This window comes from Pantoea folii (assembly GCF_056678875.1).
This window is the reverse complement of the sequence record NZ_JBWXON010000019.1, coordinates 1-114412: the sequence shown is the minus strand read 5'-3', so window position 1 is coordinate 114412 and position 114412 is coordinate 1. Positions and strand designations below refer to the sequence as shown.

Genomic DNA, 114412 nt, shown 5'->3' with positions numbered 1-114412 from the left:
TCCGTGGGACAAGGGATGGCAATGGCCACCGTGACGCTGCTCGCTAGCCTGACCTTGATGCTGGGTGCCACCGTGCTGATGCAGCGTCAGGGGAATAAATAGCGCGCCTGCGTTTCGCTTATTCCTAAATAAACAATCACTTAATCTCGTTCAACTACACTCTCCTGAGCCATTGATGACTCAGGAGAGTAAATGAACAACCTGCCCCAGGAAAAAATTGGCCAGAACATGCTGGTCAAAATGGCGATGCTGGTAATCATTCTGGCGGGCATTCGTGCCGCGTCAGAGATTCTGGTGCCCTTCCTGCTCGCCAGCTTTCTGGCGATTGTGCTGAATCCGCTGGTCACCCTGCTAATGCGGCGTGGCGTGCCGCGCGGTCTGGCAATCACTGCGGTAATCAGCGTGATATTTATCGTTATTCTGTTGCTGGTTGGCGTGATGGCCAGTTCTGCCAGTGACTTCAGCGATACCTATCCGCAAATTCGTAGCATGCTGGAGCAAAAGCTCGGCGTGGTGCAGCACTTTGCCGCCCGCTTCCATATCAATATCTCCACGGAGGCCTTAGCCGCGCGGCTCGATCCGAATGTGATGATGGATATGGCTACCACGCTGCTGAAACAGTTTTCGGGTGCCATGACCAACGTGCTGCTGCTGATCCTCACCGTGGTATTTATGCTGTTTGAAGTGCGTCATCTGCCGTACAAAATGCGTAACGCGATGGTCAATCCACAAATCCGCATCGCCGGACTTCATAGAGCGTTCAAAGGCGTGACCCACTATCTGGCGCTGAAAACCCTGGTCAGCGTCATCACCGGACTCGCGGTATGGCTGGTGCTGGAATTGATCGGCGTGAAATTCGCGCTGTTCTGGGGCGTGGTGGCGTTTATCCTCAACTTCGTGCCCAATATCGGCCCCATCATCGCCGGCATCCCGCCGTTTATTCAGGCTCTGGTGTTAAATGGCGTCTACGATGCGCTATTCGTGGTCGCGCTGTTCAGTGCGATTCATATGGTGTTTGGCAATATGCTGGAGCCAAAGCTGATGGGGCGCGGATTGGGGCTCTCGACGCTGGTGGTGTTTCTGTCGCTGATATTCTGGGGCTGGCTGTTGGGGCCGGTGGGCATGCTGCTGTCAGTACCACTGACCAGCGTCACTAAGATATTGATGGAGACCACGCCGGGCGGCAGCCGACTGGCGATTATGCTGGGCAATGGGCGGCCAGGATCGCGTCCGCGTTAATAGCCAGGGTTTGCGCCGCTACAGCATGTGCACATCAGCGTCGCGGCGAGAGGCTTCGCGCAGGTTGATGTGCACATAAGTGTAACGGCGCGACGCATCGCGCCAGATTGGCGATTATTGCGTAAACACGCTGTTATCCGTAATCGCCTGCACATCGACCTTGTTCGGCAAAATCTTCAGCTCGCTAAACAGATCTGACACCTTCTGCACTTTCGCCACATCTTCCGCCGTCACACCGCGAATACCGTGCGAAATGCGCGGCGTAATCTTCTGTGCATCTTCCGGCGAGAGTCGCGTTAACTGGGCATACACAGCATTGTACTGCTGCGGATGTTCCAGCGCCCATTCACGGGCTTTCGCCAGGCGGTGGGTGAAATCGACAATCGCCGCCCGCTTAGCGGGATCGTCCAGCGAGCTTTGCGTGGCGGTAACAAACGACAGTGCGGTGGTTAGCCCTTTGCCATCGCGCAGCAGGCGCGCGCCGTGCTGTTCGGCAATCCCCAGATAGGGATCGAAAGTGGCCCAGGCGGCAATTTGCCCGGAATTAAACGCCGCGCTGGCATCGGTAGGCAAAACAAACCGCACCGGCACCGCATCGCGTTTGACCTGCGCTTCTTCCAGCGCCTCATACAACAGATGCTGCGAAATACTGCCGCGCGCCGATGACACCACCACTTCCTTGCCTGCCAGATCTTTTACGCTGTGAATTGGCGAATCCGCCGGAACGATCAATCCGTTCGAACCGGCATCGCCGACGTTGGTGGCGATGATCTTCAACGGTACGCCACCGGACGCCGCCATCAATACCGGCAAATCCCCCGCGTAGGAGGTATCGACTGCGCCCGCACGTTGTGCTTCAAACAGCGGCGCCGCGCCCTGAAAATTCGCCCAGCGATATTGATACGGCGCATCCTTCATCACATCCGCGGCCTCAATCAGCGAGCGCAGATTGCGCGCCTGATCGCCCAGCACCAGGGTGACTTTGCTTAAGTCAGGCGCTGCCTGACTGCTGAACGCCGCGCACAGCAACAGCGTCGAAACTACCGGTTTCAGCCATTTCATAGGGTGTTCTCAAAGTGCGTTGCGACTGAGCTGGCGGATGTAGGCATCCCAGTGCAGCTGATATTTGTGGTTACGGATGCTGTTATCGAAGGCTTGTGCCGCTTTTTCGGACACCGCATCAGGCAGGATGATCAGATCCGCGCCGCCAGACTGCGCGGCCAGCTGTGCCTGGCAGGCACGCTCAAGGTAGTAGAGGTTATAGAAGGCCTCTTCGATACTGCCGCCGCTGGTCAGCAGACCGTGATTGCGCAGAATCAGCGCGTTAAGATCGCCGAGATCCGCCACGATGCGCTGCTGCTCATCCAGATCCAGCGCGATGCCTTCGTAATCGTGATAGCCAAGGCGATTGTGGAAGCGCGTGCTGTGTTGCGAAATCATCAGCAAGCCGTTGCGCTGGGCAGAAACACCAATGCCCGCCGCCGTATGTGTATGCAGCACCGCATGCGCATCAGGGCGCGCGCGGTGAATGGCGCTGTGGATAACAAATCCGGCCTGATTAATCCCCAATCCCGTCGGGTCATCAATGATGTTGCCGTCGATATCGATTTTCACCAGCGTCTCCGCCGAGATCTCATCGAAAGTTTGACCAAAAGCGTTAATCAGAAAATGGGGTTGATCGCCCGGCACACGCAGAGAAAAGTGGGTGTAGATATGGTCAGTCCAGCGCAGTTTGGCCGCCAGGTAATAGGCCTGCGCCAGCTTAACGCGCGCCTGCCACTCTCCTTCGCTAATGCGTTGGCGCAGGGAAGCTACATCCAGGGTTTCAGTGCTCATTTTGCTCCTCATTTCAGGTCAATATGCTTTCCCAACATCGTGGCACAGCGCTTTTCCCGCTGGGAAATGCCAATAACGGCAAAACATTGTCAATTAACGCAAAGCGACGCCGATATTTGACCTGAGTCAGTCCAGAGCAAAATCAAAACGCTAATATGCACGGCCCCTGGAAGTGTTATGCTGCTGACGCCGCAGCTTAGCCCTCATCTGCTGCTTAAAATGACCGAGGAAAGTCAGGTGCCACCGCAAAAAAGAAATCGCGATTTTGGCTGGCTGTTAATTGTCTGTGCCGGGTTGTTACCGCTGGTGCTGGGCATCCTTTGTACAGCCATTGAAGCGCGGCATACGGTGAGCCAGCAGCAGATTTCCACGGCCAATTCCCTCTTAACGCAAGCGGAAAAGATGAGTGATAACGCCTGGGATATGATCACCCAGTTGCGTCAGTACCATTATCAGCCTTGTGCAAAAATCGAGGATCAACTGCAGCGCGCCGGTACCCTCAACGCCTATTTCCGTTCCGTCGGTATGCTAAGTGGCGAAAATATCAGTTGCTCTTCTGCCTTTGGTTTAGCCAATGGCACCCTGACCCAGATGATGATGCAGCCGCCGCCAATCACCGGTAAAGCCTGGTGGAGCCTCTCCATTCGTGGCACTTACGGCGTGCCCAATCGCCCCGCCGTGGTGTTCGTGCGGCAACTGCCTGATAGCACCGGCTTCTGGGCGGTGATTGATGGTCAGTATCTGATGGACTTTATGCACGCGATTGGCGAGTCGCGTGGCTATCAGATGAGCCTGCGCTTTAGCGGCGGCGCACCGATCACTAGCGGCCCGGCCGATATCGAACCCGAACTGTATCTGAAAAGTGAGCCTTATCAGGCCGAATCCAGCCGCTACCCGATTAGCGTTAATGTCACGGTGCCCGCCTCCGAGTTGCTGAAAGCCTGGCGCCAGGCGCTGTTTATCTTCCTGCCGATGGCGGCGATTTTTTCTATCCTGCTGATGGTATTGACCGCCAACTGGCTGCGCCGCCGCATTTCGTGGGCCGATGAAATCCGCCGCGCGATGCGTAGCCGTCAATTCTCGGTCCATTACCAGCCGGTTTACAGCACGGAAATCGAGCGCTGCAAAGGCGCGGAAGCCCTGTTGCGCTGGCAATTGCCGAATGGTGAGATGATCCGTCCGGATATCTTTATCAGCCACGCCGAATCTGAAGGGATCATTGTGCAGCTGACCCAGCATTTGCTGGATCTGATGGCGGAAGATATTCAGGGCTGGCAGGTTGAGCCCGGTTTCCATATTGGCCTGAACGTGGCAGCAGAACACTTGCAACATGCCGATTTCGTGCAGGACGTTCAGCGTTTTGCCCGCCGCATTAAAGACAAGCAGATGGTGGTGACGCTCGAGTTGACCGAACGCAGCCTGATTGATGACGGCGAACTGGTGGCACGCAAACTGCGGCATCTGCAGTCACACGGTATGAAGGTGGCGATTGATGACTTCGGCACCGGCCACTGCTCACTCTCTTATCTGCTGACCTTCCCGCTGGATTACCTGAAAATCGATCGCGGCTTTATTAACGCGATTGAAGGACTGGATGTGGAAACGCCGGTGCTGGATGCCATCATTAACTTGTGCCACAAACTCAAGCTGGATGTGCTCGGTGAAGGGGTGGAAACCTCGTTACAATTTGACTACCTGCGACAGCGTGGCGTGGTGCTGATTCAGGGCTATTATTATGCCCGTCCGATGGATAATGACCGGCTCCGCGCCTGGCTGGATGAGCAAGGGCGCCAGCCACTTCTCGTTGAGGAACCCCATGAGCCTGCATTGCGTCATTCTTGATGATTACCAAAACGTTGCCCTGTCCCTGGCCGATTGGGCATCGCTGCAACCTACCGTACACACCATCGCACTGACCCAGCATTTTGACCATGAAGATGAGCGGGTACGCCATATCGAACACGCCGATATCCTCGTTGTTATGCGCGAGCGCACACCGCTGACTGCGGAGCTGATTGGCCGCTTGCCCAACCTCAAACTGGTGGTCACTTCCGGCATGCGCAATGCGTCAATTGATCTGCACGCCTGCGCCGAGCGCTACATCGCGGTGTGCGGTACCGCCAGCAGCAGCGCCGCGCCGATGGAACTCAGTTGGGGCTTGCTAATCGGGTTGGCGCGTCACATCGGCGTGGAGAGTCAGGCACTGCGCAATAACGGGCCATGGCAGCAAACGCTGGGGATTGGTCTGCAGGGCAAAACGTTGGGCTTAGTGGGACTGGGCAAAATTGGTGGCGAGATGGCCAAAGTGGCACAGGCGTTTGGCATGCGCGTTTGCGCGTGGAGTCAAAATCTCACCGACTCACGCGCGACCGAATGTGGCGCAGAACGGATGCCTTCGCTGCACGCCTTGATGCAAGCGAGCGATTTTGTCTCGGTGCACCTGGTGCTCAGCGAGCGCTCGCGCCACGTGATTGACCATGCTGCACTGGCGCAGATGAAGCCAGGCGCGCTGTTGATCAACACCTCACGCGCCGCACTTGTCGACCAGCAAGCGATGATTGCCGCGCTGCAATCCGGTCAATTGGCTGGGGCCGGAATCGATGTGTTCGAACAGGAACCGCTATCTGCTGACCACCCGTTGCGCCATCTGCCCAATGTGCTGGCCACGCCGCACCTTGGCTATGTCGCCGACAGCAATTACCGCACCTACTTCACGCAGGCAGTGGAAGATATTCAGGGATGGATAAGCGGCGCACCACTGCGATCGCTACTCTGAGCGACGGCGTTTTTCGGCGATACGCAGCGCCACTTCCAGTGTGTCATCCGCCAGCGTGACTGGCGGGCGCTGGCCATTCAGGCGCTGGTTAATACGTTCTAAGGTCGGCGTCAGCTGTCCCACCAACTGCTGATACTCATCAAGCTGGGTAATGGGTTGATTACGCGCGATACTGGTTTGCGTCAGGCGTTGCAGCTGCCGCAAACTCTCGGCCGCCTGGCTGGTGAGCAATCCCGCCTGCCGCCAGGTTTTCAGGCGTTTCAGCAGTTCATCAGGTTGTTGGGCCAGTAATGCCAATTGGGCATCGGCACGTTCACCGCAGTCGATCCAACCAATCGGTGCCACAGGATCGGTGAACGTTCGCCGTGCATCAGGCGCATAATTGATAAGATTCCTTTCTACACTGTCAATTTGCGACAGCCAGGGATTCTCAAACAATCGGGCGTTTTTTCTCGACATGAACACTCCACCTGAGCCAGGCGGCAGAGTATTACCGAATGATGACAGGCTGGCAAGCAAAGCTTACCGCTTCGCTTAATGATAAGAATTTCTTATTTATTTGCGCAACAATCAGGTATAGCAATCAAGCCACCACTTGTCAGAACAATGGATTAATCAATCAGCGATGCGCAGTTGATATCGCTGATAATCATCAAAATTTTCTCCGCGTCGCTGCAAAAAAAAATAAAACTGTGCCTTTCGCTTCTCTCTCGCCCCATCCCGGCTGAAATGCCCGCACAACGCGGCCTGACGCGCTATAGCCAGGATTTTATAAGCTGCGTTATCCTTGTCATTCAGCCAGAGTTTTAGCCAAAAAATAGCCAGTTGCTGGCTGAAACATGACAAATATCACACAAAATCGGTATACTCTGTCGCGGGACGTAATCATTTCGCCCCTAATTATTACCGTTGCTACGCCGGATAAATCCCTCTTTCACGGCTATGCTTAAATCTTCTCAACGCCGTGGACTGGCCACAAAATGTAGTCTGCAGCGTTGAGGATTTTTCGAATTCCAATACAGGGTTACATCATGAAACTACGTAGGAAGCGTGTAAAACCTATCGGGCTGGATGACGTCACGATTATCGATGACGCCCGTTTACGTAAAGCCATTACCGCTGCGTCTCTGGGCAACGCGATGGAGTGGTTTGATTTCGGTGTTTATGGCTTCGTGGCGTATGCGCTGGGTAAGGTGTTCTTCCCGGATGCATCGCCTAGTGTGCAGATGATTGCTGCACTGGGTACCTTCTCGGTTCCCTTCCTGATTCGTCCACTGGGTGGACTGTTCTTCGGTATGCTCGGCGACAAATACGGTCGTCAGAAAATCCTCTCCATCACCATTGTCATCATGTCGATCAGTACCTTCTGTATCGGCCTGATCCCCTCTTATGCCACCATCGGCATCTGGGCACCGATTCTGCTACTGCTGGCGAAAATGGCGCAGGGCTTCTCGGTGGGCGGTGAATATACCGGTGCCTCGATCTTTGTCGCAGAATATTCGCCGGACCGTAAGCGTGGCTTTATGGGCAGCTGGCTCGACTTCGGCTCCATAGCCGGCTTCGTGCTGGGTGCGGGCGTGGTGGTGCTGATTTCCACCGTCATCGGTGAAGCGAAATTCCTGGAGTGGGGCTGGCGTCTGCCGTTCTTCCTCGCGCTACCGTTAGGTATCATCGGTCTGTATCTGCGTCACGCACTGGAAGAGACACCGGCGTTCCAGCAGCACGTTGATAAGCTGGAACAAGGCGATCGTGAAGGTCTGCGTGACGGCCCGAAAGTATCCTTCAAAGAGATCGCCACCAAGCACTGGAAAAGTCTGCTGGCCTGTATCGGTCTGGTGATTGCCACCAACGTGACCTACTACATGTTGCTGACCTACATGCCGAGCTACCTGTCGCATAACCTGCACTACTCGGAAGATCACGGCGTGCTGATCATTATCGCCATCATGATGGGTATGCTGTTTGTGCAGCCGGTGATGGGTATGCTGAGTGACCGCTTTGGCCGTCGTCCGTTTATCATCATCGGCAGTATCGCGCTGTTTGCCTTCTCGATTCCGGCGTTTATGTTGATTAACAGCGGCGTGCTGGGGCTGATTTTTGCCGGTCTGCTGCTGCTGGCGGTGATCCTTAACGCCTTTACCGGCGTGATGGCTTCGTCGCTGCCGGCGATGTTCCCAACGCACATTCGTTACAGTGCGCTGGCCAGTGCCTTCAATATCTCGGTACTGATTGCCGGTTTAACCCCGACCTTCGCCGCGTGGTTGGTTGAAACAACCAACAATCTGTATATGCCGGCTTATTATCTGATGGTGGTCGCGGTGATTGGTTTGATCACGGGTATCTACATGAAAGAGACCGCCAACAAGCCGCTGCGCGGTGCCACACCGGCGGCGTCGGATATTGAAGAAGCGCGTGAAATCCTGCAGGAGCATCACGACAACATTGAGCAGAAAATCGAAGATATTGATGAAGAGATCGCTAAGCTCGAGGCGAAACGTAAAAACCTGGTGCAGCAGCACCCGGACATCAACGAGTAATCTTCCCCACTCCCGCCGCCCGGCGGGAGTTTTCGTTTCCGCACACAATCCTTCATCCCCGCTGGCGAAAAGGGGTAAACTGTTGTCACTTTTTTCACCAGCAAAAGTTGTACGAACATGTCTGAATTCAATCTTCTCCAACGTCCAAGAAGACTGCGCAAAAGCGCATCAATGCGTGAAATGTTCCAGGAATCCCACATCAGCCTGAATGATTTGGCCCTGCCGATCTTCGTTGAAGAAGGCGTGGACGATTACGTACCGATCAACGCCATGCCGGGTGTGATGCGTATTCCTGAGAAACGTCTGGCGTATGAAATTGAGCGTATCGCGAAAGCCGGTATTCGCTCGGTGATGACTTTCGGTATCTCTCACCACACCGATGCCACCGGCAGCGATGCATGGAATGAGAATGGCCTGGTGGCGCGTATGTCGCGCATCTGCAAAGACACCGTGCCAGAGATGATCGTGATGTCCGATACCTGCTTCTGCGAATACACCAGCCACGGTCACTGTGGTGTGCTATGCGATCATGGCGTGGACAACGACCAGACGTTGATTAACCTTGGCAAACAAGCCGTGGTGGCCGCGCAGGCCGGTGCCGATTTCATCGCCCCTTCAGCGGCAATGGATGGTCAGGTGAAAGCCATTCGCCAGGCGCTGGATGCGGCAGGTTTCACCGATACCGCCATCATGTCTTACTCCACCAAGTTCGCCTCATCGTTCTACGGTCCGTTCCGTGAAGCGGCAGGAACGGCATTAAAAGGCGATCGTAAAACTTATCAGATGAATCCGATGAACCGCCGTGAGGCGATTCGCGAGTCCCTGATCGATGAAGCCGAAGGGGCTGATTCACTAATGGTGAAACCGGCGGGCGCCTATCTCGATATTCTGCGTGAGATCCGCGAGCGCAGTACTCTACCGCTGGCTGCGTACCAGGTGAGCGGTGAATACGCGATGATAAAATTCGCGGCGCAAGCGGGTGCCATCGACGAACGTAATGTGGTTCTCGAAAGCCTTGGTGCGATTAAGCGTGCCGGTGCCGACCTGATTTTCAGCTATTTTGCCCTTGATCTCGCCGAGCAAAAAGTGCTCTGATAATCGTTACGCTTGGCAATGGATATCGCTACCGTTGCCAGGCGCTTTATGCCGTTGTGGCAGTAAAACACCAGTGTTGTTGTACCCGAATAATTCAAAAGAAAGAGTAACGCGATGAAAGCACCTGCACTGCCTGCGGACGAAGCGATTCGTCTGGCCCAGTTACGTGCGCTCAACATTCTGCACACGCCTGCAGAAGAGCGTTTTGACCGTTTAACCCGCCTTGCGCGTCGTTTGTTCGGCGTGCCGGTTGCGCTGGTTAGCCTGCTGGAAGAGGACCATCAGTGGTTCAAATCTGTTGCGGGCCAAAGCGCGGCGACCGCACCCCGCAATACGTCGTTCTGTGGGCACGCCATCTTGCAAGATGATGTGATGGTGGTGGAGAACGCCCTCGAAGATGAGCGTTTCCACGATAATCCCCTGGTGAAGGCTGCCGATAACCCCGTGCGTTTCTACGCAGGTTGTCCGCTGCGTACGCCTTCTGGCGCTAAAGTCGGCATGCCTCGTCGATCATCATGCCCGCGAGTTCAATGAAGACGATATGCATACGCTGCGCGACTGGCTGCGATGGCAGAAGCGGAGCTGGTGGCGTTTCAAACCGCAACTTCAGATGAACTGACCCAAATCACCAACCGTCGCGGCTTTATGACGCTCGGACAGCTGGCGCTCAATGAGTGTCAGATTAAACAGCTGCCGGCCAGCCTGACCTTCCTCGATCTCGACCGCTTTAAAGCCATCAACGATACGCTGGGCCACCGTGAAGGCGACCGCGCGCTGATGGATTTTGCCGACGCGATGAAGGTGAGCTTCCGTCATGCCGATATCTTTGCCCGTCTGGGCGGCGATGAGTTTGTAGTGCTGTTTAACGGCTTACAGCACGACGATGCCGAAGGTGTGCTGGCGCGCTTTGATCGTTTCCTGCAGAAGCAGACTCAGGACTTGGACCGCCGCTACGCCCTGCACTTCTCTTCAGGCATCGTAGAGTTTGATCCTGACCAACCGCAATCGCTGGAGCAGTTGCTGGAAGGCAGCGATGCGCGCATGTACGAAGCCAAGAACGGCAAGAAAAAACTGGCGCAGTAATGTGAGGGCGTGCCAGGGCACGCCCAATTGCCACATCGGCTGCCATTCCTTACAGCGGACGCGACAGATCGTTAATCAGTGTCTGATTAAACTTTTGCGGTTCTTCCATCTGCGGTGCATGTCCCATGCCCGGGAATTCCACTAACCGCGCGCCAGGAATCATCTTCGCCACCTGCTTGCCCAAAACATTGTAATGACCTAACTGCGCTTTAACCGCAGCGGGGGCGATATCGCTGCCAATCGCCGTGGTATCCGCTGTACCGATCATCAGCGTCGTGGGTACTTTGAGATCTTTGAATTCGTAATACACCGGCTGGGTGAAAATCATGTCGTAAATCAGCGCCGAGTTCCATGCCACCTTCTTGTGGCCCGGTCCGCTGTTCAGCCCCGCCAGCATATCCACCCATTTGTCATACTCCGGTTTCCACTGACCGCTGTAGTAAGTATTTTGCTCATACTTTTTAATGCCAGCCGCACTGAGCTTCAGCTCACGCTGATACCACTGATCCACCGAGCGCCACGGCGCGCCTTTGGCTTTCCAATCCTCCAGCCCAATCGGATTCACTAGCACCAGTTTCTGCGTCTGCTGTGGATACATCAGCGCATAGCGCGTGGCCAGCATCCCGCCGGTCGAATGCCCGACTATCACTGCCTTATCGATACCGAGCTGTTGCAGCAGTTGATGGGTATTCAACGCCAGCTGCTGGAAGCTGTATTGGTAATTGGCGGGTTTCGTCGAACTGCAGAAACCAATCTGGTCCGGCGCAATCACCCGATATCCCTGCTGGCTAAGCGCTTTGATGGTGTCTTCCCAGGTTGCACCACAAAAATTCTTACCGTGCAGTAATACCACCGTTTGACCATTAGCCTGCTGCGCGGGTTTGACATCCATGTACCCCATGCTCAGCGGTTGCTGCTGTGAGGAGAAATTAAAGTGTTCAAGTGGGTAGGGATACTGAAAACCTTCCAACTGCTCGCCATACACATTGGCCGCTAACGCGGAGGTGGTGGGTAGCGCAGCCATCGCCGTCAAAATCACGGCAAGTGACTGTTTTAGCGGGAAACGAAAAGCCATGCGCACTGCTCCTGAGCTATGAAAAAACCATCAGTGTGGCACGTTAATCGCCAGTGCGCATTGATGAGGTGTGCCAGCGCCACGTTTTCTCATACTGTTAAGCTCGGCAAAGTGATGGAAAATTTGAGTTAAAAATAACGGGCGTGATTACGCTAAATATTCAACATCGATTCAACAAAAGCGGCCTTAATTTCACTAAAAGCAAGACCAGCCTTGATGACAAATAATAAAACAGCCAATTCCTTATAAAACTTTACGTTAATCGGATGATTGGAAAGATTAATTATTTTACACTGTGTCCAGTTAATGGAGGATCAAAAAGATGCCGCAAAAATACAACGAAGGGGTTATTGATTCGGTGACCAAATGGATTATGGACAATCTGGATCAGCGCTTAAGCATTGATGATATCGCCGTGAAATCGGGTTATTCTAAATGGTATTTGCAGAAATTATTTGCCCGCTATCATAATGAAACGCTGGCACGGTATATCCGTAAAAAGAAACTGGCATGCTGTGTCAGCGAGCTGAAATACAGCAACGCACCGATCATCAGTCTGGCCGTAAAATACCATTTTGAAAGCCAGCAATCGTTCACTCGCTCCTTTAAGCAAGTGATGGGTTGCACCCCACTCTACTGCCGTAAGCGTCAGCTGGGGAGCGAAGACGAGCAGCAATTGAAAGAGAGCACTGATCCATGCGTGATTTGCCGTAAGCATGGATTTAACAGCAGTGAGAAAATGAAAGAAGTGAGAACGCCAGCGCTGCGCTCAGGTCAATTTCCCTCACGTATTGATTGTGTGATGCGTTAATAATTCGCGTCACTATTTTTCTTTGCAGGATTTGCATAACAACGGATGGTTCGCCATCCGTTGTTAAGAATAGCCCTCATTGGCCACGCTGAAATATTCTTCTCATCAGATAGCCTGTCAAAATGATCCGGGAATAATTTTATCCGTCCTATTTTCAATGCATTCTTATCAATAGGTTGATTTACAAACCATTAATTCACACCCGACCACGAAATGTTTTCCGGTATTGTAACGGAGACGTATTCAAATTCTTTTTAAAATGTCGCCTTAACATTAATGGCGAAGAGAATCCGGCTTTTTCTGCGATCAGCTCAATTGGCTGGTCGGTTTTTTCCAAAAATCGCTGCGCCAATGCCAGACGCTGATTCACTAACCAATCACTGAAACAGCTGCCGGTGGCTTGGTTAAAACGGCGCGTAAAACTGCGACGACTCATCAACGCTCTCTCCGCCAACTGATCCAGCGTGAGGGCCTGCTGCAAATTTTCGGTGGCCCAACTGAGCGCCGACATAAATCGATCGTTGCCCGCCGAGTGATAGACCGGCTGCTCAATATATTGTGCCTGGCCGCCCTGCCGATGCGGCGGTACCACCAGCATGCGCGCCACACTGTTGGCCACATCCACTCCACACTGTTCACGCACCAGATGCAGGCAGCAATCGATACTCGCTGCAGTGCCCGCCGAGGTTACAATCTGCCCTTCGTCGATATACAACACGTCACGGTCAATCGTCACATCGGGGTAAAGCCGTTCAAAATCACTCATCCAACGCCAGTGTGTCGTGGCGCGCTGCTGATGCAGCAAGCCAGCGGCTCCGAGCACAAAGGCGCCAAGACACAAGCCAACAATCTGAGCCCCACGCTGGGCAGCCTGCTGTAACGCCTGCAACAAAGCGGGCGGTGGCGCAATGGCAGGATCGCTCCAGCTGGGTACCACCACCATATCCGCTTCGGCCAGCATAGCCAGTTCATGCTCCGCGACAATCGAAAAACCGCTGTTGGTGCGAAGCGGACCGGCGTGGGTGGCACAGATCATTAATTGGTAGCAAGCTCGGCCATCTTCGCGTTCCGCCTTCTCAAACACCGCACAGGGAACGGAAAGATGAAACGGGATGATGTCGTCAAACACCACAATACCGACCTTAATGGGCGCATCCAGGTGCGCCATTTTTGGCGCAAAGTGAACGTTATTTGTCATGCGCAGTACTCCTTCACTTTCGGCACAATCGCCATACTGCTGTGCATCGGAAGTCACCCTGACTTCCCAATCAAAGAGATTATTAGTGATGAAAAACCTTTTTGCTTCAGGCACCTTAGCATTAGCGATGGCAATTTCAGGCAGCGCTATTGCCGAAGAACACAAAGCTGAAAATGCACCGACCATTCGTACCATGAGCGGTGCCACAGCCACCACCCAGCTGACGGCCAATCAAACCGCGGTCATCGTGATTGATATTCAGAACGAATACTTCGCTGGCGGCAAAATGCCCATTCCAGACGGTATGAAAGCACTGCAAAACAGCAAGCGCCTGGTTGAGTTTGCACACAAGCATGGCATGCCGGTGTTCTTCGTCCGCCATGAAGGCGCGGCAGATGGCCCGCTGTTCGCCAAAGGCAGCCGCTTCGCTGAATTCCACAAGGATTTGCAGCCGGGCAAAAATGATCGTGTCATTACCAAAGCCACACCGAGTTCTTTCGTGGGAACCGATTTGAAACAACAACTCGACAGTCTGGGCATCAAGCAGTTAATTATCACCGGTCTAATGACCCATATGTGCGTGTCGTCCACCGCACGTGATGCCGTACCGCTTGGCTACTCGGTCATTATCCCGGAAGATGCCACCGCCACGCGCGATCTGGCGACCTGGGATAACAAAGTGGTCGATCACAAGGTGCTGCAGCAGAGCGCACTGGCAGGCGTTGCCGATGTGTTTGCCGAGATCAAAACCACTGACGCGGTATTAGCGCTGCCGTTGCATTAATCACTGCACCGCTTTACCCGGTAATAACTTTTCCGACATCACCTTGCGGCAGGACAGACTTTCCTGCCGCGCCTGCTGCTGCTGCTCCGCTGATAAATCCTGCCACACGCTTTGCAGATGTTCTGCCAGACCTGACTGGAAATGAATTTTCTGCAGCGCATAATCCGAGTTGCTGCCTTCAATAATCTGTTGCATCGCCTGGGGTGAGTTGTCGCGCCCATCATGGGTCAAGGTGCAGAACATGGCGATGTAATAGCTTTTGTCTTCATCGCTATAGTGCGGCATCAGCCACCAGACAGCCGCGCTGATGACGATAAGCACGGGCAGAAGGAATTTGAGTTTGAACATGGAATCATGGGCCTGTTGGAAAAAACGCGGCGATCTTAACAGATTCATCGGTTAACAGCCCTTAAACACCCACGGCAACGGCACGGCAAGTGAACGCCGCCTGCGTATTCTCTTAAAGTAACGTTTTCAGAGTTTATTTATTGAGCAGTTCAGCGCTGTTTGTTAATTTTGAGCCACTTTTCGCGCCAATCGCGCTTCATCGTGCCCGCTGTCACAGGGCCAGTTTTTCGCCCTAAAGCGGCAGAAGCTGGGAGAGCGGCCGACAGGGTTACAGGAATGATCATGTCCAACCATAAGCTTAAAATGCATTTGATTTCGCTGGCGTTGCTGGCGGAAAAAAAGCTGACCACACGCAAACGCCTTCCCGCCTATCACGCCGCAGCCGAACAGGATATTAACCTGCAGGGTCGTGCTAATCCGCCTGCGCCCATTCCGCGTCAGGTTTGGATGTACTGGGAAAGTGAAAAGCTCCCGGCTGAAGTCCAGATTTTTGTCGATAAGATTGCCCGTGAAAACCCTGGCTATGCGTTGACGGTAATCAACAATCTCAATCTGCATGACTATTTACCAGACCTGAAGTTTGTCCACGCGGGGATGCGGGCTTCGCACAAAAGCGATGTGATTCGCCTGGAGCTGCTGCATCGTTATGGCGGAATCTGGATGGATGCCACCATTATCCTCAATCGCAGCCTCGATGAGCTGTTAGCGGTGAATGCGGATGAGCGTTATGACCTGGTGGCTTTTTATCGCGAGGAATCCACCCGCGACCGCGCTTATCCGGTTATGGAATCCTGGTTTCTCGCCGCGCCGAAAAACAATGCCTTTATCGGCCGCTGGCTGCACTGCTTCCGTCCGATTGTGGAGTTAGGCTCTGAAGCCTTCTTCCAGCAATTATTGGCGCTGCCGAACTACGACACAATTCTGCAGGGCATCAAGACGCCGGATTATCTGGTGGTTTATATCGCTCAGCAGCAGGCGCTGCGGGAAGAGAATCACTACAACTTCTACTTACGCAAAGCGGAAGCCGGTGCGTTATTGTATCAAACGCTGAGCGGCTGGCGTCCGGTGAAGCTGAGCCGCATGCTGATGGTGGACGCTTTACCGGAGGTGTTGCCACCGGTGTATAAGCTCACCAGCTTTGACCGCAAATATATCGCGACGCATATGAAGTATGGCGTGGTCAACAGCGATAGCCTGCTGGGGCAAGTATTGCTGCACGACCAGCCGAAAAACCTGACACCTGCAGTGACGCCGTTCCGCAGAGCCAGGCATTAGCGCTGCAACCTCAGCATAAAGCTGAACCTCGTACACTGGCGTCGCCTTTGATGGCGACGTGATAACTCACAGCGCCTGCGCACACGCCCAGGCTGAACTCCACGCCCACTGGAAGTTGTATCCGCCGAGCCAGCCGGTGACATCCACCACTTCACCAATAAAGTACAAACCGGGCACATCGCGCGCTTCCATGGTTTTGGAGGAGAGTTGCGTGGTATCGACGCCGCCCATCGTCACTTCGGCAGTGCGATAACCTTCGGTGCCATTAGGCTGCACGCGCCACTGATGCAAGGTGGTGACCAACTCCGCCTGCTGCTTGCTGTTGAGCTGCTTCAGCGTCACATCCGGGATCTGCTTCAGCTCCTGCAACACTTCCACCAGACGCTTCGGCAGGATTTTCGCCAGACTGTTTTTCAGGCTGAGGTTCGGATGCGCCTCGCGTTGCACGTTGATGAAATCATCGAGCGAAGTTTCCGGCGACAGGTTGATGGTGACAAACTCACCCGGCTGCCAATAGCTGGAGATTTGCAGAACTGCCGGGCCCGACAAGCCGCGATGAGTAAACAGCATCGCTTCTTTAAACAGCGTGCCATCCTGCGCGGTGATGGTGGTGGGCAATGACACACCCGATAAGGTATGCAGCTGCTCAAGCAGTGGCTTATGCAGCGTAAACGGCACCAGGGCTGCGCGCGTCGGGAACACTTTCAAACCAAACTGCTCGGCCACTTTATACCCGAATGGTGTCGCGCCCAGACCCGGCATCGATAAGCCACCGCTGGCGATCACCAATTTCTCAGCCTGCACCTCGGAGCCATTCAGTTGCAGCCTGTAGCCGTTTTCATCGCGCGTCACGCTCAGCACTTCACTGCGCAAGCGCAAAGTAACCTGCCCGTCTTCGCACTCTTTTAACAGCAAATCCACGATCTGCTGCGCCGAATCATCGCAGAACAACTGGCCGAGGGTTTTCTCGTGATACGCAATCTTGTGGCGATTCACCAGATCGATGAAGTCCCACTGGGTGTAACGCGCCAATGCCGACTTACTGAAATGCGGGTTGTGCGAGAGATAGGCGGCCGGTTCGGTGTACATATTGGTGAAGTTACAGCGGCCACCACCCGACATCAGGATTTTACGTCCCGCCTTTTTGCCGTTATCCAGCAACAGCACACGACGACCCAACTGCCCTGCCTGCGCCGCACAGAACATGCCGGCAGCGCCTGCACCTATTACGATAACGTCAAACTTGTCCACAGTGCTTAATCCACATAATTGAAAGGCGGTGATTGTAGAGATCTGCGGCATTTCGCGCCAGCGTCAAAAAAATGCCGTAAATGTGTCATATTGTAACTCGCTTATTTTTCAGTCTTTTTACCTTGTCTGATGGGGTTTGTGGCAATTTTAAGACAAAAAAGGACTATATTTTCCTTTCACATCATGCGGGTTGTCGCCGATAATGCGCCGCGTTCATGTCCTCCAAAAAATGGCGTAACGTTTATGCTACATCTGTTCGCTGGTCTTGACCTCAGTACCGGCCTGTTTTTGGTTATCGCTCTGCTGTTCGTATTGTTCTATGAGGCAATCAACGGTTTCCACGACACTGCTAACGCAGTCGCTACCGTCATCTATACCCGCGCGATGCGGGCGCAATTGGCGGTTGTGATGGCGGGTGTTTTCAACTTCTTAGGCGTTTTGCTGGGCGGCTTGAGCGTGGCTTATGCCATCGTGCATATGCTGCCAACTGATTTACTGCTGAATGTGGGTTCCGCTCACGGCCTGGCCATGGTGTTCTCCATGCTGCTGGCGGCGATTATCTGGAACTTAGGTACCTGGTATCTGGGTTTGCCTGCGTCCAGTTCTCACACCCTGATTGGCGCCATTATCGGTATTGGTCTCACCAATGCGCTGATGACCGGCACCTCGGTGGTTGATGCCCTCAACCTGCCGAAAGTCATTAATATCTTCCTGTCACTGATCCTGTCGCCGATTGTCGGCCTGGTGATTGCGGGCTCGCTGATTTTCATCCTGCGTCGTTACTGGAGCGGAACCCCTAAACGTTCGCGCATCCACATGACGCCCGCTGACCGTGAAAAGATCGATGGCAAGAAGAAGCCACCGTTCTGGACGCGTATTGCCTTGATCGTTTCGGCGATTGGCGTGAGCTACTCCCACGGTGCGAACGATGGTCAGAAAGGCATTGGCCTGATTATGTTAGTGCTAATCGGTGTTGCGCCTGCGGGTTTCGTGGTCAACATGAATGCCTCAGGTTATGACATCACCCGTACTCGCGATGCGGTCAATCATCTGGAACAGTATTATCAGCAGCACAGCGATTCACTCACCCATATCGTCCAGATGGCGCCGCCTGCGGTGCCAACGCCGGAAGAGTCTGTGGGCGGGCCGCATGAGTTCCATTGCGACAGCAGTCGTGCGCTGCAGGCTATCAATCGTGCACAAGTGTTGCTGACCAATCTGAACAGCTATGACCAACTGACGGTGGATCAGCGCAGCCAGATGCGTCGCCTGTTGATGTGCGTCTCGGACACGGCCGATAAAGCCGCGAAACTGCCAGAGACCACTCCGGACGATAAGCGCTTCCTCAATAAGCTGAAGGGCGATCTGCTGGGCACCGTGGAATACGCACCAATCTGGATCATCATGGCGGTGGCATTAGCGCTGGGCATCGGCACCATGATTGGCTGGCGTCGTGTGGCAACCACCATCGGTGAGAAAATCGGTAAGAAAGGCATGACCTACGCGCAGGGCATGTCAGCACAGGTGACCGCTGCGGTGTCGATTGGGGTTGCCAGTTATACCGGTATGCCGGTTTCCACCACGCATATCCTGTCATCGTCCGTTGCCGGTACCATGCTGGTGGATGGCGGTGGCTTGCAGAGCCGCACCATTAAAAATATCGCCATGGCGTGGGTGTTTACCCTGCCGGTGTGTATTGTGCTGTCAGGTTCGCTCTACTGGATCGCGCTGAAAATTATCTAAGCTGCTATCAGCAAACAAGAGGGCGACGGTTCAACACTGGTCGCCCTTTTTTATTGCCGCTGTTTAGTGCCAGATCGCCAGACCAATCAGGCTCACCACCACCAAAAAACAGAGCCCGCTGGTCAGGACAAACTGCCTGCGTACGCGCTCGCAGCGGCGAATAAATTCGTCGTCGTGATGATCGCGATAGCGTTTATCCCAGATATAACGCACCAGTCGCACCTGCTTGCTCGGCTGACCATGAGACGTGAAGAAACCTGCCCCATCCACATATTGATACAGCAGCGGATCGCAACCGCGCAGCACAGCCAATAGCGAGCGCAAAGAAGAGAAGTAGCGCGCCATATTCACCAGACAAACCACACACAGAGCCCAAAAAAGCGCGATAGTGCTGATCATGTTCCCCTCCCAGCTGGAGCCGCAATGACGTCGAAGGCAGCGGGGAAATGCTGTAGACGCCCCACGGGAAATTAACCAGCCACAGATGAATCGAATTGCATTGTTGTTATGCGAACCCGAGCGCGTTACCCAGACGGCAGTGGCACTCATTTTCAGTGTAGGAGATCTGTTCAATTTTTTTCCAGCGATGATTTTCGTTCACCGCGAGTGAAAATTGCGATAGCGCTTGATCTTCCTCACAAGCGAGCCGTGGATTGCAGCATTTGTTAACAACTCTGGCTATACTCAGGTCATAACAACAGAACGCCTGCAGGGCATAAATTGTGGTTGGTGGCGCTTCATCGCTGTTTCGCGCAAAGGATTTCGCTCGCCGAGCGGCGGGAATTCAGGTAGCCCCAGAATCTTGAGAAGGAGTTTTATCATGGCTTATAAACACATCCTGATTGCAGTAGACCTTTCCCCGGAAAGCCAGTTGCTGGTTGATAAAGCCGTTTCACTGGCCCGTCCTTATGATGCAAAAATCTCGCTGATCCACGTTGATGTGAATTACTCAGACCTCTACACCGGGCTGATTGACGTCAATCTGGGCGACATGCAGAAACGCATTTCTGAAGAGACGCACACCGCGCTGAAAGAACTTTCTACCAACGCCGGTTATCCGATCAGTGAAACCCTGAGCGGCAGCGGCGATCTCGGCCAGGTGCTGGTGGATGCGATTAAGAAATACGATGTGGATTTAGTGGTCTGTGGCCACCATCAGGATTTCTGGAGCAAGCTGATGTCATCAGCGCGCCAGCTGATCAACACCGTGCATATCGATATGCTGATTGTGCCGCTGCGTGACGAAGAAGACGAATAAAAACAGGGCCAGTAATGGCCCTGTTTTTTTGGTAGCGGCGTAATACATCGCGCGTCTTTAAAGCCCGCGCGATAAATCACGCCGCAACGCCATTATGCAGAATCATACCAATGGCGGATAAATATCAAAGCGATGGCTTTTGGTGACCACGGCCGATTGGGTTGCAACGCCCGCTAACGGCGGCGCGTAATCCGGGCGTTTCACCACAATGCGCTTCTTCGCCAGACGACGAGCGGGTTCCAGCAGCGCATCGGCATCCTCATCGGGTCCCACCAGCGACTGAAACACCCGCATCTCCTTCTTCACCATCGCGCTCTTTTGACGATGGGGATACATCGGATCGAGATACACCACATCTGGCGCGGGCGTGATATCACTCAACGCCTGCTGACTCACCACATGCAGCAGCGTCAGACGTTCGCGCAGCCAGCCGCCAATCTCCGCATCTTCATAGCCACGACGTAAGCCATCATCCAGTAATGCTGCGACCACAGGATGACGTTCCAGCATGCGCACCCGGCAACCCAGCGCCGCCAGCACAAAGGCATCTCGCCCCAATCCTGCCGTGGCGTCGATCACGTCCGGCAAATAGCCACCTTTGATGCCCACCGCTTTCGCCACCGCCTCGCCGCGACCGCCGCCAAACTTGCGGCGATGCGCCATAGCTCCGGTGACAAAATCCACAAAGATGCCACCCAGTTTAGGCTCATCCAGTTTGCGCAGCTCAAGGCGCTCCGGCGTCAGCACCAGGGCCATTACAGCCTGATCGTCATGCTGTAAGCCCCAGCGCTGCGCCAGATGTAATAAGGCGCCGTCTCCGGCGCCTGATTCATCGATTAAACCGATTTTCACAAGCAGGCTTATCCCTGAATTCCGTAGTGTTCCAGCATCGCATCCAGCTGTGGTTCACGGCCACGGAAGCGTTTGAACAGCTCCATTGGCTCTTCGGAACCGCCGCGCGTCAGGATGTTGTCGAGGAACGACTGGCCGGTTTCACGGTTGAAGATGCCCTCTTCTTCGAAGCGCGAATAGGCATCCGCCGCCAGCACGTCGGCCCACAGATAGCTGTAGTAACCTGCGGCATAACCGCCGGCGAAGACGTGGCTAAACGCATGCGGGAAGCGGCCCCACTCCGGGCTTGGCACCACGGCAACCTGTTTCTTCACTTCACGCAGGGTTTCGAGGATTTGCGCACCTTTTTCCGGATTGAACTCGGTATGCATACGGAAATCGAACAGGCCGAACTCCAGCTGACGCAGGATAAACAGCGCCGCCTGATAGTTCTTCGCTGCCAGCATTTTATCCAGCAGATCTTTCGGCAGCGGTTCGCCGGTCTCGTAGTGGCCGGAGATAAACGCCAGCGCGTCCGGCTCCCAGCACCAGTTTTCCATAAACTGGCTTGGCAGCTCGACCGCATCCCACGGCACACCGCTGATACCCGACACGCCCGGCGCTTCGATGCGCGTCAGCATGTGGTGCAGGCCGTGACCAAACTCGTGGAACAAGGTGGTGACTTCATCGTGGGTAAACAGCGCGGGCTTGCCCTGTACCGGACGGTTGAAGTTACAGGTGAGGTACGCCACCGGCTTCTGCAGGCTGCCATCGGCTTTACGCATCTGGCCGACGCAATCGTCCATCCACGCCCCGCCACGCTTGTGTTCACGCGCATACAGATCGAGGTAGAAGCTGCCGCGCAGCTCGCCGCTTTCATCAAACAGGTCGAAGAAGCGCACATCTGGATGGTACACATCCACGTCTTTACGCTCTTTGGCGGTAATGCCGTAAATGCGTTTCACCACTTCAAATAGGCCGCTCACCGCACGCTCTTCCGGGAAGTACGGACGCAGTTGCTCATCGCTGATGGTGTAGAGATGCTGTTTCTGCTTCTCGCCGTAGTAAGTGAGATCCCACGGATTCATCTCGTCAACGCCAAACTCTTTTTTGGCGAAGGCGCGCAGTTGCGCTAACTCTTTCTCACCCTGCGGACGCGCACGTTTGGCGAGATCGGTCAGGAAGTCGATCACCTGAGCCGGGTTCTCAGCCATCTTGGTCGCCAGTGATTTGTGCGCGAAGGAGTCAAAGCCCAGCAGCTGTGCCAGTTCGTGACGCAATGCCAGCTCTTCGGCCATGATCGGGCCGTTATCCCATTTACCGGCGTTGGGACCCTGCTCAGAAGCACGCGTTGAATAGGCGCGGTACATCTCTTCACGCAGCGCGGCGTTATCGCAATAGGTCATGACTGGCAGATAGCTTGGGATATCCAGCGTCAGCAGCCAGCCTTCTTGTTCTTTGGCTTCGGCCTGCGCTTTGGCCGCAGCCAGCGCGCTTTCTGGCATGCCCGCCAGATCGGCTTCATCGGTGATCAACTTGCTCCAGCCCATGGTGGCGTCGAGCACGTTGTTGCTGTAGGTCGAACCCAGTTCAGACAGGCGCGCGGCGATTTCGCCGTAGCGCTTCTGCTTCTCTTTATCGAGACCGATACCGGAGAGTTCGAAATCACGCAGTGCGTTATCCACCGCTTTCTTCTGTGCGATATCCAGCGCGGCATAGCTGTCGCCCTGTTTCAGATCGCGATAAGCCTGATACAGGCCTTCGTTCTGTCCCACCCAGGTGCTGTATTCTGACAGCAGCGGCAGCGTCTGCTCGTAAGCTTCACGCAGTTCCGGGCTGTTCTTCACCGAATTCAGGTGGCTCACCGGCGAGAAAATACGGCTCAGACGGTCATCCACTTCTGCCAGTGGCTGCACTAAATTGTCCCAAGTGTAAGGTGCACCCTGTGCCACAACGCGTTCAACTTCGGCACGGCAGTTGTTCAGCGCTTCAGTCACAGCGGGAACCACGTGCTCAGGTTTAATCGCGGAAAACGGCGGTAGCGTGTAAGGGGTGAGTAACGGATTGGTCATAAGCGCAGTCCTTTCTTCATGGAGTGGGGGTGGCGCGCAATGGCGCGACGCAATCTTTCTAACATGCGGTCAGTGAAGGTGAAAATCAATGCTACTGAGAATGGACCCGTAAAGAAAAAAGCGCGAGCGCCGAAACGTCAGCAATTTTTACGCAGCGCGGCTATAATCGCGCCACACACGATGTTTTTATCTCCTTTGATCCAACCGCGGACCCCTCTTTTTTATGCTGAGTTATCGCCACAGTTTTCATGCCGGCAACCATGCCGACGTGCTCAAACATACCGTTGAAAGCCTGATCCTCACCGCCCTGATGGAGAAGGAAAAACCGTTTCTCTATCTGGATACCCACGCCGGTGCCGGACGTTACCAGCTGAGCGGAGAGCACGCCGAGCGTACCGGTGAATATCTGGAAGGCATTGCGCGCATCTGGCAGCAGCCGGACGCGCCAGAACTGCTGAAGCCTTATCTGACGGCCGTTCGCAACCTCAACCCGCATGGCACCTTGCGCTACTACCCAGGCTCGCCGCTGATCGCCCGCTATCTGCTGCGTGAAGAGGACAAGCTGGAGCTGACCGAACTGCACTCCAGCGACTATCCGCTGCTACGTTCCGAATTCAGCAAAGATGCCCGTGCACGCGTAGCGCGTGGCGACGGCTATCAGCAGTTAAAAGCCAAACTGCCTCCGCTGAGCCGTCGTGGTCTGATTCTGATCGATCCGCCGTACGAAATGAAAAGCGATTATCAGGATGTGGTGAAAGGCATTCAGGAAGGCTACAAACGCTTTGCTACCGGTGTGTATGCGCTGTGGTATCCGGTGGTGCTGCGCCAGCAAATCAAACACATGATTAAAGACCTGGAAGCCAGCAACATCCGCAACATTCTGCAGATCGAACTGGCGGTGCGCCCGGATAGCGATCAACGCGGTATGACTGCCTCCGGCATGATCGTGATTAACCCGCCGTGGAAGCTGAAAGCGCAGATGGAAGAGCTGCTGCCGTGGCTGCATCAGAAGCTGGTGCCGGCGGGTACCGGTCACTACAGCGTGACGCAGATCGTTCCAGAATAACGGGCTTTTAGGGTGCGGTTCCTGAGCCGCCCCATGCCGTTGCCCTTCTAAGGACACTTTTTATGTGGATCATTCTGGCTGGCGCACTCACTGTGCTGTCACCTGCCAAACGCCTTGCCGTACTTCTGCTGTTATTGGCGACGATAATGGGCCTGTTCCAGGATGTACTGGACTGGCCTGCTCTCGCCATTTTAGGTGCCATCGCTTTGCTGGCGTGGGTGCGGGTGGAAAATCCCACCAACCGTGCCGTGCTGCTGATCAGCGAAGCGCTGCTGGTGCTGATCGCCGGTGGCCTGTTCCTGCATCTGCTGCCTGGCTTTAACAACCCGCGTCAGATCGAGGAGATGCAGGTTGGCCCCAACAGTGTGCCGTTCAGCTTCTACTACAACTTTGATAAAGCGCTGATCCCCTTTGTGCTGCTGGCTGCCTTGCCCACGCTGTTCCGTACGCAGAAGTTTCCTGCGCCGCACAAGATTCTGTGGCTGCTATTACTAGCGGCGATCCCGCTGCTGCTGTACGTCGCGGTGCTGCTGGGTGGACTGGCGATTGAGCCACACTGGCCGGAGTGGCTCGGCAGCTTTATGCTGGCAAACCTGTTCTTTGTTTCGCTGGCCGAAGAAGCGTTCTTCCGTGGCTATGTGCAACAGCGCCTGCGCCAGAAAATCGGTGGCGTAGCGGCACTGTTGCTCACCGCACTGCTGTTTGGTCTGGCGCACTTCCCTGGCGGCATGATGCTGGTGGTCTTCGCCACTCTGGCCGGGTTAATTTACGGCCTGGCGTGGCACTGGAGCGGGCGTGTGTGGGTCGCCACCGGCGTCCATTTCCTGTTCAACATGACGCACCTGCTGTTCTTTACCTATCCAGCGTTACAGCACTAAATTTCGAACACCGCGAAATCTCGTGCCAGCTCGGTCGCTGCAAACACCGACTGGCACTCCGCCAGCAGTCTCTCTCGATCGCCCGACAAATACCGCGAACTGAAGTGCGTGGCGATCATGCGTTTGGCGCCCGCCTGCTTCGCTACTTCAGCCGCCTGAATTGTGGTGGAGTGGCCACGACCGTTGGCCTTCTCAGCCATTGCGGCTTCCAGCGTGGTTTCATGCACCATCACATCCGCATCAGCCGCCAGCTCAAGTGCCACTTCGGTCGGGCCGGTATCACCGAATATCGCCACCACTTTGCCCCTGGTCGCCGGGCCGAGATACGCCGCGCCGTTAATTTCGCGCCCATCCTCCAACCGGATGCGTTTACCTTCTTTCAAATCCTGATACCACGGCCCGCGCGGTACCCCTTCCGCTTTCAGGCGCGGCGCATCGAGGAAGCCCGGTTTATCATGCTGTTCAATACGATAGCCATAACACTCCACCACATGATTCATTGGATAGGCGATGACGCGGAACTCGCCATCATCCAGCACTTCGCCCGCTTCAATTTCGACGATCTCCAGCGGGAAGCCGGTGTAAGAACCACTGAGACTGAGCGCCGTCTCGACAAACTGTTTGATGCCTTTTGGACCGTATATCGTCATCGGCTCCAGCAACCCGGCCATCGAACGGCTGGTAAGCAAGCCCGGCAGACCGAAGATGTGGTCACCGTGCAAGTGGGTAATGAAGATTTTTTCCAGCTTGCTCGGCTTGAGCGCGGAGCGCATAAACTGGTGCTGAGTGGCTTCGCCACAGTCAAACAGCCAGGTGTCGCCACTTTTCGACAGCGTCAGCGCGATCGCAGTAACGTTGCGTTGCAGGCTTGGCGCACCCGCGCCGGTGCCGAGAAAAGTTAAGTGCATAATGTCTTCCCTGTTAGCGGAACGTAGATTCAACCCTATCATAATCATAGGCTGAACCTTTGCGCCTCTTGCGCAAGCAGCGTTACACTCTATGCCAATTTTCTTCCAACAGATGGACACAACGGATGACCAGACATTTTGACTACCTCGCCATCGGCGGCGGCAGCGGCGGTATCGCCTCAATTAACCGTGCCGCGATGCATGGCCAGAAGTGCGCGCTGATTGAAGCCAAAGAGCTGGGCGGCACCTGTGTCAACGTCGGCTGCGTACCGAAAAAAGTGATGTGGCATGCGGCACAGATTGCCGAAGCTATCCACCTGTACGGCCCGGACTACGGTTTCGATACTACCGTGAATCATTTTGACTGGTCAGTGCTGGTGAAAAACCGCAGCGCCTATATCGATCGCATCCATACCTCTTACGACAACGTGTTAGGTAAAAACAACGTGGAAGTGATCAAGGGCTTCGCCCGCTTTATCGATGCCAACACCGTGGAAGTGAACGGCGAGACCATCACGGCCGATCACATCCTGATCGCCACAGGCGGTCGTCCAAGCCATCCAAAAGTGCCTGGCGCGGAATACGGCATCGACTCTGACGGCTTCTTTGAGCTGGATGCGCTGCCGAAGCGTGTCGCGGTGGTCGGCGCAGGTTATATCGCGGTGGAACTGGCCGGTGTGGTCAACGCACTGGGCGCCGAAACCCATCTGTTTGTGCGTAAGCATGCGCCGCTGCGCAGTTTCGATCCGCTGATTGTCGATACCCTGGTGGAAGTGATGCAGGCCGAAGGCCCAACGCTGCACACCGAATCGATCCCGAAAGCGGTGATCAAGAACGCCGACGGCAGCCTGACGCTGCAGCTGGAAAATGGCCATGAGCAAACCGTCGATTGCCTGGTGTGGGCGATTGGTCGTGAACCGGCTACTGACAATCTCAACCTGTCCGTGACCGGCGTCGCGCTGAACGAGAAAGGCTATATCAACGTTGATAAGTTCCAGAACACCAACGTGAAAGGCATCTATGCGGTGGGCGATAACACCGGCGCGGTGGAACTGACCCCCGTCGCCGTCGCCGCCGGCCGTCGCCTCTCTGAGCGCCTGTTTAACAATAAACCGGACGAGCACCTGGATTACAGCAATGTGCCGACCGTGGTATTCAGCCATCCACCGATTGGCACCGTTGGTTTGACCGAACCGCAGGCGCGCGAACAGTACGGCGACGACCAGGTGAAAGTGTATAAATCTTCCTTCACCGCGATGTATACCGCCGTCACCCAGCATCGCCAGCCGTGCCGCATGAAGTTGGTGTGCGTCGGTGCAGACGAGAAGATTGTCGGTATCCACGGTATCGGTAACGGTATGGATGAGATGCTGCAAGGCTTCGCAGTGGCACTGAAGATGGGCGCTACCAAGAAAGATTTCGACAACACCGTGGCGATTCATCCGACGGCGGCGGAAGAGTTTGTCACCATGCGTTGATCAATGGGGCGGCATTTGCCGCCCTTTTTACTGCATCAGCAACACCGGCACTTCCACCACCGCCACGTCCTGCTCACCGCTCTCCATCAGGCGAAACACCGTCTCCATCATGCCTGCCACATCCTGTTTTACCATGGTGATGTCCTTGCACAGCAGCGCCACGAATGGGTCCCAGTCGAAGCAGCCAATTGCCGGATGTTTATCATCAGACAATAAATCCTCCGCACGCAGAAACTGCACCACCCCTTCCAGCGAAATGGTCGAGTTCACAAACAGGCCAAATTGCCCCGTTACATACTGCTGAAAGTGATTTTTCAACGCCGTTTGCGCTTTTTCTGGCTCGTAGCCACACAGCAGCAAATTTTCCTCCGGCACCGAAATACCTCGCTCCTGATGTGCCGCCAAAAAGCCGCGCAGGCGCTCTTTACTGTTGTGATCGCTGGCACGCCCCCCGACAAAAATCAGCGGTTGCGGGCATTTCTCCAGCAGGCTACGCGCCAGGCTCAATGCGCCATTGAAGTTATCCGAAATCACTGAAGGCGCCAGCGAACCGGGCAGATCAAGATTCAGCGAGGGAACGCCCGCGGCCTGACAAAGTGCAGTGATACGATCTGGATCGGTGGCTCCGGTCACCACCATGTAATCCACCTGCCAGGAGAGCATGGTGCGCGCCGCTTCGAGTTCCAAATCAGGATCGCGCTGGGTGCAGGTAATCACCGGAAACAGGCCGCGATCGCGCGCCATCTGCTCGAACTTCTCCACGATTGAGCCAAAATAACGGTTATCGTATTTGGGCACGATCATACCGATGGTTTTCGAGCGCGTGGTTCGCAGCATGCTGGCCTGCCGATTCAGCGCATAACCCTGCTCTTGCGCAATCCGGCTCACCTTCTCAGCAGTGCTGGCACTGATGCGCCGCTTCTTCCAGTTGCCGCTTAAAATCGCGCTCACCGCGCTTGCCGAAACCCCCGTGAGTTCCGCGAGGTCATAAATGGTGGTTTTCTTGTTTTTGCCGATCCCCGTCACAGAACCCATCCCTTTATTGCTCTTTTTGTTGCTGGTTAAAAGTCGGGGTGATAGTTGTGCTTCATCGATTGAGCACCACCTAAAACGCCATTGATAAAGGATTATAAGATGAACACGAACCTCTTCTCCATGCATAACCCACTCAACGGAAAAGTTGCCGCCATTACTGGTGCTGCCTCCGGTATCGGTCTGGAATGCAGCAAAGTGCTGCTGCAGGCCGGGGCTAAAGTCGTCCTGATCGATCGCGATGGCGACAAGTTGCAGCAGCTGGTGGCGGAACTGGGTCCTCAGGCATTGCCATTGCAAATTGACCTGATGGACGGCAAACAGGTTGACGGGATTCTCGACGACATTCTCAAGCTGGCGGGCCGCCTCGATATTTTCCACGCCAACGCCGGTGCCTACATTGGTGGGCCAGTGGCGGAAGGCGATCCCGATATCTGGGATCGCGTACTGAAACTCAACACCAGCGCGGCCTTTCGCTGCGTGCGTTCGGTGCTGCCGCATCTGATCGCGCAGAAATCGGGTGACATCATTTTCACCAGTTCGATTGCGGGCGTGGTGCCCGTGGTCTGGGAACCGATCTACACCGCATCCAAATTTGCAGTGCAGGCTTTTGTGCATTCAACCCGTCGTCAGGTGGCGCAGCATGGTGTGCGCGTCGGTGCGGTGCTGCCGGGCCCGGTGGTCACTGCCCTGCTCGATGACTGGCCGCAGGAGAAACTGGAGGACGCGCTGGCCAATGGCAGCCTGATGCAGCCCATTGAAGTGGCGGAATCGGTGCTGTTTATGGTGACACGTTCGCCGGGTGTCACAGTGCGCGATATTGTTATCCTCCCCAACAGCGTTGACCTGTAACCAACCGAGGTGCAGCAGCATGAGTAACGAAAAATATCTGATTGGTGTCGATGTTGGTTCGGCCAGCGCTCGCGCGGGCGTGTTTGACCGCGCGGGAAATCTGTTAGGCCATGCAAAACAGTCCATCACCACCTTCCGTGCCCACGGTCATGTGGTTGAGCAATCCGCCAATGAGATTTGGCAGGCGGTCAGTCACTGCGTGCGCGAGGCAGTGGCCACTGCCGCTATCGATCCCGCTGCGGTGGCTGGCATTGGCTTCGATGCCACCTGCTCGCTGGTGGTGATCAATGAACAGGGGCAACCGTTGCCCGTCAGCCCAAACGGAGAGGCGGAACGCAATATTATTGTGTGGATGGATCACCGCGCCACGCAGCAGGCCGATGCCATTAACGCGACGAAACATCCGGTGCTCGACTACGTGGGCGGACGCATCTCACCGGAGATGGAGATGCCAAAACTGCTGTGGCTGAAAGCCCACAACCCGCAAACGTTCCAGAACGCCGCACACTTTTTCGATCTCACCGATTACCTCAGCTGGCGCGCGACAGGCGATACGGTGCGCTCATCCTGCACCGTCACCTGCAAATGGAACTATCTTGCGCATGAGCAGCGCTGGGATGCCGACTACTTCAGTGCCATTGGCCTGCCGGAATTCGCTCAGGAGAAATTTGCGCGTATCGGACAGCAGATCGTCGAGCCAGGCACACCGTGCGGCACAGGTTTAACCGCGCAGGCTGCCGCCGACTTCGGCTTATCTGCTGGCACGCCCGTGGCCGCCGGGTTAATCGATGCCCATGCAGGCGGCGTCGGTACGCTGGGCGCAGATGGCAGCCCGGAAGATAAACTCGCTTATGTGTTTGGCACCTCGTCCTGCACCATGACGCCGACGCGTGAAGCCGCGTTTGTGCCAGGTGTGTGGGGTCCGTATTACTCGGCAATGGTGCCGGGTTTATGGTTGAGTGAAGGCGGACAAAGCGCGGCAGGCGCCGCCATCGACCGCCTGCTGGAGATGCATCCAGCCGCCACAAGTGCACAAAGGGCCGCCGATGCAGTAGGCCTTTCATTGCCGGTGTATCTCGCCGAACAGGCTTTACAACAAGCTCGTAGCGAGTCGGCAACGGTGGATTTAGTCGAAGGTCTGCATATCGTGCCGGAATTTGCGGGTAATCGTGCACCTTTTGGCGACCCTTACGCGCGAGCGGTGATTTGCGGTCTGGGTATGGACAATGACGAAGCCAGCCTGATCGCACTGTATATCGCCGGCTTGTGCAGCCTCGGCTACGGCCTGCGCCAAATCATTGAGGCGCAAACCAGCAAGGGTATCGTCACGCGGTCGATTGTCATCAGCGGCGGTGCCGGGCAACACTCGCTGGTACGCCAGTTGCTGGCGGACAGCTGCCAGCTTCCTGTGCAATCCACCCACTGCCCTGAGCCGGTATTACTGGGTTCAGCGATTCTTGCCGCTGCCGCCAGTGGCGAATATTCCGACGTCACCTCGGCGATGGCCAACATGACCACCGATGAAAAGCGCTGGCATCCTGAGCCGTCGGTTTCGCCACTGCATCAGCACCGTTATGATGCATTTAAATTATTGCAGAGCACCGCGCGTAATATTCGTCAGATAAGCGAATAAACGTCGAATAATATTTCCGTGCGCCGCACAAACGTCGGCGCACGGTTATTTTTCCCTGCCATTTCCTGCAAGATAAAATTTAATTTCTTCACTACTCAAGTTTACACCACCGGGATACTATTTATCCCTTAGCTAGTGCCCTTCGCGCTGGCATTTTTATGCGTTTTTTAAGGCAAGGGGAGCAACATGTTTACCGGTATTAAGCCGTGGTTCGAGGTTCAGGCAACCGCATGAATATCATCAGCATAATTATGTCTGCAGGCAAAGCCTCGGTGGATGTTGCGCTGTACACGCTTATTCCTATCATGGTGGTGATGTTATTCATCATGAAATATCTGGAAGTGAAAGGCGTGCTGGATTTTGTGGTACGTCATTCCACACCGTTATTAAAACCTTTAGGTATTACCGGACTGGCATTATTTGCGCTGATCCAGCTGAACTTTGTCAGTTTCGCCGCGCCGTTAGCGGCATTAGCGATTATGGAAAAACGCGGCACTTCCGATCGCCATATGGCGGCCACGCTGGCGATGCTGTTTGCCATGGGGCAAGCCAATGCTTTTTATCCGCTGATTCCTGCCGGGCTCAACTGGAGTGCCGCGATACTCATCTCCATCTGCGGCGGGGTGCTGGCGGCAGCCACCACTTATCATTTCTTTGGGCGCAAGCTCTCGGATGCAGCGCTGCTCAATGAAGATGAAGCCGTTGCGAATAATGAAAGCAAAATGGGACTGATCGCCATCATCAACAGCGCGGGTGCGGACGCGATTCGTCTGGCGCTGGGATCGCTGCCGATGCTGATTCTCTCACTGTCGGTGGTGGGGATTTTGAAAGAGTCCGGCGGGATTGAGATGCTTACCCGGCTGGTTTCTCCGCTGCTGGACAGATTCAACATCTCTGAAGTGTATATTCTGCCTGCACTGACCAAATGCCTGGCAGGCGGCACCGCCTACTACGGCGTGGTAGCCGGGCTGGTCGAAAAAGGTTTATACAGTGCGCACAACATCAACGCCTCGGCGGGTTGGTTTATTCAGACCTTTGATTTGCCGGGGATTGGTATCTTCCTTGGCCTGTCGAGTCGTTTCCCGCGTCTGTTCCGTTTCGCCGTGCCGGGTATCATCCTCGGCATTGCGCTGCGCGGTGTGGCACACGCTCTGATATTTTAATTAACCCTGGCGCTGAAAGACTTATTCAGCGCCTTGTTTAAATAACACTACAATTCCCGCGTGTTATTTTAAATTAACCCTATTCCTTTCATCGTTATTTTCATCAGTTGCATCACCTTTAATTATCGTACTATTATCACCAGCATGGTTTTGCACAAACCCATTAATCCCGATGAATTATCCGGTTAATTAATTCCTTAATTACATTGCAGGTAATATTCCTGTACGTCATCTATTGATACGCAGATAGGGTAGATCCATGAGCGGTAAGCAAATAACGTGGAATGGCGGGTTACAACCTGAAGCCATCGAGATTTTGTCCCAGGACGGCGGCATGATTGTGAGCCCAACGAAAGTCGGTTACATCATCATGACCTCCGATAAAGCCGGGTTAGAGCGTAAGTTTGAAGCCAAGCAGCGCAAGCGCAACAAGCCAGGCGTGGTGCTATGTGGCTCGCTGGAGCAACTGCGTTCTCTGGCACAACTGACACCGGAAATTGACCAGCTTTATCAGCAGCATTGGGATCAGGATATTTTGCTGGGCTGTATTTTACCGTGGCGCGAAGATGCGTTGGCGCGTATTCCGGCTGACGGTTCAAAAGAGCTGATGATGGATGGCCGCCAGACCAGCTGCTTCGTGATTAAATTTGGTCGCCCATGCGAAAATATTGCGAAAGCGCTGTGGGAAGAGCACGGGAAATTCTCTTTCGCCAGTTCCGCCAACCCATCGGGTCAGGGAAACCGTGGTCTGGTTGAGGGTATTGGCGAACGTATTGAATCGCGTGCCGATTTAATTATTGAAGCCAATGACTACGTGAAATCCATTCAGCCTAACGATGAAAATAAAGTGCGCTACGAACAAGGCGTAATGGTGTCGATGGTCGATAGCGAAGGTCGTCTGATTCCACAGCAAAACGGCGAGCGTAAAATCACCCCGTGCCCGGTATTGATTCGCAAAGGCCTTGATGTCGATAAAATCATGGCGTTGCTGTCGGACATCTTCCCGTCCTGGGATTACCGTCACGGCGATTACTACTGATGTCACTAGCCTGTTTCCTGGTATGGGAAACAGGCTAATTCGCGTTACCACTCCACGGTGATTTTGCCGAAGTGTCCCGCCGACTGCTGATGCTGGAAGGCCGCAGGCAGATCGTTCAGCGCACCATAACTGTCACTGATTACCGGGCGAATACCCGTTTGCTCTAACGCGCGCACGAAATCCTGCTGCTGACGACGATGGCCGACAATCAACCCCTGAATACGCGCCTGCTTTGCCATCAATAGCGAGGTGGGTATCACGCCTTCGAACCCGGTCAGCACACCAATTAACGCGATATGACCGCCCACGCGCACCGCTTCAATCGACTGTGCCATGGTGCCCGGCCCGCCCAGTTCAATCACCACATCCGCGCCTTTGCCCTCAGTCAGCTGCTGTACCGCTTTGCCCCACTCCGGCGTGGTGCGATAGTTGATGCCCGCATCGGCCCCCAGCTCTTTGGCTCTGGCCAGCTTCTCATCCGATGAAGATGTGACAATCACTCGTGCGCCCATCGCTTTGGCAATTTGCAGCGCAGTAATCGACACGCCGCCGGTGCCCAACGTGACGATGGTATCGCCCGATTTAATCTGCGCATCGCCCACCAGTGCGCGCCATGCCGTCAGGCCAGATGTGGTAATCGTCGCTGCTTCGGCATGCCGCCAGCCGCGCGGTGCGAGGGTAAAGTGATGCGCCGGACGCACCACCACTTCGGCGGCAAACCCATCAGCGCCATCACCTGGCGTTTGGGTGAAGTTGCCGACCTGAGCGAGAGGCAGCCCGTCCTGCCATTGTGGGAAGAAGCAGGAAACCACATGGTCACCGGGCTTGAAGTCGGTAACGTCTGCACCGACCTCTTCGACCACGCCCGCACCGTCCGCCATCATAATGCGATCCTGCTCGGTGGGAATCGATCCGTTAGCCACCAGCAAATCGTGGAAGTTAAGTGAGGTGGCATGGATCGCCACGCGGATCTCTCCGGCGCCCGGTTTACCGGGATCGGGCAGATCCGCCAGCTGCAAGTGCTCTAAACCGCCGGGTTGTTTCAGGATCATCGCTTTCATAACCACTTTCTCCTTAGCGAAACGCTCAATACAAAGCATGCCGCTGCGAAACGTGCATGCCTTCTTTTGTGCGCTAAGTTTGGCAGCGATGCCGCTTCCCTGCCTGTTACTCCGTGCGGTTATGCGAAGAGCTTTTACACATCCGCACGATAGGCTATCTCTTTCTGCAAACGCAGCTCTGCCAGGCGTCGTTCCAGCGCGGCTTCGATATTGTCATACGCCGTTCTGCCCAGTGCCAGACGCAGCGGCATGGCGGGTTGATCCAGCGTGGCGATCATCGCGGTGACAGATTTCGCGGCATCGCCTTTGATCGCGAACTCGCCAGACATAATCGCGCGGCGCACTTCACCGGAGGCGGTGTCCCGATAAACATCCTGCGCCTCAGCAATATCCAGCCCGGCACCAAAGTTAGTGGCGGTTGGCCCCGGCTCCACCAGCAGGAAATCGATGCCAAAGCTGGCAACTTCCTGGCGTACCGCTTCCACAAATCCTTCGATGCCCCACTTGCTGGCGTGATACAGGCTGAAGTTGGGATAAGCCACCTGCCCGCCTTCCGAGGAAACCTGCGCGATGCGCCCGCCGCCCTGCTGGCGCAGCAGCGGAATCACGGCGCGAATTAGCTGGATTGAGCCGGTGAGGTTGGTGGCGATCTGACGATCAATCTGCGTATCGCTCAGCTCTTCCGCCGCGCCAAACAGACCATAGGCGGCATTGCTGACCACCACATCGACGCGCTCAACGTTGGCAAATGCCTGCGCGATGGCTGGCGCAATGCTGGCGGTGTTCGCCAAATCCAGCATCATGACCTGTAACTGCCCACCGTATCGCGCTTGCAGATCCGCCATTGCCTCAGTGCGACGTACGCAGGCCAGCACGCGATCGCCACGTGCCAGTAAATCTTCACTCATCAAACGGCCCAGCCCACTGCTGGCACCGGTAATTAACCAGGTTTTCATTTTGTCGTCCTCCGGTTGAAAACCCGATGATAGATCGCTTTACTGGTGGTCATAATCTCCCTAATCGCGCATGACCTGGTGAGGAAATACCACCAATGAGAAGACCTTCCTGGCATGAACTTCAGGCCATCAAAACGTTGGGAGAGCAGCGTAGCTTTCGCCGTGCCGCTGAAATACTCGGTTTGAAGCGCTCTTCACTCAGCCATCTGGTGAAGACGCTGGAGCACAATCTTGGTGTGCAGCTGTTTCAGCGCACGACCCGTAGCGTGTCGCTCACCGATGCCGGGCAACAGCTGCTGGATCGGCTGGCACCGCTGTTGAATGAGATGGATGAAGTGCTACACGATGTCAGCGCTCGCCGCCAGCAGCACGCAGGCACCTTACGCATCAGTGCCAGCGATGCGGCTATTAGCATCCTGCTGGAAAAAGTGGTGCCGGGATTTTGCGCTGATTACCCGAATATTCAGCTCGATTTTGCCGCACAGGGTGAACTGGTGGATATCACAGCCGCCGGGTTTGATGCCGGCATTCGGCTGATTGAAGATGTGCCGCAGGATATGGTGGCGATTGCGCTGGGCGGCCCGCTGAATTTTATCACCGTGGCTTCACCGGCCTATCTCGCCGCACACGCCCCCATCAAGCAGCCGCAGGATTTGTTGCAGCAGCAGTGCATTCGCCATCGTCTGCCGAGCGGGAAACGCTATCGCTGGGAGTATGAAAAAGCGGGAGAACGTTATGAGATGGATGTACCGGGCACGATCACCTTAGATAACAACGCGCTAATGACCCGGGCGGCGATCAGCGGATTGGGCATTGCTTATGTGCCATCGCTTTACGCCGAAGCGGCGCTGCAATCCGGCCAGTTAGTGGAACAGCTCGCCGACTGGCGGGTGCAGTCGGCAGGTCTGGCCTTGTGGTTCCCGCCCAACCAGCATCAGTCGATGGCGCTGCGGCTGTTTATCGATGCTCTGAAAAGCAGCCTGCCGCGCCAGTCGTAATTCAAGCCTGACGCTGTGGCGCTTTGTGCACCATGGTGTAAGCGTAATCCACGCCCATGCCGTATGCGCCGCTGTGCTCACGCACCAGATCCATCACCGCATCGTAGGTTTCTTTGCGTGACCAGTCGCGCTGGTATTCCAACAGCACTTGCTGCCAGGTCACTGGCACCGCACCGGCCTGCACCATGCGCTGAATCGAACGCTCGTGAGCATCGACGCTGGTGCCGCCTGAAGTATCGGTCACCACGTACACTTCAAATCCCTCTTTCAGCGCCATCAGGGCCGGGAAAGTCAGACACACTTCAGTCCACAGTGCAGAGATAATCAGCTTCTTACGACCGGTTTTCTTCACCGCTTCGACGAATTTGGCATCTTCCCATGAGTTCATGGAAGTACGCTCAATCGGCTTCGATTCCGGGTGCACCGCCAACAGTTCTGGCCAGATGTAGCCGCTAAAACTTTCGGTTTCTACAGAGGTGTAAATCACCGGCACGTCGAAAACTTTGCCCGCTTTTGCCAAAGCGACGGTGTTATTTTTGAGCTGCTGGCGATCAATATTGGCGACGCCGAAAGCCATCTGCGGCTGGTGGTCGATAAAGATCAGGGTTGAGTTCTGTGGGTCGAGCAGGTCGAGTTTAGACATGATGTATTCCTCTAAAGTGTTTTTAAATTTGTGTGTTGTGCTGCTGGAATGAACTTTAGAGAAAGGGGCCGCGAAGAGATAACGCAAAGAATTTTACAACTTGTTCAAACTGTTTTTAGAAGACTGATTTAAAAAGATAAATTAACACTCAACACAGCAATTTCAGCCTCAAATACGCTGTTTTTCACATTGCTTCCGGTGTATCAGCAGGCGTAACCTGTGCCAACAAAATCATAAAAAACACCATCGCAAAATGATCGTACGTCCTCGTCAACACTGGTTCATCAGGTTGTTTGATTGGCACGGCTCGGTGCTGGTTAGCATTGTGTTTCGCCTGTCGCTCAACCTGCTGATGTCGGTGATCGCCATTATCGGCTATCCGTGGTACTCCACTTTCGGCATTCACCTCACGACTGCACCGTTCAGCTTGATTGGCGTGTCGATTGCCATCTTTCTTGGCTTCCGCAATAACGCCAGCTATGCGCGTTTTATTGAAGCGCGCACGCTGTGGGGCAATATGCACATCACGCAACGCTCACTGCTGCGCCAGATAAAATGCATTCGCGGCATCAGTGAAGCGCAAGTGCAGGAGTTTTTAGGGCTGCAGCTGGCATTTAGCTGGGCAATGAAACATCGGCTGCGTAAAACCGATGCGCAGGCCGATCTGGCGCGCCTGCTGCCGGAGAAATGGCACAGTGCCGTATTGAGCCATCCGATGCCGACCTCACAGACGTTGTTATGCATGGGCGAATGGCTGGCGCAGCGGCGCGATGAGGGTCTGGTGTCGGATATTGTCTGGCAGAGTATCGATGACAATCTCAATCATCTGTCGGCTTATCTGGGCGGCTGCGATCGCCTTGCCAGCACGCCGATTCCGTTTGCCTACAGCCTGATTCTGCATCGCACCGTGTACCTGTTCTGTACCCTGCTACCGTTTGCGCTGGTGGCAGATTTGCATCTGATGACGCCGCTGGTGTCGGTGTTTATCTCCTACACCTTCCTGTCGCTGGAGTCACTGGCGGAAGAGCTGGAAGATCCGTTCGGCACTGCGCCCAATCATCTGCCACTGGATGCGCTGTGCGTGAATATCGAACGTAATTTGAAGGCGATGAACAATGATTTCCCGTTGCCGGAACCGCGCCAGCCGGATGAGCATTTTAATCTGACGTAAAGCGTCCATTTGCCTGGCGCGCATAACAGCACAGCCGGGCATATGGCTAACAGCTCAGACCGACCACATAGCGAGCACTTTTGTGGTCCGTCTCTTCGGATAATACGTTTTTTTGCCCGATTAACTGTGCAGATCCAGCCAGCGCACATACGCCTGATCCCAGAGCGCAGCAGGCGTACCCGCTTTCCCCAGACCAAAGCCATGCCCACCGCTGCTCAGCTCAATCAACTCCACTGGCACCTGCATCCGACGGCAGGCATCGCGCATCATTTCAGTGTTATGGGGATTGGAGGTGTGATCATCTTCCGCCTGCGCCAGGAACGTCGGTGGATATTGTCGGGTGACATAATTCTGCACTGACCAGTTCGCTTCCTGAGTGGGTGTCGCGTGATCGCCTACCATCATCAGGTGCGTCTTGGTGTTCTGATACGGCGCTTCGAGGGTGATGACCGGATAGATCAGGCCAACGCTATCGGCCGTAGGTCGGATTTGATCGAGCGGGTCCTGCGCCGGATAGGTTTCGAAATCAGGACGTGCGGCCGCCATGCCAAGCAGATGTCCGCCAGCGGAGAAGCCGAGCAGATGCACTTTACTCTCCATAGAACGCACCAGACGAATGGCGCGCTGCGCATCCTGCAGCGGCGCGAGGTTGCCCGCCTGCCACTTTTCTCCCGGCAAGCGGTAACTCAGTACGTACACGGTGTAACCGTTGGCATTTAACCAGCGCGCCACCGGCCAGGCTTCACGTCCCATGCCGATAAAACGATAGCCGCCGCCAGCCGCCACGATCACCGCTTCGCCGTTGGGATTCTCGGGGCGAAATCGTTGAATCGCCGGAGAAACGATGTTGGTCCAGGAGCCGTTCATACTGACTTTCAACAGCCCAGACGGCCCACCGCCGCCCGGCGGATCGTCTGGCCACAAGGGGATAATGTCATCACGGGCAAACAGTTTGCCTGTGGTCATTGAGAGGACGGTTGCCCCGGTTGCCAACAAAAAGTGACGCCGTGTAAATTTCATGCCCAGTAGCCAGTATTGAAAAACATGTCAGCCTTGTGGGCTGCGTCTCGTTATGTGATACGTGTCAACTTTCAACGCTGGCGATTATGTACGCATTTTGTACAAAAGATCCATAGAAAAAGCGCCTATAAAGGCGCTTATTTTATAGTGAATCCGCCAAATTTTTCCGCTAAATGAAAGAGAACACTCGAGATCACGTAATTGGTTAGACGCTGAAATCCCCTAAATAATTCGAGCTGTAGCAAGGCGGCAAGTGCGTGAGTCCCCGGGAGCTTACTGCAGTAAATGACTGGGGCGAGCAGACGCAGCCAACGCCGCTAGAGTTCGAAGTATGACGGGGATTTAATCCTGTTGCTGGAATTGGGTCATCACTGTTTGCTCGCACTGCTGCTGATTATGGCGCAGCTGCGTGCGTTCATCCTCGCCCAGTTCCATCCAGGCGCTGATCACTTCCTGCGCCGTTTCTTCATTGAATTCAGGCTTATCCATCGCCGAAGAAGACTGGCTGGCAGCCAGCTGAGACTTCATCTTCGCGGTATAGGTATCCAGATCGCTGGTCTTTTTTTCCGTGCTCACCAGATGGCACAACTGGCTGGCATACACATTCTCTTCGCTGGTGTTATCACCGTCAGCGGCGATGGCACTGGCGGAGAGCGAGAGCCCAACGAGGGCGATTAATATGGCTTTCATAACAGACTCCAGTAATTTCCAGAAAATCACTTTTGATTATGTTGCGCACGTGCCGCCTGACGGGCGGCACGCCAGTTTAATAACGGCGTCACCGTGATGCCGTGCAGCACGATGCTGCACACCACTAACGTCAACGCCATATCCACCATTTGCTCTGCTTGTGGGCCACGCATGCCGTGCACCCAGGCGTAAGCAATGTAATTGATACTGCCGATGCCGCGAATCCCCAGCCAGCCAATGAGCAGACGGCGCATGAGCGGAATTTCACAGCGCCAGGTGGTGATCCATACCGCCAGCGGACGCACGACTACGAATAGCAGCAGCGCGAGGCCAATGCCGGTGAGATTCCAGTGATGCGCCAGCGTGATACCCAGTACCACCATCAGTCCGGCAGCCAGCAGGCGTTCGATGGTATCGCCAAACGACAACGCATCGCCGACTACCAACCCCATTGATTTGACCATACCGCTGCCACCGTGCGCCAGTCGTTGATTGGGATTGACGCGCGCCTCAGCGGGCAAGTATTGCTCCTCTTCTGACAACTCGTCTTGCGGATAGTGCTTCACCACACGCAGCTCAGCGCGACGTAGCCCAACACCCGCCACAAAGGTGGCGAGGAAGCCGGATGCATCTACCGCTTGCGCCGCCGCATAACTAAGCGCGATGAGTGCCAGCGCGAGAAAATCATTGGGTGCAATATCCTGATGCGCGCTGCGCAACTGGGTCGCCAGTTGGCCAATCAAGCGACCGAGCAGATAGCCAATGGCTACCCCGCCGCCGATGGCCCACAGCCCATCTCTCAAAACCCATTCACTCAGGTGGCTGATACTCAGCGTATCGGACTGCATCATGAGCAGCGCCAGCATCAACAGCGGCAGCGCCGATCCATCGTTCATGCCCGCTTCGCTGGAAAGCGCCACGCGTAATGCGTCATCATCGCGCGCATCGTTAACGGAAATCAGGCTGGCCAGCACCGGATCGGTCGGTGCCACAATGGCACCAAATGCCAGCGACAGCGCCCAGTCAAAACCGGTCATCCAGTGCACCAGCAGCGTCATGCCGCCTACGGTGAGAAGCATGGCAGGAAACGCCAGTCGCACCCCCAGGCGCCAGGCATGGGCTGTGAGTGGCACGCGTAATTTAAGGCCTGTGATAAACAGCGAGGCTGCCATGGCGATTTCGGTGAGATGGGCGGCGAGTTCGGCGTGCCCGAGAATATCGAGTTGCAGCAGATTGAGCAGCCATGGGCCGCAGAGAATACCCGCGAACAGGTAAAGTCCAAATGCGGTCACTGGCCCACGGTGAATCCAACCGGAAGCCAGTGACATGAGAAGTAACAGACCACCGGTGGCGGCGGTCCAGGCCAGGAAGTTCATAACGCTCCGTTTTTAAATAACATTCTCCCTTAAGCCTGGCACAATATACTCAATCAGTTTTTCAGATGGCGGCTCGCCAGACGGATCATTAAAGCAAGCGCAGCGGCGAGTGTGGAGAGTGCTACCACACCTGTCCAGCCAAAGTGAGCCAGCGCCAGACTACCGAGCGCCGCGCCGGTTGCCATGCCGATAAACACCACGGTGAACATCAGCGCATTCAGACGGCTACGCGCTTCTGGCGCCAGGCTGTAGACCAGCGTCTGATGCGCTACCAGCGTGGCCTGCACGCCCAAATCGAAGCCGATGGTACTGATGATGATCAGGCCAATCTGAGCCGGAACCGGTAACAGTGGCAGCAGGAACATCAGCGCAAATGACACCATCACCAGCGTGGCACCAAACTGGGTGACACGGGCAGGGCCGATGCGATCCGCCACGCTTCCCGCCAGCGGTGCCGCCAGGGCCCCAGCCGCACCCGCCAGACCAAATGCACCCGCGACCGCACTGTCAAAATGGAAGCGCTCACTCAGCATCAGCGCCAGCGTTGACCAGAAGGCGCTGAAACCTACGGACAGCAAACCCTGTGCCAGCGCGGCACGGCGCAGCGTCTGGTGGTGTTGCCACAAATGCGCCAGCGACAGCAGCAGACGTGGATAGCTCACCGAGGTGCCCGGTTTAAAGCGTGGCAGCACGCGCCACAGCGCGAGGCTAATCAGCAGCACGGCCACCGCCGCCACCATGTACATGGTGCGCCAGCCCAGATACTCCGCCACCACGCCACTCACCACGCGTGACAGCAGAATACCGACCAGCAAACCGGTCATCACCGTACCGACAGTTTTACCGCGACTGCGTTCTGGCGCGAGTGCCGCCGAAGCCGGCACGATGTCCTGCGCCACGGTGGCGGTTAAGCCGGTGACAAAGCTGGCGATCAGTAACGCGTTGATGCCGCCCGAGAAGCCACACAGCAACAGCGCGGCGACCAGCATCAGTCCTTTAATCAGGATAATGGTGCGGCGGTCATGGCGGTCACCAAGCGGTGCCAGCAGCAGAATACCGAGTGCATATCCCGCCTGGGTCAGCATCGGCACCATGCCGACGCTACCAATTCCAACGTTAAATTGTTTGCTGATGATATCCAGCATCGGCTGGCTGTAGTAAATCGATGCCACGCTAAGCCCGGCTCCTGCAGCGAGCGTAAACACCAGCGGCGCTGGCAGTTTTTCAGCTGGCAATGCAGTAGATTGCGAAATGGCTGACATAGTGAATTCCCCCGTGAAAGTGCGCTTATTAAAGCGCGTCGCGGCCATACGCGGTAGACTCGTCAAACACAGAACTGTTATGCACGGTGCGTATGAGCAATCCAACCAGTATTGACCGCATTGAACTGATGCAGACCTTTATTCGTATTGTCGAAAGTGGATCGCTGTCAGCCGCCGCTGCGCAGTTGGGCACGACACAACCCACCATCAGCCGCCGGTTGCAGGCACTGGAACAGCGGTTAGGACTGAAGCTGATTCTGCGCACTACCCATGCTTTGAAACTCACCGATGACGGCGAACGTTGTTATGCGCAAGCGCGGCAGTTGCTGGCGACCTGGCACGCGCTAGAGGATGAACTGACCGGTTCCAGTGATGACCCGATTGGCACACTGCGCGTGCGTGCGCCCCATGCGTTTGGCCAGGACCAATTAATCGATCCGCTGGTGGATTACCTGCAACGTTACCCGCGTCTGACGGTGGAGTGGATGCTCAATGATCGCACGCCGGACTTTATCAGCGAAAATGTCGATTGCGCGATTCAGGTCGGTGCGGTGAACGATCCCTCGCTGGTGGCGATTCTGCTGGCTGAAGTGCCGCGCTTTGTGGTCGCCGCACCTTCACTGCTGGCACAGCATGCGCCGATTGAGGATGTCAGCCAACTGACCGACCTGCCATGGCTGGCGCTGACCAGCTTTTACCGCAATGAGCTTGCACTACAGCGCTTGAGTGATGGGCAGCCGATGAATCTGCCGATTGCGCCTCGCCTCGCCAGCGACAGCTTATACGCCATCCGCAAAGCCGCGCTGGCAGGCATGGGTGCGGCGATTGTGTCGTCGTGGGTAGTACAAGAGGATTTGGCGAAAGGAGAGTTGATTCAGCTGGTGCCCGAGTGGCAAGCCCCGCCGCTGCCGGTGTGGCTGACCTATCCGTGGGCCAGTTATTATCCCGCTCGTATGCGGCAGTTTTTCGCGATGATCAGAGAGGTGATGCCGAAACTAGCGGGCACACAGCCGGTGCGGTGAAGACAATGCCGCCATAGCAATGTGGTGACGTCACGTTAAAGGGTGCCTTCAGGGAAGTGGTGCAGATTTTCGTAGGAGGCGCAGTTCCTGGGAGGTTGTGCGGATTTTCAGGCGTTGGGCGGATTTCCGTAGGGTGCGCATTGATGCGCACCTCGTACACGAAACTACTTCTTCTCGACCTTCGACATATTATCCAGCCAGCCCATCACGAAGGCCGACAGCACAAAGGTCAGGTGGATAATCACGTACCACATCAGCTTGCTGTCATCGACATTGCGCGCGTCCATAAAGATGCGCAGCAGGTGGATCGATGAAATCGCGACAATCGAAGCCGCGACTTTGTTCTTCAGCGAGCCGGAATCCATCTTGCCCAGCCAGCTCAGCTTCTCTTTGTTCTCATCAATATCCAGCTTAGAAACAAAGTTCTCATAGCCAGAGAGCATCACCATCACCAGCAATCCGCCGACCAGCGTCATGTCCACCAGCGACAGCAGCAGCAGAATCAGATCGTTCTCAGCAATGCTGAGTATGTTGGGCAACAGGTGAAAAATTTCCTGGAAAAATTTAACGGTCAGCGCCAGCAGCCCCAGCGAAAGTCCAATGTAAACCGGAGCCAGCAACCAGCGCGATGAATACATCAGGTTCTCGATAAAACGTTCCATAATTTCCCATTAATCAACAGACAAGTGGGCGAGTATAACCGAACTTGTGTGAAGTTATTTCAGCGCTTCTTCAGAAATTTCAGGCGCTACCGGCAGCGGCAGCGACAAGCGAAACTCCGCGCCGCCTTGCGGTCGGTTTTCTGCCCAGATGCGCCCGCGATGGGATTCAATAATGGTTTTACTGATCGCCAGACCGAGCCCGACGCCCGGCACCGCCGACTCCTTATCGCCGCGCGCAAACTTGTCGAAAATGCGCGTCATATTCTCAACGGCGATGCCCGGACCGTTGTCCCACACCGCAATCTCCAGCCGCTCTTTGTCACGCCAGGCGCGAATACCGTGCTGCGCGGCGTTACCGGCATATTTGAGGCTGTTCTCGATCAGATTGGTAAACACGCGCTCCAGCATCGCGCTATCGCCTTTGATCAGCACCAATTCCGGCGGCAGTTCCAGTGCGAAATCATGCCCTTTTAGCGACGGCCCCATACTGCTCAGCGCCCCGCCAATCACTTCATCCAGCGCCACCCACTCCTCGCGCAGATTCAGTCCACCAGACTGAATGCGCGCCATATCCAGCATATTGCTCACCAGCCGAATGGTGCTTAACGTCTGTTCCCGGATCTGGTTCGCCTGGCCGACATATTTTGAGTTATCGCCGGCCAGATCCAGCATCAGCATTTCCGCCTGGCCAAACAGCACCGTCAGCGGCGTGCGCAGGTCATGCGACAACGCGGATAACAGTGCGTTACGCAGCTGTTCACGCTCTGCCGCCAAACGAGACGCCGCTTCACTCTGCGACAGCGCCATGCGTTCCAGCGCGTTGGCGATCAGCACCGTGAAGGTTTCGACCAGACGCTGCTGTTCAGGGATCATCAGCTGGCGCAGGTTTTCCGGCTCTACCACCAACAGTCCACGGCAGTGATTGCCGCTTTTCAGCGGCAGAATCTGATACGGCACTGCAGGCAGCGTATCCGTGCCCGCGCCGGCCGGTTGTGCTTTGCTGTAGCTCCATTTGGCGATGCCGAGATCGGGCGGCGTACCAATACTGCTCTCACCCACCGCCTGTAACTCACCCTGCTCATTCGGCAGCAGTAGCTGGCTGCGTGCCTGCAAGGTGACATCAATCACGCGCTGGCTGGTGGCGGCGATATCCTGCGGCGTGAGCGCGCTGCCGAGCGATTTCGCCATCTCATACAGATGGCGCGCACGCTGTTCGCGATAGCGCGCGACTTTAGCCTGATAGCGCACGCCTGCTGTCAGGTTCCCGACGATCACCCCTACCGCCAGCATCACCGCGAAGGTCACCAGATACTGCAAATCCGATACCGCCACGGTGCCGGTCGGGGCGACAAAGAACAGATCAAAAGCCAGGATGTTGATCACCGTGGCAAACACCGAGGGCCAGCGGCCAAAGCGCAGCGCGACTAACACCACGGCTAACAGATAAATCATCACGCCGTTGGCCGGATCGAACTCCACCAGTAGCCAGCGACCTACGATCGTCACCAGAATACACAGCGCAATCGCCATCAGGCAGCCGCGCAGATGCAGCCGCCACTTATCACTGTTGGCCTGTTTACCGCCCATCGGATGCGGCGCGTCGCGCACCGGTTCGTCCAGTGCCACCACCAGCAAATCGAGGTCTGGGCCAAGCTGGCCCAAACGCTGGGCAAAACTGTCGCGCCGCCAGCGCCGTTGCGGCTGACGACCGGTGACGATTTTGCCGAGATTATGCTCGCGCGCGTAACGCAGCACGGCGCGGGCCTCATCAGGATCGGACAGAGTAGCAGTTTCCGCACCCAGCTCTTGGGCCAGTTGCAGCGTGCGCAGAATGGCACGACGGCGCGCTTCCGGCAGGCGATTCAGACGCGGCGTTTCCACGTACACTGCGTGCCACTCGCTGCCGAGACGCGCGGCTAAACGCGCGGCGGTGCGCACCAGTTTTTCACTACCGGTGTCGTCGCCGATGCACAATAAAATGGCGTCACGTGTGTGCCAGACTTTGTCACGGCCCTGCTGGTCGCGCCAGGCACGCATCTGATCGTCCACGCGGTCCGCGGTACGGCGCAGCGCCAGTTCGCGCAGGGCAAACAGGTTGCCTTTGCGGAAGAAGTTTTCAATCGCGCGCTCGGCGCGATCGCCGACGTAGACTTTGCCCTCTTTCAGCCGCTGACGCAGATCGTCCGGCGGCAGATCCACCAGTACCACCTCATCGGCGCTATCGAAAAACGGATCGGGGACGGTTTCGCGCACCTGAATGCCGGTCACGCCGCCGACCACATCGTTGAGGCTTTCCAGATGCTGCACGTTGACGGTGGTGATCACGTCGATGCCCGCTTCCAGCAGCTCCTCGATGTCCTGCCAGCGCTTGGGATGGCGCGAACCCTGTACGTTAGTGTGTGCCAGTTCGTCCATCAGGATCACCGCCGGATGACGCGCCAGTGCTGCATCAAGATCGAATTCGGCATGCCGTGAACGCCCAGTGGCGCGACGCGGCAATACCGCCAGGCCGTTGAGCAGCGCAGCGGTTTCTTCACGTCCATGGGTTTCCACCACGCCCGCCAGCACATCGAGGCCTTGCGCACGTAAACGCTGTGCCTCCTGCAGCATGGCGAAGGTTTTCCCCACGCCCGCACAGGCGCCAAAGTAGATTTTCAGCTTACCGCGATGGCTGTCGCTGTGATTCAGCAACAGCGCATCGGGATCGGGGCGGGTGATTTCGTCGTTCATCAGTTATCCGTCGTGAAAAGCGCGATAAATCGCGCTATCAATCAATTATCCCTGCAGCGCATCCAGCGCCATATTCAGCCGCAACACGTTCACCGTCTCTTCACCGATAAACGGCAGCAGCGGACGCTCAGTGTTACGGGCAATCAGCGCTTCCACATCCTTCAGCGCCATATTGCGCGCTGCCGCCACACGCGGTGCTTGCCACAATGCGGCTTCCGGTGAAATATCCGGATCGAGCCCACTCGCCGATGCCGTCACCAGTTCAACCGGTACTGCAGCAGGAGCCAGCGGATTAGCGGTGCGCAGGGCAGCCACGCGCTCGGCCACCGCTTTATCCAATGCCGGATTGCTCGCCGCCAGGTTGCTGCCACTGGAGGCCAATGCGTTGTAGGGCGCATCGCCGGTCGCTGATGGACGGCCCCAGAAATGGCCGGGCTGCGTAAACACCTGGCCAATTAAATCGGAACCGCGCTCCGCGCCATCCTGCTCAATCAACGAACCGTTGGCCTGTGACGGAAACCACCACTGCGCTAAGCCGGTGGTCAGCAGCGGATAGACCGCGCCGGTTAACAGCGTCAGCAGTATTAACAATACAATAGCCGGACGTAACTGACTCATTTCTCTTCTCCTTAAACCAGACCAAACAGCGTCAGCAGCAGGTCGATGGCTTTAATACCAATAAACGGCACCACTAATCCGCCGACACCGTAAATCCACAGGTTGCGGCGCAACAGGGCAGCAGCACTCATCGGACGGTAGCTCACGCCTTTTAGCGCCAGCGGAATCAGGAACACAATCACCAGCGCGTTGAAAATGACCGCCGACAGAATCGCTGAGTTCGGTGAGTGCAGATGCATCACGTTCAGCATATTGAGCTGCGGGTAGGTGGCCGCAAACGCCGCCGGGATAATGGCAAAGTACTTTGCCACGTCGTTGGCAATACTGAAGGTGGTCAGCGAACCGCGCGTCATCAGCATCTGTTTACCGATATGCACCACTTCCAGCAGTTTGGTTGGGTTGGAGTCGAGATCGACCATGTTCCCAGCCTCTTTCGCCGCCTGCGTGCCCGAGTTCATCGCCACTGCCACGTCCGCTTGCGCCAGCGCGGGGGCGTCGTTGGTGCCGTCGCCGGTCATCGCCACTAAACGCCCTTCCGCCTGATACTGGCGGATCAGTGCCAGCTTGGCTTCCGGCGTCGCTTCCGAGAGGAAATCATCCACGCCCGCTTCTGCCGCGATGGCCGCCGCCGTCAGCGGGTTATCGCCGGTAATCATCACCGTCTTGATGCCCATTTTGCGCAGCTCGGCAAAACGTTCTTTGATGCCGCCTTTGACGATATCTTTTAGCGCCACCACGCCCAGCACCTGTGCGCCTTCGGCCACCACCAGTGGTGTGCCACCCGCGCGCGCCACTTCTTCGACGCTGGCGTTCACTTCTGCCGGGAAACGGCCGTTGTTGGCTTCGATATGGCGGCGAACCGCGTCAACGGCCCCTTTACGAATCAGACGATCCTGCACGTTGACGCCGCTCATGCGCGTCTGTGCCGAGAACGGAATAAAACTCGCGCCCATGCTGCTGAGATCGCGTTCGCGCAGGTTAAATTTTTGCTTCGCCAGCACCACGATGCTGCGCCCTTCCGGGGTTTCATCCGCCAGCGAGGCCAGCTGCGCGGCGTCCGCTAACTGCTGCTCGGTGACGCCAGGTGCAGGCATAAACTGCGTCGCCTGGCGGTTACCCAGCGTGATGGTGCCGGTTTTATCAAGCATCAGCACATCGACGTCGCCCGCTGCTTCCACCGCACGACCGCTGGTGGCGATGACGTTTGCACCGAGCATGCGGCTCATCCCCGCCACGCCAATCGCCGACAGCAAGCCGCCGATAGTGGTCGGAATCAGACACACCAGCAGCGCCACCAGCACCGTTACGCTCACCGGCGTGCCGCCGTAGGCCGAGAACGGCCACAGGGTGGCCGTCGCCAGCAGGAACACGATGGTCAGCGACACCAGCAGAATAGTCAGCGCGATCTCGTTCGGCGTTTTGCGGCGTTTAGCGCCCTCGACCATGGCGATCATGCGATCGAGGAAGGTTTCGCCCGGATTGACGCTGCACTGGATCACCAGCCAGTCGGACAGAATGCGCGTACCGCCGGTGACTGATGAGAAGTCGCCGCCGGATTCGCGGATCACCGGAGCTGATTCACCAGTAATCGCACTCTCATCCACTGACGCGCCGCCTTCCAGCACTTCGCCGTCACACGGAATGATGTCGCCCGCTTCCACCAGCACCACATCGCCTTTACGCAAGGTGTCTGCCGCTACCGGCTGCCACTGCGCGCCATGACGTGGCTCAGCCAGCTTTTTCGCGTCACTGGTTTTACTGATGCCTTTCAGGCTGTTGGCCTGCGCCTTGCTGCGCCCTTCCGCCAGCGCTTCAGCGAAGTTAGCAAACAGCACCGTGAACCACAGCCAGATGGCGACCCCGGCGGTAAACCCGGCGTTACCGCTCAGGTGGCCTGTCAGCATGCCGATGGCCAGCAGCGAGGTCAGAACGCTGCCGAGCCACACCAGGAACATTACCGGGTTGCGAAACTGCACGCGCGGATCGAGTTTCTTCACCGCATCCAGTACCGCGGTTTTCGTCAGCGCTGCATCAAACAGCGCCAGTTGTTGACGACTCATGATTCCGTTATCCCTGAATAAGTTGCAGATGTTCCGCCACCGGGCCGAGTGCCAGCGCGGGGATAAAGGTCAGTGCCCCCACCAGCAATACGGTGCCAATCAGCAGCGCGATAAACAGTGGACCGTGGGTCGGTAACGTACCGTTGCCCACCGGCTGGATTTTCTTCGCCGCCAGTGAGCCAGCGATCGCCATCACCGGAATGATGATGCCGAAGCGTCCCACCAACATGCAGAAGGCCAGCAACAGGTTCCAGAACGGGGTGTTGGCGCTCAAACCGGCAAAAGCACTGCCGTTGTTGTTAGATGCAGACGAAACGGCATACAGCACTTCGCTGAAGCCGTGGATGCCTGGATTCGCCATACCGGCGCGCCCTGCATCCGTCATCATCGCCAGTGCAGTGCCGAGCAGCACCAGGGTAGGCGTCACCAGAATCGCCAGTGCGGTCATTTTCATCTCCCACACGTCGATTTTTTTACCCATGTATTCCGGCGTACGACCAATCATCAAACCGGCGATAAATACCCCGAGCAGCACGAACAGCAGCATGCCGTACAACCCGGCACCGACGCCGCCAAACACCACTTCACCCAGCTGCATCAGCCACATCGGCACCATGCCGCCCAGTGCAGTGAAGGAGTCATGCATGGCATTCACCGCACCGCACGAGGCTGCGGTGGTGATCACCGCAAACAGGCTGGAGTTGAGGATGCCGAAGCGCGTCTCTTTGCCTTCCATGTTGATGGCGCTGTCTGCACCGAGTGCCAGGAAGTGCGGATTACCGCGCAGCTCTGCCCACATCACGGCAACCACCGCCAGCGCAAACATGATGGTCATCGCCCACAGCAGCATGTGGCCCTGACGGCGGTCGCCCAGATGCTGACCGAAGGTGAAGCACAGCGCCGCCGGGATCAGAAAGATACTCAGCATCTGCACAAAATTGGTCAGCGCGGTCGGGTTTTCAAACGGATGGGCTGAGTTAACGTTAAAGAAGCCGCCGCCGTTGGTGCCGAGCATTTTGATCGCTTCCTGCGAAGCCACCGGACCGAGTGGCAGCGTTTGCTTCGCCCCTTCCAGCGTGGTGAGAGCGTGATAAGGCTCAAACGTCTGGATGCTGCCCTGATAAACAAAGAACAGCGCTATCAGCAGGCTGATCGGCAGCAGCACATACACCGTGATGCGTGTCAGGTCGCGCCAGGCGTTGCCCAGCGTATCCAGTGAGCGATTGGCAAAACCACGGATCAGCGCAAAAGCCACCGCAATACCGGTCGCCGCCGACAGGAAGTTTTGCACCGTGAGGCCCGCCATCTGGCTAAAATAGCTCACCGTGCTTTCGCCCGCGTAAGCCTGCCAGTTGGTGTTGGTGACAAAGCTGACGGCGGTGTTGAGCGCCAGATCCCAGCTTAGATTAGGCAGGTGTTGCGGGTTGAGCGGCAGCGACCCCTGCGACATCAAAATCGCCAGCAATAATAAGAACCCCAGCGCGTTGAACAGCAGGATCGCCAGCAGATAGTGCGGCCAGCGCATCGCGCCACTCTCCACACCGGCCAGCCGCCACAGCGCCCGCTCGGTACGCGGCAGCAGCGGCTTGTCGGCCACTAACACCGCAAGAAAACGCCCGAGCGGTTGTGCCAGCACCATTAGCACCAGCAGATAGACCGCAATCAGTAAAAACGCATTCGCAGCCATCAGAATGCCTCCGCATTAAGCAGGGCATAGATCAGGTAGCCCAACAAGATAAACACCAGCACGATGCCGGCAATCACGCCCACGCTCACAGCAACCTCCAGAGGATTTGGTAGTGCTGCAAGCATGCGCGGCGCGGCATAAAGAAGGGGTAAAAAGGCGGGAATCTGGCGTAAAGAAAGTATAAAAATGCTGTCGAATTAGGCGGTTTCCAGTGCCCAGATGCGATTGAGATCGACGTTCTGCCAAAGGCCACTGTCTTCGGCTCCGGTAATGCTGTCAGTGCAGAATGAATCACCGAGATCCAGCTCTTCCGGCTTCACTTCACGTTGCGCGTGTAAAGACCAGAACACATGCACTTTGGGTTTTAACAGCGATTTTTCACCGGCCTGCACCACCAGCGCCACGCGCCCGGATGCCAGTCTTACCAGCGATCCCACCGGATAAATGCCAATGGTGCGCACAAAGGCGTGCAATAGCGTATTGTCGAAGTGACCGCGCCAGCTCAGCATATTGTGCATCGCTTCGGCGGGGGTCCATCCCTTGCGATACGGACGATTAGAGGTCACCGCATCATAGACATCGCACACCGCGGCCATACGAGAAAACAGCGAAATCTCTTCGCCTTTCAGTTTGTGGGGGTAACCGCTGCCATCGACTTTTTCGTGGTGATGCAGCGCAATATCTAACAGGTCTTCCCCTGCATCAGCCTCCATTAGCATCTGTGCACCGATAATCGGATGCTCGCGCATGATGGTGAACTCCTCGTCGGTGAGCTTGCCGGGTTTGTTGAGGATCTCCAGCGGCACTGCCGATTTACCGACATCATGCAGCAAACCGCCCATGCCCACGCGCCGCTGCTGGTGTTCATCGAGCCCCATTTTTTTGCCCAGCGAGATCATCAACCCGCACACTGCCATGGAGTGCAGATAGGTGTAATCGTCGTGATTTTTCAGCCGCGCCACGCTGAGCAGCGCAGTCGGTTCACGGGTAATCGATCCGGCAATGTCGTCCACCAGGTCCATCGTATAGTTGAGGTCCAGCCCCTGACCCATACGCGCCTCGTTGAACATTGCCAGCACCTGTGGCTTACCCTGATTGAAGATGGTTTGTGCCTGATCCAGCTCTTTGAAAAATGGGGTTTGCGGAATGGCTTTCTTCGGCGCAGGCTTCGCAGGTGCCTGCACCGACTTATCGAGATCGATCCAGATTTGCTGGATCCCTTCGTTGCGGATCATCGCGATCTGGCGTTTATCGGTGATCAGCATTTGGTTGCGAATGCGTTTGTCCTTGAGCCACCAAACCTCCAGTTTGTGGATGAACATTCCTTGCCGCAATTCGTCAACGGTAATCAGCTTTATCACGATATCTCTCCTTAATATCAGTGGATGGTAAGGAGAGGTATCGGCAGCTGAGCAAATAATCTTCAGGAGTGATTTGTGCGATCTGTGAGAGGGGAAGTGATTTGGATGGGCGCAATGAATTTGCACCGCTACGTTTGCCTGATGGCATCGGTGACGGCGCGATTTATCATGCGACAGAATCTACACCACCCGCGTTAACACCGCTTCGCCCTGCGAAAACGCCAGCAGGTTTTCAAACACCAAATCTGCCATCGCCGCCATGGTTTCATGGGTGCTGCTGGCGAGATGCGGGGTGATCACTACATCATCACGCTGCAGTAACGCGGCAGGCACCGCCGGTTCATGCTCGAACACATCCAAACCGGCACCCGCAATCTCACCGGCTTCAAGCGCCGCAATCAACGCCTGCTCATCCACCACACTGCCGCGCGCAATGTTGATTAAAAAGCCCTTTGGCCCCAGCGCACGTAACACTTCAGCATTCACCAGATGATGTGTGGCGGCACCGCCGGGTATGGTCAGCACCAAAAAATCAGCCTGCCTGGCAAGTGATAACAGCGAATCGTGGCGCGTGTAAGGCACATCCGGGCGTGAACGCGGGTTGTAAAAATGCACATCCATATCAAACGCCTGAGCGCGCTTGGCCAGCTCCTTACCAATCCCGCCCAGCCCGACAATCCCGCACACTTTACCGCCCACTTTGGTGGTCAACGGATAGCGTCCTTTCGCTTGCCAATTACCGGCGCGCACATAACGATCCGATGCGCTGATGTGGCGCGCCACATCCAGCAGCAGCGCCATGCCGGTATCCGCCACGCAGCTGTTTAAAACGTCTGGCGTGTTGGTCACCACGATGCCACGCGCTTCGGCGGCGGCAATGTCTATCGCGTCATAGCCCACACCGTTACTGCAAATCACCTTTAGATTGGGCAACTGCGCCAGTAGCTCCGCATTCGCCCCCATCAACGCATTGCCGCTGGTCACCAGCGCATCAATACTGGCACCGTGCTCGGCCAGCCACGCGGCCTGATCATCCTGCTGCCACAGCCGCGAAGTAGAGAAGTGCGCGTCGAGATTATCCTGCAGCCGCTGCGGTAACAGCGGCCCTTTTAGCAATACGTTAAACGGCTTTAATCCCATCTTGTTTCCCCTGATTTTCGAAGGATGTTGCAGACGAATCCTGCTCGTCACCGACGCGTTCAATCGGGCCCATCACCAGCAGGAACAGCAGCGCCGCGACGATGCAGTGCGCGCCAACGAACACCAATCCAATACTGTAGCTGCCGGTCAGACCGACGATGATGCCGAACAGCAGTGGCGTGATAAATCCGGCCATATTGCCGATGCCATTGAAGATCGCGCCCGCCAGACCTACTGCTTCTTTCGGTGCGGTATCGCTAACAATGGTCCAGGTACCCGCGCCAGCCGCCACGCCTTTGCCAAAGAAGGCAAACGACATAATGGCGATAATGCCGGCATTGGTCGGGATCACCGCCGCCAGAATCAGCGAGGCGGCCATCAGCATGCCGACGATATACGGCGTTTTACGCGCCCACGACAGGCTCCAGCCGTTAGCCAGCAGCTTGTCAGAGATGTAACCGCCACTGATGCCGCCAAGGAAGCCAAACAGCGCCGGGGCGATGGTGGCAAAGCCCGCTTCCATGATGTTCATGCCGCGTGCCTGGACCAGGTAAATCGGGAACCAGGTGATAAAGAAGTAGCTGAGCGCAATAATGCAGTATTGCCCAATGTAGGCGCACCACAGCATGCGATTGCTGAGCAAGGTTTTGAACATCGCTTTGCTCAAGGGTGGGCGTGCTTTGAGCGTTTGCGCTGAATCGATATCCACCAGCGCACCGCCCTCCTCAATGTATTTCAACTCTGCGGCTGATACATGCGGATGCTGTTTCGGGCTGCGCATATACCAACCCCACACAAACACCGCCAGCACGCCAATACCACCCAGAACAAAGAACGGCCACTCCCAGCCGAAGCGGGATACCAGCCAGCCGGACAGCGGTGAGAAGATGGCAACGGCAAAATACTGTGCCGAGGCAAACAGCGACGAAGCACGACCACGTTCGGCACCGGGAAACCACATGATCACCGCACGCGCGTTGGCCGGAAAGCTCGGTGCTTCAATCAGGCCGAGAGCAAAGCGCAACGCAAACATCAGTGTCAACGCCATGGTCATGCCGTTGGAAAATTCGCCAATAAAGCCCATTAAAATGGTGGAAACCGACCACAGCGCTAACGTCACGCCATAGACTTTTTTGGTGCCGAAACGGTCGAGGAAAATCCCGCCAGGGATCTGGCCGATCACATAGGCCCAGCTGAATGCCGAGAGGATCAGGCCCAGCTGGATCGCCGACAGGCCAAACTCCTCTTTGATCGCCGATCCAGAGATCGACAGGATCGAACGATCGGCATAGGCCACGACGGACAGGAACAGGATCAGACAGAGGATCCAGATGCGCACATGGCTGTTCTCATTGCGGTTTTTGCTTAGTAACATGGCTGAACCCCTTGATGAAGGAGCGTCCTGCTCCGAAGCGATGATGTTCAGGAATACCGCTTAAATTTCACTGTTCAGCAACTATAGAGAGCCAGATGCGAGGTGGTCATTGTGCGAATGGAGGAATCCGCGCGGCTTTTTTGCGCTGGTTTTGGCATCTGCCACAATGCAGGGTGCGGCGCTGCACAGAACCTTAAATAAGCCGATGCTTTTACACCGGAATGTGCGCCAGCTCTGAGAAAAACCTTCGCAACATCACTATGAGCCTGCAAAGCATCATGTATCGGCTCGCCATAGAAAGCCGCAAAGCATCATGCACCGGCTCGTCAAAGGAGGTCGCAAAGTATCCTGCACCCGCGAGCAAAATGTGCGCTTAGCTGCAAAATCCATACATGTTGATTGTCAGGGTCCTTACCGCCTCGTAGTCTGAAAATGATTTCATTGAGCCATTTTAACTCTCATTGAAACATTCATTCTAATAACAAGCTTACCCTGGAGTCCGCAATGAAAACCCTCAAGGCGATACTGTTGCTTGGCCTGCTGTCCAGCTCTGCCTCGGCGTTGGCAGAAAAGATCGGCGTATCAATGGCGTATTTCGATCAGAACTTTTTAACCATTATTCGCCAGTCGATTGATAAAGAGGCCAAAGCGCGCGGACTCGATGTGCAGTTTGAAGATGCGCGCGGCGACGTTGGCCGTCAGACCGATCAGGTGCAGAGCTTTATCGGCGCGGGCGTTGACGCCATCATCGTCGATCCGGTGGATTCCGCCAGCACACCACAGCTGACCAAACTGGCGCAGCAGGCGAAAATCCCGCTGGTATACGTGAACCGTACGCCAGGCGATAAATCGCTGCCGGCGGGCGTGGTGTTTGTCGGATCGGACGAGCGCGAATCCGGCACCTTGCAGATGGAAGCGCTGGCAAAAATGGCCAACTACAAAGGCAATGTGGCGATCATGATCGGCAACCTAACCGACGCAGGCGCACTGCAACGCACCAAAGATGTCGAGCAGGTGGTGGCGAAATATCCGGGCATGAAAGTGGTACAGAAGCAGCCGGCGAACTATGCGCGTAACGAAGGCATGGATCTGATGCTCAACTGGATCGGCAACGGCGAAGCGATTGATATCGTTGCCGCTAACAACGATGAAATGGCGATCGGTGCCGCGATGGCGCTGGCGAAGAGCAACAAGAAGATTCTGGTGGGCGGGATTGATGCCACGCCGGATGGCCTGAAAGCCATGGCGCAGGACAAAATGCAGGTCACCGTGTTCCAGGATGCGATAGGTCAGGGCAAAGCCTCGGTGGATGTGGCGCAAAAGCTGATGAAAGGCGAGAAAGTGGATTCACACGTGTGGATTCCGTTCGAGCTGGTGACCAAAGAGAATATGCAGAAGTACGTCGAGAAGAGTCAGTAGCGTTTGCACGGTCGCCATAAATGGCGACCCTACGACCCTCCCCCCGCCGCCGTAGGGTGCGCATTTATGCGCACCTGGCCAAATACCGCACAAGTTTTAATGACGCATTTATGCGCACCTGGTCAAATCCCACACAGCCCTTAATAACGCATTTATGCGCACCTAACCAAATCCCGCACAAGCCTGAATGACGCATTTATGCGCACCTGGCCAAAGCCCGCACGTTACTTAATCGCGCAGTTTCGCCATCACCACAATGTCGTGATATTCACCCTCACGCAGGCAGGCTTTGCGCTTCACACCTTCATGTTCAAAACCAAGGCGCTGGTACAACCGTAGCGCACGGGCATTATCATGAAAGGCTTCCAGCTCAATACGTACCACGCCCAGCCAGTTAAAGGCATAATTGATAGCGTTAAGAATCAGTTTCTCGCCAATACCCCGCCCGCCAAACGCCGGATCGACGCTGACACCGAAACTGATGCTATGACGTGTGCGCGGGCGCTGTTCAACGAATAACGTCAACTCGCCCACCATTTGCCCGTCAATCTCCGCGACAAAGCCGATATAGCCTGCCGCGTCCATGTTCTCAAATTTTTTCTGCCAGGTTTGCACGCTGGGAAACGGCAGCTGCGTGGTCCAGCGATAGACCTCAGGGTGGCTGTAGAGGCGTTGATAAGCGGCTGCATCGGTTGGTTCGCGACCGCGAATGATCAGATCCATGTCGGTAATCCCTTTCACTTGCACTAAGCTGTTAACTCTCACCAAACGGAAAGAGTGACTTTATGTTGTATCGTCGTTTTGAACGTTTTATCAATATTTTCCAGGATGCACCAACCGATTCTCCCCCTTCCAGCGTCTGGCCGTTTTACCTCTATTATCTGCGCCAGGTGTGGCCGAGCTTTGTCGCCCTGCTGATTGTCGGACTTGCCCAGGCGCTGATTGAAGTGGCGCTGTTCAGCTATCTCAGCCGCATCATCGATCTGGTCAATCACTCGACGCCCGCCACGCTGTTCACCGACAACTGGCAGGTGCTGCTATGGATGGGGTTTGTCGCGCTGATTCTGCGGCCGGTGATTATCGCGCTGCACGATATGCTGGTGCATCAGAGTATCAACCCGAGCATGACCAGCATGATCCGCTGGCAGCATCACAACTACGTGCTGCGCCAGAGCCTGAACTTCTTCCAGAACGATTTCGCCGGACGCATCGCCCAGCGCATCATGCAGACCGGCAACTCCCTGCGCGATTCCGCGGTGCAGCTGGTGGATGCCATCTGGCATGTGGTGATTTACGCCGTCACCTCACTGGTGCTGTTCGCCGAAGCGGACTGGCGCCTGATGATTCCGCTGATTATCTGGATCGTGGCCTATAGCGTCTCGCTGAGCTTCTTTGTGCCGCGCGTGAAGCAGCGTTCGGTGGTCTCTTCCGAGGCGCGTTCCAAACTGATGGGCACCATCGTCGATGGTTATACCAATATCGCCACCATCAAACTGTTCGCGCACAACGATCTGGAAAAACGCTACGCGCGTGAAGCGATTCAGGAGCAGACCGACAAAACCCAGCACGCCAGCCGCATGGTCACCACCATGGATATCACGCTGTCGACGCTGAATGGTCTGCTGATTGTCAGCACGTCTGGCCTGGCATTGTGGCTGTGGAGCCAGTCGCTGATCAGCGTCGGTGCGATTGCGTTGGCCACCGGTCTGGTGATCCGCTTAGTGAACATGTCCGGCTGGATCATGTGGGTGGTGAACGGCATCTTTGAAAATATCGGCATGGTGCAGGATGGATTAAACACCATCGCGCAGCCGCTCAGCGTACAGGATGAGCCGCAGGCGAAAAACCTGCAGGTAACGCAGGGTCAGATCCGCTTTGAAGATGTGCGCTTTGATTACGGCGGCAGCCGCCAGGTGATCAATCGCCTCAACCTGAATATCAAACCGGGCGAAAAAATCGGCCTGATTGGACCATCCGGCGCGGGTAAATCAACGCTGGTGAATCTGCTGCTGCGGCTGTATGACATCAACGGCGGGCGCATCCTGATTGACGATCACAACATCGCCGAAGTCACGCAGGAGAGCCTGCGCGGCCAGATTGGCATGATCACTCAAGACACGTCTCTGCTGCACCGTTCGATTCGAGAAAACCTGCTGTACGGGCGCCCAAACGCCACCGAAGACGAACTGCAGGCGGCGATTATCCGCGCCCGCGCCGATGAGTTCATTCCGCTGCTGTCCGATCCACAAGGCCGTACCGGGCTGGATGCGCATGTGGGTGAGCGCGGGGTGAAACTCTCCGGCGGTCAGCGCCAGCGTATCGCCATTGCCCGCGTGCTGCTGAAAGATGCGCCGATTCTGATCATGGATGAGGCCACTTCCGCCCTCGATTCCGAGGTAGAAGCGGCGATTCAGGAGAGCCTGGAAACGCTGATGCAGGGCAAAACGGTGATTGCCATCGCGCACCGCCTTTCCACTATCGCCAAAATGGACCGACTGGTGGTGCTGGATAAAGGTGAGATTGTTGAGATGGGCAACCACCGCGAACTGCTGGCGCACAACGGACTTTATGCGCGCCTGTGGCAGCATCAGACCGGTGGCTTTGTCGGCGAAGATTAATCGCCGCGACGATATGGCAGGGCTTCGCGCGCTTCAATGGCATAGGCGCGGATCCCTGCCCGCTCCTGCACTAGATATTCTTCTACGGCTTCACGCAGCCCCGGATGGCAAAGGTAGTGCCATGAGTGGGTGATCTGCGGTTCGAAGCCGCGCACCAGTTTGTGCTCGCCTTGCGCCCCCGCATCAAAACGCTGTAATCCCTCGGCAATCGCAAAATCCATGCCCTGATAGAAGCAGGTTTCAAAGTGCAGGCGATCGAACTCCGCCAGGCAGCCCCAGTAACGCCCGTACAGCGAGTTGCCATCCACCAGATAGAACGCCATGGCCGCCGGATGACCCTGCAGCGTGGCAATGACCACGCGAATGGATCGCGGCATGCGTTCGGCCAGCAGGCTGAAGAATTGCCGCGTGAGATAAGGACGCTGCCCGCGTACCGCATAGGTATTGGCGTAACAGGTATAGACAAAATCCCACTGATCTTCGCTGAGTTCGTCACCACGATACCAGTTGAACTCAAAGCCACTGCTCGCCACCTGTTCGCGCTCTTTACGCAGCTGTTTGCGTTTGCGTGACATCAGCGTGTCGAGGAAATCCTGAAAATCGCGGTATCCTTTGTTGTGCCAGTGATACTGGATGCCGAGACGCGCCAGCCAGTCGGGCTGCTGCTCCATCACATCGTTGGCAAACGGCGTGGTGAAATTGATATGTGCGCCGCTCAGGCCGTTTTGCAGCAGTTCATCGGGCAACGCTGCGAGCAGCTGGCTGATGGCGGCTTGCTCGCCCAATAAACGCGCACCCGTAACCGGGCTGAACGGAATCGCCCCCAGCCATTTTGGATAGTATGGAATGCCGGCGCGGTGACAGGCATCAGCCCATGCGTGATCAAAGACGTATTCACCTTGCGAATTGCGTTTGCGATAGCCCGGCAGCGCGGCGCTCAGCACGCCCTTTTCGCGCCACAGCAGGTGATCCGGCTGCCAGCCGTTTTCCGGCCGCACGCTGCCACTCTCTTCCAGCGTGAGAAGAAAGGCATGGCGTAAAAACGGTTGATCGTCAGGTAACAGCGCATCCCATTCAAGGGCGGAAATCTCCGCCAGCGATGACAGGTGAAGCAAAGACATGCATGGCTCCCGGCCAGCTTAAGGCGAACAGCTAGTTCAACAGGTTTTGTCGCAGGGGAAAAGAGGGGGCGCACTGAATGTGCATCGACCATCTATTGGCATGAATCACGCCGGAGGGGGTTTGGATGGGAAAGGACGCTTCCACCGCTTAAGGAAGCGACTCTGTTAGCCGATGAGTTTCAGGTCGTTTTTACGATGTTGCTTCTGGTCGTCATAATAATTTTCGTGTGTACCGAGGCTCAGAAGATAGATTTCCAGTCTCTGATCGACCCAGCTGTAACCCAACAGATATTGCTGCTTGCTCAGGTAAAACTTGTGCACCCAGAGATAGCTCAGGTCGCCCTTTTTGCGTTCACCGATCTCTGGGTTAGCAATAATGCGGTCAATCTCTTGATCAACACCCTCCTGATCCTGTTCCGTCAGGCGGTTAAACGCCTTCTCAAAACGGCGGGTCTGATAAATCTCAACTTCCTGTCCGGTCTTTTCTGCGCACATATTTTTTGACCTTGCCGTTATCCATTTCTGCTTTAGCCAGTAAGATTTCGTTGATGAAGGAGAACGTCAGATCGGGGTTATCCTCTGCGATGCGACCAATCTTCGCCCAATGCTCAATCTGCTTAGGCACGCTGCGGCTCATGGCTTCTGCATGTGTTTTCACATCTTCAACAAAATCATCGTCTAAGCGGACGCTGGTTGCCATATTTAAACCTCTTATTGTCGTCACCCGATACGTTGTTGTGAGAGTGGTTCCATTGATACGTCATTGCCAGACGTACAACAGAGGTGATTGTGCGACATATTGTCGCATTTGGCAATCAGTGATAGCAGCACGATTTACCGTGCCTCGATAACGAATGTGTATACTCACCTTTTTCGCTGCGCAGGAACCGCCATGGATCGTCTTGATTGTGACCGCATGTTCGTAGCGGTGCTGGAAGTGGGCAGTTTTGCCGGGGCGGCCGAGCGACTGGGCACCAGCAGCGGTCAGGCCTCTAAGCTGGTTTCACGTCTGGAGCAGGAACTCGGCGTGCAGTTGTTTAAGCGCAGCACGCGTGCACTCTCAGCCACTGAAGTGGGTCGCGCCTATTATGAGCGGGTAAAAACCCTGCTGGATGCTTTTGACACGCTGGATGCCACGGTACGCGAAAACGCCACCACGCCGACGGGACGCTTAAAAATCAGTGCGCCCGGCACCTTTGGTACGGCGGTGCTCGCCAGTGTATTGGTCGCATTTGCGCGTCACTACCCTTTGATTGAACTGGATGTAAATTTCTCGGATCGCGCGGTGAACATCGTCGATGAAGGCTATGACATGGCGATTCGCATTGGCAAATTGGATGACAGTAGCCTGATTGCACGTCGTTTGGGCGATGTACCGATTCGCGTAGCAGCTTCGCCGGGCTATCTGCTTCAACAAGGCACGCCGCAGCACTGGCGCGATCTGGCTGAGCATCAATGTATCAGCGACACCAATTTCCGCGATCCCTGGCACTGGCCGTTTGTGACGCCGTGCGGCGATAGCGTTTCCATGCCGATTCGTGGCCGCCTGTGTTTCTCCAATACCGAAGCCTGCTTGCAGGCGGCGATTGCCGGTTTAGGTATCGCGCGTCTGCCAGGTTTTATTGCCGCACCTGCGCTACAACGCGGCGAGATCGTCTCGCTACTGGATAACTTCGCCACGCCGCCGATGGGCCTGTTTGCCCTCTATCCCCCCGCTCGCCATCTGGCGCAGAAAACCCGCTTACTGATTGATTTCCTCGCCGATCATTTCCAGCAACATCCTCCCGGCTGATTCCTTCCAATTTGGAAGCAATGAAAGCCATTTTGCCCGGATTATCACCCAACCAGCAGCGCGATATGCTCACTCCATCACCAGAGAGGAGTCGAGCATATGTTGGTTAACGGTAAGTGGAGTGCAGAGTGGCATCCGGTTCAAGCCACCGATAAACAGGGCGGATTTGTCCGTCAGACGTCCAGTTTTCGCCACTGGATCACCGCAGACGGCTCCAGCGAGTTTGCCGCCGAGCCGGATCGCTATCATCTGTATGTGGCGCTGATTTGCCCATGGGCCTCACGCACGCTGGTGGCACGCAGCCTGAAAGGACTGGAGAAAGTGATCAGCGTCTCGGTGGTCGAGCCGCAGCTGGGTGCGCAGGGCTGGCACTTCGGTGACTATCCGGGTGCTGATCGTGACTGGCTTAACAAAGCCGAGTACATCCACGAACTTTATACCCGCGCCGATGCTGACTTTACCGGCCGCGCGACCGTGCCGGTGCTGTGGGATAAGAAGACGCAAACCATTGTGAACAATGAATCTGCCGATATTCTGCGTATGCTAAATAGCGGATTTGGCGATCTGGCCGACAACAGCCTCGATCTTTATCCGGAGGATCTGCGCGCTGAGATCGACGCGATCAATGAATCGATATACCCACGCCTTAATAACGGCGTCTACCGCACCGGCTTTGCCACCACGCAGGTGAGCTATCAGCAAGCGTTTAATGATGTGTTCAGCCAGTTAGATGAACTGGAACAGCGTCTGAAAGACGGCCGCACTTTCCTGCTGGGCGAGCGCCTGACCGAAGCCGATATTCGCTTGTTCGTCACGCTGGTGCGCTTTGACGTCGCCTATCATGGCCTGTTCAAATGTAACCTGCGCCGCCTGCGCGACTATCCGCTGCTCGATCGCTATCTGAAGAGTATGCTGGCGGTTTCAGGTGTGCGTCAGACAGTGAACATCGACCATATCAAACAGGGTTATTATTCAATCAAGGCGCTGAATCCCAACGGCATTGTCCCGGTTGGCCCAGATATGGCGGATTACGGACTTTAAGGAGCAGGATGATGGCAAAAGCGTTAGTGGTTTTCTTACACGGTGTCGGCAGTAATGGCGATGACCTGGCCGTGCTCGGTCAGCACTGGGCCAGCCTGCTGCCGGATGTGGCTTTTGCCTCACCGAACGCGCCCTATCCGTTTGAACATGCGATGGGTTATCAGTGGTTTAGCCTGACGGGCATTACCCCAGAAAATCGTCCGGCGCGGGTGCGTGAAGCCCGCGCAGCGTTCGATGAGACACTGCAGCAGTTGATGGCGCAACACGGCATGGCGGACGCGTGGGATAAAGTGATTCTGGTAGGCTTTTCTCAGGGCTCGATCATGGCGCTGGATGCACTGGCACAGGGCCGTCATCCGCTGGCGGGCGTGGTGGCGTTTTCCGGACGATTGTCGTTTGACGGTGCATTAACCCCGGCTTCGCACACGCCTGCGTTGCTGATTCACGGCAAAGCGGATGGGGTGATCCCCTATAGCGAAACAGAATCAGCGGCACAACGTTTGCAGGAGGCAGGGGTCACGGTGGAAGCACGCTATGAAGCCGCCACCGGGCACACCATCTCCTCACAGGGTGCCATGCAGGCAGCGACGTTTATCGCCCAGTGTTTACAGGATTAAGGCCAATAGCGATTTAACGCTTGCCAGGCTTTTTGCGCGGCCACTTCCGGTGGTTGCGCTTTTAACCCATCGTTAAACACTTCAATGCCGACCGGCCCCCGGTAACCGCCGCTCTTCAACTTATCGACAAAGCGTTCTACCTCGATAATGCCGTCGCCGGGCAGTAAACGCTGGTGGCGAGCATAATCGCTCAGCGCGCCCTTCTCTTGCGGCGGCATCTCCGCCATGTCGCACAGCTGCACTTCGTAAATACGATCGGCAGGAATGCCGTCCAGCTGCGACGCATCACCGCCCAAAGCACAGATATGGAACAGATCGACCACCAGCCCTATATTCGGCTGGTCGAGACGTTGCAAACGCTGCCACGCCAGCGGCAAGGTGTTATCGACGCTGCACCACGCCATCGGTTCATACATGATGCGCATGTTATAGCGCGCGGCCTCTGAGGCCATCCAACGCAGATCTTCATCGATACGCTCAGCCACGCAATCTTCACGCGTGGTGGCGGGAGCCTGAATGGTATCGCAGCCAATAGACTGGGCAATGTGGATAAACTGACGCAACTCTTCGCGTTTCTGTAAACGTTCGCGATCGGGGGTACCGGTAAAGTCGCGTAGTACCTGCAAGTTGGTAAAGCCGAGATCTAACTGTTGTGCCAGCAGCGGTGTGTTGGTCTCGACATCATCCCGCCAGATTTCGACCTGATCGAAACCCGCGGCACGGGCCGCGCGCAGCTTCTGCTCAGGTTCACCGTTTAACAACACCAGGTTAAGGAATTTGGGGTTACTTCGCATCAACGGGCTCCTTAATCGTCCGGATAAATCGGTGACAGGTTCTGCGTGTCACGCACACAGAACACCGACCAGTATCTACCTCTTAGGAGTTATTTCAAGCCCGTGATGCGCAGGGCTTTTATCCCAGCAAATTGACGACCGCAAAACCGGCGAAAGTCATCAGCACAGACCCCACCACGTGGACCATGACGCTCGACATTGCCCAGAGGTATTTACCGGTTTGCAGCAAGCCGACAATTTCCGCTGAAAAGGTTGAGAAGGTGGTCAAACCGCCGCATAAGCCAGTGACAATCAGCAGTTTCCAGAAAGGGTCAATATGCGGATTGCGGACAAAAAACGCCAATGCGGCACCGATGATAAACCCGCCAACCAGATTCACCATAAGTGTGCCCGGAGGCAGATTTGGGAATAAGGCATTGAAACGAAGGGAAATTAGCCAGCGCAGCGAGCAGCCCACAGCACCACCGAGCACAACAGCCAATAACGACTTCACCATAATTTGGAGCTCCTGAAATGAGTTACGCGCAGGGCCGCGGCAGGACAGAAAAACGCCTGACACACCGCCGTCTCCCGCGCAGGGATAAGAGTGTTGTCAGGCGTCATCAGCCGTCTGTTTCCAAAACGGCGGTTGGGGAAGGTGGCACGCCATCACCTTAGCGGCACGATAATACGCTGGCGCAGCGGGAGTGACAATATCGGAGAGTTAACCCGTCGTGGCCTGGATAAGGTCTTTCAGCAACTCTTCTCGCGTCATTCCCATATTTGCCGCTTTATCTATCTCTGAGAGAGCAAGTAAGGTGAGCAAAGCACAGCGTTCTTGATAACGCTGGCCTTGACCTGATGGCGCAATGAATATCAGCGATTTTATTATCATGCTTACTCCTGATTAATTTTCGCGTTTATAGCACATTCATCATCTTGATATTTTTGCTTCACTTCCATTTATACAAAATTGGAGATCCCGATGCGTACCCTGATTTTTGATACTGATATTGGCGTGGATGATGCCTTTGCGCTGGCGTATGCGGCGCGGACGCAGCGGTTGCTGGGGATTACCACGGTGTTTGGCAATGTGGCGGTCGGCCAGGCGGTGAAAAATGCCCGGCTGTTTTGCGAGAAGATGGGAATTGAGGCCCCGGTCTATCGTGGCTGCTCGCAGCCACTGGCATTGGCGCCTTCTGCGCCCGCCACGCTGCACGGCCTGGATGGATTAGGGGATGCATTCGAGAACTCACACAGTGAAGAAGCCTCCAGCGCGGTGCAGTTCATTATTGATAGTGTGCGTGCGCAGCCGCATACCATCACAATTGTAGCGATTGGTCCGCTGACCAATATCGCCAGCGCCATCAATCAGGCACCGGATATCATTCCGCTGGTGAAAGAGCTGGTGATCATGGGCGGCGCATTTGGCACCGACGGCCATTCCGGCAACGTCTCGCCGTTTGCCGAATTCAATATCTGGAAAGATCCGCATGCCGCCGATCAAGTGCTGGCCTCGGCGCTGCCGGTGGTGATATTACCGCTCGATGTGACGCACAAGGTGCTGATTACGGGCGATGAAGTGCGGCAGTTAAATCAGCCTGTACTCAGCGCGATATGCCGTCCGTATCTGGCGTACAGTCTGCAAAAGGAAGGGTTTGATGGCATGGCGCTGCATGACACGTTGACGCTCTCCTGGCTGGCCCTGCCGCAGGCGTTTACCGTGACCGAAGCACCGGTGCGTGTGGTGACGGAAGGCATCAGCCGTGGTCAGACAGTGCGACGTCTCAGCGCCCTCGCCTCACGTGAAGATCCGTTTGCCGGACTTCGCCCACAACGTTTGTGCCTCGGCGTGGATGCCGAAGCAGTGCGGGAGCACTTTTTTGCCGCATTGCGGGCATGAGATGGGTGGTCGCCATAAATGGCGACATGACGGGCCCTTAGCGTTTTGTCTGGTGCGCAGCAATGCGCACCGACTACCTCGCGAAATGAATCACACCTTTGATCAGCTCACGATTATTAATCACCTCAGGCTCAAAGGTCTCCGCCAGGGTGGAAAAATCATAATGCCGATTCAGCATGATATCGGCACGAAGCTGACCCGAAGCCATCAGTTCGCCCACTTTCGCGAAATCTTCGTGTGTGGCATTGCGACTGCCCATCAAGGTGGTTTCGCGTTTATGGAACTCGATATCCGGGATCACCAAATCCCCTTTGTGCAGACCGACAAACACGATGGTGCCGCCATGACGAATCAGCTTCACCGCACCGTTCATCGCCGCCGGGTTGCCGGTCGCATCAATCACCTTTGCCGCCAGACGTCCACCAAACTCTGCACGTAGCGTGGTTTCGAAATCTTCTGCCATCGGGTTGAGAGTCGCGAGCCCCAGCTTTTCTGCGACATGCGCACGTCGCGGTTCGCTGGTATCGGCCACCACTACCTGCGCGCCCGCGGCCGCCGCAATCGCGGCTACACCTAAACCAATCGGTCCGGCACCGACCACCAGCACCTGCTCATCCGCTGCCACCGCCGCACGACGTACCGCATGCGCACTGATCGCAAAAGGCTCGATCAGTGCCGCCGCTTCCGGCGCCACATCATCAACAGCTAACAGGTTGCTGGCGGGTACGCTGAGGAACTCGCAGAAGCCACCATCCTGATGTACGCCAATTACCGAAATATTCTCGCAGCAGTTAGTTTTACCACTCAGACAGGCATCGCACTGCTGGCAGGAAACATAGGGAATCAGCGCCACGCGCTGCCCTACTTTGAAATCCGTTACCCGACAGCCCAGCTCCACCACTTCGCCACACAGCTCATGGCCCAGAACGCGTGGATAGCTAAAGAACGGCTGATTGCCCGCCCAGGCATGAATATCGGTGCCGCAAATCCCGGCGGCAATCGGTTTAATCACAACCTCCTGTTCGGCCGGAGTTGGTTTCTCACGCTGCTGCCACACCATATTGCGCGGCTCGGCAACCACCAGGGTTTTCATTGTTGTCATGGGCTTCTCCTGTGCTGATGTCGCAGTTTTGGCGAAAATCAGCCACCCGCGCCGTTTGCACATGCTGAAGTGTGAGGCAGCGCCCTTTTTTTGGGCTTTGTGTGGTTTTTAATAAATAAAAAACCGGAGAAGCGCATGAGCCGAAGCCTGAATTTACGCCAGAACGTGATCAATCAAATGCTGGAAGGCATCGCTAAACGCCACATCCGATCTCCGCTGCCACCGCAAGCCGCGCTGGCGGAAATGTTCAATATCAGCCGCACCACCGTGCGCCATACCCTGCAGCATCTGCATGAGCGCGGCGTACTGGATAAAGTTGAAGAAACTTACGTTATCGTGCGCGATCCCAGCGAAGAGGATGGTTTTAGCGCGTTAACGCCGCCAATCGATCAGCAAGCGCGTCTGTTTGAACAGGCGTTTTTTAATCTGATTAACCAGCGTCAGCTGATGCCCGGCGACAGTTTTAGTGAGTTGCAACTGGCACAACAGGTCAAGGCCAGTCCGGTAGTGGTGCGAGAGTTCCTGCTGCGGTTTATGCGTTACGACCTGCTGGAACCGGTGAAGCGGGGTCACTGGCGCATGAAAAAGTTTGATCAACGCTACGCTGAAAACCTGTTCGAACTGCGGGAAATGCTGGAAACACATGCACTTACCCGCTTTCTCAACCTCCCCTCCAGTGATGAGCGCTGGATTCAGGCGCGCGACCTGCTGGATCGTCACCGTGCCATGCGCGACACCATCGCCAGTAACTATCGCCACTTCGCCGCGCTGGATAAAGAGATGCATACGCTGATTCTGTCGGCGGCGAACAACCCGTTCTTCAATCAGTCACTGGAAATCATCTCAGTGATTTTTCATTCGCATTATCAATGGGATGAAACGGATTTAAAGCAACGTAACATCGTGGCACTGGAGGAGCATATGGCGATTCTGACTGCGCTAATTAGCCGCCGGGATGTTGAAGCCCTGTGCGCGTTACATAACCATCTCGGTACAGCTAAATCGTCGATGATTCGCTGTATTCGTCAGTACAATTAAAAACCGATTAAAAACCACAATTCTGAAGCGCCCGCACGAATCTGAAACATCCTCGCAACATCCCAACCGGTTTACTTCTAGTCTCCAAAGCAATCTGTTGTGGCAGCACCGTTTCGCTGCCGCAGGACCCCAACCCTCGATAACGATAAGACCCCATACCTGGGAGGTTGCAATGGAAAATACATCTGCACGTGGCCGTGACGCCGCGCCAACATCCGCAGTAGACGGGCAAGACTTTGTCCCGGCACGCGGTGACGTGGTGCGCTCACCGCGCATTAAGAAGATTCAGGTTACCGCCATGTTGTTGCTGCTGTTTGCGGCCATCATCAACTATCTCGATCGTAGCTCGCTGTCAGTGGCCAATATGACCATTCGTGGAGAACTGGGTTTATCGGCCACCGAGATCGGCGTGTTGCTGTCGGCGTTTTCGCTGGCTTACGGCTTAGCGCAGCTGCCATGTGGTGCACTGCTGGATCGGAAAGGACCGCGCATCATGCTGGCGCTTGGCATGTTTGTCTGGTCACTGTTCCAGGCCGCTGCCGGTCTGGTGCATAACTTCACCCAGTTTGTGCTGGTGCGCATCGGATTGGGCATCGGTGAAGCGCCGATGAACCCGTGCGGCGTTAAGGTGATCAACGACTGGTTCAACATCAAAGATCGCGGCATGCCGATGGGGATGTTTAACGCCGCGTCGATGATTGGCCTGTCGATTGCGCCACCGATTCTGGCAGCGATGATGCTGGTAATGGGCTGGCGCGGCATGTTCGTGACCATCGGCGTGTTGGGTATGTTCCTCGCCATTGGCTGGTATCTGATGTACCGCAATCGCGATAACAGCCAACTGAGCGGCGAAGAGATTCACTACCTGCAAGCGGGCAGCGTGGCATCACGCAAAGAGCCGCTAAGCTTTGCCGAATGGCGCGGTTTGTTCAAGCAGCGCACCATGTGGGGCATGATGATTGGCTTCAGCGGCATCAACTACACCGCGTGGCTCTACATTGCCTGGCTGCCGGGTTATCTGCAATCGACCTATCATCTGGATCTGAAAAGCACCGGGTTGCTGGCGGCGATTCCATTCCTGTTTGGCGCCGCGGGCATGTTGCTGAACGGCTATGTGGTAGATGCCTTGGTGCGTCGTGGAATGGATGCAGTGAAAGTGCGTAAGGTATCGATTGTCAGCGGCATGCTGCTGTCTGCAGCCTTCACCACTTTCGTCACCCGTGCAACAGACACCGCCAGTGCAGTGACGCTGATTGGCATGGCGCTGTTCTGCATTCACTTTGCCGGGACATCTTGCTGGGGCTTGATTCACGCTAACGTTACCGCACGTATGACGGCATCGGTGGGCAGCATCCAGAACTTCGCCAGCTTTGTGTTTGCCTCGTTTGCGCCGGTGATCACCGGTTGGGTGCTGGATACCACCAAGTCATTCAGCCTGGCGCTGATGATTTGTGCAGGCGTCACCGTGGTGGGTGCGCTGGCGTATCTGCTGCTGGTGCGTAAACCGATTACAGATGGGGTGTAAGTCGTCAATAGCGCGATAAATCGCGCCGCTACGACAAAGTGCACAACTTTGGTAGCGGCGTAATGTATTGCGCAAGTCGTTAAAGCGTAAAAAACCGCGTTTCACACTGCCGCGCGATCTCCCACAGCTTATTACGGATCACCTGCTTCAGCTGCAACGTTGACTGCGATTGCGGCTGATCGCGGCGGCTGATCAGCATCACTTCAAAAGGCAGCGGCTGTGCCACCGGCAGCAACTTTAACTGGTCGGCATACCGGCAAGCAGTAAACAGATCCACCACGCCCACGCCGCCGCCCGCCAGCACCATATCGGCAATCACCGAATAGGTTTTGATCGACAGCGACACCGCCGGGTCCAGGCCTTTGTCACGCAAAGCGCGATGCAACACGCGCCCAAGCGGGTCTTGATTCTGCATCATCAACAGATTATTGGCGCACAGCCACTCCAGCGTGGCGGGGTCGTTATGAGTGTGATGCTGCGGCAACAACGCCACCATCGACGATTGAAACAGCGGCTCGGCCAGCAAGTCCGCATCCACCTGCTGACCAAATACCAGCGCGAAATCGAGCTGATTATCCATGATCATCTGGCACAGCGTGCTGAAATGCTCGGTCACCAGCTCCACACTCACCGATGCCGCCTGTTGCCGCCAGTTGACCAATGCAGGCGCTAATACCATCTGGCCAAAGGCATGGGCAGCACCGACACGCACCATCTGCCCTTCGCCGCGCCGCAACTGTTCGGTAAGCTGCGTAATGGTCTGCAAACGCTGGTAGAGGTCTTCCACTTCCGGCAGCAAGCGGCGCCCTTCGGCCGTGACCACCATCCCCTGCGCACGGCGCTCAAATAGGGCAAAACCCAGCTGCTGCTCGGCGTGCGTCAAGACACGGCTGACATTCGGCTGCGACACATTGAGCAATCGCGCCGCCGCACTGATGCTGCCGGTCTGCACAATCGCCTGAAAGACTTCAATGTGTCGTAATCGCATCGTTACTCGCCCCAGGTCGCTTCGAGCACGCGCAGCCAGTTGCCGTGGCAAATTTTTTCCAGCAGTTCGCGCGAATAACCACGAGCCGCCAGCGCGTTAACCACCAGCGGGAAACCGGCCACATCTTTCATGTCGCCTGGCATGGTGGCGCCATCCAGATCGGAGCCAAAGCCGACGCCATCTTCCCCCACTTTCTCCAGCAGGTACTCCACGTGTTGCACGATGGCATCCACGGTAGTCGGCGCATGACGATCGCCATCTTCACGCAGGAACGGCACGGCGAAGTTCACGCCGACAAAGCCGTGGGTTTCTTTAATGGCCGCCAGCTGGCGATCGGTAAGGTTGCGCGACTGCGCACTGATGACATGTGCATTGGAGTGGCTCGCCACCAGCGGCGCATCGCTGATCTCTGCGGTATGCCAGAAGCCCTTCTCATCCATGTGCGACAGGTCAACCATGATGCGGCGTTGATTACAGTCGCGCACCAGTTGCTTGCCCGCCGCCGTTAAGCCGTTGCCGACATCCGGCGATGACGGATACAGGAACGGTACGCCCTCACCAAACTGATTCGGGCGACTCCACTGTGGCCCCAATGTTCGCAGGCCACTGGCATACAAGATATCCAGCAATTCACCATGGGTATCCAGCGCTTCGGCCCCTTCCACGTGCATCACCACCGCCAGCACGCCCTTTGCCATGCAGTCACGAATATCGCGCACGCTGCGGCAAATTTTCACTTGTCCCTCAGAGGCCTGCTCAATCCGCAACAGCAACGCCAGCATCGAATAAGTGGCATCACGCGCAGCGCCAATAATTTCCTGAGGAAAATCTGAGAGGTCTGGCGCACTTCTTGCAATCAGAGGGTGAGACGGCACCCAGGTGGCAAATATCCCACCTACCATATTTCCTTGACGGATACGCGGCAGGTCCATCTGACCGCGTCCAGTGCCCTGCAGAAAGGCCTGCACCGCGTTGGGTTGATGGTGTTGCCAGAGTTTATTGAGCACATCGTTGTGACCGTCAAAGACCGGAATGTTGAAGATGTCAGACATGTTGTATCGATTCCATGTTCAGGAGAAAGCGCAAGCGCTGCCTGCTGGCGGGGCAAATTGCACCAAAAAGAGGCAAGGCTTCACGCATGAAACAAATGACTTAATCCCATTATTAATCCTCTCGCACAGCGGGAAAGTCAAGACAAAAAACAGCAAAATAACTAAATTTAATTTTATTAATCAATAAGTTGGAGTTGTCATGGTAACCAGAAGACGTTTTCTCGCAGGATGCGCCGCCGTCCCTGCTTTTTCCTATCTGAGTCTCAACACCGCCTTCGCTGATACGCCACCGAGTATGTTCGTGATGGCGATGCAGCTGGACAACATCACCAGCCTCGATCCCCATGAAAGCTTTGAAGCCACCGGCGGCCAGATTTGCGGCAACATGTACCAGCGCCTGGTCACGCCCGATCCACAAAAAGCCGACAAGGTGATCGGCCAGCTAGCAAAAAGCTGGGATGTCAGCAGCGATAACAGCACCTACACCTTCCATCTCGATCCGGCAGCCAAATTCGCCGACGGCACACCGCTGACGGCGGAAGATGTCGCCTATTCGATTGAACGTATCGTCAAGCTGGATAAAAGCCCGGCCTTTATTATCAACCAGTTTGGCTTCACTAAAGACAATGTGACGCAGAGGGTCACGGCGAAAGATGCGCATACCGTGGAGATGAAACTCGGTGCACCAGCGGCTGAAACCTTCCTGCTGTATTGCCTCTCTGCCACGGTCGGCAGCATCGTGTCGAAGAAGGCCTGTGAAGCCAACCAGCAGAACAACGACTTCGGCAACGCGTGGCTGAAACAGCACAGCGCCGGTTCGGGTGCCTTCACCCTGCGTACCTGGAAAGCCAGTGAAACGGTGATCCTGGAACTCAGCCCGCTGTATGCCGATAAGAGCAAGATTAAGCGCGTAATCCTGAAACACATCACTGACCCGGCTGCTCAGGCGCTGATGGTGAAGAAAGGTGACGTGGATGCCGCCTACGATCTCACCACCGAGCAGCTACTACAGGTGAAAAACGACAGCAACGTGTCGCTGGTGAATCAGTCGCTGTCAGCCATCATGCTGATGTCCTGCAACACCAATAATGAATACCTGAAAAAGCCGCAGGTGTGGCAAGCCCTGAAGTGGGCGCTGGATTACGACAGCATCCAGAAGAACATTCTGTCGATGAGCTTTATTACTCATCAAAGCTTCCTGCCGAGCGGCTTCCCGGCAGCGCTGGACGACACCCCGTTCCATAAAGACGTGGCAAAAGCTAAGTCGCTGCTGGCGGAAGCGGGTTATCCCGATGGATTTGAGATCACCCTCGACCACTACTCAATGCAGCCGTATCCCGATATTGCTCAGGCGATCCAGACTCAGTTGGGCGCGATTGGCATAAAAGTGTCATTGATTGCCGCCGAAAACCGCCAGGTGTTGACCAAGATGCGTGCGCGTCAGCATCAGCTGGCGCTGACCGTGTGGGGCGCGGACTATTTCGATCCGAACTCCAACACCGAAGCCTTCTGCGTGAATACCGACAACAGCGAAAATGCCCGCAGCCGCACGCTGGCATGGCGCTGCAGCTGGTCAGATGAAGAGTTCAACAAACTGACTGAGCAGGCACTGCACGAGCCGGATCCGGCGAAGCGTATTGCCCTCTATCAGCAGATTCAGCTGCTGGGCCGCGAGAAAAGTCCGTTCATCTACATGATGCAGAAGACCAAAAATGTCGCGTGCGGCAAAAACATCTCAGATGTGCACATGACGGTACTGGAGCAGTGGCCATACGATCAGGTGAAAAAAGCCTGATGCCTTTACTGAAGAAAATCGTCAGCACCCTGGGAAGCCTGGTGCTGACGCTGTTTGGTCTTTCTGTACTGACCTTCTTTATCGGCCGGGTGATGCCTACCGATCCGGTGCTGGCGGCGGTGGGCGATAACGCACCGCAGTCCGTGGTGGATCGCGTGCGCCTGGAAATGGGGCTGGATCAGCCCCTCTACATTCAGTTCGGCCACTACCTCAATCAACTGCTGCACGGCGATCTCGGGAAATCGGTTCTCACTTCAAACCCGGTGACCACCGATATTGCGCGCTTCTTCCCGGCGACCATGGAACTGGCGACTGCCGCGATTATTATCGCCGCGCTGGTCGGTATTCCGCTGGGTGTCTGGGCCGCCGTGCGCCAAAGCACGTGGGTCGATCAGACCATTCGCGTGGTGTGCCTCGCTGGACACTCACTACCGGTGTTTGTGCTGGCGCTGCTGAGCCTGCTGGTGTTCTACGCCGTGCTCGGCATTGCGCCGGGGCCAGGGCGGCAAGATATCATCTGGCAGGATATGGTGCCGCAGGTCACCGGCTTTCTCACCATCGACTCATTGCTCGCCGGTGAAACGGATGCCTTCTGGGATGCGCTGGCACACATGGCGCAGCCGGTCTTGATCCTTGCCTACTTCAGCATGGCCTACATCACGCGCATGACGCGCACCTTTATGCTCAATGCCTTGAGCGGTGAATTTGTGATCACTGCGCGTGCGAAAGGGCTGTCATCGCGCCGGGTGATCTGGCGGCATGCCTTCCCTACCGTGGCGGTGCAGCTGGTGACGGTGCTGGCGCTAACCTACGCCGGATTGCTGGAGGGCGCGGTCGTCACCGAAAACGTCTTCTCATGGCCCGGCCTCGGCCAGTATCTCACCACCTCGCTGATGAACGCCGACATGAACCCGGTGGTCGGTGCCACGCTGCTGGTCGGCACCGTATATGTGCTGCTGAATCTGCTGGCTGACCTTCTTTATCGACTTTGGGACCCACGCGTAAAATGATCTTCTTCTCTCGTGACTGGCTGCTGGACGATACGCCAGCCAATCGCCGTCAGGCGGTGTGGGGCCGACGCTATCGCTTGTGGCTCAGCCTGCGCAGCAACCCGCTGGCAATGGCAGGATTAGCGGTCATCGCCGTCATGCTATTACTGGCGCTGTTTGCACCGTGGCTGACGCCGTTTGACCCAGGCGCACAGCATCTGGAAAACCGTCTGGCGGCTCCTTCTGTCGCACACTGGCTCGGCACCGATGAGTTGGGCCGCGATGTCTGGACGCGCATTATCTATGGCGGACGCACCACGCTTGGCATGGTGATCGCCGTGGTGCTGCTCACCGCCCCGCTCGGCCTGCTGATTGGCTGTATCGCGGGCTATGCCGGTGGGATTGTGGATAAGACGCTGATGCGTATCACCGACATCTTCCTCGCCTTCCCGCGTTTGATTCTGGCGCTGGCGTTTGTGGCCGCGCTGAAACCCGGCGTGGAGAGCGCGATTCTGGCGATTGCCTTAACCGCCTGGCCGCCGTATGCGCGTCTGGCGCGTGCCGAAACCATGCAGTTCCGCCACAGCGATTTTATCGCCGCTAGCCGACTCACCGGTGCCTCGCCGTTGCGCATCATCCTGCGCCACATCATGCCACTGTGCGTGCCGAGCCTGATTGTGCGCGTCACGCTGGATATGAGTTCCATCATCATCACCGCCGCCAGCCTTGGCTTCCTGGGGATGGGCGCGCAACCGCCGTCGCCTGAATGGGGCACCATGATTGCCACCGCGCGCCGCTTCCTGTTCAGCGAATGGTGGGTGCCGCTGATGCCGTGTATCGCCATTTTCCTGACCTCACTGGCATTTAACTTTCTCGGCGACGGTCTGCGCGACGTGCTGGATCCTAAGGAGCGCTAAATGCTGGTGGAAATTGAAAACCTGCGCATTGCCTTTCGCAGTCGCACGGAAACCTTTGAAGCAGTACGCGGCGTGAGTTTCAGCGTGGGCCGCGAGAAGTTTGCCATTGTTGGCGAGAGCGGATCGGGCAAGTCGCTGACCGCACGCTGTTTGATGCAGCTCCTGCCGGGTAATGCCGAAGTAACCGCCGACGTATTGCGTTTTGACGGTATCGATCTGCGCGGCGCCAGTGAAAAAGTGCTGCGTCAAATTCGCGGCAAACGCGTGGGCTTCATCCTGCAGGACCCAAAATATTCACTCAATCCAGTGATGACCATTGGCCAGCAGATCGCAGAAGCCTGGCGCGAGCACAAAGGCGGCAGCCGTAAAGCGGCAATGCTGGCGGCGATTGATCTGCTGGAGCAGGTGAAAATTCGTGATGCTGCCGCCGTGGCTAAACGCTATCCGCATGAAGTTTCCGGCGGGATGGGCCAGCGCGTGATGATTGCCATGATGCTGGCACCGGATCCGGAACTGCTGATCGCCGATGAGCCCACCAGCGCGCTGGATGCCACGGTACAGGCAGAGATCCTCAAGCTGATTGACGATCTGGTTTCCGCGCGCGGCATGGGGTTGATCCTGATCAGCCACGATCTGCCTTTGGTGTCGCACTTTTGCGATCGCGTGGCGGTGATGTACGCCGGGCGCATTGTCGAATTGCTGGACGCCGGGCAGTTACAGCAGGCTCAGCATCCGTATACGCGCGGCTTACTGGCCTGTTTGCCTTCGTTAAAACATCCGCGCGAGCGTTTACCGGTATTACAGCGCGATGCGGCGTGGCGGGAATAGCGCAATGCCCCTCAACGCGGTTGTCCAACTCTACGCCCGCTGGATGCGTACCGTTCAACGAACGCACAGAATTTACAGGCAGCTTCATGATTGAAATCGATAACCTGCGCATCGCCTTTGGTGCGCATCAGGTAGTGAAAGGCGTCAGCTTCGCGGTCGCCAACGGCGAAAGCTTTGGCATGGTCGGCGAAAGTGGTTCAGGCAAATCCACCATTCTGCGCGCCCTCGCCGGACTCAATGCTGAGTGGCAAGGCAGCATGAAATTTGGCGGCATGGAACTGGGCGCCAAACGCAGCCGCGCGTTCTATCGCCAGGTGCAGATGGTGTTTCAGGATCCGTTTGGTTCGCTGCATCCGCGTCAGACCATCGACCGCATCCTGCATGAGCCACTGCTGGTGCATCAACTGGATCGCGCGGAACAGCGCATCAGCCAGGCGCTGAGCGAAGTCGGCTTACCGGCCGCTGTGCGTTTCCGTTATCCGCATCAGCTTTCGGGCGGTCAGCGTCAGCGCGTGGCGATTGCCCGCGCGTTGATTGCCGAGCCGGAAGTGCTGCTACTGGATGAGCCCACTTCGGCGCTGGATGTGTCGGTGCAGGCGGAAATCCTGAATTTACTCAGCGATCTACGCACTGAGCGCAAACTCACCTACATTATGGTGACGCATAACCTCGCGGTGGTGACCCATCTGTGCCAGCGCATTGGGGTGATGCAGCACGGTGAGATGGTGGAGCAGCTGAGCGCGGAGGATTTACGCGCGCGGCGCATCCAGCATCCGCATACCGCTCAACTGTTTGATCTCAGCATGACGCTGGAGGAACCGGCATGACCGCGAACGGGCAACAGTCTGCTGATATCGCACCACTTTTCGATCTCAGCATGACGCTGGAGGTACCAGTATGACCGCGAACTGGCAACAGGCCGCCGAGGTGGCGCAGCAGATAACACAAGGCTGGCAGCAGCCCAGCGCACCGGGTGGTGCGATAGTCCTGTTTGATGCCCATCATATTCACTCGACACACTGTGCCGGTCTGGCCGATTTGGCGCAACAAACGCCGTTTAGCGCCGACAGCGTGGTGCGTTTTGCCTCGATTACCAAGCATCTGTTTGCCGCGCTGGTCACCGGGCCGGGCCGTCGCTATCTGCAACTCGACGATAAGCTGGTGCAGCATCTGCCGCAGCTTACAGGCGCCAACGGCCAGATCACTGTCGGCCAGGCGCTGGACATGAGCAGCGGCTTGCCCGACGTGCGTGAAACCCTGTCGCTGCTCGGCTTGTCGGTGTACAACGCCACCAGCGCTGCTGATCTGCTGGATTTTGTCGCACAGGAAGGCGATCTCAGCTATCCGCCCGGCAGCGAGATTTCATACACCAATACCGGCTACCGCCTGGTGGAAGAGGCGCTGAAAGCCAAAGGTGTGCTGTTCAACGATCTGCTGCAGCAATATATCTGCGAGCCGCTGGATATCAGTTTGGTCGCGCCGGAAACCTGGTTCGATATCGTGCCGGGACTGGTGCCGGGTTACTGGCAAAACGGCGCGCAGTGGCAGCTCTCCAGCGCTGGATTACACCTTTCCGCCTCGGGCAGTGTGACCGGTAGCGTCAATCATCTGACGCGCTGGCTGCAAAGTCTGCTGGCGGACAGCGGACCCGGCGCGGGCGTGCTGCAACGCCTGAGCGCGCCACGCCATCTCAATGACGGCCGTACCAGCGGCTACGGGCTGGGTATCACCAGTTCCACGCTGGGCAGCCAGACGCTGTTCGGTCACGGCGGTTCGCATGCGGGTTATAAAAGCTATTTCCTGCTGCATCCGGAGCTGAAGCTGGGCGTGGCGATTGTTGCCAACCGTGAAGATGTGGCGACCTCAGAAAGTGCACTGCGGGTGATGGCGGCGCTGCTGAATCGCACGCTGCCGGAAAAAGGGCACGACCTGACGGCGGGCTTATACGTGGCAGAAAACGCCGCCGACTGGCTGGAAATTCAGGGTGTGACCGCGACCTGGCTGGGTGCCGGTGAAACGCTGTGGCGCGCCGATCCTCATGGCGATGCAGTGTCGCTCTCCAGCACTTTCCCGATCAAGCTACGCCATGATGGTGAAGCGATTGTCGGTGAGATTGGTCATGCTCCACGCCGTTTTGTGCCGGTAGAGGCGGACAGCGCCAGCCTTGAGCATCTGCAAGGCCGCTGGTTTGCACATGCCTGGCGCAGCGAAATGGTGATTGAGGGCGATCGCCTGGTAATGGGCATCGGTCCGGCAGCGATTCATGCCAGTTTGCAATCGCTGGGCAGCGATCGCGTGCTCGCCACCGCGCAGGATGGCCCCTGGGAGAAACGTTTTGTGATCGCGCGTGAAGGTGACAAGGTGCGGCTGGTGCTCAATCGCAGCCGCGTAGTGAGATTTACGCGCTAAGCGGTCGTCGTCTGGTCAATTCAACACACATCTGTCAAAGCTGCCATTTTTATAAATGGCAGCCTTTTTTCTTTAAACCACTGTGTGGCGCAGACGACCAATCTTTTCGATCTCGACTTCAATCACATCGCCGGGAAACATAAACAGCGGTGGCGTGCGTTTTTTTCCAACGCCGCCCGGTGAACCGGTGATGATCACATCGCCTGCTGACAGCGGGCTAAATGCCGAAATGTATTCAATAATCTTCGCCACCGGATGCACCATGCTGGCGGTGGTGTCGTTCTGAACTTCACGCTGATTCAGCCAGGTTTTGATCGCCAACTGCTGCGGATCGGGGATCTCATCTGAGGTGGTCATCCACGGACCAAAACCGCCAGTCTGCTGCCAGTTTTTTCCGGCGGTAAACCAGGTGAACTGCATGTCACGTACGGTGGCATCCATAAAGCAGCTGTAACCGGCAACGTGTTGCAGCGCATCGGCCGCTTTAACCTGATAGGCCGGCTTACCGATGATGACGGCCAGTTCGCCTTCGTAATCAAATTCCTGGGTGGTGGCCGGTTTCAACAACGGCTGCTCATGCCCCGCCAGGGAATCCGCGAAACGCACAAACAGCGTCGGCGCTTCAATAGTCTCGGCAAACTCTTTACGCTTGTCCACGTAGTTCATGCCGACACAGAACACTTTTCCAGGATTTTCCACTACCGGAAGAAAGCGAATTGCGCTGAACGGGTGATCAGCCGGCAGTGAGCTAAAGGCTTCCAGGTCGCTGACTGCGCCGCGTTGTAACAAAGATTTCAGGTCCGGGCATGCCGCGCCGAGGCGTGAACCGACGTCAATCACGCCCTCTTCCCGCACGATTCCGTAACTTTTTCTTTCCTGGTCAATAAGATAAAAACTGCAGAGCTGCATGACTGCCTCGTTGTTATATATAAATTGCGCGCAGGTTACCAAAAGCCAGCAGGAAATGCGGTACGACCTGCCAATAATGTGCCTAAGCGTTGATACGTGATTGCTGATCTATTGATTGCCATCCACGGCAACCCTGCGAGCATCTGTAGGGTGCGCCTTCATGCGCACCAACATTACGACTGCGTACTCGCCAGATAGGAGAATGCACTTAGCAGGCTGATCAATGTGCCCATCTGCTCGGCGCGATAACCCACGGTCACCGCATCAATGCGCGTTACACCGGGAATCAGACTGAACAAATCCGCGAGCACCGGTTTGCTGGCTTGTAACTGCATCTCATAAGGTGCGGTCAAACGCGTGGTACTGACCTGGCGCGCACGCTGTACCGCCGCAGTAGCGGCGGCACGAATGGCGTTTTGTGCGGCTTGCGGGCTAATGGACTCCGCGCAGGTGTGGGAAATCGCGCGTTTCACACAGACGTAATCCACTGACGGATAGTGTTCGGTGATCCAGCCTTGCAGTTGATCGTCCCCGCTCACCAGCCAGAGCGGTGTGCCCTGTTCGGCGGCGGCGGCAGCGTAGATGTCGCTTTCGCCCATCACTTTGCCGTTGATATGGATGCGCCAAAAAGCACGGCCGTTAATGGTGTGCGCCAGCACTCCGGGTTCGCCCGCCGCGCTGTGATAGCCGATAAAGAACAGGCCATCGAAGGGCTGCTGCTCAATGCCTTCTACCATCGATAACCCACGCGGCTTGCCTTGCACCATGCGCGCACGCGGATCGATGTTTTCTGCGCGCAGGTTGGTCATTTGCGCATGGCTGTCGGCCACCACCACTTCGGTGGCTCCGCCGGCAAACGCGCCGTCGATAGCGGCGTTGACCTCCTGCTCCATCAGTCCACGTGCCAGCTGGTATTCCGCATGGCCGGGGGAGCACTGTTCCGGACGCATCACGCCCGCGATACCTTCAATGTCAGCAGAGATGAATATTTTCATAAGTCAGGCAAATTCCGTGCGGGTTGGAACACGGTCGCCATAAATGGCGACCCTACGGGGAACAGTGAGTCACAGGCCGCTTTCAGGCTGACCACAGGCGCTGCTGTAAGAGGCGCCAAAAATGGCGACATTACGGTTAACTTAACGTCAGAGGCGGCATTCAAGCTGAACACAGGCGCTGCTGAAAGAGGCGCCATAAATGGCGGCCCTACGGTTTGGCCAATTCATCCAGCACCTGCGTCAGTGACGGACGATGATGGCTGCGAAAACCGGTGACCGCTTCGGCGCTTAATAGCGCATCCAGCACCGCGTGTTCAGTGGCATCAGCGGCGGCGGCAAGCAGCGGTTCCAGTGCCGCATCTTCCGGCGGGTTTGGTTGCGTTTGCGTGGAGAAGGCCACGGCAATATCGCCTGAACCATGTCCCCAATAACTGCCTAAACGGCCTAATCCGGCACCGGCGCGTTTAGCGATACGCTTAAGCTGGCGCGCATCCAGCGGCGCATCGGTGGCCATGATAATGATGATGGAGCCGGCATCGCGCTGCGGTGCCAATTCTGGCAGCAGCGGCCCAATCATGTCACCCATGCGCACACCATCCAGCGTGAACGCATTCAGTGCCCCAAAGTTAGCCAGCACCAGCACGCCCAATGTGGCATTCAGTGACGGAATTAAGCGCGATGCGCTGCCAATCCCGCCTTTCAAACTGAAGCAGCTCATGCCACGTCCGGCACCGACGCTGCCACGGGCGAAATCGGCCTGCGCCGAATCGAGCGCATCCTGCGCCATGGCTTCGGTAACGGCCAGCGCCTGAATGTCATTCAGCCAGCCGTCGTTGCACTCCAGCGCTAGCGGATTGACGGTAGGCAAACTGCGACCCAACTCCGGGTTACGGCTGATGGCGTCACGCACCAGTGTGGTAAACAGCGTGCCGACTGCCAGCGTGTTGCTGAGCAAGATCGGCGTTTGCAGCACGCCCAACTCTTCGATTTGCACCAACCCGACGGGCTTGGCAAAGCCATTAAAGACCGCCGCGCCGCAGGGTAACGGCTTGAGAAACAGGTTATCGCCCGGCGGCACAATCGCCGTCACACCGGTTTGTCTCTCACCGTCTGCCAGCGTGTGATGACCTACGCGCACGCCGGGCACATCGCTGATGCGATTGGTGGCACCACAAGCACTTCGTGGTTGCCCGAGCTGGCGTTCAGTGCGCCAGCGTTGCAGCAGTAGATCGCGCTGCAGTTGTTGAAAATCCATGTTTAGCTCTTCAGTTTGGGATCGAGCGTATCGCGCAGCGCATCACCCAGCAGGTTAAACGCCAGCACAGTAATGAAAATTGCCAGGCCGGGGAACACGCTGACGTGCCATAAACCGCCCATCATCATGCTGCGGCTCATCGCCAGGATATTTCCCCACTCCGGCACATCCGGTTCCGGGCCCAGACCAATAAAGCTGAGGCCCGCTGCCGTTAGAATACTGGTGCCGATACGCATGGTGAAATAGACAATCACATTGGAGAGCGTGCCGGGCAGAATGTGGCGCAGCAGGATCACGCGATCGGGCGCACCGGCGCAGCGCACCGCTTCGACATACGCAGCCTGTTTGAGCGACAGCGTCGAGGCGCGCACGATGCGGGCAAAGACCGGCACGCTGAACACCGCCACGGCGATAATCACGTTATTCAGTCCCGGACCGAGAATCGCCACCACTGCAATCGCCAGCAGCATGCCGGGAAAGGCAAACAGCACGTCGGAACCGCGCATGATCAGCATGTCAATCCAGCGACCGTAATAGCCCGCCAGCAAGCCGAGCAGCACGCCTACCACCATGCCCAGCGTCACCGACAGTACGCCGACGTAAAGCGAGATGCGTGCACCGTAGATGATGCGGCTCAACAGGTCGCGTCCCAGATCATCAGTACCCATCCAGTGTGCCGCTGAAGGGGGTGATGATAAGGCCATCCAGTCCGGTGCCATCGGATCCCACGGTGCCAGCCAGGGCGCGAAGATCGCCACAATCACCAGCAGCAATACAAAACCGCCGGAGACCAGCGCCAGCGGATTGCGCACAAAGGCGTGCAGGAAATCGCGCCACGGCGAGCGGATGGTTTGTGGTGTTGCGGCAGAGAGAGATTCTGTACTCATCACGACTCCTGTCGCAGGCGAATGGCTGGATTGACCACGGCATATAGCAGATCCACCAGCAGGTTAATCACAATAAATTCAAACACGAACAGCATCACCAGCGCCTGAATCACCGGCTGATCTTGCGCTTTGATCGACTCGATCAACAGCCAGCCCAAACCGGGCCAGTTGAAGACGCTCTCCACCACGATCGATCCGCCGAGCAGAAAACCGAACTGCAAGCCGAGCATGGTGATCACGGGGATCAGGGCATTACGCATTACGTGCTTCCACGTCACCAGCCGATTGCGCAGCCCTTTGGCTTTGGCAGTGCGCACATAATCTTCCTGCGCCACTTCGAGGAAGGCGGAACGAGTGAAGCGCGCCATTACGGCTGCTACAGAAGAGCCGAGCGTAATAGCGGGCAGAATAATGTCGCTGGCCTTGTTGAACCCGCTCACCGAGAACAGGCCAAAGGGCATGGCAACGAACTGGATCAGCAACAGACCCAACCAAAAAGTGGGCATTGAGATGCCGCCGACGGCGACGCTCATCAATGTCCAGTCCTGCCATTTACCGCGCTTCAGTGCGGCCAGCACACCGAGAAACAGGCCGAGGATTACCGACCAGGCAAAGCCCGCCAGCGCCAGCCACAGGGTTGGCATAAAGCCTTGTTTGATCACTTGCAGCACCGGCTGTTGCGTGCGGTAAGTGACGCCGAGATCGCCACGTAGCAGCCCACCGATCCAGTTAACGTATTGTTGCGGCAGCGGATCGTTGAGTCCGAGATGCTGGCGCGCGGCTTCGACCGCTTCGATCGGGGCGTCTGGACCGGCGTAAATGCGCGCCGGATCGCCGGGTAGCAGCTTAATAAAACCGAACACCAGCAGCGAGACCACCAGCAGGACAGGGATCATCTCCAGCAGCCGACGAATGATGTATGCGAACATGCGCTTCCTTTAAATTGGGGACGCCCTCTCCCGTTTGCAGGAGAGGGTTAGGGTGAGGGATTAACGCCCTGCCTTACTTAAATGCCGCCTGGGTGTAGAGGAAGTTGCCATCTGCCAGCATCGATACGCCGGTCAGGTTGCTGCGCTTGCCCACCAGGTTATCTGGCGTGCCGAGGAAGGCGACGGGCGCATCTTTCCACAGTATTTTCTGGGCTTCCGCATAGGCTTCACCGCGCTTAGCCGGATCGGCGGTGGCTAACCCACCAGCAATGGCTTTATCCACATCCGGATTGCTGAAGTACGAAACGTTATACGAGGTCGGTACCCAGGATTCGGTGGCATACAGCGGGCGCAGCGCCCAGTCCGCATCACCGGTCGAAGTTGACCAGCCGCCGTAATAGAGGTCGAATTCGGCTGCTTTAGGATCCTTAACGCCCCACAGCTTGGCGTTACGGGTACCGGAATCCATTGGCGTCACCGTGGCGCGAATGCCCACCGTTGCCAGCTGGGCTTTCAGCACCTGCGCCGCACGCACGCTGGCGGTGGTGTTGGTGGTCCACAGTTTCAGATCCAGACCGTTCGGATAGCCGGCAGCTTTCAACAAGGCTTTGGCTTCATCCGGGGCGTAGTGATAATTCGGTTCGCTCTGTTTCTGGTAGAACTGCACCCCTTCCGGCATCGCGGATGAAGCGGGTTTCCCCATGCCAGCAAACGCCACTTTCAGCCACAGATTGCGGTCGATGGCGTAGTTGATCGCCTGACGCACGCGCACATCCGCCAATGGTTTGTGCTGGGTGTTGATCGCCATGTAGTAGAGATAAATACTCGGATCGCGTTGGATCGCTAATTTGCTGTCGCTCTGCACAGTCGCGATCAGATCCGACGGCAGCGGCCAGATCGCATCCACCTGTCCTGATTTCAATGCGGCAACGCGCGTGGCATCTTCCGGACTTGGCGAGAAGGTCACTTTATCCACCTTCGGCCAGCCTTTCTGCCAGTAGCCATCGTACTTCACCAGTGAAACGGCCTTGCCCGGTTGCCAGTCAACAAACTTGAACGGACCGGTGCCAACTGGATGCAGGCGCAGCTGCGCTTCCTCTGGGTATTGTTTGAGGATCGCCGGGCTCCACATCACTGCTGACGGGTGTGCCAGGGTGTTGATGAAAGCACCAAAGGATTGGTTAAGGTCAATTTTCACCTGATCCGGCGCCAGCACCGTGACGTTGGCAATCATCTTATACAGGCTGTTGCGCTTCAGGCCTTTGGTCTGATCGGCGAGGCGATCGAGGTTGGCCTTGACCGCTTCAGCATCAAACGGCGTGCCGTCCTGGAAAGTGACGCCTTTACGCAGCGTCAGGGTAAATTCGGTGGCGTTGTCGTTATTGGTATAACCGGTCGCCAGCCAGGGTTGCAGCTTCATCTGCGCATCGAACTGGAACAGGCGTTCAAAGATACCGCTCTGCACCGAATAGCTGACGTTATCCGAGGTATCGTGTGGATCGAGACCGGTGATATCGGCATACATCGAAATACGCAGATCCTGCGCCTGCGCGGCGGCAGCCAGCGCGAGGGTCAAGCCAAAAGCCAGTGACGAACGGCGAAAAAGGGTTTTCATGAAATCTCCTGGTATTGAGCGTTAGCGCGATGCAATGTCGTCAGCGACCCAGTGTTGCGGTGCAACCTGGCGATAACGGGGTTTGGTGACCGTTTCGCCCAACTTGCGCAGCGGCGAAGGAATTTCGCTATCTTCGAAAGTACGGGTCTGACGGTTCTGTGGATCGGCCACCGGCACCGAGGCCAGCAGACGTTGGGTATAGGGATGTTGCGGTTGGTTGAACACCGACTGACGCGGGCCAAGCTCGACAATCTGGCCGAGATACATCACCGCCACGCGGTTAGCGATACGCTCCACCACCGCCATGTCATGCGAGATGAAAATCCACGCGACACCAGTCTGCTTTTGCAGGTCCATCATCAGGTTCACCACCTGCGCCTGGATCGAGACATCCAGTGCCGAGACGGCCTCATCGGCGATGATGACTTTCGGTTTCAAGGCCATGGCGCGGGCAATCGCAATACGCTGGCGCTGGCCGCCGGAAAACTCATGGGGATAACGCGTGGCATGTTCGGGCAACAGACCAACGCTTTTCAGCAAGGCTTCAACCTGCGGCGTGGCTTCTTCCAGCGATTTCACCAGACCGTGCAGCAGCAGCGGCTCGGCAATGGTGAAGCCCACGGTCAGACGCGGGTTTAAAGAGGCGTAGGGATCCTGAAATACCATCTGGATTTCGCGGCGCAGCGGTTGAAACTCCGCCTCTTTCAGATTAGCGATTTCATTGCCCTGGAAATGAATGCTGTCAGACTGACTCTTGATCAGGCGCATCAGCGCGCGGCCGGTAGTGGATTTGCCGCAGCCGCTCTCACCCACAATCGCCAGGGTTTCACCCGGCCACAGGCTGAAGTCGATCTGCTCCACCGCATGCACTTGATGGGTCAGGGCTGAAAAGATGCCACTGCGAATCGGGTAATAGACTTTTAAACCGCGCACATCCAGCAATGGCGTTTCGTCATAACGGGCGGTGCGCTGTTCACCGCTATCGGCGGGCTGAGTGGCACCCAACAGTGGGAAGCGCTGCGGCCAGGATTGTTCACGCATGTCGCCCAGTTTCGGCACAGCAGCAAGCAGCGCTTTGGTATAAGGATGCTGTGGCGCGTTGAAGATGTCCGCGACCGTACCCTGTTCCACGACTTCGCCGCGCAGCATCACCACCACGCGGTCGGCAATTTCCGCCACCACGCCCATGTCATGGGTGATAAACAGCACTGCCATCTGCTTCTCGCGTTGCAGGTCGCGCAGGATGTGCAGAATGCGCGCCTGCACGGTGACGTCCAGCGCGGTAGTGGGTTCGTCGGCAATCAGCAGCTGTGGATCGCACGCCAGCGCCTGCGCAATCATCACGCGCTGGCGCATGCCGCCCGACAGCGAGTGCGGGTAGCTTTTCAGCACGCGATCGACATCGGCGATGCGCACCTGGCGCAGCAGTGCCCGCGCACGCGCATCCGCAGCGGCTTTGTCGCACATCTGATGGTCACGCAGTGCTTCCGTCAACTGATCGCCCACCCGCAGTACCGGGTTGAGCGAGGTCATCGGCTCCTGAAAAATCATCGCCATTTCGCGCCCGCGCAAGGTGCGGCGTTGGGTTTCATCCAGCGTTTCCAGCGTGTGGGCTTTACCCTGACGATCGCGGAACTGCATGCTGCCGCGATCGATACGGCCTGAAGCGGCCAGCAGGCCCATCACCGCCAGCGAAGTGACCGATTTGCCCGAGCCGCTTTCACCGACAACGGCGACGACTTCACCGGGATAAATGGCAAAGCTGATGCCTTTCAGTGCCTGATTTACGCCGCTGCGGCCGCGAAACGAGACGCTAAGATCCTGTATCGCGAGTACCGGCGCGGGACCGGCAACGCTGGCGGCGTTGGGGGTAAGTAAAGTGTCCGTCATCGTTGCCTCTTGCGGTTACAGCCAGATTCGGCCTTGAGCGTAGGAAAGGAAGGGTGAGCTATCGGCGGCCAGCCAGATGGGGCCATCGAGATCCACGTGTTCTGCAGCAATCGCCACCGGCAGCGCAGCTTCCATTGCGAGTGAGGAGCCCAGCATGCAGCCGACCATCAGACGCATATCCAGCTTTTGCGCTTCTTCGACCATCGCTAAGGCTTCGGTCAGGCCGCCGCACTTATCCAGCTTGATGTTGATCATCTCGTAGCGATTACGCAGCTCGGCGATGTCTTCACGCGTGTGGCAACTCTCATCGGCGCACACCGGGATCGGGTGGTTAAACCGTTGCAGATCCTGGTCTTGTCCGGCAGGCAGCGGCTGTTCAACCATGGCGATGTTGTACGCTTGCAGCGCGATAAGCAGGCTTTGCAGATCGACGCCCGACCAGGCTTCGTTGGCGTCAATGATCAAGGTGGCACGTGGCGCAGCCTTTCTGATGGCCGCCACCTTCTCTAAAATCTCTTCACGATTCAGTTTGATTTTCAGCAGGATGGCACCACGCGATACCGCGTCAGCGGCGGCAGCTGCCATGTTTTCGATGGAGTCGAGGCTTAACGTTTCGGCGGTGATCACCGATGGCGGTGCAGTGCGTTCGCACTGCTGCCACAGCGTCTGCTTCGCCAGTGCGGCATCAAGACGCCACAGCGCACAGTCCAGCGCATTACGCGCTGAACCGGCAGATAAACGGCTTTGCAGATCGATTCGGCTTAAGCCCGCTTCGACATCCTTACGCATCGCTTCCAGCTGCGCCTCGACGCTATCTGGTGTTTCATCGTAACGCGGTGTCGGCGTGCACTCGCCACGACCAATAAAGCCGTTCTGCTCCAGCGTGACGCGAATGACAGTGACGGCGGTACGCGTGCCACGCGAAATAGCGAAAGGACGCGCCAGAGGCAGCTCCAGCACTTCAATCTGCATGCGCCGCATCTTAGCCACGCTCCTGCAGCAGGGCGGCGATATCCGCGATACCAAAACGCACCGGATCGGTGGCCGGCACGCCGAATTCGGCGCTAACTTCCGCACAATAGGCGCGAGCTTCTTCTTCGCTGTAGTTGGAGGTGTTGATGGCAAAACCGGCCAGTTGCACATTATCGCTGGTGACATCGGCCGCGCGCAGGTTGGCCTCCACGCAATCTTTCAAACTCACCATCGGCTGATGCGGTAAATGACGCATGTGCGGACGGCCCATTTCGTGACACATCACCAGCCAGTGCGGCTGCGCACCGTGAATCAGGCCCATGCTGACGCCCGCATAAGAAGGATGGAACAGCGAGCCCTGACCTTCAACGATATCCCAGTGGTCAGCATCATTGGCGGGTGACAGGGCTTCTACAGCACCGGCGATGAAATCGGCAATCACCGCATCAATCGCGATGCCTTCACCAGCAACCAGAATGCCGGTTTGCCCGGTGGCGCGGAAATCCGCCTTCATACCGCGTTCACGCATTGCCGCTTCCAGCGCCAGCGAGGTGTACATCTTGCCAACTGAGCAGTCCGTACCGACAGTAAGTACACGCTTACCTGTACGCTTTTTACCGCTGCCAACATTCAGTTTTGGACGCATATGGCGCAGGTCAAACAGCTCAACGCCAAACTCCTGGGCTAACGCCACCAGCTCTGGCTCATCCACCAGGCGATGGTGCAAGCCGCTCGCCACGTTCATGCCTGCTTTGATCGCACCTTTAACGGTATCGAGCCAGTGCTCCGGCAGATAACCACCGGCATTGGCGGTGCCCAGTACCAGCGTTTTCGCGCCACGTTCTTTCGCCGTGACGATATCGAGCACGTCCAGACCTAAGCTAACGGTGCAGCCAGGCAGTTTAATTTCACCAACGCACTGCTCTGGGCGCCAGACGTGAATGCCGCGTGCGGTTTTAGCAGCCAGTGGGTCGGTGACATCGCCAAGGAACAATAAATAGGGTTGTGGGATCAGCATGATGTTTCTCGTTTCAGACGGGTTAGAGGGTCTGAATCGACTATTCCATGCGGGTTAAGAGGTGACGAATGCTTGTTTGGTAGCGGGGTATAACATCAGGCTATAGCCAGATCCAAAACTGATGGTTAGTGGCACTAAACCATTGATAGGAGGTAGATTCGAGGAATAAATAGATGGGAGAGATAAGAAAATCATTGATAACCACAGGTCGTTCCCTGACCGCGATTATCGAGGGTATTTGTCGTACTTAGTTCAGCGCACCGGGCGGTACATGCTTGAAGGTCTCAACATAGGTACGGAACACGTAACGGAAGAAGCGTTTCATTGGCTACCTGGCTCAAAATTTGTTGAAGAATTACGCGAAAAGTATAACTAACGCGCGTTTTTCACGCAAATAAATTTGAGCCAGATCACAAAAAAGAGGGTTAATGCTGATGCCCGAGTTAGCCGAAGAGGTTGAGATGTTGATTCAGAATGGTGCAGCCGATGCTGATCAGTACCAGTCCGCCTAGCACTTCAGCCCATTTACCCATCACCGGACCGATAAAGCGACCCACCATCACGCCAGTCGTGGCCATGATGGTGGTAGCGGCACCAATGGTCAGCGCGGTAAGCACAATATTCACCTGCAGGAATGCCAGGCCGACGCCCACCGCCAGCGCATCAAGACTGGTAGCCACCGCGGTCAATGCTAAGACCATAAAGCCATGACGCTGTGGTGCTTCGCAGGGTTCATCCGCCGTCTGACGGAAACCTTCCATCATCATGCGGCCGCCAAGAACGGTTAACAGGGCAAAGGCCACCCAATGATCCCATGCCATGATGTAGCGACTGGCCGCCAGGCCAATCGCCCAGCCAATCAGCGGCGTCAGCATTTCAATCACACCAAAGATCAGGCCGGTGCGCAGCGCTTCTTTGAAATTCGGGCGATGCAGCGACGCGCCTTTGCCCAGTGCTGCGGCGAAAGCGTCCATCGACATACCAAAGGCCAGAATCAGAGTTGCGATAAATGTCATGGGTTTTCAATCAATGCCGCGAAAAATGCCTTCAAGCGAGCGATTTTCCGCATCTATTGTTCAGTAATGAAAAAGTGCGCGCAGTCTAGCACGCAAAATCACCAAAAAAAAGACAGTAAAATCATGGATTTAAGTATAGCAAAGGCTATAACTCTTAACTTGCGCTATTTATGACGCTAAGTGGATGGAATAGAAGAATTTTCTTAGGGTGACCCGGCACAGGGATTGCACGCCAGCACGCTTTTATGCGCTAATGCCCGCGCTAATTGATAGGAAACCTGCGATGAAAAACCCGTTTGAAACGCTGATTATCCCTGGCGGAACCCTGCTGCTGGGCTTTCTCTCCGCGCTGCTGTTGCCCGCGCCGCAATTCGGCCTGGAATTATCCAGACGGATTCAGGAGATGCTGCATTTGCAGGACCTGAATCAGCTCTACACTATCGTGTTTTGCCTGTGGTTCCTGCTGCTGGGCGCGATTGAATTTTTTGTCATCCGCTTTGCATGGCGTCGCCTCGCTAAGCAGTGATCCCCACCGCCGCGTAATGCTTTTTTCCTCTGACCACTGTCTGACGCGGCGAAAATTTAATACTCACAGAAATGTAACATTAGTTTTACACGATCTGGGGAAATATCACGCAACATAAAAAACCGCATAAAAAATCAATCCACTACAAATTGATATTAATCATACACTTAAAGTGTGATGCCGCTCACTCTCCGAACATTACCCTGTGCATTCCTCTCACAATATCGCAACAACTGCATTACCATAACCCTCTGATTAAGGGATAAAAATCCCTTATGACAGCGGGGTCGAGCTGATTAATTCTTATGCTGAATCATTTCGGCCTTTAAAAAATAAACAAACGTTTAATTCCGATACGAGAATGTTATATTCAAATGCATATGCATAACGTGCAGTTAACCGTTATCGTCCCCTGACTTAAACCTGAGTCTTAACCTTTGAGAAATAGCGCGACGCGCTCGAAAGAAGCGTGGCTGTTTCGCCTGCGAACCTGTTGAACTTCAGGTCAACAGAGAGAGGAGATGTCGCCTCATGAGTACTACTGCGGTAAACCTGGCGCTCGCCGCCGCTGGTATGGATAGCGCAAACCTTCAGGAACGAAAGGATGTCGACGTACTGCTGATCGGCGCAGGCGTGATGAGTGCCACCCTTGGCGCATGGCTGCAGGATCTGGAGCCGGACTGGTCGATTGAGATGGTGGAACGCCTCGACGATGTCGCGGTGGAATCCTCCAATGGCTGGAATAATGCCGGGACCGGTCACGCTGCGTTGGCCGAGCTGAACTATACGCCGCAGAAGGCGGATGGCAGCATCGACATTGCAAAAGCGGTGGCGATCAACGAATCGTTCCAGATTTCTCGTCAGTTCTGGGCGTACCACGTTCAGAAAGGCAACCTGCGCAATCCAAAAAGCTTTATCCACAGTACGCCGCACATGAGCTTCGTCTGGGGCGACGATAACGTTGAGTTCCTGCGCAAACGTTTCCAGGCGCTGCAAAAAAGTACCCTGTTCCGTGGCATGAACTATTCAGAAGATCGCGACCAGATCACCCAGTGGATTCCGCTGGTGATGAATGGCCGTGACAGCAAACAGAAAGTGGCGGCCACCTGGACCGAAATGGGCACCGACGTCAACTTCGGTGAAGTGACGCGTCAACTGATTGCCTCTTTACAGAAGAAAGCCAATTTCCGCCTACGTCTGCGTCAGGAAGTGCGTGATATCAAGCGCTTGAGCGATGGCCGCTGGCAAGTGACGCTACACAATCTGGCCAGCGGTGAAAATCGCCTGCTGACCACGCGCCAGCTGTTTATCGGTGCGGGCGGTGCGGCGTTGCCACTGCTGCAAAAATCCGGCATCCCGGAAGTGAAAGGCTACGCCGGTTTCCCGGTGGGCGGTTCCTTCCTCGTGACCGAGAATCCAGAAGTGGTGCAGCAGCACATGGCGAAAGTGTACGGTAAAGCCAGCGTGGGCGCGCCGCCGATGTCAGTACCGCACGTGGATACGCGTGTGCTGGATGGTAAGCAGGTACTGCTGTTTGGCCCATTCGCCACCTTCTCGACCAAATTCCTGAAACAGGGCTCGCTGCTGGATATGTTCGGCGCGATGAACGGCAGCAACCTGTTGCCGATGATGCAGGTCGGCCTGAAGAGTTTTGACCTGGTGAAATATCTGGTCGATCAGGTGCTGCAAAGCGATGACGATCGAATGGAAGCGCTGCGTGCTTATGTGCCGCAGGCGAAACAGGAAGACTGGCGTTTAGTCACTGCTGGCCAGCGCGTGCAGATCATCAAGAACGATGAGAAAGAGGGCGGCGTACTGCGTTTAGGCACGGAAGTCGTGACCTCTGAAGATGGTTCGATTTCAGCCCTGCTCGGCGCTTCGCCGGGGGCATCTACTGCAGCGCCGATTATGCTGGAACTGATGGCGAAAGCCTTCCCTGAGCAGATGCGTTCACCAGAGTGGCAGACCAAAATCCGCGCGGTGATCCCAACCTGGGGCCGTAAGATGAACGGTGACGTAGCGCTGACCGAGAAGATTCTGGCGGAAACCAGCCGCGTACTGCAACTCGACTACGCACCGATCGTTACGCCAGACGCGGCGAACGACGAAGTCCGCGAGACGGCGCACGTGGTGGGGAAGTAACCAGGCAATCCTGATTGCCGTGAATAATGATAAGGCCGCGCAAGCGGCCTTTTTTATGGGTGCACTGCAATTCAGCTCAGCAGTACCGCGTCGTAAAGCATCCAGGCTGTGGTGGCCACCAGCGACAGTGCCATCAGACTGTTAAACGCCTGACGTTTCCACGCCACTTGCAGATGACTGCGCAGACGATCCCCCATCGCGGCCCAGATCAGGATGCAAGGTAAGTTCAATGCAGCAAATCCTAGCAATACTGTGATGACGCCGTTGCTGTTGGCGTACATCAGCGCCACGTTAGTCACCATCAGCCATGCTTTGGGATTCACCGCCTGAAAACAGATGCCGCCCACTAGCGTCATCGGGCGCGGACGCTCACGCGCTTCTGGCGCTGCGGCACGAAAGATTTTCCATGACAGCCAGAGTAAGTAACTGCATCCCACCACCGTGAGTGGTAAACGAATGGATGCCATCCAGTGCAGTAATACATCCAACGCCATGCTTGCCAACAGCATCTGTATCGCACAGCCCACCAGAATGCCAAACAGCATCGGCAAGGTGCGCCTGAAACCAAAATTGACGCCCGATGTGGCGAGCAGCAGGTTGTTCGGGCCGGGGGTGATCGACATCACCGTGACGTAGCTGAAGAATGAAGGGTCGAGCATGATGCGCTTCCTGATGGTCCAAAGTTAACATCATGCTAATGGGTACCGGGTGATGGAAACAGAGACACAAAACCACTATTGTAATGGATACAGTTAACGTTAATTTAGATTGTACCCATCGCACGCGGAGGCTTTTGTGTCCCTTCCCCTTTCATCCGGTCAAACGCTGTATCAGCAGCTGGCAGATAGCTTTGCCGAGTCGATTCATCAGGGCACGCTGAAACCGGGAAAACGGCTGCCCGCCATCCGCCGCGTGGCACAATCGCATCAGGTTAGCGTCAATACGGTGCTTAATGCCTGGCAAATCCTTGAAGATCGCGGCCTGATTGAAGCGCGTCCGCAATCGGGCTATTACGTGCGTGGCGTGATGCCAGCCGTGACGCGTCCGGTCAACCCGCTGCCCGCGAAAATCAACGACCCGAGCACGCAGAAGCTGGAACTGATTGAGCAGGTGTTTGCCGCGCAGAATAATGCCGATTACACCAATATCTCTTTGGCCTGTCCGCAGGATGGCACCTTTTATCCGGCAGCGCGCTTAGGCCGAATTACCTCGGGCATTTTACGGCACAATCCCGACATCGTCGGGCGCTATGCGCTCCCGCCGGGTAGTGAGCGCTTACGGGAGGAGATTGCACGTCGCAGTCTGCACACCGGTATCAATCTGACTGCGCAAGAGATCACCCTCACCCACGGCTGCATGGAAGCGTTACAGCTAGCGCTACGTGCGGTAACCAAGCCTGGCGACTGCATTGGGCTGGAATCCCCCACTTACTTCTTCCTGTTCCCCCTGCTGGCGTCACTGGGCCTGAAAGCGCTGGAAATCCCCACCGATCCTCAGCAAGGGTTGTCGCTGGATGCACTGGAGATGTTGTTACAGGAGAAGCGCATTCAGGCGCTGATTGCCATGCCTGGGGCGCAAAATCCTCTCGGCTATGTGATGCCACTGGAGAATAAGAAGCGGCTGGCGAAGTTATTGAATACTTACCACGTTCCAATGCTGGAAGATGGGCTGTATGACGAGTTGCAGTTTGACTGGCCACTCTCGCCGCCGGTGAAAGCCTTTGATAGCGAGGGCTGGGTGATTTACTGCACCAGCTTTACCAAAACCGTGGCGCCGGATTTCCGCGTGGGCTGGACCGCGGCCGGTCGTTTCCATCAGACCATCGCCCGTTTGAAAGCTGTCTCTTCGATGTCTGAATCGCGGTTGCTGTGTGAAACCCTCGCCGAATTCCTCGCCAGCGGCGGATACGATCATCATCTGCGCTCGCTGCGCCGCCGCTATGCCGCCAATCTCGATGCGGCGCGCGGCATCATGGCGCGCCATTTTCCGCAGGGGACACGCGCCACCCTGCCCAAAGGAGGTTTTGTGTTTTGGGTGGAGTTGCCAGGGAAAGTGGATACCGTGGAGATGTTCCATCGGTTATTACAGGAGCAGATTTGCGTGACGCCGGGCGCGCTCTACACGCTGAGCGATCGTTATAAACACGCGCTGCGCCTCTCCTGCTGTTACCCGTTTGATGAACGTTATACGTGGGCGCTGAAACGCACCGGCGCGCTAGCCTGCGAAATCACAGGCCTGGCACCGGGACAGGATCAGGGTTTGCCGTTGCGGCCCCAGGTGGTGTAGCCCTCACGCTCGGTCAGGCGCTCGTAATAGAGCTGTACGGCGGGAAATTCAGGGTGCTCCAGCGGGGTTTCAAACCAGCGATTGACTGCAAGCCCCACAGGAATGTCTGCCAGCGAGAAATTGCGTCCTGCGACGTAGCGCCCGGTTTTTTGCAGATGCTGGTCAAGAATATTCATGGTGTGCGTCCAGCCTTTAATCGCGGCGGCCAGCAAACGCGGATCCTGATGGGCGGGCGAGTTGCGCACCAGTGACATAAACGCATAGCGCCAGGAAGTATTGAGTTCGGTGGCTTGCCAGTCCATCCACTGATCCACCGGTGCACGCGCTCGTGGGTTTTCAGGATAGAGCCAGTCGCCGCCATTGCTGTTGGCGAGATAGCGCAGAATGGCGTTGGATTCCCACATCACGAAGTCATCTTCGATGATGACCGGCACCATGGCATTTGGGTTGAGCGCCATGAATTCCGCCGAGTGCAGCGATTGCGGGTCTTCACCCCAGGGTTCGAGCTCATACGCGAGATCCAGTTCTGAACACAACCACAGAACTTTGCGCACGTTGATTGAAGAAGTACGACCAAGAACTTTTAACATAGCGGACTCCGATTCCAGAATTCTTAACCTATTCATAGTCCTGTTGACTGACATAAGCAATCTGCAGGATGTAAATCAGGATGTCAGAGTGCCTCAACCAGCAAGGAGTGAAAATGAAAGTCGCGTTTAAGCAGATGGATGTGTTTACCTCATCAGCGTTTAAAGGTAATCCGCTGGCAGTGATCATGGATGCAGAGGGATTAAGTGACGCCCAACTGGCCGCTATCGCCCGCTGGACCAATTTGTCGGAAACCACCTTTGTCCTGCCACCACAGGATGCTGCGGCCGATTATCGGGTGCGCATTTTTACCACTGAAGGGGAATTGCCCTTTGCCGGTCATCCAACGCTGGGCACGGCTCACGCCTTGCTGGAAGCGGGCTGGCAAGTGAAAACGCCGGGTAAGATCGTGCAGGAGTGCGGCGTTGGACTGGTGGATGTGCGCATTAGCGAGGATGGCGCGCTGGCATTCGCCGCACCCGACGTCACGCTGACGCCATTTGATGACGCGTTAATGAGCAGCGCACTGAACAGCGAAGCCTATGATCCCCACCAGACGCCGACCATTGTCGATATGGGGATTCGCTGGCTGCTGATCCCGATGAACAGCGCGCAGGCGGTGTTGGATGTGCAGGCCAGCGCAGCGGATCTGCTACGTTTGCAAAAACATGCCGACGTCAATGGCACTGCGCTGTTTGGCCCGTTGCCAGAGGAGTGCGGCGAACAGTACGAGGTGCGTGCGCTGCTGGTTGAGAACGGCAGCCTGACCGAAGATCCGGTAACAGGCAGCGCCAACGCCTGTCTGGCACGTTACTTTGCGGCGCAGGGGAAAACCGAAGATTATCGCGCACGTCAGGGTAGCGCTATCCAGCGTGAAGGACGAATTCAGGTGAGTTTTAGTGGTGAGACCATCTGGATTGGTGGCCAGACAGTGACCGTGATTGACGGGACGATTGAGATCTAAAACACGCGCAATAAATTGCGGCGCTACGACCATCTGCATGGTTAAGTAGCGGCGCGATTGAGATCTCAAACACGCGGAATAAATTGCGGCGCTACGGCCGTCCAAAGGATGGCGTAGCGCCGCAATTTATCGTGCATGAATGCCGCGTCACTCTACGTGCATGATTACAGCGACTGTCCGCCTGAAGCTTCAATACGCTGCGCGGTGATCCAGCCGGTTTCTTCGCTCAGGATGGCGCTGATCGCGTCACCAATATCATCCGGTTGACCCACACGGCCCAGCGATGTCACCGAGGCAATGTGATCGTTGAGATCTTTGGTATCGCGCACGCGTCCACCGCCGAAGTCAGTTTCAATCGCACCCGGTGCCAGAATATTGACGCGAATACGACGCTCGCCCAGCTCTTTGGCCTGATAGCGTGTCAGCACTTCCATCGCCCCTTTCACCGAGGCGTAAGTGCCTGAACCTGGCAACGTCATGCGTGTTAATCCGCTGGAAATGTTCAGGATGCGGCCACCATCGATAATCAGCGGCAGCAGCTTCTGCGTCAGGAAGTAAGGCCCTTTGAAATGCACATTGATCAGCGCATCAAATTCCTCTTCGGTGGTTTCCGCAAACAACTTGTAGTGACCGTGACCGGCGTTGTTCACTAAATAATCAAATTTGTCGCGCTGCCAGGTTTTTTGCAGTGTCTCTTTCACCTGCGCCACGAAGCTGTCGAAGGTGCTGCTGTCGCCGACATCCAGCTGTAACGCCACCGCACGTGCGCCCAATGCTTCAATCTCTTTCACCACGGCCTGCGCTTCTTCCGCGTGACCACGATAGGTGAAAAGAATATCTACACCTTTAGCCGCCAGTTTCAGCGCACCATTCTTGCCCAAACCGCGGTTACCGCCGGTAATCAATGCAATTTTATGACTCATGTTTCGCTCCAGATGGAAAATTGAACACGGGATAAGGATATTCGCTATAAATTGATCTATAAACGCAGAGGAATACGCAGCACTGTTTCACTAACAACAACAATCGGTGAACAACATGGATAAAATTCACGCAATGCAGGTTTTTGTGCGGGTGGCAGAAATGGGCAGTTTTACCCGTGCGGCTGAAAGTCTTGGACTACCGAAAGGCAGCGTATCGCGCCAGTTACAGGCGCTGGAAAATCAAATGGGCACGCGTCTGCTGCATCGCACCACGCGGCGTGTTCATCTCACCCAGGATGGGCTGGTCTACTACGATCGTTGTCTTGATCTGTTGTCGATGCTCGACGATATGGACAGCCTGTTCCAGCACGATCCCGCCACCCTGAGCGGCAAGTTGCGCGTCGATATGTCGGTAGCCATGGCCACCGGATTTATCCTGCCGCGTTTGCCTGAGTTTCTGCAGCATTATCCCGGCATCGAAATTGAGCTTAGCAGCAGCGATCGCCAGGTGGATGTGATTCGTGAAGGTTTTGACTGCGTGATCCGCGTGGGCGAGCTGAAAGATTCGGGTCTGATTGCGCGAAAAATCGGATCACATGCCTTGATTAACTGCGCCAGTCCCGACTACCTTTCCCGCTTCGGCATGCCGGTGCGCCTCGAAGATCTTGCACAGCACGCGATGGTGCATTACACCCAGCAGCTGGGGCAGCCTTCTTTGGGGTTTGAATATTTTGATGGTAAGCAGTGCCACTATGTTCAGACCGGCGGCGTGGTGACGGTGAACAGCACCGAAACCTATCGTGCCGCCTGCATCGCGGGATTAGGCATAATTCAGGTGCCCGCGATTGGTGTGCAGCCACTGCTGGAATCAGGCCAGTTAGTGGAAGTGCTGCATCACTTCCCCGCCAAGCCGATGCCGATTTCGTTGCTTTACCCACATCGCCGCAACGTAGCACGTCGCGTGCGGGTGTTTATGGAGTGGCTGAGTCAGGTGTTGCAGGAGTATGTGACATAAAGGGCTATAATTTTAATTTCGCAGTGAACAGGATGATTATCGTCTATGACAGACAAACCTAACCAAGAACCCACGGCTGAAAAGAAGCCGCTGATAGATATCAAGACCGGTAACAAAACCGTGGATGGCTCAATCCAGAACGTGTCGCGCTTTGCGGCCTGGTTCCAGGCCATTCCGGCGGTGGCGCATTTTATGCGCGCGCTGGATCGGTTTAACGATCGCCTCGGCAGCCAGTTTGGCGCAGCGATCACTTACTTCTCCTTCCTCTCTCTGATACCGATTTTGATGGTCTCCTTTGCGGCAGTCGGTTTTGTGCTGGCGTCGAATCAGGATTTACTCACCGAGTTGATCAACAAAATCGTTAACAGCATCAGCGATCCTACGCTGGCCACTACGCTAAAGAACACCGTGAACACCGCGATTCAGCAGCGCGCGACGGTCGGGTTAACCGGTTTGCTGCTGGCGCTCTACTCTGGCATTAACTGGATGGGCAATTTGCGCGAGGCGGTGCGCGCGCAATCGCGTGATGTTTGGGAGCGTAAACCGGACGATCAAGAGAAGTTATGGAAGAAATATGCGCGTGATTTGGTGTCGTTGCTGGGTCTGATGCTGGCGCTGGTGATTACCCTGTCGCTGACCTCCATTGCCGGTGCCGCGCAGAATGCCATCGTCAACGCGTTGGGATTGGAGGATATCGAGTGGCTGCGCCCGGCAATGACCATCATTGCGCTGTCGATTTCCATCTTTGCCAACTATCTGTTGTTCCTGTGGATTTTCTGGATTCTGCCGCGCCATAAGCCGCGCAAAAAAGCACTATTTCGCGGCACGCTGCTGGCGGCGATTGGTTTTGAAGTGATTAAGTTTGTGATGACGCTGACGCTGCCAAAGCTGGCCACTTCGCCCTCTGGGGCAGCCTTTGGGTCGGTGCTGGGATTAATGGCGTTCTTTTACTTCTTTGCCCGTCTGACACTGTTCTGCGCCGCGTGGATAGCCACCGCGAAATACAAGGATGATAAAGAGATGCCGCAGCCGCATCAGGGCAATTAACATCGCAAAATTGTTACATTTGCCGCAACAGCTAAAAATGTTTCCTGCTGGCTATTATTCCAGCAAAAACCAGCAGGAAACGCTAAAGGGTCACTTTAATTTGGCCCTTTTGCAGAGATTCCCGCCAAAAAAGTGACACTTCCCGTTCCCATCACCCGCCGATTGCCGCAACTCAGAAATTATCCACTTTTTCGCCGAAAATGCCTGTTCTGGCGCGGGTTTTCATCATTGAATGCCGCAAAACAGGTGCGTAAGATTCTCTGTCTACATTTACAATTAAGAAACAGTCATGCAAGCCTCCATCACAGAAACACTCGACAAAAAACACGACGACACGCCCGTAAACTCACGCGGCAAAGTGGTCGTGGCGTCGCTTGTCGGCACCGCGATCGAATTCTTCGATTTCTATATTTATGCCACTGCGGCCGTCATCGTCTTTCCGCACATTTTCTTCCCGCAGGGTGATGCCACCGTGGCAACGCTACAGTCGCTGGCTACGTTTGCTATCGCCTTCGTCGCGCGCCCGATTGGTTCTGCGCTGTTCGGTCACTTTGGCGACCGCGTAGGCCGTAAAGCCACCCTGGTGGCATCGCTGCTGACCATGGGTGTCTCCACCGTATTGATCGGTCTGCTGCCTGGTTATCAAACCATTGGCGTTGCTGCTCCGCTGCTGCTGGCGCTGGCGCGTTTTGGTCAGGGTCTGGGTCTGGGTGGTGAATGGGGCGGCGCCGCTCTGTTGGCAACCGAAAATGCGCCAGCGAAAAAACGTGCGCTCTATGGTTCATTCCCGCAGCTTGGCGCGCCAATTGGCTTCTTCTTCGCCAACGGTACTTTCCTGTTGCTCTCCTGGCTGCTGACCGATGAGCAGTTCATGAACTGGGGCTGGCGCGTGCCGTTTATCCTTTCTGCGGTACTGGTATTGATTGGCCTGTATGTACGCGTTTCACTGCACGAAAGCCCTGTGTTTGCCAAAGTGCAGAAAGAGAATAAGCAGGTCAAAATGCCGATCGGCACGCTGCTGAGCAAGCATCTGACCGCCACCATCCTCGGCACCTTTATTATGCTGGCGACCTATACGCTGTTCTACATCATGACCGTCTACTCCATGAGCTACGGCACAGCGGCTGCACCTGCCGGTCTGGGATATTCGCGTAACAGCTTCCTGTGGATGCTGATGGTGGCGGTGATTGGTTTTGGTGTGATGGTGCCAATTGCAGGTCTGCTGGCGGATCGTTATGGCCGTCGTCGCACCATGATCACCATTACCTTGATGATCATCGCTTTCGCGCTGATGTTCCCGATGCTGCTGGGTTCAGGCTCACAGATTCTGGTGATGGGCTTCCTGCTGCTGGGCCTGAGCATTATGGGCCTCACCTTTGGGCCGATGGGTGCACTGCTGCCAGAGCTGTTCCCGACCGAAGTCCGTTATACCGGCGCGTCGTTCTCCTATAACCTGTCGTCAATTCTCGGTGCCTCGGTTGCGCCTTATATTGCAACATGGTTGAACGCTAACTATGGTTTGCAGGCGGTCGGTTTTTATCTGGCTTCCATGGCCGTGCTGACGCTGATTGCGCTGATTGCCTGTAAAGAGACGCGCCATCAGACACTGTACGAAGCGGTGTGATGGTTGCAGATTGATATGATGAACCCGGCTCAGGCCGGGTTTTTTATTGGGTCGGAATTGAGATACGGGCGAATGACATGAGGGTACCGCGTTAGCGGCGCGAGGACGCCAGACCCTAAGCGGCCCCGGACTGCGTGATCGCCATGGCGTTGCTGCTTGATAGAGTTTTGTCGTGGTTGGTTGTGAGAAACCTATCTGATCAGGCATAAAAAAACCCCGGCAAACCGGGGTTCTTCTTGTGCTGAAAACGGTGTCGTGCGGGGATTAGCCAGCAACCGCGATACGTTTCATATCGGTCATGTAGCCACGCAGTTTACGGCCAACCGCTTCGATTGGGTGCTGACGTACGGCTTCGTTAACATCACGCAGCTGCGCGTTATCAACCTGAGTGCCTTCAATCGCTTTGCCCAAATCGCCCGGCTGCAGAGTGGTCATGAACTCTTTCAGCAGTGGAACTGCCGCGAAGGAGAACAGGTAGTTACCGTATTCTGCGGTATCAGAGATAACCACGTTCATTTCATACAGACGCTTACGTGCAATGGTGTTCGCGATCAGCGGCAGCTCGTGCAGTGATTCGTAGTAAGCAGACTCTTCAATGATGCCTGCATCGATCATGGTTTCGAAGGCCAGCTCAACGCCCGCTTTCACCATCGCAACCATCACAACGCCTTTATCGTAGTATTCCTGCTCTTCGATTTTACCGTCGAACTGCGGTGCGTTCTCGAATGCAGTTGCACCGGTCTCTTCACGCCAGGTCAGCAGGTTTTTGTCGTCGTTCGCCCAGTCAGCCATCATACCGGAAGAGAATTCGCCCGAGATGATGTCATCCATGTGCTTCTGGAACAGCGGAGCCATGATGGTTTTCAGCTGCTCAGACAGTGCGTAAGCACGGATTTTCGCCGGGTTAGACAGACGATCCATCATCAGAGTGATGCCGCCGAACTTCAGTGATTCGGTGATGGTTTCCCAGCCGAACTGAATCAGTTTTTCGGTGTAAGCCGCGTCGTGACCTTCAGCCACCAGCTTATCGAAGCACAGCAGAGAACCGGCCTGCAGCATACCGCACAGGATAGTCTGCTCACCCATCAGGTCAGATTTCACTTCCGCAACGAAGGAAGATTCCAGTACGCCAGCACGGTCGCCGCCGGTGGCAGCAGCCCAGGCTTTAGCGATTGCCAGGCCTTCGCCTTTTGGATCGTTTTCTGGGTGAACCGCGATCAGGGTTGGAACACCGAAACCACGCTTGTACTCTTCACGCACTTCAGTGCCTGGGCACTTCGGCGCAACCATCACCACGGTGATGTCTTTACGGATGGTTTCACCCGATTCAACGATGTTGAAACCGTGTGAGTAGCCCAGCGCTGCGCCATCTTTCATCAGAGGCTGTACCGCTTTAACTACCGCTGAGTGCTGCTTGTCTGGCGTCAGGTTAACCACCAGATCCGCCTGTGGGATCAGCTCTTCGTAGGTACCTACTTTGAAGCCGTTATCGGTCGCTTTGCGGTAAGAAGCACGCTTTTCAGCGATCGCTTCAGCACGCAGTGCATAAGCGATGTCCAGACCGGAGTCACGCATGTTCAGGCCCTGGTTCAGACCCTGAGCGCCACAGCCAACGATAACGACTTTTTTGCCTTTCAGGAAGCTTGCGCCGTCTGCGAACTCATCGCGAGACATGAAACGACATTTACCCAACTGCGCTAACTGGTTGCGCAGATTCAGAGTGTTGAAATAGTTAGCCATGGGTACTCCGGTTAGATGTTGTGTTTGCTTTTGTTCGGTAACGACACCGTATTCAGTGCCGCGAATGACCCCATCATATGACAGGAAATCTATTGCTTAAATTGATATATTAGCAAGGTCACATTGCAGAATTTGCAACAACACGTTGAGGTGAAACGCGCATGGATTTACGAGACCTAAAGCTCTTTCTTCATCTGGCCGAAAGCTGTCACTTTGGTCGCACCGCGCGTGCTATGCACGTCAGTCCCTCCACGCTCTCTCGCCAGATTCAGCGCCTTGAGGAAGATGTCGGTCACGCGCTGTTCCTGCGTGATAACCGCACCGTGACGCTCACTGAAGCCGGCGAGCGCCTCAAGCAATTTGCTCAGCAAACCTTATTGCAATATCAACAACTGCGCCACGTAATGGATCTGAACGGCCCGTCCCTGAGCGGCGAACTGCGCATTTTTTGCTCGGTGACCGCCGCTTACAGCCATTTGCCGCCGATTCTCGACCGCTTCCGCGCCGAACATCCGCAGGTGGAAATCAAACTCACCACCGGCGATGCCGCCGACGCAATTGAGATGGTGCAATCTGGCGAGGCAGATTTGGCCATTGCCGGACGTCCGGAATCGCTGCCCGCCAGCATCGACTTCACACCGCTCGCCATTCTTCCGCTGGTGCTGATCGCGCCCGCCCTGCCGTGTGCGGTGCGCAGCCAGGCCACACAGGCGCAACCTGATTGGTCGCAGATTCCGTTTATCGTGCCGGAACAAGGCCCGGTGCGGCGCGGCATTGATTTGTGGTTCCGTCGCCATCGCATCCCCAATCCACAAATTTACGCCACGGTTTCCGGGCATGAGGCGATTGTCTCAATGGTGGCGCTGGGATGTGGCATTGCGCTACTGCCGGATGTGGTGCTGGAGAACAGCCCGGAGCCGGTGCGTAATCGCGTTCTGACACTGGAGAATGTCGAGTCGGTCGCGCCGCTGGAGCTCGGCGTGTGTGTACAAAAAAAGCGGCTCGGGGAGCCGCTTATCAGTGCTTTCTGGAACCTGCTGTAGTTACTGCCCGGCGAGGAAGAAACGGAACGCCGGGTTATTCGCTTCATCGTGCCATTCGTAGCCCAACGCCGTGAGATGGGTTTCGAAATCCGGCTCTTGATCGTTGGCTTCGAAGGCCGCCAGCACGCGACCAAAATCGGTGCCGTGGCTGCGATAGTGGAACAGCGAGATATTCCAGTGTGCGCCCAGCGTCTGCAGGAATTTCAGCAGCGCGCCCGGTGCTTCCGGGAATTCGAAGCTAAACAAGCGCTCGCGCAGCGGCTTCGATGGACGACCGCCGACCATGTAGCGCACGTGCAGCTTCGCCATCTCATCATCTGACAGATCCACCACCTGATAACCACCTTCGCTGAGCTGGCTGATGATTTCACTGCGCTCTTCCAGACCGCGCGTTAAGCGCACCCCAACGAAGATGCAGGCGTTATCGGCATCCGCATAGCGATAGTTGAACTCGGTGATGGAACGGCCACCCAACGTCTGACAGAAACGCAGGAAACTGCCCTGCTGTTCTGGAATCGTCACCGCCAGCAACGCTTCGCGCTGTTCACCAATTTCACAGCGTTCTGACACGTAGCGCAGACCGTGGAAGTTGACGTTGGCGCCCGACAAGACGTGCGCAAGGCGCTCGCCTTTGATGTCGTGCTGCTGGATGTACTTCTTCATGCCCGCCAGCGCCAGCGCACCCGAAGGTTCCGCTACCGCACGCACATCTTCGAACAGGTCTTTCACTGCCGCGCAGATGGCATCGCTGTCCACGGTGATGATGTCATCGAGATACTCTTTGCACAGGCGGAAAGTTTCACTGCCGATGCGCTTCACCGCCACACCTTCAGCAAACAACCCGACACGCGCCAGATCCACCGGCTCGCCAGCATCCAGTGCCGCTTTCAGGCAGGCCGAATCTTCCGACTCCACCGCGATCACTTTGATCTGCGGCATCAGCTGTTTGATCAGCACCGCCACGCCCGCCGCCAGACCGCCACCACCGACCGGCACGAACACGCGATCGATATGCGCATCCTGCTGCAACAGTTCCATCGCCAGCGTGCCCTGCCCGGCAATCACTGCCGGGTGGTCAAACGGGTGCACAAAGGTGTAACCCTGCTGCTCGGACAGCTCAATCGCTTTGGCTTTCGCTTCATCGAAGTTGGCACCGAACAGATAAGCCTCACCGCCAAATGCGCGCACTGCATCAACCTTGATGTCTGCCGTGGATACCGGCATCACAATCAGTGATTTGATGCCAAGCGTGCTGGCCGAGAGCGCCACGCCCTGCGCGTGGTTACCGGCCGAAGCCGTAATCACGCCGCGCGCTTTTTGCTCTTCGGTCAGCCCGGCAATCATCGCGTATGCGCCACGCAGCTTGAAGCTGTGCACCGGCTGACGATCTTCACGCTTCACCAGAATGGTGTTGCCAAGACGCGATGAAATTTTTTCCATTTTTTGCAGCGGCGTGACCTGCGCAATTTCGTACACAGGCGCACGCAGCACCGCGCGCAAATACTCCGCGCCGTTAGGCGACGCAGAAAGCGGTTGAGACTCAGCCATCAGTTGTTAGCCTCCCAGCTTAGACTTATCGCGCACCGCGCCTTTATCGGCACTGGTCGCGAGTGATGCATAAGCACGCAGAGCGAATGAGACAGCACGTTCACGGTTATGTGGCGTGTAAGCTGCATCTCCGCGCGCCAGCTCTTTTTCACGACGGGCATGGATTTCGTTGTCTGGCAGATCCAGGTGAATACGACGGTTCGGGATATCCAGCTCGATCATATCGCCATCCTGAATCAGCGCGATGGTGCCACCGCTCGCCGCTTCTGGAGAGATGTGACCCACCGAAAGACCCGAAGAACCACCAGAGAAACGGCCATCGGTGATCAGCGCACAGGCTTTGCCCAGACCCATGGATTTCAGATAGGTGGTCGGATAGAGCATTTCCTGCATGCCCGGACCGCCTTTTGGCCCTTCGTAACGGATCACCACGCAATCGCCCGCCACAACTTTGCCGCCGAGGATCGCATCTACCGCGTCATCCTGACTTTCGTAAACTTTGGCTGGACCTTTGAAGGTCAGCAGCTCAGCGTCAACGCTGGCGGTTTTAACGATACAACCATCTTCAGAGATGTTGCCGTACAGTACGGCCAGACCGCCATCCTGAGAGAAGGCGTGCTCACGAGTACGGATACAACCCTCTTTACGGTCATCATCGAGTGTGTCCCAACGGCAGTCTTGTGAGAAGGCTTGGGTGGTACGGATGCCGGCTGGGCCCGCGCGGAACATTTTCTTCACCGCTTCGTCTTGGGTCAGCATGATGTCGTACTGATCCAGGGTCTCACGCATGCTCTGCTGCAGAACGTTGCGCGCACTGGTATCGATCAGCCCGGCACGATCCAGCTCGCCCAGAATCGCGACAACGCCACCCGCACGGTGCACATCTTCCATGTGATATTTCGGCGTACTCGGTGCCACTTTGCACAGGTGCGGTACTTTGCGCGACAGGCGGTCGATATCTGACATGTTGAATTCGATTTCGCCTTCCTGCGCCGCTGCCAGCAGGTGCAGAACGGTGTTGGTGGAACCACCCATGGCGATATCCAGCGTCATCGCATTCTCAAATGCCGCTTTAGTGGCGATGTTGCGTGGCAGTACGCGCTCATCATCCTGCTCGTAATACTTTTTGGTCAGGCTAACGATACGCTTACCGGCGTTGAGGAACAGCTCTTTACGGTCAGCGTGGGTCGCCAGCAGTGAACCGTTACCCGGCTGTGCCAGGCCCAGCGCTTCGGCCAGACAGTTCATGGAGTTGGCGGTGAACATCCCTGAGCAAGAACCGCAGGTTGGACAGGCAGAACGCTCGATTTTATCGCTGTCTTCATCGCTGACGTTCGGGTTCGCACCCTGGATCATCGCATCAACCAGATCCAGCTTGATGATTTTGTCGGACAGCTTGGTTTTACCGGCTTCCATCGGGCCGCCGGAGACAAAGATCACCGGGATATTGAGACGCAGTGCTGCCATCAACATGCCGGGAGTGATTTTGTCGCAGTTGGAGATACAGACCATGGCATCGGCGCAGTGCGCGTTCACCATGTACTCTACGGAATCGGCGATCAGCTCGCGCGAAGGCAGTGAATACAGCATGCCGCCATGACCCATGGCGATACCGTCATCCACCGCGATGGTGTTGAACTCTTTAGCAACACCACCGACAGCTTCGATTTGCTCAGCCACCAGCTTGCCCATATCGCGCAGGTGCACGTGGCCCGGTACGAACTGGGTGAATGAGTTAACTACGGCAATAATCGGCTTGCCGAAATCGTCATCGGTCATCCCTGTGGCGCGCCACAAGGCGCGGGCACCCGCCATATTACGGCCATGGGTGGTTGTGGCAGAACGGTACTTAGGCATGCTCTATTTACTCCAGTCTGAAATATGACGCGGGCGCAGCTGCACCCGCGTAACTGTCTTGTTATGGATTAACCTGATCCAACCAGCCGTACTTGTCTTCGGTTTCACCTGTGAACAGGCCGAAGAATGCGCTCTGAATTTTGGTGGTCACTGGACCACGTTTACCTGCACCCACCTGGATACCATCAACGCTGCGTACCGGGGTGATTTCTGCTGCCGTACCGGACATGAACACTTCGTCAGCCAGATACAAGGATTCACGTGACAGGGTTTGCTCACGCACTTCGATACCCAGGTCGATCGCCAGCTTGATGATGGCGTCACGGGTGATGCCTGGCAGGGCTGAAGAAGTGAACGGCGGCGTGAACAGAATGCCATCTTTCACTTCGAACAAGTTTTCGCCAGCACCTTCTGAAATATAGCCGTTGGTGTCGAGAGCGATACCTTCCTGATAGCCGTGGCGACGCGCTTCGCTGCCGACCAACAGTGAGGAGAGGTAGTTACCACCGGCTTTAGCCGCGGTTGGCAGGGTGTTCGGTGCGACACGGTTCCATGAAGACACCATCGCATCGATGCCGTTTTCCAGTGCTTCAGCACCCAGGTAAGCACCCCATGGGAAAGCAGCGATGATCACGTCGGTGGTGTAGCCATCTGGCGGGTTCACACCCAGGCCTACGTCGCCAACAAACGCCAGCGGACGGATGTAAGCGCTTTTCAGTTTGTTTACACGAATCACTTCGCGGCAGGCTTCCATCAGCTCATCAACGCTGGCAGCGATAGGGAAACGATAAATTTTGGCGGAGTCGTGCAGACGCTGCATGTGTTCACGGTGACGGAACACCACTGGGCCTTTGTGCGAGTCGTAGCAGCGTACGCCTTCAAACACAGAAGTACCGTAGTGCAGTGCGTGAGACATCACGCTAACCTTGGCGTCTTCCCACTTAACCATCTCCCCGTTGAACCAAATAAAGTCTGCTTTCTTCGTACTCATTGCTATTTCCTTTGGCGACTAAGCGCGGATTTGTTGTGATGTCTGTTGCTGGATCTCGACACAGGCGACATCCATGAGTTTGCTTAACTGTGAAGACAGTAAATCGACCGAACGCTGACTGGCAACGGTCATTTCGATGTTAATGTTTTCAGCGTTAATCGCAGATGCCATGTTCATCGAGCACACCTGGAAGCCACGGTGGCGGACAACACGCAAAATGCGCTCCAATATTTCAGGGCGGAAGCGGGCTTCGATAGACAATTGATGCTGGTTCATGCGGTTTTCTCCATCATGTTTGCGTTGCTGGCACCCGGCGGTACCAATGGCCAGACGTTTTCATGCTCATCAATCGAAACATGCAGGAAGTAAGGACCTTCACTGTTCAGCAGAGCATCTATCGCGGCGTCGACCTGATCTTTACGGCTAATGTGCTGGCCTGGGATATCAAAGGCGCTGGCCAGCGTGAGGAAATCGGGGTTATCGGTGAGGATGGTTTCGCTGTAGCGACCATCAAAGAACAACTGCTGCCACTGGCGCACCATGCCTAAACGTTGGTTATCCAGCAGCAGGATTTTCACCGGCAGCTTACCGCGCTTAATGGTGCCCAGCTCCTGGATGTTCATCATGATTGAGCCATCGCCTGACACGCAGATCACGGTGTCTTGCGGGCGGGCAACCTGCGCGCCGATGGCGGCTGGCAGACCAAAGCCCATAGTACCCAGGCCGCTGGAGGTGATGAAGTTCTCTGGCTGAGTGAAGCTCATGTGCTGCGCAGCCCACATCTGATGCTGGCCCACATCGGTGGTCACCACCGCGCTGTCCGCTTTACGATCGGAGAGTTGTTTCAGCAGCAGCGGCGCATAAATGGCCTCGCCTGGGTGATCGTAACGCCAGTCAAACTCGGCTTTCATCGCTTTAACTTCGGTGCGCCAGCCCTCAATCTGCATCGGCATACTCAACGCAGGCAGCACCTGGTTCAAATCACCTTGCAACGAAACGTGCGCACGACGCAATTTGTTCAACTCGGCCGGATCGATATCGATATGAATGACGTTCGCATGCGGGGCGAAGGTGTCTAACTTTCCGGTGACGCGGTCGTCGAAACGCGCGCCAACGGCAATCAGTAAATCGCAAGATTGCACGGCAAGGTTGGCAGCTTTGGTGCCGTGCATACCCAACATGCCGAGATAGAGATCGCTGCTGGCGTCTGCACTTCCCAGGCCTTTCAACGTGGACACCGTTGGGATGCCGGTTGCTTCAGCCATGGCACGTAATGCAGGCACCGCTTGCGCCATGCCCACACCGCCGCCGATATACAGCATTGGCTTATGCGACTGCGCCATCAATGCGCGGGCTTCCGCGATATGCTCTGGCGAGTGACTGATCGTCTCTTCAACCGGCAACAGGTGTGGGGTTAAATCGGCACTAGCAATTTGGATGTCTTTCGGGATATCCACCAGAACCGGACCGGGACGGCCAGACTGGGCGATGGCAAAGGCTTCGGCCATCACGGAAGGCAAATCTTCGAGGGATTCAACCAGGAAACTGTGCTTGGTGCAGGCTAACGATAGGCCGAGAACGTCGATTTCCTGGAAGGCGTCAGTACCGATAAAAGCAGATGAAACCTGACCGGTGATCGCGACAACCGGGATCGAATCCATAAACGCATCGGCTAAACCGGTGATCAGGTTAGTGGCGCCGGGACCGGAAGTGGCGATACACACGCCAGTTTTACCGGTGGCACGGGCATAACCAATTGCCGCCATCACTGCACCTTGCTCATGACGACACAGTAGGTGTTCCACGCCGCCATCGTAGAGCGCATCGTACACTGGCATGATTGCGCCGCCAGGATAGCCAAACACTGTGTCGACACTCTGCGCGCGTAAAGCCTGAACTACCCACTGTGCACCTGTCATCGTTATTCTCCTGTATTCCTGGTGGAACAACAGAACTTTATGCTACTGCTCATAATCTGTTCCTCGCTGATTCGCTGATATTTAGCCAGGTCGAAAAAAAACCCCCGGACCTTTCGGTGCGGGGGTTTTTGGAATTCCGGGCTTGATTTTTAAGCCTTTCTTTCTCCAAGCGATGCCCCGCACGGTGGGATAATAATCACCACCACGCTAATCACGACTAGGCTAATCACTTGTAGAAGGGCTTTCATGTGTTGTCTGTTTTTTCGATTGTTCGAAGTAATACCTACAGAGTTACCATAGTTATCTACGCGTTGACAATTATTTTCATAATGTTTTTTTATGACGTAAGCAATGGGTGCGGGTTATCGCCTTGTAAGTTAAAGGTTATTTTAAGTTGTGAAAAATTTTCATTACGCACACTGCGAAACCTCTCTGTTAATTCTGCGATATCGACCTCAACTGCGGCGAAAACATTGTAAAAACCGCCGATTCACTGGAATCCGGCGCTGATGTTTTTTAATCGCATTCGCAATCTGAATTTACTCCTCGCATGATGAAGACAACAAGGAGTGGTTATGTCTTTATCAAAGGTTCTCACTCGCGCGGCGCTCGGCATACAGGCGCCATTGGTAACGGTTGAGGTGCATATCAGCAAGGGGTTGCCCGCTTTAACGCTGGTTGGCTTGCCTGAAACCACGGTGAAGGAAGCGCGGGAACGGGTACGCAGTGCCATTATCAATAGCGGATTCACCTTCCCGGCGAAACGCGTCACCATCAATTTGGCCCCCGCCGATCTGCCAAAAGAAGGTGGGCGCTACGACCTTCCCATCGCCATTGCGATTCTCGCGGCCTCAGAGCAGCTTCCTGACGCGAAACTGGCGCACTATGAGTTCCTGGGGGAGTTAGCACTCAACGGCGCGCTCTGTGGCGTTCAGGCCTCTATTCCAGCAGCGATGGCCGCTTTGCAAGCCGGCAGGCAGATGGTGTTAGCTGAAGAGAATCAACAGGATGTCGGATTGATCCAACAAGGGGAAACGCTCGTCGGTAAACATCTGCTCGAGATCTGCGCTTTCCTGCATAACCAGTCGACACTCACCGTTGCGTATTCTCAACCTGAGGCGCTGCAACAGGAAAGCCAGGACCTCAGCGAAATCATCGGTCAGGAACAAGGACGTCGCGCCCTGGAGATCACTGCCGCTGGCGGGCATAACCTGTTACTGCTTGGACCGCCCGGCACAGGGAAAACCATGCTGGCGACCCGCCTGCCTGGCATTATGCCGCCCTTAGACGATCAGGAAGCGCTGGAGTGCGCAGCGATTAATAGCCTGGTCAGCAGCCGAAATCTCCATCATCAGTGGCGCAGAAGGCCATTCAGAGCACCTCATCACAGCGCTTCGCTGTATGCATTAGTGGGAGGAGGAGCAATCCCCCGGCCTGGTGAGATCTCTCTGGCGCACAATGGCGTCCTGTTTCTGGATGAACTCCCGGAGTTTGACCGCAAGGTACTGGATGCATTACGCGAGCCCATTGAATCCGGCGAGATTGCGATTTCCCGTACACGCGCCAAAGTCACTTATCCTGCGCGCTTTCAGTTAATTGGCGCCATGAACCCCAGCCCTACCGGGCATTATCAAGGCAGTCATAATCGATGCACGCCGCAACAGGTGCTGCGCTATTTGAGCCGGCTCTCAGGTCCGTTTCTTGATCGCTTTGATCTGTCTCTGGAAATCCCGTTGCTACCCAGTGGAACCTTAAGTCAAAAACAGGAAGTCAGTGAGAGCAGCGAGACGGTACTTAAACGCGTCCTTGCTGCTCGTCAGAGGCAAATTGAGCGAGCAGGCAAAATAAACGCGCATTTATCTAATCCGGAGATTGCCCAGTGCTGTGTACTGAGACAGGACGATGCTATATGGCTGGAAGCTGTATTGAATTCGCTGGGTCTTTCTGTGCGCGCGTGGCAACGCATTTTGAAAGTCGCCAGGACGATTGCCGACTTGGCAGGGGAGGAGACGATTTCACGACAGCATTTGCAGGAGGCGGTGGGTTATCGCAGCATTGACCGGTTGCTAATCTTTCTGCACAACAGTCTGGAATAAAAAACGGGGCTTTAGAAGCCCCGCTATTTTTTAATCATCGCTATCGCTAAAGTCTTCCACAGTATCCATCTGCGGCTTACCGCCAGACAATGTGTGGAAACGCTTAGGACGCTTAATACGTGCGGTATATTTCGACCAGACACGTTCAGCTTCCGTTTGCGGCTCACGCAGACCACGACATACTTCTAAAAACGAACGCTCTTCTTCAGTCGCTGGTTCACGCTTGGCGAGGTCCAGTTCATTGAAGGCGTAACCGTGGCGTTCCAGAAGCTGAGCTTCTTTAATGGTGAAATCACCATGACGTGAAAAACCACGAGGATAATGTTTGTTATCAAAGAAACGATTTGTTGTTGCGAAGCTATCCGCCATTTTACACGCTCCCGACTCTCTTATGGCCGTGCTATTTATGGCGCGGAGTATTAGATAGGCTTGACAGAGTGTAAAACAAAACATTTAAATCAGTACGACAAACATTTTTTGGGAGAATGCTGTGGATACGGAATTACTGAAAACTTTCCTCGAAGTGAGCAGAACACGCCATTTCGGGCGTGCTGCTGAAGCGCTTTACCTCACGCAATCTGCCGTTAGTTTTCGCATTCGTCAGCTGGAAAATCAGTTGGGAGTCAACCTTTTCACCCGTCATCGAAATAATATTCGGCTGACTTCTGCGGGTGAGCGTTTATTACCCTATGCAGAGAGCCTGATGAGTACCTGGCTGATGGCTAAAAAGGAAGTTTCACATACACAACAGCATCATGAGCTATCGATAGGTGCCAGCGCGTCGTTGTGGGAGGCTTATCTAACCCCTTGGTTAAAAACGCTTTATGAGAACCGGGAAAGCCTTCACCTTGAAGCACGTATCGCACAACGGCATTTGCTGGTAAAGCAATTACATGAGCGTCAGTTGGACCTTTTAATCACCACCGAAGCGCCCAAAATGGATGAATTAACCAGCCAACAGATTGGTCATATTTCACTCGCGCTCTTCCGCGCACGTAAGACTGAGAAACGTGAAAAATATGATTACATTAAACTGGAATGGGGTGCGGATTTTCATCAACATGAAAGTTATTTATCCAGTGATGATGTGCCAGTATTGACCACAACTTCAGCGCATGTGACACGTGAATTACTCCACACTACCGGCGCCTGCGCGTTTTTACCGGATTCATGGCACAGCATTTATAGTGATTTGATGGTTATTCCAGATACACCCGTTGCCGTTCGTCCACTCTATGCGGTGTGGCTGCAGAATAGCGATCAACAAGCACATATTCGTCAGCTGCTTAAATTTCCAGTATTGACGCAATAAAGCAGAAATTGAGAGGGGTTTGAGTGTCGCGCAGTGAAACTCAAACCCTTTTCACTGACGAAGTTATGAGGTAAATGCCAAATTTTGGACAAAAAAAATCCTTTGCCGAAGCAAAGGATTGTTTTCTGGCAGGGGCGGAGGGACTCGAACCCCCAACACCCGGTTTTGGAGACCGGTGCTCTACCAATTGAACTACGCCCCTAAAAGGGTGGCGGAACGGACGGGGCTCGAACCCGCGACCCCCTGCGTGACAGGCAGGTATTCTAACCAACTGAACTACCGCTC

At 55.9% G+C, this 114412-nt stretch carries 105 protein-coding genes, 1 tRNA gene, 1 pseudogene and 1 riboswitch (1 of these 108 cut by a window edge); of the genes and pseudogenes, 46 read left to right on the top strand and 61 right to left on the bottom strand.

Annotated elements, in window-relative coordinates; genetic code table 11:
- Positions 1 to 102 carry the 3' portion of an ABC transporter permease gene (locus tag AC1MDE_RS20405; RefSeq protein ID WP_201785681.1) on the top strand. It extends 1554 nt beyond the left edge of the window, so the window shows 102 of its 1656 coding nt (coding positions 1555-1656); its start codon lies off the left edge, out of view; its stop codon occupies positions 100 to 102.
- Between the two features lie 90 nt (positions 103 to 192).
- Entirely contained in the window at positions 193 to 1239 is a 1047-nt protein-coding gene (locus AC1MDE_RS20400; protein WP_058960629.1) for an AI-2E family transporter, read from the top strand.
- A gap of 114 nt (positions 1240 to 1353) precedes the next feature.
- Here the strand turns inward: AC1MDE_RS20400 and AC1MDE_RS20395 are convergent, their stop codons facing one another.
- Both AC1MDE_RS20395 and AC1MDE_RS20390 read right to left on the bottom strand, forming a co-directional pair.
- Positions 1354 to 2301, bottom strand: a complete 948-nt coding sequence (locus AC1MDE_RS20395; protein ID WP_479399764.1) for an ABC transporter substrate-binding protein — start codon at positions 2299 to 2301, stop codon at positions 1354 to 1356.
- Between the two features lie 9 nt (positions 2302 to 2310).
- Positions 2311 to 3075, bottom strand: coding sequence for a class II aldolase/adducin family protein (locus tag AC1MDE_RS20390; RefSeq protein ID WP_480345051.1), 765 nt, complete (start codon positions 3073 to 3075; stop codon positions 2311 to 2313).
- 237 nt (positions 3076 to 3312) lie between these two features.
- Here AC1MDE_RS20390 and AC1MDE_RS20385 point away from each other — a divergent pair, with 237 nt between their 5' ends.
- Together AC1MDE_RS20385 and AC1MDE_RS20380 are read left to right on the top strand one after the other, a co-directional pair.
- Positions 3313 to 4917 (top strand): EAL domain-containing protein, encoded by a 1605-nt coding sequence (locus tag AC1MDE_RS20385; RefSeq protein ID WP_480345053.1) that lies wholly within the window; start codon positions 3313 to 3315, stop codon positions 4915 to 4917.
- Positions 4892 to 5851, top strand: a complete 960-nt coding sequence (locus AC1MDE_RS20380) for a D-2-hydroxyacid dehydrogenase family protein (protein WP_479401388.1) — start codon at positions 4892 to 4894, stop codon at positions 5849 to 5851. The genes AC1MDE_RS20385 and AC1MDE_RS20380 overlap by 26 nt, the downstream gene beginning before the upstream one ends.
- Here the strand turns inward: AC1MDE_RS20380 and AC1MDE_RS20375 are convergent.
- On the bottom strand, positions 5843 to 6310 hold the full coding sequence (locus AC1MDE_RS20375) for a hypothetical protein (protein ID WP_034819738.1): 468 nt from the start codon (positions 6308 to 6310) through the stop codon (positions 5843 to 5845). The genes AC1MDE_RS20380 and AC1MDE_RS20375 overlap by 9 nt on opposite strands.
- A 572-nt stretch (positions 6311 to 6882) precedes the next feature.
- Between AC1MDE_RS20375 and proP the strand changes: the two genes are divergently transcribed.
- From proP to AC1MDE_RS20360, 3 genes and pseudogenes are all read left to right on the top strand, one after another.
- Positions 6883 to 8388, top strand: coding sequence for a glycine betaine/L-proline transporter ProP (gene proP / locus AC1MDE_RS20370; RefSeq protein WP_034819744.1), 1506 nt, complete (start codon positions 6883 to 6885; stop codon positions 8386 to 8388).
- Between the two features lie 117 nt (positions 8389 to 8505).
- Positions 8506 to 9483 (top strand): porphobilinogen synthase, encoded by a 978-nt coding sequence (hemB, locus tag AC1MDE_RS20365; protein WP_479399767.1) that lies wholly within the window; start codon positions 8506 to 8508, stop codon positions 9481 to 9483.
- A gap of 114 nt (positions 9484 to 9597) precedes the next feature.
- A pseudogene (locus AC1MDE_RS20360) lies at positions 9598 to 10566 on the top strand (GGDEF domain-containing protein).
- Between the two features lie 49 nt (positions 10567 to 10615).
- Here the strand turns inward: AC1MDE_RS20360 and AC1MDE_RS20355 are convergent.
- On the bottom strand, positions 10616 to 11641 hold the full coding sequence (locus AC1MDE_RS20355; protein WP_058960637.1) for an alpha/beta fold hydrolase: 1026 nt from the start codon (positions 11639 to 11641) through the stop codon (positions 10616 to 10618).
- Positions 11642 to 11963: 322 nt separating this feature from the next.
- Here AC1MDE_RS20355 and AC1MDE_RS20350 point away from each other — a divergent pair, with 322 nt between their 5' ends.
- Complete coding sequence (locus AC1MDE_RS20350) at positions 11964 to 12452, top strand: helix-turn-helix domain-containing protein (RefSeq protein WP_479401386.1); 489 nt, start codon at positions 11964 to 11966, stop codon at positions 12450 to 12452.
- Between the two features lie 196 nt (positions 12453 to 12648).
- Here the strand turns inward: AC1MDE_RS20350 and AC1MDE_RS20345 are convergent, their stop codons facing one another.
- The gene (locus AC1MDE_RS20345) at positions 12649 to 13650 is read right to left on the bottom strand and encodes a GlxA family transcriptional regulator (protein ID WP_058960639.1); all 1002 of its coding nucleotides are present in this window, start codon (positions 13648 to 13650) and stop codon (positions 12649 to 12651) included.
- 88 nt (positions 13651 to 13738) lie between these two features.
- Here AC1MDE_RS20345 and AC1MDE_RS20340 point away from each other — a divergent pair, with 88 nt between their 5' ends.
- Entirely contained in the window at positions 13739 to 14434 is a 696-nt protein-coding gene (locus AC1MDE_RS20340) for a cysteine hydrolase family protein (protein ID WP_479401385.1), read from the top strand.
- Here AC1MDE_RS20340 and AC1MDE_RS20335 read toward each other — a convergent pair whose 3' ends face one another.
- On the bottom strand, positions 14435 to 14782 hold the full coding sequence (locus AC1MDE_RS20335; protein WP_479401384.1) for a hypothetical protein: 348 nt from the start codon (positions 14780 to 14782) through the stop codon (positions 14435 to 14437).
- Between the two features lie 282 nt (positions 14783 to 15064).
- Here AC1MDE_RS20335 and AC1MDE_RS20330 point away from each other — a divergent pair, with 282 nt between their 5' ends.
- Positions 15065 to 16057, top strand: a complete 993-nt coding sequence (locus tag AC1MDE_RS20330; RefSeq protein WP_058960641.1) for a glycosyltransferase family 32 protein — start codon at positions 15065 to 15067, stop codon at positions 16055 to 16057.
- A gap of 66 nt (positions 16058 to 16123) precedes the next feature.
- Here AC1MDE_RS20330 and AC1MDE_RS20325 read toward each other — a convergent pair whose 3' ends face one another.
- Complete coding sequence (locus tag AC1MDE_RS20325) at positions 16124 to 17308, bottom strand: BaiN/RdsA family NAD(P)/FAD-dependent oxidoreductase (protein WP_072226553.1); 1185 nt, start codon at positions 17306 to 17308, stop codon at positions 16124 to 16126.
- A 243-nt stretch (positions 17309 to 17551) separates the two neighbouring features.
- Between AC1MDE_RS20325 and pitA the strand changes: the two genes are divergently transcribed.
- Entirely contained in the window at positions 17552 to 19051 is a 1500-nt protein-coding gene (gene pitA / locus AC1MDE_RS20320; RefSeq protein ID WP_337023734.1) for an inorganic phosphate transporter PitA, read from the top strand.
- Between the two features lie 63 nt (positions 19052 to 19114).
- On the opposite strand, the gene uspB is transcribed toward pitA, so the two are convergent.
- Positions 19115 to 19450, bottom strand: coding sequence for a universal stress protein UspB (gene uspB, locus AC1MDE_RS20315; protein ID WP_058960644.1), 336 nt, complete (start codon positions 19448 to 19450; stop codon positions 19115 to 19117).
- Positions 19451 to 19871: 421 nt separating this feature from the next.
- Between uspB and uspA the strand changes: the two genes are divergently transcribed.
- Positions 19872 to 20309, top strand: coding sequence for a universal stress protein UspA (gene uspA / locus AC1MDE_RS20310; protein ID WP_034819767.1), 438 nt, complete (start codon positions 19872 to 19874; stop codon positions 20307 to 20309).
- Positions 20310 to 20411: 102 nt separating this feature from the next.
- Here uspA and rsmJ read toward each other — a convergent pair whose 3' ends face one another.
- Both rsmJ and prlC read right to left on the bottom strand, forming a co-directional pair.
- Positions 20412 to 21161: a 16S rRNA (guanine(1516)-N(2))-methyltransferase RsmJ gene (gene rsmJ, locus AC1MDE_RS20305; protein ID WP_058960645.1), complete on the bottom strand. Its 750-nt coding sequence runs from the start codon at positions 21159 to 21161 to the stop codon at positions 20412 to 20414.
- 8 nt (positions 21162 to 21169) lie between these two features.
- A complete protein-coding gene (gene prlC, locus AC1MDE_RS20300) occupies positions 21170 to 23212 on the bottom strand; it encodes an oligopeptidase A (RefSeq protein ID WP_479399770.1) in 2043 nt (680 codons plus the stop codon).
- 223 nt (positions 23213 to 23435) lie between these two features.
- Between prlC and AC1MDE_RS20295 the strand changes: the two genes are divergently transcribed.
- Together AC1MDE_RS20295 and AC1MDE_RS20290 are read left to right on the top strand one after the other, a co-directional pair.
- Complete coding sequence (locus tag AC1MDE_RS20295) at positions 23436 to 24278, top strand: 23S rRNA (adenine(2030)-N(6))-methyltransferase RlmJ (protein ID WP_034819774.1); 843 nt, start codon at positions 23436 to 23438, stop codon at positions 24276 to 24278.
- A gap of 62 nt (positions 24279 to 24340) precedes the next feature.
- On the top strand, positions 24341 to 25156 hold the full coding sequence (locus AC1MDE_RS20290; protein ID WP_058960647.1) for a CPBP family intramembrane glutamic endopeptidase: 816 nt from the start codon (positions 24341 to 24343) through the stop codon (positions 25154 to 25156).
- Here AC1MDE_RS20290 and rnz read toward each other — a convergent pair.
- On the bottom strand, positions 25153 to 26064 hold the full coding sequence (rnz, locus tag AC1MDE_RS20285) for a ribonuclease Z (RefSeq protein ID WP_480345050.1): 912 nt from the start codon (positions 26062 to 26064) through the stop codon (positions 25153 to 25155). The genes AC1MDE_RS20290 and rnz overlap by 4 nt on opposite strands.
- A 125-nt stretch (positions 26065 to 26189) precedes the next feature.
- Between rnz and gorA the strand changes: the two genes are divergently transcribed.
- Positions 26190 to 27542: a glutathione-disulfide reductase gene (gene gorA, locus AC1MDE_RS20280; protein WP_479401379.1), complete on the top strand. Its 1353-nt coding sequence runs from the start codon at positions 26190 to 26192 to the stop codon at positions 27540 to 27542.
- Positions 27543 to 27569: 27 nt separating this feature from the next.
- Here gorA and AC1MDE_RS20275 read toward each other — a convergent pair whose 3' ends face one another.
- The gene (locus tag AC1MDE_RS20275; protein ID WP_480345052.1) at positions 27570 to 28568 is read right to left on the bottom strand and encodes a LacI family DNA-binding transcriptional regulator; all 999 of its coding nucleotides are present in this window, start codon (positions 28566 to 28568) and stop codon (positions 27570 to 27572) included.
- 108 nt (positions 28569 to 28676) lie between these two features.
- Between AC1MDE_RS20275 and AC1MDE_RS20270 the strand changes: the two genes are divergently transcribed.
- From AC1MDE_RS20270 to AC1MDE_RS20255, 4 genes are all read left to right on the top strand, one after another.
- The gene (locus AC1MDE_RS20270) at positions 28677 to 29426 is read left to right on the top strand and encodes an SDR family oxidoreductase (protein WP_160869207.1); all 750 of its coding nucleotides are present in this window, start codon (positions 28677 to 28679) and stop codon (positions 29424 to 29426) included.
- A 19-nt stretch (positions 29427 to 29445) separates the two neighbouring features.
- A complete protein-coding gene (locus tag AC1MDE_RS20265) occupies positions 29446 to 31059 on the top strand; it encodes an FGGY-family carbohydrate kinase (protein WP_480345049.1) in 1614 nt (537 codons plus the stop codon).
- 230 nt (positions 31060 to 31289) lie between these two features.
- Positions 31290 to 32222, top strand: a complete 933-nt coding sequence (locus AC1MDE_RS20260; protein WP_034819784.1) for a nucleoside recognition family protein — start codon at positions 31290 to 31292, stop codon at positions 32220 to 32222.
- Positions 32223 to 32481: 259 nt separating this feature from the next.
- The gene (locus AC1MDE_RS20255) at positions 32482 to 33261 is read left to right on the top strand and encodes an L-threonylcarbamoyladenylate synthase (RefSeq protein WP_058960652.1); all 780 of its coding nucleotides are present in this window, start codon (positions 32482 to 32484) and stop codon (positions 33259 to 33261) included.
- Between the two features lie 44 nt (positions 33262 to 33305).
- Here the strand turns inward: AC1MDE_RS20255 and AC1MDE_RS20250 are convergent, their stop codons facing one another.
- Together AC1MDE_RS20250 and AC1MDE_RS20245 are read right to left on the bottom strand one after the other, a co-directional pair.
- Positions 33306 to 34322: a zinc-dependent alcohol dehydrogenase family protein gene (locus tag AC1MDE_RS20250; protein WP_479399775.1), complete on the bottom strand. Its 1017-nt coding sequence runs from the start codon at positions 34320 to 34322 to the stop codon at positions 33306 to 33308.
- A gap of 134 nt (positions 34323 to 34456) precedes the next feature.
- Positions 34457 to 35278 carry an SDR family oxidoreductase gene (locus AC1MDE_RS20245; RefSeq protein ID WP_480345048.1) on the bottom strand — a complete coding sequence of 274 codons (822 nt, stop codon included), beginning with the start codon at positions 35276 to 35278 and terminating at the stop codon, positions 34457 to 34459.
- 95 nt (positions 35279 to 35373) lie between these two features.
- On the opposite strand from AC1MDE_RS20245, the gene AC1MDE_RS20240 reads away from it, so the two are divergent.
- Positions 35374 to 36276 (top strand): LysR family transcriptional regulator, encoded by a 903-nt coding sequence (locus AC1MDE_RS20240; protein ID WP_479399777.1) that lies wholly within the window; start codon positions 35374 to 35376, stop codon positions 36274 to 36276.
- A gap of 1 nt (position 36277) precedes the next feature.
- On the opposite strand, the gene AC1MDE_RS20235 is transcribed toward AC1MDE_RS20240, so the two are convergent.
- A complete protein-coding gene (locus tag AC1MDE_RS20235; RefSeq protein WP_034819796.1) occupies positions 36278 to 36919 on the bottom strand; it encodes a hydrolase in 642 nt (213 codons plus the stop codon).
- A 253-nt stretch (positions 36920 to 37172) separates the two neighbouring features.
- Between AC1MDE_RS20235 and AC1MDE_RS20230 the strand changes: the two genes are divergently transcribed.
- Complete coding sequence (locus AC1MDE_RS20230) at positions 37173 to 38090, top strand: bestrophin family protein (protein WP_058960656.1); 918 nt, start codon at positions 37173 to 37175, stop codon at positions 38088 to 38090.
- 120 nt (positions 38091 to 38210) lie between these two features.
- On the opposite strand, the gene AC1MDE_RS20225 is transcribed toward AC1MDE_RS20230, so the two are convergent.
- From AC1MDE_RS20225 to AC1MDE_RS20210, 4 genes are all read right to left on the bottom strand, one after another.
- Positions 38211 to 39056: an alpha/beta hydrolase gene (locus AC1MDE_RS20225; protein ID WP_034819812.1), complete on the bottom strand. Its 846-nt coding sequence runs from the start codon at positions 39054 to 39056 to the stop codon at positions 38211 to 38213.
- A 396-nt stretch (positions 39057 to 39452) separates the two neighbouring features.
- Entirely contained in the window at positions 39453 to 39800 is a 348-nt protein-coding gene (locus AC1MDE_RS20220; RefSeq protein WP_034819815.1) for a YaeQ family protein, read from the bottom strand.
- Positions 39801 to 39826: 26 nt separating this feature from the next.
- On the bottom strand, positions 39827 to 41176 hold the full coding sequence (locus AC1MDE_RS20215) for a cation:proton antiporter (protein ID WP_480345047.1): 1350 nt from the start codon (positions 41174 to 41176) through the stop codon (positions 39827 to 39829).
- 53 nt (positions 41177 to 41229) lie between these two features.
- Positions 41230 to 42438 (bottom strand): MFS transporter, encoded by a 1209-nt coding sequence (locus AC1MDE_RS20210; RefSeq protein WP_480345046.1) that lies wholly within the window; start codon positions 42436 to 42438, stop codon positions 41230 to 41232.
- Positions 42439 to 42530: 92 nt separating this feature from the next.
- On the opposite strand from AC1MDE_RS20210, the gene AC1MDE_RS20205 reads away from it, so the two are divergent.
- Positions 42531 to 43460: a LysR family transcriptional regulator gene (locus tag AC1MDE_RS20205; RefSeq protein WP_167142144.1), complete on the top strand. Its 930-nt coding sequence runs from the start codon at positions 42531 to 42533 to the stop codon at positions 43458 to 43460.
- Positions 43461 to 43624: 164 nt separating this feature from the next.
- On the opposite strand, the gene AC1MDE_RS20200 is transcribed toward AC1MDE_RS20205, so the two are convergent.
- The 9 genes from AC1MDE_RS20200 to AC1MDE_RS20160 all read right to left on the bottom strand — a co-directional run bounded on the left by AC1MDE_RS20200 (position 43625) and on the right by AC1MDE_RS20160 (position 55093).
- Entirely contained in the window at positions 43625 to 44122 is a 498-nt protein-coding gene (locus tag AC1MDE_RS20200; RefSeq protein WP_034819827.1) for a TIGR00645 family protein, read from the bottom strand.
- Positions 44123 to 44176: 54 nt separating this feature from the next.
- On the bottom strand, positions 44177 to 46852 hold the full coding sequence (gene kdpD, locus AC1MDE_RS20195) for a two-component system sensor histidine kinase KdpD (protein ID WP_479399780.1): 2676 nt from the start codon (positions 46850 to 46852) through the stop codon (positions 44177 to 44179).
- Positions 46853 to 46897: 45 nt separating this feature from the next.
- On the bottom strand, positions 46898 to 47470 hold the full coding sequence (kdpC, locus tag AC1MDE_RS20190; protein ID WP_058960660.1) for a potassium-transporting ATPase subunit KdpC: 573 nt from the start codon (positions 47468 to 47470) through the stop codon (positions 46898 to 46900).
- Positions 47471 to 47481: 11 nt separating this feature from the next.
- The gene (gene kdpB / locus AC1MDE_RS20185; protein WP_058960661.1) at positions 47482 to 49530 is read right to left on the bottom strand and encodes a potassium-transporting ATPase subunit KdpB; all 2049 of its coding nucleotides are present in this window, start codon (positions 49528 to 49530) and stop codon (positions 47482 to 47484) included.
- A gap of 7 nt (positions 49531 to 49537) precedes the next feature.
- Positions 49538 to 51217, bottom strand: coding sequence for a potassium-transporting ATPase subunit KdpA (kdpA, locus tag AC1MDE_RS20180; RefSeq protein WP_479401375.1), 1680 nt, complete (start codon positions 51215 to 51217; stop codon positions 49538 to 49540).
- On the bottom strand, positions 51217 to 51306 hold the full coding sequence (kdpF, locus tag AC1MDE_RS20175) for a K(+)-transporting ATPase subunit F (protein WP_100701897.1): 90 nt from the start codon (positions 51304 to 51306) through the stop codon (positions 51217 to 51219). The genes kdpA and kdpF overlap by 1 nt, the downstream gene beginning before the upstream one ends.
- 108 nt (positions 51307 to 51414) lie before the next feature.
- Positions 51415 to 52578: an HD-GYP domain-containing protein gene (locus tag AC1MDE_RS20170; RefSeq protein WP_058960663.1), complete on the bottom strand. Its 1164-nt coding sequence runs from the start codon at positions 52576 to 52578 to the stop codon at positions 51415 to 51417.
- A 180-nt stretch (positions 52579 to 52758) separates the two neighbouring features.
- Complete coding sequence (locus AC1MDE_RS20165; RefSeq protein WP_058960664.1) at positions 52759 to 53718, bottom strand: 2-hydroxyacid dehydrogenase; 960 nt, start codon at positions 53716 to 53718, stop codon at positions 52759 to 52761.
- Positions 53699 to 55093 (bottom strand): MFS transporter, encoded by a 1395-nt coding sequence (locus AC1MDE_RS20160; RefSeq protein ID WP_160869231.1) that lies wholly within the window; start codon positions 55091 to 55093, stop codon positions 53699 to 53701. Before AC1MDE_RS20160 ends, AC1MDE_RS20165 begins: the two co-directional genes overlap by 20 nt.
- Positions 55094 to 55597: 504 nt before the next feature.
- Here AC1MDE_RS20160 and AC1MDE_RS20155 point away from each other — a divergent pair.
- Positions 55598 to 56512, top strand: coding sequence for a sugar ABC transporter substrate-binding protein (locus AC1MDE_RS20155; RefSeq protein ID WP_034819850.1), 915 nt, complete (start codon positions 55598 to 55600; stop codon positions 56510 to 56512).
- Positions 56513 to 56740: 228 nt separating this feature from the next.
- Here the strand turns inward: AC1MDE_RS20155 and AC1MDE_RS20150 are convergent, their stop codons facing one another.
- The gene (locus tag AC1MDE_RS20150) at positions 56741 to 57235 is read right to left on the bottom strand and encodes a GNAT family N-acetyltransferase (protein WP_058960666.1); all 495 of its coding nucleotides are present in this window, start codon (positions 57233 to 57235) and stop codon (positions 56741 to 56743) included.
- A 62-nt stretch (positions 57236 to 57297) separates the two neighbouring features.
- On the opposite strand from AC1MDE_RS20150, the gene AC1MDE_RS20145 reads away from it, so the two are divergent.
- Complete coding sequence (locus AC1MDE_RS20145) at positions 57298 to 59130, top strand: ABC transporter ATP-binding protein (protein ID WP_058960667.1); 1833 nt, start codon at positions 57298 to 57300, stop codon at positions 59128 to 59130.
- Here AC1MDE_RS20145 and AC1MDE_RS20140 read toward each other — a convergent pair.
- From AC1MDE_RS20140 to AC1MDE_RS20130, 3 genes are all read right to left on the bottom strand, one after another.
- Complete coding sequence (locus AC1MDE_RS20140) at positions 59127 to 60251, bottom strand: GNAT family N-acetyltransferase (protein ID WP_058960668.1); 1125 nt, start codon at positions 60249 to 60251, stop codon at positions 59127 to 59129. The genes AC1MDE_RS20145 and AC1MDE_RS20140 overlap by 4 nt on opposite strands.
- 165 nt (positions 60252 to 60416) lie before the next feature.
- Entirely contained in the window at positions 60417 to 60746 is a 330-nt protein-coding gene (locus AC1MDE_RS20135; protein WP_058960669.1) for a type II toxin-antitoxin system RelE/ParE family toxin, read from the bottom strand.
- Entirely contained in the window at positions 60715 to 60951 is a 237-nt protein-coding gene (locus tag AC1MDE_RS20130; RefSeq protein ID WP_034819879.1) for a ParD-like family protein, read from the bottom strand. The genes AC1MDE_RS20135 and AC1MDE_RS20130 overlap by 32 nt, the downstream gene beginning before the upstream one ends.
- A gap of 192 nt (positions 60952 to 61143) precedes the next feature.
- Between AC1MDE_RS20130 and AC1MDE_RS20125 the strand changes: the two genes are divergently transcribed.
- The 3 genes from AC1MDE_RS20125 (at position 61144) to AC1MDE_RS20115 (ending at position 63701) form a co-directional block, all read left to right on the top strand.
- On the top strand, positions 61144 to 62043 hold the full coding sequence (locus AC1MDE_RS20125; protein WP_058960670.1) for a LysR family transcriptional regulator: 900 nt from the start codon (positions 61144 to 61146) through the stop codon (positions 62041 to 62043).
- 99 nt (positions 62044 to 62142) lie between these two features.
- The gene (locus AC1MDE_RS20120) at positions 62143 to 63084 is read left to right on the top strand and encodes a glutathione S-transferase family protein (RefSeq protein WP_058960671.1); all 942 of its coding nucleotides are present in this window, start codon (positions 62143 to 62145) and stop codon (positions 63082 to 63084) included.
- 11 nt (positions 63085 to 63095) lie between these two features.
- Positions 63096 to 63701 (top strand): alpha/beta hydrolase, encoded by a 606-nt coding sequence (locus AC1MDE_RS20115; RefSeq protein WP_058960672.1) that lies wholly within the window; start codon positions 63096 to 63098, stop codon positions 63699 to 63701.
- Here AC1MDE_RS20115 and AC1MDE_RS20110 read toward each other — a convergent pair.
- From AC1MDE_RS20110 to AC1MDE_RS20100, 3 genes are all read right to left on the bottom strand, one after another.
- Complete coding sequence (locus AC1MDE_RS20110; protein WP_058960673.1) at positions 63698 to 64495, bottom strand: sugar phosphate isomerase/epimerase family protein; 798 nt, start codon at positions 64493 to 64495, stop codon at positions 63698 to 63700. The genes AC1MDE_RS20115 and AC1MDE_RS20110 overlap by 4 nt on opposite strands.
- Before the next feature lie 118 nt (positions 64496 to 64613).
- Positions 64614 to 64991, bottom strand: coding sequence for a fluoride efflux transporter CrcB (gene crcB / locus AC1MDE_RS20105; RefSeq protein ID WP_058960674.1), 378 nt, complete (start codon positions 64989 to 64991; stop codon positions 64614 to 64616).
- 90 nt (positions 64992 to 65081) lie between these two features.
- Positions 65082 to 65157: riboswitch (Fluoride riboswitch) on the bottom strand.
- 41 nt (positions 65158 to 65198) lie between these two features.
- Positions 65199 to 65369 carry a hypothetical protein gene (locus AC1MDE_RS20100; RefSeq protein ID WP_167347116.1) on the bottom strand — a complete coding sequence of 57 codons (171 nt, stop codon included), beginning with the start codon at positions 65367 to 65369 and terminating at the stop codon, positions 65199 to 65201.
- Positions 65370 to 65459: 90 nt separating this feature from the next.
- Between AC1MDE_RS20100 and AC1MDE_RS20095 the strand changes: the two genes are divergently transcribed.
- Positions 65460 to 66377 (top strand): nucleoside hydrolase, encoded by a 918-nt coding sequence (locus AC1MDE_RS20095; RefSeq protein ID WP_058960675.1) that lies wholly within the window; start codon positions 65460 to 65462, stop codon positions 66375 to 66377.
- A gap of 73 nt (positions 66378 to 66450) precedes the next feature.
- On the opposite strand, the gene AC1MDE_RS20090 is transcribed toward AC1MDE_RS20095, so the two are convergent.
- Positions 66451 to 67479 (bottom strand): zinc-binding alcohol dehydrogenase family protein, encoded by a 1029-nt coding sequence (locus tag AC1MDE_RS20090; protein ID WP_058960676.1) that lies wholly within the window; start codon positions 67477 to 67479, stop codon positions 66451 to 66453.
- Positions 67480 to 67614: 135 nt separating this feature from the next.
- Between AC1MDE_RS20090 and AC1MDE_RS20085 the strand changes: the two genes are divergently transcribed.
- Together AC1MDE_RS20085 and AC1MDE_RS20080 are read left to right on the top strand one after the other, a co-directional pair.
- Complete coding sequence (locus AC1MDE_RS20085; RefSeq protein WP_058960677.1) at positions 67615 to 68517, top strand: GntR family transcriptional regulator; 903 nt, start codon at positions 67615 to 67617, stop codon at positions 68515 to 68517.
- 172 nt (positions 68518 to 68689) lie between these two features.
- Positions 68690 to 70042: an MFS transporter gene (locus tag AC1MDE_RS20080; RefSeq protein WP_058960678.1), complete on the top strand. Its 1353-nt coding sequence runs from the start codon at positions 68690 to 68692 to the stop codon at positions 70040 to 70042.
- A 79-nt stretch (positions 70043 to 70121) separates the two neighbouring features.
- Here AC1MDE_RS20080 and AC1MDE_RS20075 read toward each other — a convergent pair whose 3' ends face one another.
- Both AC1MDE_RS20075 and AC1MDE_RS20070 read right to left on the bottom strand, forming a co-directional pair.
- The gene (locus tag AC1MDE_RS20075; RefSeq protein WP_058960679.1) at positions 70122 to 71030 is read right to left on the bottom strand and encodes a LysR family transcriptional regulator; all 909 of its coding nucleotides are present in this window, start codon (positions 71028 to 71030) and stop codon (positions 70122 to 70124) included.
- 2 nt (positions 71031 to 71032) lie between these two features.
- Complete coding sequence (locus AC1MDE_RS20070; protein WP_480345045.1) at positions 71033 to 72082, bottom strand: dipeptidase; 1050 nt, start codon at positions 72080 to 72082, stop codon at positions 71033 to 71035.
- Positions 72083 to 72281: 199 nt separating this feature from the next.
- On the opposite strand from AC1MDE_RS20070, the gene AC1MDE_RS20065 reads away from it, so the two are divergent.
- The 6 genes from AC1MDE_RS20065 to AC1MDE_RS20040 all read left to right on the top strand — a co-directional run bounded on the left by AC1MDE_RS20065 (position 72282) and on the right by AC1MDE_RS20040 (position 79020).
- Positions 72282 to 73877 (top strand): ABC transporter substrate-binding protein, encoded by a 1596-nt coding sequence (locus AC1MDE_RS20065; RefSeq protein ID WP_480345044.1) that lies wholly within the window; start codon positions 72282 to 72284, stop codon positions 73875 to 73877.
- The gene (locus AC1MDE_RS20060; RefSeq protein ID WP_034819940.1) at positions 73877 to 74887 is read left to right on the top strand and encodes an ABC transporter permease; all 1011 of its coding nucleotides are present in this window, start codon (positions 73877 to 73879) and stop codon (positions 74885 to 74887) included. Before AC1MDE_RS20065 ends, AC1MDE_RS20060 begins: the two co-directional genes overlap by 1 nt.
- Positions 74884 to 75783, top strand: a complete 900-nt coding sequence (locus AC1MDE_RS20055) for an ABC transporter permease (protein ID WP_058960683.1) — start codon at positions 74884 to 74886, stop codon at positions 75781 to 75783. The genes AC1MDE_RS20060 and AC1MDE_RS20055 overlap by 4 nt, the downstream gene beginning before the upstream one ends.
- Positions 75784 to 76611, top strand: coding sequence for an ABC transporter ATP-binding protein (locus AC1MDE_RS20050; RefSeq protein ID WP_034819944.1), 828 nt, complete (start codon positions 75784 to 75786; stop codon positions 76609 to 76611).
- Positions 76612 to 76697: 86 nt separating this feature from the next.
- Positions 76698 to 77438, top strand: coding sequence for an ABC transporter ATP-binding protein (locus AC1MDE_RS20045; RefSeq protein WP_034819947.1), 741 nt, complete (start codon positions 76698 to 76700; stop codon positions 77436 to 77438).
- Between the two features lie 70 nt (positions 77439 to 77508).
- Entirely contained in the window at positions 77509 to 79020 is a 1512-nt protein-coding gene (locus AC1MDE_RS20040) for a serine hydrolase domain-containing protein (protein WP_480345043.1), read from the top strand.
- 72 nt (positions 79021 to 79092) lie between these two features.
- Here AC1MDE_RS20040 and AC1MDE_RS20035 read toward each other — a convergent pair whose 3' ends face one another.
- From AC1MDE_RS20035 to mntP, 11 genes are all read right to left on the bottom strand, one after another.
- Complete coding sequence (locus AC1MDE_RS20035; RefSeq protein WP_479399789.1) at positions 79093 to 79929, bottom strand: fumarylacetoacetate hydrolase family protein; 837 nt, start codon at positions 79927 to 79929, stop codon at positions 79093 to 79095.
- Positions 79930 to 80102: 173 nt separating this feature from the next.
- Positions 80103 to 80924, bottom strand: a complete 822-nt coding sequence (locus AC1MDE_RS20030; RefSeq protein WP_160869263.1) for a M55 family metallopeptidase — start codon at positions 80922 to 80924, stop codon at positions 80103 to 80105.
- 208 nt (positions 80925 to 81132) lie between these two features.
- The gene (locus tag AC1MDE_RS20025; RefSeq protein WP_480345042.1) at positions 81133 to 82179 is read right to left on the bottom strand and encodes a DmpA family aminopeptidase; all 1047 of its coding nucleotides are present in this window, start codon (positions 82177 to 82179) and stop codon (positions 81133 to 81135) included.
- A 2-nt stretch (positions 82180 to 82181) separates the two neighbouring features.
- On the bottom strand, positions 82182 to 83066 hold the full coding sequence (locus tag AC1MDE_RS20020) for an ABC transporter permease subunit (RefSeq protein ID WP_034819962.1): 885 nt from the start codon (positions 83064 to 83066) through the stop codon (positions 82182 to 82184).
- The gene (locus AC1MDE_RS20015) at positions 83066 to 83995 is read right to left on the bottom strand and encodes an ABC transporter permease (RefSeq protein ID WP_045814153.1); all 930 of its coding nucleotides are present in this window, start codon (positions 83993 to 83995) and stop codon (positions 83066 to 83068) included. The genes AC1MDE_RS20020 and AC1MDE_RS20015 overlap by 1 nt, the downstream gene beginning before the upstream one ends.
- A 73-nt stretch (positions 83996 to 84068) precedes the next feature.
- The gene (locus AC1MDE_RS20010) at positions 84069 to 85610 is read right to left on the bottom strand and encodes a glutathione ABC transporter substrate-binding protein (protein WP_058960687.1); all 1542 of its coding nucleotides are present in this window, start codon (positions 85608 to 85610) and stop codon (positions 84069 to 84071) included.
- 21 nt (positions 85611 to 85631) lie between these two features.
- Positions 85632 to 87500, bottom strand: a complete 1869-nt coding sequence (locus AC1MDE_RS20005) for an ABC transporter ATP-binding protein (protein WP_058960688.1) — start codon at positions 87498 to 87500, stop codon at positions 85632 to 85634.
- Positions 87501 to 87515: 15 nt separating this feature from the next.
- A complete protein-coding gene (gene dgcA, locus AC1MDE_RS20000) occupies positions 87516 to 88481 on the bottom strand; it encodes an N-acetyl-D-Glu racemase DgcA (RefSeq protein ID WP_058960689.1) in 966 nt (321 codons plus the stop codon).
- A 1-nt stretch (position 88482) separates the two neighbouring features.
- On the bottom strand, positions 88483 to 89490 hold the full coding sequence (gene dgcN, locus AC1MDE_RS19995; protein WP_058960690.1) for an N-acetyltransferase DgcN: 1008 nt from the start codon (positions 89488 to 89490) through the stop codon (positions 88483 to 88485).
- Between the two features lie 247 nt (positions 89491 to 89737).
- Positions 89738 to 89815, bottom strand: a complete 78-nt coding sequence (azuC, locus tag AC1MDE_RS19990; RefSeq protein WP_153012298.1) for a stress response protein AzuC — start codon at positions 89813 to 89815, stop codon at positions 89738 to 89740.
- A gap of 118 nt (positions 89816 to 89933) precedes the next feature.
- Positions 89934 to 90506 (bottom strand): manganese efflux pump MntP, encoded by a 573-nt coding sequence (gene mntP / locus AC1MDE_RS19985; protein WP_058960691.1) that lies wholly within the window; start codon positions 90504 to 90506, stop codon positions 89934 to 89936.
- Positions 90507 to 90789: 283 nt separating this feature from the next.
- Between mntP and AC1MDE_RS19980 the strand changes: the two genes are divergently transcribed.
- Positions 90790 to 91032 (top strand): DUF1158 domain-containing protein, encoded by a 243-nt coding sequence (locus AC1MDE_RS19980; RefSeq protein WP_058960692.1) that lies wholly within the window; start codon positions 90790 to 90792, stop codon positions 91030 to 91032.
- 531 nt (positions 91033 to 91563) lie between these two features.
- Entirely contained in the window at positions 91564 to 93174 is a 1611-nt protein-coding gene (gene mqo, locus AC1MDE_RS19975) for a malate dehydrogenase (quinone) (RefSeq protein WP_058960693.1), read from the top strand.
- Positions 93175 to 93245: 71 nt separating this feature from the next.
- Here the strand turns inward: mqo and AC1MDE_RS19970 are convergent, their stop codons facing one another.
- Positions 93246 to 93833, bottom strand: coding sequence for a LysE family translocator (locus tag AC1MDE_RS19970; protein ID WP_058960694.1), 588 nt, complete (start codon positions 93831 to 93833; stop codon positions 93246 to 93248).
- 136 nt (positions 93834 to 93969) lie between these two features.
- Between AC1MDE_RS19970 and AC1MDE_RS19965 the strand changes: the two genes are divergently transcribed.
- Positions 93970 to 95460, top strand: coding sequence for an aminotransferase-like domain-containing protein (locus tag AC1MDE_RS19965; RefSeq protein ID WP_058960695.1), 1491 nt, complete (start codon positions 93970 to 93972; stop codon positions 95458 to 95460).
- Here AC1MDE_RS19965 and AC1MDE_RS19960 read toward each other — a convergent pair.
- The gene (locus tag AC1MDE_RS19960) at positions 95427 to 96050 is read right to left on the bottom strand and encodes a glutathione S-transferase family protein (protein WP_038644142.1); all 624 of its coding nucleotides are present in this window, start codon (positions 96048 to 96050) and stop codon (positions 95427 to 95429) included. The two genes, AC1MDE_RS19965 and AC1MDE_RS19960, sit on opposite strands and share 34 nt — an antisense overlap.
- A 113-nt stretch (positions 96051 to 96163) precedes the next feature.
- Between AC1MDE_RS19960 and AC1MDE_RS19955 the strand changes: the two genes are divergently transcribed.
- The gene (locus AC1MDE_RS19955) at positions 96164 to 97012 is read left to right on the top strand and encodes a PhzF family phenazine biosynthesis protein (RefSeq protein WP_058960696.1); all 849 of its coding nucleotides are present in this window, start codon (positions 96164 to 96166) and stop codon (positions 97010 to 97012) included.
- A gap of 164 nt (positions 97013 to 97176) precedes the next feature.
- Here AC1MDE_RS19955 and AC1MDE_RS19950 read toward each other — a convergent pair whose 3' ends face one another.
- Positions 97177 to 97935 carry an SDR family NAD(P)-dependent oxidoreductase gene (locus AC1MDE_RS19950; protein ID WP_058960697.1) on the bottom strand — a complete coding sequence of 253 codons (759 nt, stop codon included), beginning with the start codon at positions 97933 to 97935 and terminating at the stop codon, positions 97177 to 97179.
- A gap of 115 nt (positions 97936 to 98050) precedes the next feature.
- On the opposite strand from AC1MDE_RS19950, the gene AC1MDE_RS19945 reads away from it, so the two are divergent.
- From AC1MDE_RS19945 to AC1MDE_RS19935, 3 genes are all read left to right on the top strand, one after another.
- Positions 98051 to 98950: a LysR family transcriptional regulator gene (locus AC1MDE_RS19945; RefSeq protein ID WP_045814179.1), complete on the top strand. Its 900-nt coding sequence runs from the start codon at positions 98051 to 98053 to the stop codon at positions 98948 to 98950.
- Between the two features lie 45 nt (positions 98951 to 98995).
- A complete protein-coding gene (gene yhjD / locus AC1MDE_RS19940) occupies positions 98996 to 99997 on the top strand; it encodes an inner membrane protein YhjD (protein WP_034819999.1) in 1002 nt (333 codons plus the stop codon).
- Positions 99998 to 100286: 289 nt separating this feature from the next.
- The gene (locus tag AC1MDE_RS19935; RefSeq protein ID WP_058960698.1) at positions 100287 to 101621 is read left to right on the top strand and encodes an MFS transporter; all 1335 of its coding nucleotides are present in this window, start codon (positions 100287 to 100289) and stop codon (positions 101619 to 101621) included.
- A gap of 264 nt (positions 101622 to 101885) precedes the next feature.
- On the opposite strand, the gene ilvC is transcribed toward AC1MDE_RS19935, so the two are convergent.
- The gene (ilvC, locus tag AC1MDE_RS19930) at positions 101886 to 103361 is read right to left on the bottom strand and encodes a ketol-acid reductoisomerase (RefSeq protein ID WP_479399793.1); all 1476 of its coding nucleotides are present in this window, start codon (positions 103359 to 103361) and stop codon (positions 101886 to 101888) included.
- Positions 103362 to 103522: 161 nt separating this feature from the next.
- On the opposite strand from ilvC, the gene ilvY reads away from it, so the two are divergent.
- Positions 103523 to 104404 carry an HTH-type transcriptional activator IlvY gene (gene ilvY, locus AC1MDE_RS19925; protein ID WP_034820008.1) on the top strand — a complete coding sequence of 294 codons (882 nt, stop codon included), beginning with the start codon at positions 103523 to 103525 and terminating at the stop codon, positions 104402 to 104404.
- On the opposite strand, the gene ilvA is transcribed toward ilvY, so the two are convergent.
- The 6 genes from ilvA to ilvL form a co-directional block, all read right to left on the bottom strand.
- Complete coding sequence (gene ilvA / locus AC1MDE_RS19920; RefSeq protein ID WP_480345041.1) at positions 104405 to 105952, bottom strand: threonine ammonia-lyase, biosynthetic; 1548 nt, start codon at positions 105950 to 105952, stop codon at positions 104405 to 104407.
- Between the two features lie 6 nt (positions 105953 to 105958).
- Positions 105959 to 107809, bottom strand: coding sequence for a dihydroxy-acid dehydratase (gene ilvD, locus AC1MDE_RS19915; protein ID WP_480345040.1), 1851 nt, complete (start codon positions 107807 to 107809; stop codon positions 105959 to 105961).
- Positions 107810 to 107870: 61 nt separating this feature from the next.
- Positions 107871 to 108800 (bottom strand): branched-chain amino acid transaminase, encoded by a 930-nt coding sequence (locus tag AC1MDE_RS19910; RefSeq protein WP_034820022.1) that lies wholly within the window; start codon positions 108798 to 108800, stop codon positions 107871 to 107873.
- Positions 108801 to 108818: 18 nt separating this feature from the next.
- Complete coding sequence (gene ilvM / locus AC1MDE_RS19905; protein ID WP_034820026.1) at positions 108819 to 109076, bottom strand: acetolactate synthase 2 small subunit; 258 nt, start codon at positions 109074 to 109076, stop codon at positions 108819 to 108821.
- A complete protein-coding gene (ilvG, locus tag AC1MDE_RS19900; protein ID WP_058962409.1) occupies positions 109073 to 110719 on the bottom strand; it encodes an acetolactate synthase 2 catalytic subunit in 1647 nt (548 codons plus the stop codon). Before ilvG ends, ilvM begins: the two co-directional genes overlap by 4 nt.
- Positions 110720 to 110868: 149 nt before the next feature.
- Positions 110869 to 110967 carry an ilv operon leader peptide gene (gene ilvL, locus AC1MDE_RS19895; RefSeq protein ID WP_071531048.1) on the bottom strand — a complete coding sequence of 33 codons (99 nt, stop codon included), beginning with the start codon at positions 110965 to 110967 and terminating at the stop codon, positions 110869 to 110871.
- A gap of 327 nt (positions 110968 to 111294) precedes the next feature.
- Between ilvL and AC1MDE_RS19890 the strand changes: the two genes are divergently transcribed.
- On the top strand, positions 111295 to 112815 hold the full coding sequence (locus tag AC1MDE_RS19890; protein ID WP_058962408.1) for a YifB family Mg chelatase-like AAA ATPase: 1521 nt from the start codon (positions 111295 to 111297) through the stop codon (positions 112813 to 112815).
- A 30-nt stretch (positions 112816 to 112845) separates the two neighbouring features.
- Here AC1MDE_RS19890 and AC1MDE_RS19885 read toward each other — a convergent pair whose 3' ends face one another.
- The gene (locus AC1MDE_RS19885; protein WP_034820034.1) at positions 112846 to 113184 is read right to left on the bottom strand and encodes a MaoP family protein; all 339 of its coding nucleotides are present in this window, start codon (positions 113182 to 113184) and stop codon (positions 112846 to 112848) included.
- A gap of 121 nt (positions 113185 to 113305) precedes the next feature.
- Here AC1MDE_RS19885 and hdfR point away from each other — a divergent pair, with 121 nt between their 5' ends.
- Entirely contained in the window at positions 113306 to 114127 is an 822-nt protein-coding gene (hdfR, locus tag AC1MDE_RS19880; RefSeq protein ID WP_034820037.1) for an HTH-type transcriptional regulator HdfR, read from the top strand.
- A 126-nt stretch (positions 114128 to 114253) separates the two neighbouring features.
- On the opposite strand, the gene AC1MDE_RS19875 is transcribed toward hdfR, so the two are convergent.
- Positions 114254 to 114329, bottom strand: a tRNA-Trp gene (locus tag AC1MDE_RS19875).
- Positions 114330 to 114412 lie beyond the last annotated feature (83 nt).

What these genes read in the sequence shown, in the direction of transcription:
- AC1MDE_RS20400 (WP_058960629.1), top strand. Translation starts at nt 193, where the DNA reads ATGAACAACCTGCCCCAGGAAAAAATTGGCCAGAACATGCTGGTCAAA.
- AC1MDE_RS20395 (WP_479399764.1), bottom strand. Translation starts at nt 2,301, where the DNA reads ATGAAATGGCTGAAACCGGTAGTTTCGACGCTGTTGCTGTGCGCGGCG.
- AC1MDE_RS20390 (WP_480345051.1), bottom strand. Translation starts at nt 3,075, where the DNA reads ATGAGCACTGAAACCCTGGATGTAGCTTCCCTGCGCCAACGCATTAGC.
- AC1MDE_RS20380 (WP_479401388.1), top strand. Translation starts at nt 4,892, where the DNA reads ATGAGCCTGCATTGCGTCATTCTTGATGATTACCAAAACGTTGCCCTG.
- AC1MDE_RS20375 (WP_034819738.1), bottom strand. Translation starts at nt 6,310, where the DNA reads ATGTCGAGAAAAAACGCCCGATTGTTTGAGAATCCCTGGCTGTCGCAA.
- proP (WP_034819744.1), top strand. Translation starts at nt 6,883, where the DNA reads ATGAAACTACGTAGGAAGCGTGTAAAACCTATCGGGCTGGATGACGTC.
- hemB (WP_479399767.1), top strand. Translation starts at nt 8,506, where the DNA reads ATGTCTGAATTCAATCTTCTCCAACGTCCAAGAAGACTGCGCAAAAGC.
- AC1MDE_RS20355 (WP_058960637.1), bottom strand. Translation starts at nt 11,641, where the DNA reads ATGGCTTTTCGTTTCCCGCTAAAACAGTCACTTGCCGTGATTTTGACG.
- AC1MDE_RS20350 (WP_479401386.1), top strand. Translation starts at nt 11,964, where the DNA reads ATGCCGCAAAAATACAACGAAGGGGTTATTGATTCGGTGACCAAATGG.
- AC1MDE_RS20345 (WP_058960639.1), bottom strand. Translation starts at nt 13,650, where the DNA reads ATGACAAATAACGTTCACTTTGCGCCAAAAATGGCGCACCTGGATGCG.
- AC1MDE_RS20340 (WP_479401385.1), top strand. Translation starts at nt 13,739, where the DNA reads ATGAAAAACCTTTTTGCTTCAGGCACCTTAGCATTAGCGATGGCAATT.
- AC1MDE_RS20335 (WP_479401384.1), bottom strand. Translation starts at nt 14,782, where the DNA reads ATGTTCAAACTCAAATTCCTTCTGCCCGTGCTTATCGTCATCAGCGCG.
- AC1MDE_RS20330 (WP_058960641.1), top strand. Translation starts at nt 15,065, where the DNA reads ATGTCCAACCATAAGCTTAAAATGCATTTGATTTCGCTGGCGTTGCTG.
- pitA (WP_337023734.1), top strand. Translation starts at nt 17,552, where the DNA reads ATGCTACATCTGTTCGCTGGTCTTGACCTCAGTACCGGCCTGTTTTTG.
- uspB (WP_058960644.1), bottom strand. Translation starts at nt 19,450, where the DNA reads ATGATCAGCACTATCGCGCTTTTTTGGGCTCTGTGTGTGGTTTGTCTG.
- uspA (WP_034819767.1), top strand. Translation starts at nt 19,872, where the DNA reads ATGGCTTATAAACACATCCTGATTGCAGTAGACCTTTCCCCGGAAAGC.
- prlC (WP_479399770.1), bottom strand. Translation starts at nt 23,212, where the DNA reads ATGACCAATCCGTTACTCACCCCTTACACGCTACCGCCGTTTTCCGCG.
- AC1MDE_RS20295 (WP_034819774.1), top strand. Translation starts at nt 23,436, where the DNA reads ATGCTGAGTTATCGCCACAGTTTTCATGCCGGCAACCATGCCGACGTG.
- AC1MDE_RS20290 (WP_058960647.1), top strand. Translation starts at nt 24,341, where the DNA reads ATGTGGATCATTCTGGCTGGCGCACTCACTGTGCTGTCACCTGCCAAA.
- rnz (WP_480345050.1), bottom strand. Translation starts at nt 26,064, where the DNA reads ATGCACTTAACTTTTCTCGGCACCGGCGCGGGTGCGCCAAGCCTGCAA.
- gorA (WP_479401379.1), top strand. Translation starts at nt 26,190, where the DNA reads ATGACCAGACATTTTGACTACCTCGCCATCGGCGGCGGCAGCGGCGGT.
- AC1MDE_RS20270 (WP_160869207.1), top strand. Translation starts at nt 28,677, where the DNA reads ATGAACACGAACCTCTTCTCCATGCATAACCCACTCAACGGAAAAGTT.
- AC1MDE_RS20265 (WP_480345049.1), top strand. Translation starts at nt 29,446, where the DNA reads ATGAGTAACGAAAAATATCTGATTGGTGTCGATGTTGGTTCGGCCAGC.
- AC1MDE_RS20260 (WP_034819784.1), top strand. Translation starts at nt 31,290, where the DNA reads ATGAATATCATCAGCATAATTATGTCTGCAGGCAAAGCCTCGGTGGAT.
- AC1MDE_RS20255 (WP_058960652.1), top strand. Translation starts at nt 32,482, where the DNA reads ATGAGCGGTAAGCAAATAACGTGGAATGGCGGGTTACAACCTGAAGCC.
- AC1MDE_RS20250 (WP_479399775.1), bottom strand. Translation starts at nt 34,322, where the DNA reads ATGAAAGCGATGATCCTGAAACAACCCGGCGGTTTAGAGCACTTGCAG.
- AC1MDE_RS20245 (WP_480345048.1), bottom strand. Translation starts at nt 35,278, where the DNA reads ATGAAAACCTGGTTAATTACCGGTGCCAGCAGTGGGCTGGGCCGTTTG.
- AC1MDE_RS20240 (WP_479399777.1), top strand. Translation starts at nt 35,374, where the DNA reads ATGAGAAGACCTTCCTGGCATGAACTTCAGGCCATCAAAACGTTGGGA.
- AC1MDE_RS20235 (WP_034819796.1), bottom strand. Translation starts at nt 36,919, where the DNA reads ATGTCTAAACTCGACCTGCTCGACCCACAGAACTCAACCCTGATCTTT.
- AC1MDE_RS20230 (WP_058960656.1), top strand. Translation starts at nt 37,173, where the DNA reads ATGATCGTACGTCCTCGTCAACACTGGTTCATCAGGTTGTTTGATTGG.
- AC1MDE_RS20225 (WP_034819812.1), bottom strand. Translation starts at nt 39,056, where the DNA reads ATGACCACAGGCAAACTGTTTGCCCGTGATGACATTATCCCCTTGTGG.
- AC1MDE_RS20220 (WP_034819815.1), bottom strand. Translation starts at nt 39,800, where the DNA reads ATGAAAGCCATATTAATCGCCCTCGTTGGGCTCTCGCTCTCCGCCAGT.
- AC1MDE_RS20215 (WP_480345047.1), bottom strand. Translation starts at nt 41,176, where the DNA reads ATGAACTTCCTGGCCTGGACCGCCGCCACCGGTGGTCTGTTACTTCTC.
- AC1MDE_RS20210 (WP_480345046.1), bottom strand. Translation starts at nt 42,438, where the DNA reads ATGTCAGCCATTTCGCAATCTACTGCATTGCCAGCTGAAAAACTGCCA.
- AC1MDE_RS20205 (WP_167142144.1), top strand. Translation starts at nt 42,531, where the DNA reads ATGAGCAATCCAACCAGTATTGACCGCATTGAACTGATGCAGACCTTT.
- AC1MDE_RS20200 (WP_034819827.1), bottom strand. Translation starts at nt 44,122, where the DNA reads ATGGAACGTTTTATCGAGAACCTGATGTATTCATCGCGCTGGTTGCTG.
- kdpD (WP_479399780.1), bottom strand. Translation starts at nt 46,852, where the DNA reads ATGAACGACGAAATCACCCGCCCCGATCCCGATGCGCTGTTGCTGAAT.
- kdpC (WP_058960660.1), bottom strand. Translation starts at nt 47,470, where the DNA reads ATGAGTCAGTTACGTCCGGCTATTGTATTGTTAATACTGCTGACGCTG.
- kdpB (WP_058960661.1), bottom strand. Translation starts at nt 49,530, where the DNA reads ATGAGTCGTCAACAACTGGCGCTGTTTGATGCAGCGCTGACGAAAACC.
- kdpA (WP_479401375.1), bottom strand. Translation starts at nt 51,217, where the DNA reads ATGGCTGCGAATGCGTTTTTACTGATTGCGGTCTATCTGCTGGTGCTA.
- AC1MDE_RS20165 (WP_058960664.1), bottom strand. Translation starts at nt 53,718, where the DNA reads ATGGGATTAAAGCCGTTTAACGTATTGCTAAAAGGGCCGCTGTTACCG.
- AC1MDE_RS20160 (WP_160869231.1), bottom strand. Translation starts at nt 55,093, where the DNA reads ATGTTACTAAGCAAAAACCGCAATGAGAACAGCCATGTGCGCATCTGG.
- AC1MDE_RS20155 (WP_034819850.1), top strand. Translation starts at nt 55,598, where the DNA reads ATGAAAACCCTCAAGGCGATACTGTTGCTTGGCCTGCTGTCCAGCTCT.
- AC1MDE_RS20150 (WP_058960666.1), bottom strand. Translation starts at nt 57,235, where the DNA reads ATGGATCTGATCATTCGCGGTCGCGAACCAACCGATGCAGCCGCTTAT.
- AC1MDE_RS20145 (WP_058960667.1), top strand. Translation starts at nt 57,298, where the DNA reads ATGTTGTATCGTCGTTTTGAACGTTTTATCAATATTTTCCAGGATGCA.
- AC1MDE_RS20140 (WP_058960668.1), bottom strand. Translation starts at nt 60,251, where the DNA reads ATGTCTTTGCTTCACCTGTCATCGCTGGCGGAGATTTCCGCCCTTGAA.
- AC1MDE_RS20135 (WP_058960669.1), bottom strand. Translation starts at nt 60,746, where the DNA reads ATGTGCGCAGAAAAGACCGGACAGGAAGTTGAGATTTATCAGACCCGC.
- AC1MDE_RS20130 (WP_034819879.1), bottom strand. Translation starts at nt 60,951, where the DNA reads ATGGCAACCAGCGTCCGCTTAGACGATGATTTTGTTGAAGATGTGAAA.
- AC1MDE_RS20125 (WP_058960670.1), top strand. Translation starts at nt 61,144, where the DNA reads ATGGATCGTCTTGATTGTGACCGCATGTTCGTAGCGGTGCTGGAAGTG.
- AC1MDE_RS20120 (WP_058960671.1), top strand. Translation starts at nt 62,143, where the DNA reads ATGTTGGTTAACGGTAAGTGGAGTGCAGAGTGGCATCCGGTTCAAGCC.
- AC1MDE_RS20115 (WP_058960672.1), top strand. Translation starts at nt 63,096, where the DNA reads ATGGCAAAAGCGTTAGTGGTTTTCTTACACGGTGTCGGCAGTAATGGC.
- AC1MDE_RS20110 (WP_058960673.1), bottom strand. Translation starts at nt 64,495, where the DNA reads ATGCGAAGTAACCCCAAATTCCTTAACCTGGTGTTGTTAAACGGTGAA.
- crcB (WP_058960674.1), bottom strand. Translation starts at nt 64,991, where the DNA reads ATGGTGAAGTCGTTATTGGCTGTTGTGCTCGGTGGTGCTGTGGGCTGC.
- AC1MDE_RS20100 (WP_167347116.1), bottom strand. Translation starts at nt 65,369, where the DNA reads ATGATAATAAAATCGCTGATATTCATTGCGCCATCAGGTCAAGGCCAG.
- AC1MDE_RS20095 (WP_058960675.1), top strand. Translation starts at nt 65,460, where the DNA reads ATGCGTACCCTGATTTTTGATACTGATATTGGCGTGGATGATGCCTTT.
- AC1MDE_RS20090 (WP_058960676.1), bottom strand. Translation starts at nt 67,479, where the DNA reads ATGACAACAATGAAAACCCTGGTGGTTGCCGAGCCGCGCAATATGGTG.
- AC1MDE_RS20085 (WP_058960677.1), top strand. Translation starts at nt 67,615, where the DNA reads ATGAGCCGAAGCCTGAATTTACGCCAGAACGTGATCAATCAAATGCTG.
- AC1MDE_RS20080 (WP_058960678.1), top strand. Translation starts at nt 68,690, where the DNA reads ATGGAAAATACATCTGCACGTGGCCGTGACGCCGCGCCAACATCCGCA.
- AC1MDE_RS20075 (WP_058960679.1), bottom strand. Translation starts at nt 71,030, where the DNA reads ATGCGATTACGACACATTGAAGTCTTTCAGGCGATTGTGCAGACCGGC.
- AC1MDE_RS20070 (WP_480345045.1), bottom strand. Translation starts at nt 72,082, where the DNA reads ATGTCTGACATCTTCAACATTCCGGTCTTTGACGGTCACAACGATGTG.
- AC1MDE_RS20065 (WP_480345044.1), top strand. Translation starts at nt 72,282, where the DNA reads ATGGTAACCAGAAGACGTTTTCTCGCAGGATGCGCCGCCGTCCCTGCT.
- AC1MDE_RS20060 (WP_034819940.1), top strand. Translation starts at nt 73,877, where the DNA reads ATGCCTTTACTGAAGAAAATCGTCAGCACCCTGGGAAGCCTGGTGCTG.
- AC1MDE_RS20055 (WP_058960683.1), top strand. Translation starts at nt 74,884, where the DNA reads ATGATCTTCTTCTCTCGTGACTGGCTGCTGGACGATACGCCAGCCAAT.
- AC1MDE_RS20050 (WP_034819944.1), top strand. Translation starts at nt 75,784, where the DNA reads ATGCTGGTGGAAATTGAAAACCTGCGCATTGCCTTTCGCAGTCGCACG.
- AC1MDE_RS20045 (WP_034819947.1), top strand. Translation starts at nt 76,698, where the DNA reads ATGATTGAAATCGATAACCTGCGCATCGCCTTTGGTGCGCATCAGGTA.
- AC1MDE_RS20040 (WP_480345043.1), top strand. Translation starts at nt 77,509, where the DNA reads ATGACCGCGAACTGGCAACAGGCCGCCGAGGTGGCGCAGCAGATAACA.
- AC1MDE_RS20035 (WP_479399789.1), bottom strand. Translation starts at nt 79,929, where the DNA reads ATGCAGCTCTGCAGTTTTTATCTTATTGACCAGGAAAGAAAAAGTTAC.
- AC1MDE_RS20030 (WP_160869263.1), bottom strand. Translation starts at nt 80,924, where the DNA reads ATGAAAATATTCATCTCTGCTGACATTGAAGGTATCGCGGGCGTGATG.
- AC1MDE_RS20025 (WP_480345042.1), bottom strand. Translation starts at nt 82,179, where the DNA reads ATGGATTTTCAACAACTGCAGCGCGATCTACTGCTGCAACGCTGGCGC.
- AC1MDE_RS20020 (WP_034819962.1), bottom strand. Translation starts at nt 83,066, where the DNA reads ATGAGTACAGAATCTCTCTCTGCCGCAACACCACAAACCATCCGCTCG.
- AC1MDE_RS20015 (WP_045814153.1), bottom strand. Translation starts at nt 83,995, where the DNA reads ATGTTCGCATACATCATTCGTCGGCTGCTGGAGATGATCCCTGTCCTG.
- AC1MDE_RS20010 (WP_058960687.1), bottom strand. Translation starts at nt 85,610, where the DNA reads ATGAAAACCCTTTTTCGCCGTTCGTCACTGGCTTTTGGCTTGACCCTC.
- AC1MDE_RS20005 (WP_058960688.1), bottom strand. Translation starts at nt 87,500, where the DNA reads ATGACGGACACTTTACTTACCCCCAACGCCGCCAGCGTTGCCGGTCCC.
- dgcA (WP_058960689.1), bottom strand. Translation starts at nt 88,481, where the DNA reads ATGCGGCGCATGCAGATTGAAGTGCTGGAGCTGCCTCTGGCGCGTCCT.
- dgcN (WP_058960690.1), bottom strand. Translation starts at nt 89,490, where the DNA reads ATGCTGATCCCACAACCCTATTTATTGTTCCTTGGCGATGTCACCGAC.
- azuC (WP_153012298.1), bottom strand. Translation starts at nt 89,815, where the DNA reads ATGAAACGCTTCTTCCGTTACGTGTTCCGTACCTATGTTGAGACCTTC.
- mntP (WP_058960691.1), bottom strand. Translation starts at nt 90,506, where the DNA reads ATGACATTTATCGCAACTCTGATTCTGGCCTTTGGTATGTCGATGGAC.
- AC1MDE_RS19980 (WP_058960692.1), top strand. Translation starts at nt 90,790, where the DNA reads ATGAAAAACCCGTTTGAAACGCTGATTATCCCTGGCGGAACCCTGCTG.
- mqo (WP_058960693.1), top strand. Translation starts at nt 91,564, where the DNA reads ATGAGTACTACTGCGGTAAACCTGGCGCTCGCCGCCGCTGGTATGGAT.
- AC1MDE_RS19970 (WP_058960694.1), bottom strand. Translation starts at nt 93,833, where the DNA reads ATGCTCGACCCTTCATTCTTCAGCTACGTCACGGTGATGTCGATCACC.
- AC1MDE_RS19960 (WP_038644142.1), bottom strand. Translation starts at nt 96,050, where the DNA reads ATGTTAAAAGTTCTTGGTCGTACTTCTTCAATCAACGTGCGCAAAGTT.
- AC1MDE_RS19955 (WP_058960696.1), top strand. Translation starts at nt 96,164, where the DNA reads ATGAAAGTCGCGTTTAAGCAGATGGATGTGTTTACCTCATCAGCGTTT.
- AC1MDE_RS19950 (WP_058960697.1), bottom strand. Translation starts at nt 97,935, where the DNA reads ATGAGTCATAAAATTGCATTGATTACCGGCGGTAACCGCGGTTTGGGC.
- AC1MDE_RS19945 (WP_045814179.1), top strand. Translation starts at nt 98,051, where the DNA reads ATGGATAAAATTCACGCAATGCAGGTTTTTGTGCGGGTGGCAGAAATG.
- yhjD (WP_034819999.1), top strand. Translation starts at nt 98,996, where the DNA reads ATGACAGACAAACCTAACCAAGAACCCACGGCTGAAAAGAAGCCGCTG.
- AC1MDE_RS19935 (WP_058960698.1), top strand. Translation starts at nt 100,287, where the DNA reads ATGCAAGCCTCCATCACAGAAACACTCGACAAAAAACACGACGACACG.
- ilvC (WP_479399793.1), bottom strand. Translation starts at nt 103,361, where the DNA reads ATGGCTAACTATTTCAACACTCTGAATCTGCGCAACCAGTTAGCGCAG.
- ilvY (WP_034820008.1), top strand. Translation starts at nt 103,523, where the DNA reads ATGGATTTACGAGACCTAAAGCTCTTTCTTCATCTGGCCGAAAGCTGT.
- ilvA (WP_480345041.1), bottom strand. Translation starts at nt 105,952, where the DNA reads ATGGCTGAGTCTCAACCGCTTTCTGCGTCGCCTAACGGCGCGGAGTAT.
- ilvD (WP_480345040.1), bottom strand. Translation starts at nt 107,809, where the DNA reads ATGCCTAAGTACCGTTCTGCCACAACCACCCATGGCCGTAATATGGCG.
- AC1MDE_RS19910 (WP_034820022.1), bottom strand. Translation starts at nt 108,800, where the DNA reads ATGAGTACGAAGAAAGCAGACTTTATTTGGTTCAACGGGGAGATGGTT.
- ilvM (WP_034820026.1), bottom strand. Translation starts at nt 109,076, where the DNA reads ATGAACCAGCATCAATTGTCTATCGAAGCCCGCTTCCGCCCTGAAATA.
- ilvG (WP_058962409.1), bottom strand. Translation starts at nt 110,719, where the DNA reads ATGACAGGTGCACAGTGGGTAGTTCAGGCTTTACGCGCGCAGAGTGTC.
- ilvL (WP_071531048.1), bottom strand. Translation starts at nt 110,967, where the DNA reads ATGAAAGCCCTTCTACAAGTGATTAGCCTAGTCGTGATTAGCGTGGTG.
- AC1MDE_RS19890 (WP_058962408.1), top strand. Translation starts at nt 111,295, where the DNA reads ATGTCTTTATCAAAGGTTCTCACTCGCGCGGCGCTCGGCATACAGGCG.
- AC1MDE_RS19885 (WP_034820034.1), bottom strand. Translation starts at nt 113,184, where the DNA reads ATGGCGGATAGCTTCGCAACAACAAATCGTTTCTTTGATAACAAACAT.